Here is a 115,343-nt window from a genome sequence, read left to right on the forward strand (position 1 = left end):
ATAGACCCGAAACCCGGTGATCTAGCCATGGGCAGGTTGAAGGTTGGGTAACACTAACTGGAGGACCGAACCGACTAATGTTGAAAAATTAGCGGATGACTTGTGGCTGGGGGTGAAAGGCCAATCAAACCGGGAGATAGCTGGTTCTCCCCGAAAGCTATTTAGGTAGCGCCTCGTGAACTCATCTTCGGGGGTAGAGCACTGTTTCGGCTAGGGGGTCATCCCGACTTACCAACCCGATGCAAACTACGAATACCGAAGAATGTTATCACGGGAGACACACGGCGGGTGCTAACGTTCGTCGTGAAGAGGGAAACAACCCAGACCGCCAGCTAAGGTCCCAAAGTCATGGTTAAGTGGGAAACGATGTGGGAAGGCACAGACAGCCAGGATGTTGGCTTAGAAGCAGCCATCATTTAAAGAAAGCGTAATAGCTCACTGGTCGAGTCGGCCTGCGCGGAAGATGTAACGGGGCTAAACCATGCACCGAAGCTGCGGCAGCGACACTTAGGTGTTGTTGGGTAGGGGAGCGTTCTGTAAGCCGTCGAAGGTGACCTGTGAGGGTTGCTGGAGGTATCAGAAGTGCGAATGCTGACATAAGTAACGATAATGCGGGTGAAAAACCCGCACGCCGGAAGACCAAGGGTTCCTGTCCAACGTTAATCGGGGCAGGGTGAGTCGACCCCTAAGGCGAGGCTGAAAAGCGTAGTCGATGGGAAACAGGTTAATATTCCTGTACTCGGTGTTACTGCGAAGGGGGGACGGAGAAAGCTAGGTTATCCGGGCGACGGTTGTCCCGGTTTAAGCGTGAAGGTGGATGACTTAGGTAAATCCGGGTCATTATTAACACTGAGGCGTGATGACGAGTCACTACGGTGATGAAGTAACCAATGCTACGCTTCCAGGAAAAGCCTCTAAGCTCCAGGTAACATCAAATCGTACCCCAAACCGACACAGGTGGTCAGGTAGAGAATACTCAGGCGCTTGAGAGAACTCGGGTGAAGGAACTAGGCAAAATGGTGCCGTAACTTCGGGAGAAGGCACGCTCCTGTCGGTGAAGTCCCTTGCGGACGGAGCTGACGGGAGTCGCAGATACCAGCTGGCTGCAACTGTTTAATAAAAACACAGCACTGTGCAAACACGAAAGTGGACGTATACGGTGTGACGCCTGCCCGGTGCCGGAAGGTTAATTGATGGGGTCAGCCGCAAGGCGAAGCTCTTGATCGAAGCCCCGGTAAACGGCGGCCGTAACTATAACGGTCCTAAGGTAGCGAAATTCCTTGTCGGGTAAGTTCCGACCTGCACGAATGGCGTAATGATGGCCAGGCTGTCTCCACCCGAGACTCAGTGAAATTGAACTCGCTGTGAAGATGCAGTGTACCCGCGGCAAGACGGAAAGACCCCGTGAACCTTTACTATAGCTTGACACTGAACCTTGAGCCTTGATGTGTAGGATAGGTGGGAGGCTTTGAAGCGAGGACGCCAGTTCTTGTGGAGCCAACCTTGAAATACCACCCTTTAATGTTTGATGTTCTAACGTAGGCCCGTGATCCGGGTTGCGGACAGTGTCTGGTGGGTAGTTTGACTGGGGCGGTCTCCTCCCAAAGAGTAACGGAGGAGCACGAAGGTTAGCTAATCCTGGTCGGACATCAGGAGGTTAGTGCAAAGGCATAAGCTAGCTTGACTGCGAGAGTGACAGCTCGAGCAGGTGCGAAAGCAGGTCTTAGTGATCCGGTGGTTCTGAATGGAAGGGCCATCGCTCAACGGATAAAAGGTACTCCGGGGATAACAGGCTGATACCGCCCAAGAGTTCATATCGACGGCGGTGTTTGGCACCTCGATGTCGGCTCATCACATCCTGGGGCTGAAGTAGGTCCCAAGGGTATGGCTGTTCGCCATTTAAAGTGGTACGCGAGCTGGGTTTAGAACGTCGTGAGACAGTTCGGTCCCTATCTGCCGTGGGCGTTGGAAGATTGAGAGGGGTTGCTCCTAGTACGAGAGGACCGGAGTGAACGCACCACTGGTGTTCGGGTTGTGATGCCAATTGCATTGCCCGGTAGCTAAGTGCGGAAGAGATAACCGCTGAAAGCATCTAAGCGGGAAACTTGCCTCGAGATGAGTCTTCCCTGGGCACTAGATGCCCCTGAAGGGCCGTTGAAGACTACGACGTAGATAGGCTGGGTGTGTAAGCGTAGCGATACGTTGAGCTAACCAGTACTAATGACCCGAGAGGCTTAACCTTACAACACCGAAGGTGTTTTGTGGGTGACTCATATAAAACGATATTCAGCTTGTTCAAAGATTGGTTCTGATGGTTATACGACACAAGAAAAGTGAAGTGTAACGGTTGGAATGAAACAGAATTTGCCTGGCGGCGATAGCGCGGTGGTCCCACCTGACCCCATGCCGAACTCAGAAGTGAAACGCCGTAGCGCCGATGGTAGTGTGGGGTCTCCCCATGTGAGAGTAGGGAACTGCCAGGCATCAAACATGTGGAAAGCCCCTGTCGAAAGACGGGGGCTTTTTGCTGTGGGGCATTTGGGGAGCTGGAATTTGTTTTCTTCCTTATGTCGTCAGGTATGTGATGAGCAGTGCGAACAGTAAGGACCATCATAATGGCGATGCAGGGGAAAGCCTGCGCAGGTACGCAGGCTTATTGTTCTGAATTAGTGCAGGATTTGTGAAAGAAATGACTGCGTGCGCTCTGAACGAGGACTAGAAAAGAAGATATCTGGTGGCGCTTGTTCTACGATCTCACCTTGATCCATAAAGATCACCCGGTCAGCGACGGTTTTCGCGAACCCCATTTCGTGCGTTACGCACAGCATCGTCATCCCATCTTGTGCCAGCCCCAGCATTGTATCTAGCACTTCTTTCACCATTTCAGGATCCAGTGCGGACGTTGGTTCGTCGAACAACATAATCTTGGGCTTCATGCACAGAGAACGCGCGATAGCTACGCGTTGCTGTTGGCCTCCAGATAGTTGTCCCGGGAATTTATGGGCATGTGCGGCGATGCGCACACGTTCCAGATAGTGCATGGCCAACTCTTCTGCTTCTTTTTTCGGTGTGTGACGTACCCAGGATGGTGCCAGCGTGCAGTTTTGTAATACGGTTAAGTGCGGGAAAAGATTGAAATGCTGAAACACCATGCCAACTTCAGTGCGAACTTTTTCGATGTTGCGCAAATCGTTATTCAACTCAATGCCGTCAACAACAATCCGTCCCTGCTGATGTTCTTCGAGATGATTAATACAGCGTATGGTGGTCGATTTACCCGATCCGGAAGGGCCACACAGCACAATGCGTTCCCCTTGCCTGACCTGCAAATTGATGTCTTTAAGCACATGAAATTGTCCGTACCACTTATTCACATTTTCTAAGGTAATCATGTGATCGGTTGATTGAGTTAATGCAGTCTGATTCATCGATGGCCTCAGTGTGAATTGTGTCCGGTGTTAAAACGATTTTCCAGATGTTGGCTATAGCGCGACATGCTGAAACAGAAAATCCAGTAGACCATTGCGGCAAAAACGTAACCTTCTGTCGACATACCCAGCCAAGTGGGGTCGACGGTTGCCTGCTGGATACTGCTGAAGAGATCGAAAAGGCCGATGATGATGACTAGGCTCGTGTCTTTAAAGAGAGAAATGATGGTGTTCACCAGACCTGGGATAACCATTTTCAGCGCTTGGGGAAGGATGACCAGCCCCTGCATACGCCAATAGCCTAAGCCCAGAGATTCAGCCGCTTCATACTGTCCTTTAGGAAGCGCCTGCAAGCCACCGCGAACCACCTCGGCGACATAAGCGGATTGGAATAAAATCACGCCAACTAATGCCCTTAGCAGTTTGTCGATAGTGGTGCCTTCCGTTAAAAACAGCGGCAGCATCACGGACGACATAAAAAGCACGGTGATTAACGGTACACCACGCCAGAATTCGATGAACACGACGGAAAGCATACGGACAATCGGTAGCGTGGAACGGCGGCCTAATGCGAGCAAGATGCCTAATGGTAGTGCGCCGGCGATACCTACAGCAGCGATAATCAGCGTTAACGTTAACCCGCCCCACTGATACGTTTCCACTCTACTGAGCCCGCCAAACCCACCGTAAAGTAGCCACCAGGCGATGAGTGGGTAAGCCACTGTCCAGACGGCAATGTAACGTCCGCGATAGGGAATGGTTTTCAGAAACATCGGTAGGATACTGAGCAGACCGATAGCGAGTGCAAAGTTGATGCGCCAGACTTCCGTTGCCGGATACAGCCCATACATGAAATGACCAAATCTGGCATGAATGAAGACCCAGCAGGCACCATCACGCGTACAGTCATTACGAGTGGTGCCAATCCAATTAGCCTGAAAGATTGCCCAGTTGAGCAGCGGCGGTATGGCAATCCACAATAGCCAGAGGCAAAACAGTGTTAACAGGCTATTGGCAATACTTGAGAAGAGATTACGTCGTGCCCACTGCATTGCTCTGAGCAGAGGCGGCTGACGGTTTTGCGTATACTGGTTCATCGTCATGGCGTCCTCTTAGCGTTCGACTAACGCAATTCTTCGGTTATACAGGTTCATCAGCAGCGAGATCAGCAGGCTGATAATGAGATAGACCGACATGGTAATGGCGATGGTTTCGATAGCTTGACCGGTCTGATTCAACACGGTTCCCGCGAATAGCGACACCATATCGGGATAGCCAATTGCCGCCGCCAATGATGAATTTTTCACGATGTTGAGATACTGGCTGGTCAGCGGTGGAATGATGACGCGTAATGCCTGTGGGAGGATGACTTTACGCAGCGTAACGGGATTAGGTAAGCCGAGAGAACGCGCTGCCTCATGTTGGCCGTGAGAAACCGATTGGATACCAGAGCGAATAATCTCGGCGATAAACGATGAGGTGTAGACTGAGAGCGCGACAGTCAATGCCGCTAGTTCAGGGATCAACACCATACCGCCACGGAAATTGAACCCTTTTAATTCCGGTACATTCCAGTGAAAAGCAGGGCCGAAAACCAGATGGCTGAGTGCGCACAGGATAAGCAACAAACCCAACGTCAGCGGCCAGGTTCTACGCACCTGACCGGTTAAAGCGTGATAGCGCTGATTACGCCGAAAGACGCTCCATGTCACTACTAGCGTGATCAGTAGAGAAAGAAAAAATGCAGCGGTGCCCGGCCCCATCTCAGGGGATGGCAGATAAAAGCCTCGGTTGCTGAGGAACGCGATATCAAACGCACTGATGGACTGACGCGGGCCCGGCAGATTTCGTAATACGGCAAAATACCAGAAAAAAATCTGCAATAACGGCGGAATATTACGGAATATCTCGATGTAAATGTTGGATATTTTCCGTAATAGCCAGTTGTCGGATAGCCGAGCAAGACCGATGGTAAAGCCGAGAATAGAAGCAAACACGATGCACAATGCTGAAACCAAAAGCGTGTTGAATAGCCCAACAAGAAAAACGCGGGCGTAGGTATCGCCTTGTTGATAGTCAATCAGGTGCTGGACGATGCCAAAGCCGGCGCTTTTATTCAGAAAATCGAAGCCAGAGGTAATGCCTCTTTGCGACAGATTGGTCACAGTGTTGTGCAACAGGTAGGCTGCGACAGACAATACAGCGATAACAACGACAATTTGATACAGCCAGGCGCGCACCGCTGGATTCGTCAGTGATAAATCACCTTTTACGGTTGGGCGTTGTAGCATGCTTGAACCTCGATACGGGGCGCAGCAATACACTGCGCCCAGGTTGTTCTGATAATTAACGTACCGCTGGCGCGTACTGAATCCCGCCTTTGTTCCACAGTTCGTTCAGGCCGCGCTTAATTTTCAGCTCGCTGCCCATACCGACATTACGTTCAAAGATTTCGCCGTAGTTACCGACCTGTTTGATGATTTTGAATGCCCAATCATTCGGTAATTTGAGATCTTTACCGTAGCTGCCTTCATGACCAAGCAGGTGAGACATATCTGGTGTAGTGGGTTTTGCTGCCAGTTGATCGACGTTTTTCGAGGTCACACCCATCTCTTCGGCATTCAGCATGGCGAATAGCGTCCAGCGTACGATAGAGAACCACTCTTCATCACCACGGCGTACAACCGGGCCCAGAGGTTCTTTGGAAATCACTTCTGGCAGAACGATGAATTCAGCAGGTTTGCTCAGCTTGATGCGCAGTGCATACAGCTGTGACTGGTCTGATGCCAGCGTATCGCAACGGCCCGACTCCAGCGCTTTGGCACTTTCATCAGAGCGGTCGAACGTGACAGGGGTGTACTGCATTTTATGGGTTTTGAAGTAGTCAGCGACGTTCAGTTCTGTATCGGTTCCGGCCTGAATACAAACGGTTGCGCCATCCAGCTCTTTTGCACTGGTTAAGCCCGCTTTGTTATGCGTCAGGAAACCAATACCGTCGTAGTAGGTTACGCCAGTAAAGAGCATACCCATTCCGCCGTCACGAGAGGAAGTCCAAGTGGTGTTGCGCGACAGTACGTCAACTTCGCCGGATTGCAGCGCAGTGAAGCGCTCTTTTGCCGTCAGCGGCGTGTATTTGACTTTATTGGCATCCCCGAATACGGCAGCGGCAAGACCGCGGCACACGTCAACGTCAATACCGGAGTATTTGCCACTGGCGTCTGCATAGGAAAAGCCGGGTAAGCCATCACTGATACCACATTGCACAAATCCTTTCTTCTGAATGGCGTCCAGCGTTGCACCAGCATGGGCTTGGTTGATGGCGGCAAAGAGTGACGCGCCAGCAACCAGAGTAGAAATCACTATTCTTTTCATAATCATCCTAGCGTCTAGAGTTATCTGCTGTTGTTGCAGTACACAGTTGTGTTGCGGCGCACAATAAGGTGCACCATACCTGTCTGTCGGTATGCCGACGTAAGCAGAGCAAAGCAAATAAAATGCCAGTTTTCTATTTGCTTGATAATGAAGACGAAATGGAATGGTTATTGATCTAAGTGGGTGCTTCTAATTAGGTATGCGCGCACCGTGACAAATGCAAAGCGGGCAGTGCGCCCTATTTTGGTGCGTAAAAATAGAAAGGGCGGGGCATCTTCAGCCTATTTGCGTATTTTCAGGCGTGGGATTACCTGCTAGGCAGGGGGGGAACGTGGTAACGTCATCAGCCCAGCGGATGGCGTGGGCTGAGGTAGAAACGTTAGTGTGTGATGTGGCGCTGATAATACTTTTCGAGCTTAGCCTGTAATTGGCTTAGCACCGTGCTGAACATCAGATAAATCAGCGCAGCCTCGACATACAGAATCAGAGGTTCATAGGTAACGGAAACGATCCGTTGAGCGGATAAAAACATCTCTGGTACGGTGATGACGGCGGCCAGCGACGTATCCTTGATTAAGGAAATAAACGTATTGGAGAGCGGCGGTAACGAAACGAAAACGGATTGGGGGAAGATGACCCAACGAATCGCCTGCCTGCCATTCATGCCGAGAGAATAGGCGGCACTCCATTGGCCTTTCGGGACAGATAAGATTGCCCCACGGACGATCTCAGAGCTGTAGGCCCCCACACTGACGGTGAAACCAATAAGTGCCGCCGGAAAGGCATCAAGAGTAATACCTGCGCTGGGCAGCCCATAAAAAATCAGGAAAAGCTGCACCAGCAACGGCGTTCCACGAATGACCCAAACGTAGAAATCACCCAGCCATTTCAGCGGCTTTGGGCCATAGAGGCGAACCAGCGCGATGAGAATGCCGAGAGCTAGGCCAAAGATGAAAGACAGGATAGCCAGAGGGACAGTAAATTTCAGTCCCGCAGACAGCAGACTCCAGAAAGAGTCTGCCATGAGTTGTAGCCAAGGCGGCATGAAAACGAGCTCCGATAACGATAGGCGCTAATCACAGCGCGCGCTGATAACAATGACATTGCTAACAACGCGCTCTGGTAACAGTGCGATTATTGAGAAACATCCTCCCCGAAGTATCGCACAGATATCGTTTTATAGGTGCCGTCAGCTTTGATTTCATCCAGAGCTTTATTCAATGCTTCCACCAGTGGAGCCTGATCTTTACGTACCAGAATAGCGGAAGGTTCACCGTCCTTTGAGGTCGCGGCAATCTTCACGTTGGCATCTGGCTTATGCTTTTTGAAATCCAGGAATGACAGATTATCGTTTAACGTAGCGTCGGCACGGCCGCTGAGGACCAGATCCAGCGACTGATTAAAGCCATCCGTTGGTACAATTTCCGCACCGTAGCTGGTGGCTTGCTTCGAATAATTACTGGTCAGGCTTTGGGCCGATTTTTTGCCTTTCAGATCGCTGAAATCCTTGATGGCGGCGTTATCACCACGGACAACCAGCACGGCTTTGGAGTCAATATAAGGCTTGGAGAAATCATACTTGACCTGACGTTCTTTGGTTACGCCAACCTGATTGATGACCGCATCGTAGCGCTTGGCATCAATACCGGCGATTAAACCGTCCCAACGTCCTTCAATGAACTGGGCTTTCACACCGAGTTTTTCTGCTACCGCGCGACCAACGTCCACATCGAAGCCAACCAGTTGCCCTGATTTATCATGATAGGTGTAAGGCGCGTAGGTGCCTTCTGTACCGAACTTGATAACCCCTGCGGACTTGATGGCGCTAAGGTCATCTGCATGAGCGAATACGCTGGTAGCAAGCAGGGCGCTGGTCAGTAAAGCAAAACGTATTTTTTTCATTATGAATTCCTGTGAGTGGTATGCAGCGATGTGCTTATAACTTTTGTTAATAATGAATCTACGCGACAACACATCTGTTTATAAATCACGTTGTGTGATGATTTATATCAGAAGTGAATATAGTGGCTTTGCGTCGTTTTGGCGATGTTGCTCACCTTACTGCGTGAACAGACTATCCGCCTCATTTGAGGTGTTTTGGGCATGTAAAATGGAGGGGAGGTTGTCCTCTATCCATACGGCCAGCCCCTCGACAAGTTTGCTGACTTCTCTGCCCATTGGCGTTAACGAGTAATCGACATGCGGCGGGATAACGGGGTGTGATACGCGCAAAACAAAACCGTCATGCTCCAGCGTTTGCAGTGTTTGCGCCAGCATCTTTTCGCTAACGCCGCCCACTGTTCGCCGTAGTTCACTGAATCGATAGGTGCGCTCACGTAGTGCCAACAGCACTAATACCCCCCAGCGGCTCGTCACATCGCGCAGAATTGTTCGTGATGGGCACGCTTTCGCCATAACGTCAGCGCAGGTAAAACATGGTGAGGATTCTGTCGTCATGCGTCTCTCCTGATTCAGTCATATCACACTAACTTTTTTGTGCGTACTTGTAAAAAAGTTAACTACACCGTAATTATCCCCAATGTTATTTCCTGACACCATCGATTCCCTACCACTAAATAGCAAGGTGATTTTTATGATAAAGACGCTGTTCCTGACGGCAACACTGGGATTAAGCCTAACGATCGGCTCCGTATACGCTCAAATACCGGCGTCCGTTTCCCGTAACCCTGAGGCGTTGTTTACCAGCCCAAATCCAGCACTAAACGCAAACAAGCAGGTGGTTTACCGTATCCTCCGCGAGTTGCTTGACGCAGGTCATTGGGAGAAAGCCGATGAGCTCCTGTCTGCTGAATACTTACAACATAATCCGAATGCACAGAGCGGCCGTGATGCGGTTGTTGATTACTTTACCAAGGTGCTCAAGGTTAAGCCTCAACCGCTCCCTGAACGGCTAAATATGAAAATCATTGCCGTGGTAGCGGAAAGCGATCTGGTTACGGTGCTTTATCCGCGCACCGTTCGTGACCCGAAAGTCGCAGGTGGTTCCTATACCACAACATGGTATGACACGTGGCGTATTAAAGACGGTAAAGCGGTAGAGCATTGGGATCCGGCGTTACTGGGGGAGGTACCCGATTTACGTTGAATGAAAAGGCGGTCTTACGCAGCTTTTCTGTCGTGGGTATCACGCAATCAATAATTAATAGGCATCGACGAAGAGGTATTCAGTATGGAACGTAGAAATTTTCTGAAGCTGGCTGCTGGAAGTGCCGCACTTGTGGCAACAGGGCGCGCGTTTGCTCAAACGGATAATGCGAATGGGGTTATTTCGGCTTTTCAACCTCTGACGGTGCAGGGATCGGTGTTGCCGACTCGTGGCAGGGTTACGGGTACGGCATTACCACTCAATGCCCCTGCAACGAAGGATATCCGTTATCGGACACCTTTCCGCTTCGGTATGGGGGGCACACAGATTGGCAATATTTTTGCCCCTATCAGTGATGAGCTAGCACACTCTACGCTACAAGCTGCGTGGGACGGCGGTGTTCGCTACTATGATACTTCACCTTTCTACGGTCACGGCCTTTCCGAACATCGGCTAGGGAGGTTCCTGCGTGACAAGCCGCGCGATCAATACCTTGTTTCTACAAAAGTGGGGCGTATTTTTCATCCCAGCAGAACGCCGTTGCCTGACTCGCTATGGGCGGACAAACTCAACTTTTCTTATGAGTATGATTATACCGCGGCAGGTGCCCGACGCTCTGTTGAGGACAGTCTGCAGCGGTTAGGATTGTCCAGTATTGATATCGTCTACATCCACGATCTCAGCCCGGATAATACAGAATTGCCTACGCCGTGGACGACATCATTTGAGATTGCGCGTAACGGTGCGATGGCTGAACTGGAACGGATGCGTTCGGAAGGTCTCATCAAAGCTTGGGGGTTCGGTATCAACCGCGCTGACGCTGCCGTGATGGCGACTGCGTTGGACAAGGGGCCAACACCGGATATTGTTTTACTTGCCTGCCAGTACAGTATTATCGACCATCAGGAAACACTGACAAAAACGTTTCCGGCTTTGGCGAAAAAAGGCATTACGGTGACGGTAGGTACGCCGCTTAACGACGGTTTTCTGGGGGGGAGAAATCGTTACCACTTTAGCAATGATCTTCCTCCCGGCGTAGTTGAGAAGCGGGCTCGTTTAGCCACTATCGCGGATCGACACGGTATTGACATTCGTACTGCGGCGCTTCAATTTGCTGCTGCACCGCCAATCGTATCGGCCATTATTCCTGGTGCTCGTGCTCCTGGGCAGGTCGAAGCCAATATCCAGTCGATGAAGGTGAGTATTCCAAAGGGCTTTTGGGACGAGCTTAGGGAGCAAAAACTGATTGCTGCCGATGCGCCGATACCCACCTGATACAGTAGGCATAAAACCTTATCGCTTACTGGCCCGCGTGAGGCGGCAGATGAACCGATTTACATCATGAAAACGGTGATAGTGAAATAAAAGCGTAAAGCGTAAAGCGTTTCCGGCTGGTTTTTTCATGGCGCCTTATACTTTATTCATTATCACGTTATTCCCGTTATTCGTATTGTCATCAAGCCTTTCCGCATTTTTACTTTCTATGCAGCGTGGTTGTCACAATAGAAGCCTACTCTTAAAGAGGACTATTGCTTCTGTCGTTATCCGTCAAGGAGACAACAATGAAGATCCGTATCGCCAGCTATAACGTTGAGAACCTATTTCATCGCACTGCGATTCTTAACCTCCCCGACTCCCAGCAGATCGATGCCTTATTGGAACAGGTCAGGCAACTTCAGCAACTTCTCGAACAGCCCCAATACGATGATGCCCTGAAGGATAAGGTATTCCGCCTTTCTATCGCACTCCGTCCTTATATTGATATCCGTACCGACGCGGGCACGTTGGGGAGATGGAGAAAGGAAGAGGCAGGTACGGGATTCAGGATCAATAAAAGCTGCCGTGGTCGTGGAGATTGGATTGGTGAAATCGTGTTCAAATCGCAGGAATTCAGCAGCCAGCAGCGTAAGAATACCGGCAAGATTATCACCCTGCTTAACGCCGACATCCTGTGCGCCGTTGAAGTCGAAAACATGGATGTATTACGGGATTTCAACAGTCAGGTACTCGGGAAAAAGAAATTTAGTCAGTTCGTTATGATCGACAGCCCGAATGACCCACGCGGCATTGATGTTGCCTGCTTGACGCGTTATCGGATCGTTCAGCTACGCACCCATATTTTTGATGCGGGAAAGCAGTTTGACCCCGTATTTAGCCGTGATTGCCTTGAAGTCACGCTGGATGCTGGCCTCAAACAGCCAATTTATATTCTGTGCAACCATTTCAAAAGCCAAAGCGGTCAAACAGAACAAGAACGACAGCGTGGGGCGCAGAAGCGCCGTGACCAATCCGAACGTGTCGCAGAGATTGTCCAACAGACTTACGATCTCAAGAAGGATTACGTGGTGATTCTCGGCGATTTGAACGAGGATTCGTCAAATCCTTGGCAGAGTTTGGCTCCGCTGTTTTCCCTGTCGGATTTACATCCGGTTATTGACCCAGAGCGCCCGGAAAAAGAGCGTTATACCTATTATTTCTCTGGCGGCAAGAAAGGCGCTCGGTTAAATCAGCTGGACTACATTTTCTTGTCTGCACCGTTGCATCAGGCGGTGGTGGAGTGGGGTGTTGAGCGTCGAGGCATTTATAACATCGACAAGATTGCCGCCAAAGAGGGCGCTGAACCCGTTACGCCGCTACCCGAAGTAACATCATGGGACACGGCTGCGTCCGACCATGCGGCGCTCTGGGTGGAAGTGGATATTACCTGATGGCCTCTTTACGGCTATGATGGCGTGAGAGAAGAAAGCAATCATAGCCGTATAAACAGAGGAAGATGATGAGCCATAAACAAGGATTGGAAAAGTACCCAGACGCGCTGCGCTGGGCGTTTGGCGACAGCTCCGAGCTGGCGGATGAGCTGCTGCAACTGGTGCGGGAAGGGCATAAAACGGCGAGCTGTGGCTCGTATCATGCGTTCAAAAGTGAACCCTCGCCGCAGGTCGGCGATTACAACATCATTCTGGACGGTGCAGGACAACCCTCCTGCGTGATTCGAACTCGCTCGTTAACGCTGGTGCGCTACTGCGACGTGACCGCTGAGATGGCAGCCAAAGAAGGCGAAGGAGACAAAAGCCTGGCTTTCTGGCAGCAAGCACATCAGGAGTTTTTCGAACGAGAAGGCTCGTTCGCCCCAGATATGCTGCTGGTGTTTGAAGAGTTTGAGCTGGTTGAGGTGCTTTGATTCTGGGTTAGCGACTGCTCAATCCGACGGTGTTTTGTAGCTGGAGCGGCTAAATGTGGCTGTTGGGTAGAGGCTGTGATGGCGGATGTCCTGTTTTCGGCTGAAATGGTATAGATGCATCCGGACTACCCGTGGCAAGCGACATATTAGGAGAGGTTCAGGCGTTTAGTGGGCTAGCCAGATAACAAATGAATGCCAACATTGTATCAATCAAACGAAGCGTCTTTATACGCTTCGTTGCAACGCTCAAACAGAGAAGCGCGCCTACTTAATAAACCGCCTAGGGTTATTTGAGTCGGTGTGCTTCCCGAATTACTGCATGACACTATTCTTCAGATAGTGAAGACTGTAAAGGAAGAAGGTAGTCAGAATCATAATCATCCATGAGGTCATTTCTGTAGGACGATAATAATCGTAATGCAAAACTGGTCTGTTCAAGGTTTGCTTCATCCATCGCAGCAAATACCGTGAGTTTTACCAGTTCATAAGACTGGTTCAGATCATACGATCTGGCTTCAGGATCATCAGCAATTTCAGGATCTATGTTCATCAGCAAAAAAATAGCTGCGGCCTGAAATGCGGTCCTTTTATTCGCATCATTAAAAGCATGAGCTTTAGCAATGGCTATTAGGTAAAGAGCCGCAAGTTTAAAAATATCATTGCATGACTCGTAGAAATGTAAATTCTCAACTCTTGAAAGCGCTCCACCCAATCTGTTTCTGTCAGGAGGGCCGCTACTGGCTAATGTATCTTGTTGAATTTCAATTACTTGATCCATATTGAGAAATTCAAACATTATTTATCTCCGAGTATTTTTATGACACCCGCATGCCGTTTTTGTGTTCTCGTTTTTGCTTCGACAAAACTTAATTTTTTGGGCTGCGATACTGTTTGTCTTTTTTCATAATGCTCAGAGCTGCTATCTCGGCGAATACTTCCACTTTTAGATACAAAGACAGTTCCGTGTGCACTGGGAGTTGAGAACACTGACACCTCTTCACCAGTCTTAACCCGGATACCTCCTCTGGGAGTCGAAGAATACACACCTGCGTTTGCCTCTGGGAAGCTGGCGCTCTGGTTCCCCTGCAATTTGAGATCGGGTTTACCTCGCTGAGTAACAATAAAATCTACACCATTACGAAGTTCATCAAGCACTTCGGTCAGATGTTCGCGCATGTAGGTATAGGTTATCGATTTCATAAAAATTCCGACGCTGCAAACTTGTACATGTACAGATTAGCAAAAGGGATGCTCTTGCGTAAGCGCGTGCCACCAAAAATGCAAATTCACTACATTAAAATGAACCTTCTCGGTAGGCAAATCTGCCCTATAGTTTGGAGTCACTCCATTGGGTTATTGCCGCTCTGTTCTATGAACGTCCGATATTGGCATGAGTTGGCTACCAGATTAAGCATTAACCAGTAAAGTTTACGCTACCCGCAAAATTAGTCAGTCTTTGGATTACTTGCGCTGGCGGCGTTTGATCTCGCCTTTCACTGCGGTGATGATGAATTGCGCTTTTATCTCACCAGCTTCAAGGCTACTTTCCATTTCAGCAACAACATCGTGCGGGAACCTCGCATTCAACTGCTGTAACTTTAGCCATTAAAAACGCTCGCAGACGCAATGCTCAAACTGTCCACGCTAAGGCTGTTGCAGCCTAAATAGAAGGCAAAGAAAAAGGCGCTTAACCAAAAGAGGTAAAGCGCCTTTTTTCAAATGCTTAACTGATTAGTATCAGTTCATGCCGTATTTTTTCAATTTCTTACGCAGAGTACCACGGTTGATGCCCATCATCAGGGCTGCGCGGGTTTGGTTACCGCGGGTGTATTGCATCACCATGTCCAACAGTGGCTGTTCAACTTCAGCCAGTACCAGCTCATACAGGTCACTTACATCCTGACCGTTCAATTGAGCAAAATAGTTCTTCAGTGCCTGTTTAACCGAGTCGCGCAGGGGTTTTTGGGTTACCTGAGCCTGAGAGTTTACAGTGGAAACGGTCAGTACGTCAGAATTCACGCGTTGTTCGAACATAGTTCTGTCAGCTCTTTTTCTGTTTACGCAAGATTTTCAAAATATGCCTTCAACGCCTCCAGCTGCTCGCTGGCATCCTCAATGGCGTTGAATGTGCGCCTAAACTGGTCGTTTGGGGCGTGCTCCTGGATATACCAGGATACGTGCTTACGAGCGATACGAAATCCCTTGCCTGGACCATAAAAGTCGTGCAATTCCCGTATGTGCTCGATCAACAAGCGCTTGACCTCTACCAAAGGCAGTGGTGCCAGCAACTCCCCTGTGTCCAGATAATGCTGGATTTCCCGAAAGATCCAGGGTCTTCCCTGAGCGGCTCGTCCTATCATCAGGGCGTCAGCCCCAGTGTAGTCAAGAACCGCTCTGGCTTTATGCGGGTCTGTAATGTCGCCATTCGCAATAATAGGAATGGAAACGGCCTGCTTAACTGCCCGAATGCTGTCGTATTCGGCGAAACCATTGAACAGGCACGCACGAGTGCGTCCGTGAATAGTTAACGCCTGGATGCCACAGTCTTCAGCCAATTTGGCAATTTCTACACAGTTGCGGTGCTCTGGTGCCCAACCGGTACGGATCTTCAGTGTTACCGGTACGTCTACCGCTTTCACTACCGTAGAGAGGATCTGTTTGACCAAATCCGGATACTGCAATAACGCAGATCCTGCCATCTTGCGGTTCACCTTCTTCGCTGGGCAGCCCATATTGATGTCGATGATCTGCGCGCCGGAATCAGCGTTGATTCTCGCTGCCGCCGCCATCTCATCGGGGTCACAACCGGCAATCTGCACGGCCCTGATACCCGGTTCATCACTATGTACCATTCGCAAACGCGACTTGTCTGAACGCCAGACTTCCGGATTGGAAGACAGCATTTCAGACACGGTCATTCCAGCGCCCATCGCATGACAGAGTGCTCTAAATGGGCGATCGCTAATACCAGCCATTGGGGCTGCTATCAAACGATTGGTTAGCTGAAATTGTCCAATGTGCATAGACAAAAATTGACCATACTGTGCCTGCAAGGGCGCGTATATTACGCATTTTTTACGTCAGATGAAAGGCCAAACTTTGACCAATTTACGGCTATCGATCAATGAAAATGCAGTTCGTAGAGGCATATGAAAATATTATTCATATTTAACAGTGTGTTATATTTTTGTGTTGGTTTTTTGCTCTGTAAAATATTCATCTTCTTACAGAATTTTATCTGTAAGCGTGGTCGTTTTTACTGAAGATACAACAGGCTAGCAATGCTTTATCAGTGAAATGCTTTGGTTAATGTGGCAAAAAAGGGCACCAATTTACCTGAGGCTGGTCGGCAAATGCTCTGACCAGCCTCACGGAGTGGCTTAATGTATGATGATTCGGCCATTAAGCGGTTGTATAGGGCGATTATTGGCGTGATGCATGACCGAGCTGAACTGGTTTATTTGTTCAGCAGAGGCGGTGACGGGATGATCCAGCACCAGCCAGCGAATGCCTTCTGAGCAAGGTGGCGTGGTCAGTGACCCACTGAATCGATAGTAGTTTAATGACGTCGGTAACAAGGCCTGAATCGCAATCGGCGTACGCACGTCCTCCGCCTGATCGACATGAGCCGGAATCTGCTGCCATGCAGTGGCTAGTTGTGGATTGGCTGCTCCCTCCTGAAACATCAGCGCAATAACGGTGAGCGCGCCATCCGCGTTTTTATAGACAAAGTGGCCTTCCAACGGAAATTGTTTACCATCAATTTCATTTTCACTCGGTGCGTGAAAGTGGAATTGCTGCAAGGCGAATGTCTCGTTATCCAGCAACAGCGTATTCCCCGAACTGACGTTAACCTGAACAGTATGCCCGTTGTTGATGATTTGCTGTGTTCCAGACTGGAAAGCCAACTGTAAGGGATCGTGCTGGGCGTTTAGTGCCTGCTGGATATTGACTGGAGATTGATTTTTCCCCGTTTCACACAGCGAGAAGTCCGGGGAGAGTTTTCCCCAGTGCGCCGGATCGCCGCTGCCTTCGTAGCCCCAGTGAACCGAGTCTGATGCCGATGCGGAAAAGCAGGCCGACAGCATAAGTGCGATAGAGAATTTACCTTTCATTTTTCATCCCTTAAAAATAATGATACGGCATCGTTGAGCGCCGGGCGCAGGTGATGCGCTCGATCACTTGCCGGCCAGCATAATACGCCAGCTTATCGGGACAAATCATGAGGTATAACAAGAAGGCGCTCGCCCACCGTTGCGTACACGGCGGGCGGAGCAGGAGGGATAACGTGATTAGGACGTGTGGCGTTGGCCGGTAATACGACACCATTCTTCGCGTTCAGCGACGGGATCGAGCGTGAATTTGTCTGCGTAGGCTTCTGCGACGCCATCGGCCTGCGTGGACAGTACGCCGGACAGGCCGAGGTGACCCCCAGCTTTTGGCAGATCGCTAATCAGCGGTGCCAGTTCGCGCAGTGGGCCAGCAAGGATGTTGGCGACGACGACATCGGCAGACAGGTCGGCAGGTTGGTCTTTCGGCAGGTAAAGCTCAAGACGCTCAGAAACGCCGTTGCGCTGCGCGTTGTCGCGGCTGGCCTGAATCGCCTGCGGATCGATATCAATCCCGATAGCGCGTGCTGCACCCAGTTTCAGGGCGGCAATCGCCAGAATGCCGGAGCCGCAGCCGAAATCGATGATGGTTTTCCCTTCGAGATCTAGCCCATCGAGCCATTGCAGGCACAGTGACGTCGTTGGGTGGGTACCGGTGCCGAACGCCAGGCCGGGATCGAGCATCACGTTGACGGCGCTCGGGTCAGGAATTTCACGCCAGCTTGGGCAAATCCACAGACGTTTACCGAACTGCATCGGATGGAAGTTATCCATCCACTCGCGTTCCCAGTCTTTGTCTTCCAACTGTTCGATCTTGTGCTTAAAACCCACGCCCAGCAGCGGCTCTTGTTCCAGCATGGCGATAACCGCGTTCATGTCGGTTTCGGCATCGTACAGCGCAATGGCGTCGGTATCGCCCCACAGACGAGTCTCGCCCGGCAGCGGTTCAAACACTGGAGTATCGTGCGTATCCTGAAACGTAACGGATACCGCACCGCTTTCTATCATGGTGTCACCCAGTTGTTCAGCAACCTTTCCTGAGGTGTTTATTTTCAGTTGAATCCACGGCATAGCAGTCTCTATTACATTTAAAGTGAAGATGAAGCGGCAACCGGCGCTGGTGGATTATGACCAAAACGGTTGCCAATCATAAACGCCATCAGGCTGAGTAACAGCGATGGCACAATAGGGTGGTATCCAGCCAACTGAAGATTGAAGCTAGCCAGTAAGGTATAGCAAATCGCGCCGGTGAACATGGCGCTAAGCGCACCCGCAGCATTCGCGCGTTCCCAATACAGGCCTAGCACTAGCGGCCATAGGAACACTGCTTCCAGCCCGCCAAACGCCAGCAGATTCAGCCAGATGATCATCTCCGGCGGCCGTAAGGAGGCCAGCAGCACCAGCAGCCCCAACAACAGGGTTGTCACGCTGGACAGGATCTTGATACGACGTTCGTTATGGATCTGCTCAGGGCGCACGCTGAGATAGAGATCCTTGATGATCGTGGCAGAGGCCTGAAGCAAATGCGCATTAATGTTGGACATGATAGCGGCCATTGGCGCGGCGAGAAAGATCCCTGCAGCCAGCGGTGGCAGCACGGTGACCATCAGCGCGGGTAAAACCTGATCGGGAATTGTCAGGTTTGGCATAACGGCGCGCCCCAGCGCACCAGCCAGATGCATGCCGAGCATCAGAATGCCGATGACGATTGTGCCGATGATAATTCCACGGTGTAACGCTTTGCTGTCTCGGTAAGAGATACAACGAACGGCGGTGTTCGGCAGGCCAATGACGCCGAAGCAGACCAGCACCCAGAATGAGGCCATAAACGGCATCGACAGAATGCCGCCGCTGCCCTGTGGTGATACCAGCATCGGGTCGATTTGTTGCAGCTTATCCACCGCGCTGTGCAAACCGCCTGCGGCATAAATCACGCCCACCAGCAGGATGACGGTACCGATTAACATCACGATGCCTTGCATCGCATCATTGAGCACGCTGGCACGGAAGCCGCCAAACGTGGTGTATAGCGCGATGGTGACGCCGAAAATCAGCAAACCGATGTCATAAGGAATGTTCGCGGCGGTTTCCAGCAGGCGTGCGCCGCCGATGAACTGCACGGCCATGGCACCGATAAACGCGATCAGCAGGCTGATGCTAGCGAACCACACCAGCAGCGGGCTTTTGTAGCGGGCGTACAGCATGTCATTCAGTGTGATAGCGTTGTAGCGGCGAGCTAAAATAGCGAACTTTTTCCCCAGAATGCCCAGCGACAGCAGCATAGTGGGAAGCTGAATCATCGAAAGCAACACCCAGCCCAGCCCGTATTTGTAAGCGGCACCTGGCCCGCCGATAAAAGAGCTAGCGCTAACGTAGGTGCCGATGAGCGTCATCGCCAGTACAAACCCGCCCATCGAGCGGCCACCGAGGAAATATTCATTAAGAAAGTTACCTGCCTGACGGCGACGGTACGCATAGACCGACAGCCCGAAGACCAGCAGCAGATAGCCAATCAGCGGCAATAAAATTTCAATTTGCATCGTCACTCTCCAATGAGAGATCGCGGAAAATAACGCGCACCATTAGCCAGCACAGCAGCGTAAACACGAGCGGTAGCAGCAGACAGGCCATCTCAAACCAGTGTGGAAGACCCGTTATCCCTTGTGTGTTGTCAGGCAAATAGGCGGCAAGCGCCCAAGCCACTAAATAAACCAGCGTCAGGCCAAAAGCCCAGCGGGCCTCTTTGTGTGCCTGAGGAAAGCGTGTATCCATGTTCTTCTCCACCGTAAATGGGAGCATAGGTATTGTTATGAGCGTCGTGATGACGAAAGCGGGAATTTTACGGCATGTGGGCCAATTGACTAGCCTGAATTCACAGAAAAAGAAAAAGGCCGGTTTTCACCGACCTTTAAGAGAGTCACGACTGAAATCGCGCAGCGTTTACTGCAAGCCGAGTTTCTTCTCCAGATAGTGGATGTTAGTGCCACCTCTCTGGAAGTTTTCGTCGCTCATGATCTTCATCTGAAGTTCGATGTTGGTTTTGATGCCATCGATGATCAGTTCAGCCAGCGCGTTCTTCATACGTGAAATCGCGATTTCGCGGGTTTCGCCGTAGGTGATCAGCTTGCCGATCATGGAATCGTAATACGGCGGTACGGTATAACCGGCGTAAATATGCGATTCCCAACGGACACCAAAGCCGCCCGGCGCGTGGAAACGCGTGATTTTACCCGGGCTTGGCAGGAACGAATTCGGATCTTCCGCGTTGATACGGCATTCCACCGCATGGCCGCGCACCTTGACGTCTTTCTGCTTGATGGACAGCGGCTGACCAGCAGCAATGCGTAACTGCTCTTTAATCAGATCCACGCCGGTAATCATCTCGGTTACCGGATGCTCCACCTGAATACGGGTGTTCATTTCAATGAAGTAGAACTCACCGTTTTCGTACAGGAATTCGAACGTACCCGCACCGCGATAGTTGATATCGATACAGGCTTTGGCGCAGCGCTCACCGATATTGCGACGCAGTTCGTCGGTAATGCCGGGTGCTGGCGCTTCTTCCACCACTTTCTGGTGGCGACGCTGCATAGAGCAGTCGCGCTCGGCCAGATAGACGGCGTTACCCTGACCGTCAGCCATAACCTGAATTTCCACGTGGCGCGGATTTTCCAGGTATTTTTCCATGTAGACCATGTCGTTGTTGAAAGCCGCTTTGGCTTCCGCACGGGTCATGTTGATGGATTGTTCCAGCTCTTTGTCGCTACGTACCACGCGCATACCACGACCACCGCCGCCGCCAGAGGCTTTGATGATGACCGGATAGCCGATACGTTTGCCAAAGGCGCGGTTTTTGTCCATGTCGCCGTCTAATGGGCCATCAGAACCCGGTACGCACGGCACACCCGCTTTTTTCATCGCGCTGATCGCAGAGACTTTATCGCCCATCAGGCGAATGGTATCTGCACGTGGGCCGATGAAGATAAAGCCGGAACGTTCAACTTGTTCGGCAAAATCTGCGTTTTCGGACAGGAAACCGTAGCCAGGGTGAATAGCTACAGCACCCGTGATTTCCGCTGCGGAAATAATCGCTGGGATATTCAGATAGCTTTTTGTTGACGGCGCCGGGCCAATACACACGGTTTCGTCCGCCAGCAATACGTGTTTCAAATCGCGATCCGCACTGGAGTGAACGGCGACGGTTTTGATGCCCAGTTCTTTACAGGCACGCAAAATACGCAGCGCGATTTCTCCGCGGTTAGCGATAACGATTTTATCTAGCATGATAAGCCTCGTTATTCGATGACAACCAGTGGCTCGTCAAATTCGACCGGCTGACCGTTTTCGACCAGGATGGCTTTAACCACGCCCGCTTTGTCGGCTTCGATCTGGTTCATCATTTTCATGGCTTCGACGATGCACAGGGTATCGCCGACGTTGACGCGCTGACCCACTTCCACGAAAGACTTAGCATCCGGGCTTGGGGTGCGATAGAAGGTTCCAACCATTGGAGAACGAACAATGTGTCCACTGATGGCAGCCGGTGCTGCAACTGCTTCCACTGGCGCTGGTGCAACGGCGGCTGCCAGAGCAGGCTGTGGCTGCATCATCGGCGTAGCGTAGGCCTGTTGCATCATCGGGTAGTTAACCGCTGCTGGGGCACGACTGATACGTACTGATTCTTCACCTTCAGAAATTTCCAGTTCGGCGATGCCGGACTCTTCAACCAGTTCGATCAGTTTTTTGATTTTACGAATATCCATGGATGTGGTTCCGTACTCTTTTGTTTAATTGGAAGTTGACAGGCGTTTTACCGCCGTCTGTAAAGCATACTGATAACCATCTGCCCCCAAGCCACATATCACGCCGACCGCAACATCAGAAAGATAAGAGTGGTGACGAAAAGGCTCACGTGCGTGCACGTTGGACAGATGAATTTCGATAAACGGAATTGCGACCGCCAGCAGGGCATCACGCAGCGCAACGCTGGTGTGGGTAAATGCCGCCGGGTTAATCAGAATGAAGTCTGTGTTTCCTCTGGCCTGATGGATGGTATCGATCAGGACATGTTCCGCATTGGATTGCAGATGGGAAAACTTCACGTTCAATGCCTGCGCCTGTGTTTCCAGCTCGCTGACAATGTCTGCTAATGTCGTGTTACCGTATTTGTCGGGCTCTCGGGTACCTAGCAGGTTCAGGTTTGGACCATTCAAGAGCAAAATGTGAAAATTTTCTGCCATTGTGCTGCTATCTCCCGCGATTGACCAAGATTGCAAAAACAGTGTCGCACAAAATAGCGCGAAGCTATTCGTTTGTCACCTTTCGTGACGCAAATTGTCCGGCCCGAGAAATTAAAGTCGTGCATTATAACCATATCGTGGCAATTCGCAGCTAAATACTGGTCTTATCTGCGGAGATATTCTTGCTCCGGGTGATGAGAAAGCGTCAATCTCACTGTGGCTAGGAACCGGTTTTTCCTGTGTTAACGCCGCGTTTAGCGCCACCATTGACGAAATTTCTTATAACGTAGCAACAGCAATATCAGCGCCGCGAGTGCATACAAAATAGGCTGCGGGGACAGCGTTTTAACTGACCAAAGATAGTGGATAGGCGTAAGGATGGCGACTAAATAGACGAAATTATGCAGTTTTTGCCATTGCGATCCCAACTTGCGCATCATTATCTGTGGCGAAGTCACCGCTAGCGCCAGCAAAATCAGCCAGCTTATGATACCCAGCGTTAAATACGGCCGGGATATCAGTTCTTTGCCCAGCAGCGCCAGATGATCCAAACCCAACTCCAGCAGTGCATAGCTCACCAGATGTAACGTCGCCCAGAAAAAGCACCACAGCCCGAGGAGGCGTCGGCATCGTATTAATAGCGGCTGCTTGCCGTAGCGCGCCAGTGGCGTAACCAACAGCGTCGCCAGCAGCAATTTCAGCGCCATTCGGCCGGTAAAATGCTGGATATCTTTGGCTGGGTCAGCGCTAAACCACCCTTGGTCGACTGACAATATCAGCCACAGCAGCGGCAGAAAACCAGCCAGGTGGAGTAGCACTTTTAGCCGATTAATGTGTTGTAACGTCAGTCTCATGCTGATGTGGATTCCTATCCTGACAGGATGCTATTGCTAGAAGTTGTCACGCAGATTCAGACCGCGATACAGCGAGGCGACCTGTTCTGCATAGCCGTTGAACAGCAGCGTAGGTTGACGCTCAACATTAAGCAGGCCCCCTGAGCCGATGACGCGCTCTGTTGCCTGCGACCAGCGGGGGTGATCCACATGCGGGTTAACGTTGGCATAGAAGCCATACTCGTCCGGTGCTGCCAGATTCCACGTGCAGGGCGGCCGCTCACGGGTGAGCCGGATATGTACGATGGATTTGATGTTCTTGAATCCGTATTTCCACGGTGTGACTAACCGGATGGGCGCACCGTTCTGCGGCGGCAGTGTCTTGCCATAAACACCGACAGCCAGCAGCGCCAAGGGGTTCATGGCTTCATCCATCCGTAGGCCTTCTACATAGGGATAGTCCAACCCGCCGCCCATAAAGCGATCTTTTTGTCCTGGCATTTGTTCTGGATCGTGAAGCGTCTGAAACGCCACGTAGCGCGCGTTGCTGGTGGGTTCGGCGAATTTAATCAGCTTGGCCAATTCAAACCCGACCCACGGAATCACCATCGACCATGCCTCGACGCAGCGAAAACGGTAGATTCGTTCTTCCAGCGGAAAGCGTTTTAGCAAATCGTCGATATCCAACGTGAGAGGTTTGGCGACATCACCGTCTATTTTGATAGTCCAGCCGTCGGTTTTTAATCCACCCGCATTGGCCGCCGGATCGGCTTTGTCCAACCCAAATTCATAGAAATTGTTATAGCCCGTGACCTTGTCTTCCGGCGTGAGCGGCAGATCGAGTTTCCAGTCGGTAGGTTGGCTAAACGTGAGCGGTTTACCCGGTGGGGCTTTGGGTTTATCGCTGCCTTTAAACCAGGCAAGCAGATCGGCCTGTGCGGAAAGCGGTAATGAGAGCGCCGCAGCGGAAATGCCCAGCGCTTTTAATACGCGCCGACGCTGATAAAAGAGGGATTCTGGGGTAACGTCGGCTTCAGTGGGCTTACGATGTTTGTGCATGTGAACTCCCGCCAGTCATTATTATTGTTGACGCAAGGTGGCGTTTTTAATGGTTACCGTTCACTTAGTTACATACTCTAAATAATTCGAGTTGCAGGAAGGCGGCAAGCGAGGGAATCCCGATGAGCTTACTTAAGTAAGTGATTCGGGTGAGTGAACGCAGCCAACGCACATGCAGCTTGAAGTATGACGAGTATAGATGAATTGCGGTAGAAACCGCGGTAGGAGAGATGAAATACTTTTTTGCAGGGTGTAACAGCCACCCGCAGGTACCCTATGTTACTGATAGTGCGCCGAGCGATGATAATGGATAGATCGTAAAGACGCTGTGAATACATCCTTGTATGCTCGAGCCGCGCAGATATGAATCTCATCCCTGAGATTCACCCTTTCAGGGCCGTCGCAAGCGACGTTCAAAGGCGTTCCTGACACCTTTGTCCCTGTCGCGGACGCTTTACTCTTCTATTCCATTATCATCGTTTTCGTTCTGTAAATTGGTGCATCAACGAAATACGTTAGCTGATTTTCACCAGCGTGCGGCCTGTGACTTTGTTGTCCAGCAGTGCAGCGGCGACGGCGGGCACGTCTTCCAACCCGATTTCCTGTGTCACCTGCTGGTAGAACGACTCAGGCAAAATGGCGGCCAGACGATCCCACGCTTGCTGACGGCGAGCCAGCGGTGCCATGACGGAATCTACGCCTTGCAGGCGAACATTACGTAAAATAAATGGCATCACGGTTGTTGGCAGCGCGATACCGCCCGCCAGACCGCACGCAGCAACTGTTGCGTTGTAATCCATCTGTGCCAGCAGCGTCGCCAGTACGTTGTCGCCGACGGTATCAACCGCGCCAGCCCAACGTTGTTTTTCCAACGGGCGAGGGCTCTCGGTGAATTCGCTGCGATCCAGCACCTGTTTGGCGCCCAGTTTTTTCAGATACTCGGTGTTGTCAGCACGGCCGCTGACGGCGGTAACCTGATAGCCTAGCTCTGCAAGCAGGGCGACTGCCGTGCTGCCGACTCCACCGCTGGCACCCGTCACAATAATGTCACCGCTTTCCGGAGTGATGCCACCGTCTTCCAGCGCCATCACGCACAGCATCGCAGTAAAGCCTGCCGTGCCAAGAATCATGGCGTTACGTGCGTCCAGCGAAGCGGGGAGCGGCACCAGCCAATCGCTCTTCACGCGCGCCTGTTGTGCCAGGCCGCCCCAATGGTTTTCACCCACGCCCCAACCGGTCAGGATGACGGGCTGACCGACAGTAAACCGATCGCTGTCACTGTGGCGCACGGTCCCGACAAAATCGATCCCTGGAACCATCGGGAAATTACGAATAATTTTGCCTTTGCCTGTAATGGCAAGCGCATCTTTATAATTAATACCAGACCAACTGATATCAACAGTCACATCCCCGGCGGGAAGCTGCTCTGCGTCAATCTCGCGAATCTGAGCGTGGGTCAGTCCGTCTGACTGTTCAAGAACTAAAGCCTGCATGGGCTATCTCCTGTAGCAGGATTAAAATGGGGAAGTCATTAACGACTATATACCCGTCATACTGCAAGTTGCATGTGTGTTGGCTGCGATACTCGGCACACTTGCGTGTGCCTCGCCCCGCTGGGGCCGCTGCAAGCAGCGTTCAAATCTGCCTTTGGCAGATTTGTCACTCACCCGAATCACTTACTTGTGTAAGCTCATCGGGATTCCCTCTCTTGCCGCCTTCCTGCAACTCGAATTATTTAGGGTATAGTTATTACAGATACTATTTGTTAATACAGTTACCTTCGCTAGTGTTGGTACTATGCGTTGTAGCTGACTTATGCGAACTGATAAAAAACAACAAACTCGCAGAAATGACAATTATTTGGAATAGGACGCAGGGATGGGATTTACGACCAGATTCTCGATACTCATAGTATTGCTGACGCTTCTCGCAATTTTTCTTATGTTTTTCAGTAGTATATTTAGCCTCTGTTATTATAGCCAGTTGCGGACCGAGCAACAGTTGCGTGAGGTCACGGCCAGTATCGATCAGGCATTATTAGTGCAATCGCCCGAAAACATCCAATATTGGCTACCGGGAATGATGAAAACGGCAGGCATTGTCGCGCTGGAGATTCAGGATAACGATTCGCCCCTCTACTCAATACAGCTGCCCGAGGCTGGCTGGGAACGCACGCACCTCTACCATGAGGTCGAATTCCCGCTGATGCACCATACGAATATGGAGATTGCCTTAAAATATGTCGATCCGCTGATTGGTTTACCGCGCTTCGTGGTGTCGACGCTGTCGGTGTTGCTGGCTGCTGGTCTGATGCTCCTGATGCTGTATTTCTCCATCCGCTGGTTACGCCATCAGGCAGCCGGACAGGAAGAGTTGGAAAAGCGCGCACAGCGTATTCTCAAAGGCGAGCGTGAATCGGTTATGCAGGGGTCGGTACGTGAATGGCCGGTCAATACCAGCGGGGCGCTCGATCAACTGTTGTCAGATTTAGTGGAAGCGCGGGAGGAGCGTGGGCGGGTTGATACCTTAATCCGTGCTTTCGCCGCGCAGGATGCCGAAACCGGGCTGAGCAATCGTCTGTTTTTTGATAACCAACTGACCACACAGTTGGAAGATGGTGAAGAGGTGGGGACGCACGGCATCGTCATGATGATCCGTGTGCCAGATTTTGAAACGTTGCAGGAAACGCACGGCTATAGCAATGTGCTTCAGGAGTATCGTTTTACGCTGGTAAACCTGCTGTCGACATTTGTCATGCGTTATCCCTCTGCGCTGCTGGCGCGTTATTTCAGCAGCGATTTCACTGTATTACTCCCTCACCGTACGCTAAAAGAAGCCAATGCGATTGCCACGCAACTGGTGAAAGCCATCGATATTCTTCCTGCCTGCCCGTTGATCGACCGGGAGGAGGTTCTTCACATTGGTATCTGTGCCTACCGTGGTGGGCAAAGCGCCGAGCAGGTGATGGAAAGTGTGGAAGATGCAACGCGCAATGCGGTATTGCAGGGCGGTAACAGCTGGTGCGTGTTTGACAGGCAAGTGCCAGACAAGAGTCGCGGCAGCGTAAAATGGCGAACTTTGTTGGAACAGACGTTGGCGCGCGGCGGCCCGCGACTGTATCAAAAGCCTGCGGTCACAAAAGAGGGCGTTGTGCATCATCGTGAAATGATGAGCCGGATTTATGACGGAGAACAGGAACTGCTCGCAGCCGAGTATATGCCTCTGGTGCAACAACTGGGACTAGCGACCAGTTATGATCGGCAGCTAGTTGCACGAATTGTTGATTTGTCAGCGAACTGGCCCGGAGAAACACTGGGTCTACCGGTAAGTGTAGACTCACTTTTGCAAAAACCTTTTTTGCGTTGGCTGAAAGAAATATTGCTGCAATGTCCTAAAACGCAGCGGCAGTGCATTTTATTTGAACTTGCAGAGGCAGATGTTTGTCAATATATCGGCCGTCTGCGTCCGGTTCTCAATTTGATCCTGGGATTAGGCTGTCGTCTGGCAGTTACGCAGGCGGGGTTGACGCTGGTCAGCACGACGTATATCAAGTCACTTCCCGTGGAGATCATCAAGCTTCATCCCGGGTTGGTGCGCAGCCTTGAACGTCGTCCAGAAAATCAGCTTTTTGTACAAAGCCTGACCGAGGCGTGTAAAGGAACGCAAACGCGGGTGTTTGCCGCGGGTGTGCGTACCAAAGAGGAGTGGCGGATGCTGTTGGGCAAGGGAGTTTATGGTGGGCAAGGCGATTTTTTTGCCACATCAGTCCTTGTAACAGATGAGCTGAAAAAATATTCACCGCAGCATCGTGTTTAGTATAAACGTCCTGTTCAAATTGACGTAGAATGAGGCGGTTGTTAAATCGGTTAGTGTGTGCTTACGTTAGCGCCAATCCGATTAAATGTTAGATTTTATGTCCTGTGTTAGCGCAATTCTGTCGGGTGGACAGTGGTAAGATGCCTTGCCGCCTGAGGAGAAGGCATTCTGTGCCTTCTCCCTGACGCCGACGTGCGCAACACAGACTTATTTTTCACCGAAGCAGAGCCTTTTCGTGCCTTGTCGCTGCTTCGTGTGGTTGGTAAAGTAGGCGGATTTATTTTTCGCCCCCAGCTTGCAGGATTATCCTTTAGTTATGTTTAAGAAATTTCGTGGCATGTTTTCCAACGACTTGTCCATCGACCTGGGTACCGCCAATACCCTGATTTATGTTAAAGGGCAGGGCATCATACTGAATGAACCCTCTGTGGTTGCGATCCGTCAGGATCGTGCCGGTTCCCAAAAAAGCGTTGCGGCGGTAGGTCATGACGCTAAGCAAATGCTGGGCAGAACGCCTGGGAATATTGTGGCGATTCGCCCGATGAAAGATGGTGTGATTGCAGATTTCCAGGTGACGGAAAAAATGCTGCAGCACTTCATCAAGCAAGTGCATAGCGACAGCTTTATGCGTCCTAGCCCGCGCGTGCTGGTGTGTGTTCCTGTAGGAGCCACGCAGGTTGAGCGTCGTGCCATTCGCGAATCTGCGCTAGGTGCAGGTGCCCGTGAAGTGTTCCTGATCGAAGAGCCAATGGCGGCAGCGATCGGTGCTGGCATGCCCGTATCCGAAGCAACCGGTTCTATGGTTGTGGATATCGGTGGTGGTACCACGGAAGTTGCGGTGATCTCGCTGAACGGCGTGGTGTACTCCTCTTCTGTACGTATTGGCGGTGACCGCTTCGACGAAGCGATCATTAACTACGTTCGTCGTAACTATGGTTCACTGATCGGTGAAGCGACGGCAGAACGTATCAAGCATGAAATCGGTTCTGCTTATCCGGGCGACGAAGTGCTTGAGATTGAAGTGCGCGGCCGTAACCTTGCTGAAGGTGTACCGCGTGGGTTCACACTGAACTCCAACGAAATTCTGGAAGCGCTGCAAGAGCCGTTGACGGGTATCGTCAGCGCGGTGATGGCAGCGTTGGAACAGTGCCCACCGGAACTGGCCTCCGATATTTCCGAGCGCGGTATGGTGTTAACTGGCGGCGGTGCGCTGCTGCGTAACCTGGATCGTTTGCTGATGGAAGAAACCGGTATTCCGGTTGTGGTAGCTGAAGATCCGCTGACCTGTGTTGCCCGTGGTGGTGGCAAGGCGCTGGAAATGATCGACATGCACGGTGGCGATTTGTTCAGCGAGGAGTAATCCTGTCTGGAAAAGGGGGGACCGGATGGATGAACGCCTGCGTTTTTCATCTCTCGTGGTTACCCCTTTTTTATTTGCCTGCTCAATGAAACTCACCCTACGGGGTGCTGCTTTGTGACGTTAAAAATCGCCAAAGGCGATTTGAGGTTGCTGTCGAGGAATACGCAAATTCTATGAAGCCGCTTTTTAGCAGGGGGCCTTCCCTGCAATTACGACTTTTTCTTGCTGTCGTTACCGCGATTGTCGTGATTGTTGCGGACAGTCGGCTCGGTTCGTTCGTCAAAATCAGAACGTACATGGATACCACTGTCAGCCCATTCTATTTTCTGGCGAATGGGCCCCGTCAGGCTCTGGACAATATGTCTGCATCACTGGCAACCCGTGAGCAATTAGGTCTTGAAAACACCGCACTGCGTCAGGAACTGTTGATGAAAAACAGTGACCTTTTGCTGCTGGGCCAGCTTAAGCAGGAAAATGCGCGGTTACGTGAACTACTGGGCTCGCCGCTGCGTCAGGATGAGCAGAAGATGGTGACACAGGTGATGTCCGCCGGAACTGACCCTTATAGCGATCAGGTTGTGATTGATAAAGGCCAGGCGAACGGCGTGTATGAAGGGCAGCCGGTCATCAGCGATAAAGGCGTGGTCGGTCAGGTTGTGGCGGTTGGCCAGTTTACCAGCCGAGTTTTGTTGATTTGTGATGTTTCCCACGCGTTGCCGATTCAGGTGCTACGCAATGATATCCGCGTGATTGCCGCCGGTAATGGCTGCACCGACGATCTGCAACTAGAGCACCTTCCTAACAATACAGACATCCGAGTGGGTGACGTGCTAGTCACATCGGGTCTCGGTGGACGTTTCCCCGAAGGGTATCCGGTCGGTGTAGTGTCATCGGTCAAAGCAGATACGCAGCGTGCCTATACGATTATTCAGGCACGCCCGACGGCAGGACTACAGCGCCTACGCTATCTATTGTTGCTGTGGGGCGTGGAAAATAACGCCAATACGTCGCTGCCGCCAGCGGAAGTGCATCGGGTTGCCAATGAGCGCCTGATGCAGATGATGCCGCAGGTGTTACCTTCACCTGACGAAATGGGGCCGCCGCTTCCACCTGATGTCGCTACGCCCGCCGTTGAGCCGCAGAGAGGCCGCCAATGAACCGTTATCGCAGGCATGGCAACTGGATTATCTGGCTTTCTTTTCTGATCGCCATGGTCTTACAGATTATGCCGTGGCCGGATGAAATCTACATGTTCCGCCCCTCCTGGCTGACGCTGTTTCTGATTTACTGGGTGATGGCCTTGCCACATCGAGTGAATGTCGGTACCGGATTTGTGTTGGGCCTGATTATGGACCTGATTCTTGGGTCTACACTGGGAGTACGGGCGCTGGCACTTAGCATTGTTGCTTATCTGGTCGCCTTTAAATTCCAGCTGTTCCGGAATATGGCGTTATGGCAGCAGGCATTAATCGTCATGCTCTTGTCGCTGCTGATGGATCTCACGGTGTTCTGGGCAGAATTTTTAGTTATTAATGTCTCTTTCCGGCCGGAAACATTCTGGAATAGCGTCGTTGATGGCGTACTCTGGCCGTGGTTGTTCCTGCTGATGCGTAAAATTCGTCGTCAGTTTACTGTGCAATAAGGTAATTCATGACCCAGCTTTATCTGGCCTCCGCTTCTCCCCGCCGTCGCGAACTGCTCACGCAGCTCGATATTCCTTTTTCTGTGCTGAATGTCGCGGTGGAAGAACAACGTTTACCAGAGGAAGCTGCGGAGGTTTACGTCCGGCGTCTGGCGCATGAAAAAGCGACCGCGGGTGTCGCGGCTGCACCGTCCGATTTACCGGTTCTGGGTGCGGATACCATCGTGGTGCTGAACGGTCAGGTATTGGAAAAACCGCAGGACGAAACTCATGCGGCAGAGATGCTGGGCCAGTTATCAGGAAAACAACATCAGGTGATGACCGCCGTCGCGCTGGCAGATAAAGACGATATATTGAGCTGTCTGGTAATAACCGATGTCGTCTTTCGCCCGCTTTCGCAGCAGGATATCGAACGGTATATCGCCAGCGGTGAACCGATGGATAAAGCGGGCGCTTACGGTATTCAGGGCAAAGGTGGATGCTTTGTCCGGTCACTTAACGGGAGCTATTACGCGGTCGTTGGGCTGCCTCTGGTAGAAACCGATGAGCTATTCAGTAATTTTGCTGCATTGCGGAGTGCAAGAGGAAAACATGACTGCTGAGTTACTGGTAAACGTTACACCGTCAGAAACGCGCGTTGCCTATATCGACGGCGGGATTCTGCAAGAAATTCACATTGAGCGTGATGCGAAACGCGGTATTGTCGGCAACATTTATAAAGGCCGCGTGAGCCGCGTCCTGCCGGGCATGCAGGCGGCGTTTGTGGATATCGGCTTAGATAAAGCCGCGTTCCTGCACGCATCCGATATTATGCCGCACACCGAATGCGTTGCCGGTGACGAACAAAAGAATTTTCACGTCCGTGATATCGCCGAGCTGGTGCGTCAGGGACAGGACCTTATGGTTCAGGTGGTCAAAGATCCGCTGGGAACCAAAGGCGCGCGTCTGACTACCGACATCACACTGCCGTCGCGCTATCTGGTGTTCATGCCTGGAGCATCGCACGTTGGTGTTTCACAGCGCATTGAGAGTGAAGTGGAACGCGATCGCTTAAAGAAAACGGTCGCTGACTATTGCGATGATGACGGTGGTTTTATCATTCGTACCGCAGCGGAAGGGATCGGTGAAGAAGAACTCTCGCAGGATGCGGCCTTCCTGAAGCGCCTGTGGGGCAAGGTGATGGAGCGCAAAAAGCGTAACCAGAGCAAATGTAAGCTCTACGGTGAAGTGGCGCTCGCACAGCGAATCTTACGTGATTTTGCCGGCGCTGCGCTGGATCGTATTCGGATTGACTCCCGCCTGACGTATGAAGCGCTGCTGGAATTTACCTCCGAATATATCCCAGAGATGACGCGCAAACTCGAACACTATGCGGGTAAGCAGCCGATTTTTGACCTGTTTGATGTGGAAAATGAGATCCAGCGTTCACTGGACAGAAAGGTTGAACTGAAGTCCGGTGGCTATTTGATCATCGATCAGACAGAAGCCATGACGACCGTTGACATCAACACGGGAGCATTTGTCGGCCACCGCAATCTGGATGAAACCATTTTCAATACCAATACGGAAGCGACGCAGGCTATTGCGCGACAGCTGCGTCTGCGTAACCTCGGTGGCATCATCATTATCGATTTCATCGATATGAATAACGAAGATCACCGTCGGCGGGTGCTGCATTCACTGGAGCAGGCGCTGAGTAAAGATCGAGTCAAAACCAGTATTAACGGCTTCTCTCAACTAGGATTAGTCGAGATGACGCGCAAACGCACGCGTGAGAGTATCGAACACGTGTTGTGTCATGAATGCCCGACATGTCATGGTCGTGGCACTGTGAAGACGGTAGAAAGCGTCTGCTATGAAATCATGCGTGAAATCGTGCGCGTCCACCACGCTTATGACACCGACCGTTTCCTAGTCTATGCCTCACCGGCTGTCGGGGAAGCGCTGAGAAGTGAAGAGTCGCACGCGTTAGCTGAGGTTGAAATTTTCGTCGGCAAGCAGGTCAAAGTACAAATCGAACCCCTGTATAGCCAGGAGCAGTTTGACGTCGTAATGATGTAAATTCGTGCGCTCGTCGTCGGCGACGAAAGAAGGAGAAATTAGTGAGGCGACTGCCCGGAATATTAGTCATCACGGGTGCCACTCTTGTCGTGATGGTTGCGCTGTTAGTCAGCGGCTTAAGACTGGTGCTGCCACAGCTCGATCATTTCCGGCCACAGTTGGTGGCCTGGGCGCAGTCTGCTGCCGGTGTTCCGTTAGAAATCGGCTCAATGACAGGGCGCTGGGAGTCCTTTGGCCCCACGCTGGAAATTGAAAAATTTCGCACGTCTCTGCCGGAATCTGACTGGCAGGTTGATCGCATTACGCTGGCGCTGGATGTGTGGCAGTCGCTGCTGCACGGGCGCTGGCAGTTTCGCGATCTTACATTTCATCAGTTAAAGCTTGATCTTAATAGCCAATTTACTGGGCAGCAGCAGGATAGCAAACTGATGGAGTCAGGAAAGGTCAGCGATCTTTTCCTGCGCCAGTTTGACCACTTTGATCTGCGTGATAGCCAGATTACCTTTCTTACCCCTTCCGGTTCCCGAGCGGAGCTGAGTATTCCTCAACTGACCTGGCTGAACTCCGACAAACGTCACCGCGCAGAAGGGTTGATCAGCCTGTCGAGTTTTAACGGCCAGCACGGTGTGGTGCAGATGCGCATGGATTTGCGCGATGAGCAGGGGTTGCTTGGCAACGGTACGTTCTACCTGCAAGCTGACAATATTGATATGAAGCCGTGGCTCAGCCGCTGGATGAAAAACAACACTGGGCTGGAAAGCGCAGATTTTAGTCTGGCGGCGTGGCTCAATGTCCGTGATGGTGGCATCCACAGTGGTGATGTACGCCTTAATCAGGGGACGGCAAGCTGGGGTGAGGGAAGTGACGCGCATCGCCTGAACGTGGATGATATGACGTTACATGTCAGCCGTCAGGAAAATGGCTGGCAGGTGGATGTTCCCACGTTGAATCTGGCAACGGATGGCGTCGCTTGGCCGAAAGGTCGGCTTTCCGCCCTGTGGTTGCCGAAAAATGAACACATGCTGGGGCCCGATCGGCAGGAAGAGCTGCGCATTCGAGCTAGTAATCTGGCGCTGGAGCGTGTGAGCACGCTGCTTCCTTTGTTGTCCGGCACAACGCCAGCCTTGAAAGCGCGCTGGGATGAGCTGCAACCGATGGGTACATTGAATTCCGTTGCCGTCGATATCCCTCTGCAACAGCCAGAGAGAAGCCGTTTTCATGCCAATTGGCAGGATGTGAGCTGGAAGCAGTGGAAATTGCTGCCGGGAGTCGATCACTTCTCCGGTTCTGCTCGCGGTAGCGTCGAGCGTGGTCAGGTCAGCGTAGCGTTAAAGCAGAGTACGCTGCCCTATGTGGATATGTTCCGCGCACCGCTGGAAATCAAGCAGGCCAGCGGTACGATAGACTGGCGTAATGATGCGCAAGGCCTGTCGCTCTGGAGCCATGGGCTGGATGTACAGGCGAAATCACTATGGGCTAACGGTGATTTCCGTTACGAACAGCCAGTAAAACAGGAACCGAAACTGGATATTCTGGCGGGGATCCGGCTGACCGATGCGGCGGATGCCTGGCGCTACTATCCTGAACTGTTTATGGGCACTGATTTGGTGGACTATCTGAGCGGTGCGCTGAAAGGTGGCCGCGTCGATAATGCGACGCTGATCTTTGCCGGTAATCCGCAGCATTTCCCGTATACCCACAACGAAGGCCAGTTTGAAGTCTGGGTGCCGGTTAAGGATGCCACCTTTGAGTTCCAGCCGGGCTGGCCTGCGCTAACGCCGCTGGATATCAATCTGGATTTTGCCAATAACGGTCTGTGGATGTTTGCGCCGCAAACCTGGCTGGGTAAGGTGGAAGGCAAAAATATTAGCGCGGTCATTCCTGATTATGAAAAAGAGATGCTGCTTATTGATGGCGAACTGGACGGTCCAGGGCCTGAAGTGGGCAACTATTTTCATCAGACACCGCTGAAATCCTCGCTGGGCACCGCGCTGGATGAGCTGAAAATTGGCGGGCCGGTGAAAGGCACGCTGCATCTGGATATTCCGCTCGTCGGTGACGATGTCCGCGCTAGCGGCGATATCGCGCTGAATAATAACAGCCTGTACATCAAACCGCTGGATACCACGATTAATAATCTCACGGGTAAGTTCCGCTATGAAAACGGTAATTTACGCAGTGAAACGCTACAGGCGAATTGGCTGAATCAGCCGATGGCGGTCAATTTTACGACGGAAGAGCAAGCGAAGGCTTTTCTGGTGAATGTGGGCTTGCAGGGAGACTGGCAGCCAGCGCTATTGCCCGGTTTACCGGCGTCGGCAAGCAAAGCGTTGTCCGGCGCGGCTAACTGGAAAAGTACGGTTGCTGTCAACCTGTCGCACTCGGGTAAAACAACCTACGATGTTGATGTACAAGCTGATTTAAATAAAGTAAGTAGTCACTTACCTAACCCGCTAAATAAGCCTGCTGGCGAGAACCTGCCGCTGGAAGTTAAAGCCAGCGGTGACCTGAATGGTTTTACTATGCAGGGTCGAGTGGGCAAAGATAACCGTTTCAATAGCCAATGGTTGCTGAAAGGCGACACCGTGATGCTGTCGCGAGCAAGCTGGCAGAATGCGGCAGCAACGGCACCGGCATTACCAGAAGATTCCGCTTTGGTGCTCGATCTCCCGCCGCTGGATGCAGAAAGTTGGCTGGGGCTTCTGCCATCGCTGCGAGCCTCGACGTCGTCGGAAGGGAAAAAAGCACATAGTTATCTTCGTTTTCCTGAAGCGATAACGCTGCGAACGCCTGAGCTACAACTGTTAGGACAGCAGTGGCACGATCTGGAAATTACGCGAAAAAATACGCTTGGCGGCAGCGAAGTACAGGCGAAAGGACGTGAAATTGACGGAAAGGTTGAGATACCCAATCGCGGCATGTGGCGCAGCGACATCAATTATCTCTACTACAATCCTCAGTGGAAAGGCAACGAAGCGACCAACCCGGTGGCGCTGGCGGAGAAAAAGTCGCCGCTGAATGACCCGAGTATCAGTTTTGAGGACTGGCCGTCGCTGGCGGTTAACTGTCGCCAGTGCTGGATTATCGGGCAGAATATGGGACGTATTCAGGGAACGATGTTGCCAGAAAAGGAAAAGTTAACGCTGACGGACGGTATCATTGATACAGGCAAGGCTCGTCTGACGGTAAACGGGTCCTGGCAGGAAAACGCAGAAGGCGTGCGGACTGCGCTAAAAGGCCGCCTGACGGGAGATAGTCTGGAACAGAATGCTAACTGGTTTGGTGTAGATTCACCGCTGAAGGCCGGTTCTTTCGATGTAGATTACGATCTGTATTGGCGCGGGACGCCTTGGGCACCGGATATTGCCAGCCTGAGTGGAATATTGCACACGCGCATTGGCAAAGGTGAAATTGCCGAAGTCGGTGCCGGTCAAGCGGGTCAATTACTGCGTTTATTGAGCTTCGATGCGCTGATGCGTAAGCTGCGGTTCGATTTTAGTGATACGTTTGGTCGTGGATTCTATTTCGACTCGATTAGCAGTACCGCATGGATTAAAGATGGCGTGCTGCATACTGATGATATGCTGATCGACGGGTTGGAGGCGGACATCGCGATGAAAGGCGATCTCGACCTCGCTAAGCGACAGGTCAATATGGAAGCGGTTATCGCCCCGGAAATTTCTGCGACAGTGGGCGTGGCGACTGCATTTGCCGTCAATCCGGTTGTGGGTGCCGCGGTGTTTGCTGCCAGTAAAGTACTGGCACCGCTATGGAACAAGATTTCGCTGATTCGCTACCAGATTTCCGGTAGCCTCGATCAGCCAAAGATTCAGGAAGTGCTGCGTGAGCCGAACAAGAAGAAAGGCGAATAATGCCGTTAGGGCAGCGCAGCGTACTCAGCCGATTATTTGATAAAGAGTGAAAAACTATGAGCCTTTCGTTTGTCAGTGAGCAGTTACTCACCGCCAACAAATTGAATCTTGACGATCTCGCCGCTGTGCTGGGGTCGCTTAATGAGCGTCGACTGGATTATGCCGACCTCTATTTCCAATCCAGCTACCATGAATCCTGGGTGCTGGAAGATCGCATCATCAAAGACGGTTCCTATAACATCGATCAAGGTGTTGGTATCCGTGCGATTGACGGTGAAAAAACCGGATTTGCGTATGCCGATCAGATCACGCTGAATGCATTGCACCAGAGTGCGCAGGCAGCACGCAGCATTGTGCGGGAACAGGGCACCGGTACGGTTCGCACGCTGGGTGAAGTATCGCATCGTGCGCTCTATCCAACGTTGAATCCACTCGATAGCCTGACGCGTGAAGATAAGATTGCGCTGTTGCAACGTGCTGATACGGTCGCACGTGCTGCCGATACGCGGGTGCAGGAAGTGTCAGCTAGCTTGACCGGCGTGTATGAGCTGGTGTTGGTGGCTGCGACGGACGGCACGCTAGCGGCAGATGTGCGTCCTCTGGTTCGTCTGTCGATCAGCGTGCTGGTCGAAGAGGAAGGTAAACGTGAGCGCGGCGGTAGCGGCGGCGGCACACGTGGCGGCTATGAGTATTTCTGGGAAGTGACGGACGGCGAACCTCGCGTTGATGCGTGGGCGAAAGAAGCGGTACGTATGGCACTGGTTAACCTGTCTGCTGTGGCTGCTCCCGCAGGGCCGATGCCTGTGGTGCTGGGCGCAGGCTGGCCGGGCGTGCTGCTGCATGAAGCGGTCGGTCACGGTCTGGAAGGTGATTTTAACCGTCGCGGTACGTCAGTGTTCAGCGGACAGATGGGCAAACTTGTCGCGTCAGAACTGTGTACGGTGGTGGATGACGGTACGCTGACCGGACGTCGTGGTTCTCTCTCTATGGATGACGAAGGTGTCCCGGGACAATACAATATCCTGATCGAAAACGGCATTCTGAAAGGGTATATGCAGGACAAGCTGAACGCTCGTCTGATGGGCGTAGCGCCGACCGGCAACGGTCGCCGCGAGTCTTATGCGCATCTGCCGATGCCGCGTATGACAAACACCTACATGTTGGCTGGGAAATCCACGCCGGAAGAGATTATCTCCAGCGTTGAATACGGTCTGTATGCGCCAAACTTTGGTGGCGGTCAGGTTGATATCACCTCTGGCAAGTTCGTCTTCTCGACATCCGAAGCGTACCTGATCGAAAAGGGTCGTATCACCACGCCAGTCAAAGGCGCGACGCTGATTGGTTCCGGCATTGAAGCGATGCAGCAGATCTCTATGGTCGGAAACGATCTGGCGCTGGATAAAGGCGTTGGCGTGTGTGGCAAAGAAGGCCAAAGCCTGCCAGTCGGCGTTGGTCAGCCTACGCTGAAGCTGGAAAGCCTGACCGTCGGCGGCACCGCATAATTCGTTCTGATACCCAGAGTCCCCTTTGAAACCGCGCTTTTATCAGCGCGGTTTTTTCTAGGGAGCTGTTATGTTGTGGATCGCAATGTAGCAGATCACAAAATCAGGACACGGCAGCAATAATCGATTTGAGCTGCTTGATGTGTATCTCATCCCTCTGTACCAAAACATCTTCCTTAATTTTGAGAACAATGCCTTTTAACAGGTCTGTTGTGCTGGAGATGTTTGTCGTGGTTTTTAGTACGTCAATGTCTGTCGCAACATGTCTGCCTTTAAGAGAAAGGCGCTTCTCGGATTTTCCTTTTGCCAAATCACTTTGTAGAAAACGCGGGATATCTTTTGCCGCTGCGTGGTCAGCCGCCAGAGTGTGAAGATAGTATTTCATCAGGGTGGGAATAAAATCGGGTTCCCCACCTAATTCGCAGCTTGCCAGATTTAGGATGTCTATCATGTGCGCGGGGACTCGACTTTCCAGTGCTTTACGCTGCACATCTAGTGCTTTCTTAATCATGGGGGTGGACTGATGAGGGATGATGGCAACATTCCCGCAGCGATCGCAAACGCCCACTAGAACCTGTCTCACCACGCCACTGTTATCACTGAATGGGACGTCTTTAAGTTGAAACGTCGCTGTTTCATATGATTGGCAGGTATTACAGAGCGTTGCCTGTGTATCGCCGACTTTGAAAATTTTCATGTCATCGCCTCAATGGTGGACGCTAATAAAGACACAATCCGGCTCGGTAAAGTACCACTTGATATACCACGGCACTCCTCGATAGCGGCAACGGATGATATGAACATCAACATGTGCTGCAAAATGATGGGGTGAAGAAGAGTAGGATGTCCCCGTTGATTTATAAATAATATCAATGAGTTATGTTATTGATATTTGTCCGATTGCCAGCAAATTCTTCGTGCTGATATTCCCTCTGGCTTCATGCAGCACATTACCTGACTGCAAACAGACGATAAGCTGCTTTTTGGCATTCTTGAACCCCATCCCCTCACCCGTATTGTACGAATTTATTCGTACGTTATCCATGTGATTTTACTCTCCTGAACGAAGAGAGAGGTATAACGCACAGATGCTGGGATGGGGATGCGTTTTATATGAAAGAGGAAAACGCTTCGCATTTTCTCTTTGCAAAACCTACTTTTTGTCCTCGCCATGATCCTGCCGATAGCTTTGATATGTAAGGGCGACGTTCTTGAAGTATTCCGTCATATAGTTAATGCAGACCTGTACTTTTAGCGGCAGGTTGTCTTTGCGGGTGTAAAGCGCGTAGACCGGGCGCGGATCGGAGTGGTAGCGGTTGAATAGAATCTCGATTTCGCCACGATTGATTTCGTCCACAATCCACATGAGCGGAATATACGCGATACCCGCTCCGATCTTGAGCCAGCGTACCAGCGTTTGCGGATCGTTGGTGACAAAGCGCCCCTGTGGTGTGACGCGGGTCGAAATGCCTTCCGGTGCAATCAGTTCGAATTCACTGTCGGGCCGCACGCTGTATTCCAGCCAGGAAAAATTCACCATATCTGCTGGCTTATCCGGCGTGCCGTGCTGCGCCAGATAGCTTTTCGCGGCACAGACCACCATCGGCATCGAGCCTAAACGTTTCGAAAACAGGGTGGAATCCTGTAGTGCACCGACGCGGATAACGATATCCAGTCCGTCGGCGATCAGGTCGGGAGCCGGAATGCCGGTGACCAGATTGACGGACAAACCAGGATATTCCTTCAGCATCGCGGCAGTCATGGTGGATAACACATTCTGCGCCATGGTAGACGAACTACCAATGCGTAGCGTGCCGATCGGCGTGTTGTTGAAGGCATAAAGCTGTTCGTGTACCTCATGAGCTTCATGTAGCATTCTACGGCAGCCGTGATAGTAAATTTTTCCCGCTTCCGTCAGACCAATACTGCGCGTACTGCGGTTCAGCAGCTTAATCTGTAGTTCATCTTCAAGCTTGGAGACGGTCTGGCTGACGGCGGATACGCTCATCTGCAACTGGCGTGCGGCGGCGGTAAAAGAACCACATTCCACCACGCGGGCAAACACCGACATACTCTTTAGTCTTTCCATTATTCACTCTGGCTTAAAAGTGATTTAGATCACACTATGTAGATAAGGTGATAATAAGCATCCATAATATAGCCTATCCGGTGATACCGAGTGGAACATTGTCCGCTCAAGGCTCCCCAATAATTATTTATCCAATATATAGCCTAAATAATTCGAGTTGCAGGACAAAAACGGCAAGGTGTTTTTGAACAGAGCTTGCGCTGACCCCGAAGGGGTGAGGCCATCAGGCCGAATAACGCGGCAAGCGAGGGACAAATTCGTCTGGAACGAATTTGACCAGCCAACGGCTGGCCTTCGGTGAGAGACAGGATGTCTCTCATTTCATCCCGATGAGCTTACACAGGTAAGTGATTCGGGTGAGTGAACGCAGCTAACGCACATGCAGCTTGAAGTATGACGGGTATAGAGTAATACGCTGATTCCCCATCGTTAGTCAGTCCCTGCTGACATCGCTACTCATCAGTTTAACGCTATCCAATCCGTTGGCCGTCAGCCTGCGGGATGAAGCGCTTTTGTCGATGCTGAACGTCAGCACTACGCTGCGTTATTGCACCACATAATTGACCATCCGGTAGCACACTTGCTCGCTACCGCTATCTACTAGAAAAAAGGAAAAGAGGATGAGTTCACTCCCGGTTATGGTGCTGTTCGGGCTGTCATTTCCCCCCGTATTTTTTGTCTTGATGGTGTCGCTGACCCTATTTTTTGTTGTGAACCGTCTGCTGCAACCGACGGGTATCTATGACTTCGTTTGGCATCCTGCGCTGTTTAACAGCGCGCTGTTCTGCTGCTTGTTCTATTTACTGTTCCGTTACGGTCTGTGAGGCGTCTGTGAAAAGTTTCTTTTTAACCTTGTTTAGGCAGCAGGCCGCGCTGACCAAAAAACTGAGTCGTGTGGTCATCACGCTGGTGATTGTGCTGTGTGCGATTGTGGCCATTTTTCGTGTCTGGGCGTTTTATACCGAATCGCCCTGGACGCGAGATGCCAAATTTACGGCGGATGTGGTGGCGATCGCGCCGGACGTCAGCGGGTTGCTGACCGACGTTCGTGTCACGGACAATCAGTTGGTGAACAAAGGCGATGTGCTGTTTGTCATCGACCAGCCGCGTTACCACCAGGCCGTGGCGCAGGCGGAAGCCGATGTTGCTTACTATCAGGCGCTGGTGACGGAAAAACGCCGGGAATCAGGACGTCGTGCGCGGCTGGGCGTCAGTGCGATGTCACAGGAAAATATCGATCAGTCCAACAATGCGCTAGAAACCGCAACGCACCAGCTTGCTAAAGCGCAGGCGGTAATGTCTCTGGCGAAATTGGAGTTGGATCGTACCGTGGTACGCGCGCCTGCTGACGGCTGGGTCACCAACCTGCATGTGCAAAGCGGCGAGTTCATTGAACGCGGTAATACGGCGGTCGCGCTGGTGAAGAAGGATTCGTTTTACCTGCTGGCGTACATGGAAGAGACCAAGCTCGAAGGCGTTCGCCGTGGCTATCGTGCGGAAATCACCCCGCTGGGTAGCGAAAAGATATTTTACGGCACCGTTGATAGCGTGGCGGCTGGGATAAATAACAGCAGCAACAGTGCGAATACTAAAGGCCTGGCTAACGTAGATTCTAATCTGGAGTGGGTGCGTTTAGCGCAGCGCGTGCCGGTAAAAATTCGCCTCGATCGGCAAATGGGCGACCTCTACCCAGCTGGCACGACGGCGACTGTGGTGGTTACTGGCGAGCAGGTCAACAATGACAAAAAGCCTTCGCCACTTATCCGCCTTCTTTATCGCCTGCGTGAGTTTGGCTAAGTGAGGCGATGATGAAAACCTCGTCATTAACAGGATCCTTGTTCTTTACAACACCGAAGTTTGCGCGCCTTCGCTTCGCTTTCAAACTGAGCTTTGCGATTGTGCTGTCCCTGTTTCTGGGTTTCCACCTACAGCTGGAAACCCCGCGCTGGTCGGTTCTCACCGCGGCGATTGTCGCTGCTGGCCCCGCATTTGCTGCAGGTGGCGAGCCGTTTTCCGGTGCAATTCGCCATCGTGGTATGTTACGTATTATTGGGACTTTTATTGGCTGTATTGGTGCACTTGTCATCATTATCGCTACCGTTCGTGCGCCTGTGGTAATGCTGATGCTGTGCTGTATTTGGGCCGGCCTCTGTACCTGGGTTTCCTCGCTGGTTAAAGTCGAAAACGCCTATATATTTGGGCTGGCGGGTTATACCGCGCTGATTATCATTGTCTCTACGCAGGGAACGCCGCTGCTGACGCCGCAGTTCGCTGTGGAGCGCTGTAGCGAGATTGTGCTGGGCATCGTCTGCGCCATTCTGGCGGATTTGCTGTTCTCACCACGATCGATCAAGCAGGATGTTGACCGTAGCATCGGTGAACTGCTGGTGGATCAGTATCGGTTACTGCAACTCAGCATGAGCGGGACGGAGAAAGAAGCGATAGATGCGGCATGGCATGCGTTGGTGCGCAAAACGACCGCGCTCAGCGGTATGCGCAGTAGCCTGATGCTGGAGTCCTCGCGCTGGCAGAACAGCAATCGCCGCTTAACGTCGTTGCATACGCAATCGCTCATGATGATCACTCAGGTGTGTGAAACTTACCTGATTTTGCAGGATGTCCCGACCCCTGTAAAAAGTAGCCTGAAGATGGTGTTGGATCAGCCTGTTGAGTCATTGCGGGATGTGCATTGCCGTGTGAAAGCATTGCGTCACCTGATCGCTGCTGACAGCCGTGACGTGCCGCCTACGTTGATCGATTGGGTTGGCGCGGCGACGCGCTATCTGCTGCTGGCGAAGGGTGTGCAGGCCAACGGACGCCTCAACACGATAGAAGCTGACGTGCTGAACAGTGATGTAGAAATTAAAGCGCCCTCGGCGGAAACTCATCACGCCATGATTAACGGTTTACGCACCGGTGTGGCGACGGCGCTAGGCTGCCTGTTCTGGCTCAGCACTGGCTGGACGTCTGGCAGCGTGTGTATGGTGATGATTGCGGTGGTGACGTCGCTTGCCATGCGTTTGCCAAATCCACAGATGATGGCGAAGGATTTTCTTTTTGGAACGATCTATGCGCTGCCACTGGGTGCGCTGATGTTCATGTTTATCATGCCGTCAACGCAGCAAAGTATGCTGCTGCTGTGTCTGAGTCTGGGGGGGATGGCTTTCTTTCTCGGGCTTGAAGTACAAAAGCGTCGGCTAGGCTCGCTGGGTGCATTGGCCAGTACGATCAATATCCTGGTGCTGGATAACCCGATGACATTCAACGTTAGCCAGTTTTTGGACAGCGCGATCGGCCAGATCATCGGCTGCTTTCTGGCGCTGATGGTGATCATGCTGATCCGGGATAACACCAAGGCGCATACGGGGAGAACGTTGTTGAATCGCTTTGTGTATGGTGCGGTTTCGGCACTGACCACCAACAGAGCGCGGCGCAAGGAAAATCACTTGCCTGCGCTGTATCAACAGCTTTTCCTGCTGCTGAACCGCTTTCCTGACGACATTGCCAAGTATCGCCTTGCCCTGTGGCTGATCATCATGCACCAACGTCTGAGAACGCTGGATATTCCGCAAAACGCTGCGCTGTCTGCTTTTCATCGCCAGATTCGTGCAACGGCGGAGCAGGTGATTTCAGCCCGACGCGATGCTACGCGCAGCCGCTATTTTGCGCAGCTGTTGGATGAACTTGAACGTTATCAGCAGATGCTGACAGAACAGCAGCTTCCCCCGAGCGTGACTGCGCCCGTGGGTCGATTGACTGGGATCCTGCGTGATTATCAGCATGCGCTGAGCAACTAATGTTAATGGACGAGACAGCGCGACCAGTCGAACGATTAATCCGAGAGTGGCGCAGGCCGTGTTCATCACTTCTATACTGAATTATCCATAGCTTCCCTCAGAACGTAAGGGAATATGACCATTTTCAGGAGGTAACACGATGTCAGGAAACCATTTACAGGATCATGAACTGTTTAAAACGGGCTACTTCGTTGCGGGGAAGTGGCAGCAGGGCGCAGCCACTTTCGAGGTGGTGAATCCGGCGACGGGTGAGTCTATTGCCCGTGTAGCGAAAGCGGGAAAGAAAGAGACGCAGGCGGCGATTGACGCTGCCCATGCCGCATTCCCCGCCTGGAAGCGTAAAACCGCGAAGGAACGTTCTGAAATTCTGTATCGCTGGTACGAGCTGATTCTGGAGAATAAACGCTATCTGGCGGAGTTGATGACCGCCGAGCAGGGCAAACCGGTGCAGGAAGCCGAAGGCGAAGTCGTTTATGCGGCGAATTTCATTCAGTGGTTTGCTGAGCAGGGAAAACGCGTCAACGGCGAAATTATTCCCCCCGCCAAGCCCGGTTCGAAGATTTATGCCACGCGTGAACCCGTTGGCGTCGTTGTTGCGATTACGCCGTGGAATTTCCCGCTGGCGATGTTGACGCGTAAGTTAGGACCGGCGCTGGCGGCGGGGTGTACCGGCGTGATAAAACCCGCGAACAACACGCCGCTGTCTGCATTTGCACTGTTGGCGCTGGCACAACAGGCGGGCGTACCGGATGGTGTACTCAACGGTGTCGCGGGCGATACGCAGGCGATTAGCGATACCGTCATGGCGAGCGATAAAGTACGCAAAATCTCCTTTACTGGCTCAACGGCAGTAGGGAAAACGCTGGTGCGCAACGCCGCCGACACCATGAAGAAAGTGTCGATGGAACTGGGTGGTAACGCGCCTTATATCGTGTTTGATGATGCGGATATTCAGGCCGCGGTGAAAGGCGCGATCGCTAACCGCTTTCGTAATGCAGGTCAGGTTTGCGTCAGCGCCAATCGGTTTTATATTCAGGACGGCGTCTATGATGAGTTTGTTTCCCTGCTTGCGGAAGAAGTGAAAAAGCTGAAGGTCGGCAACGGTATGGATGACGGTGTCGTGCTCGGCCCACTGATTGACGAGGCTGCTGTCGAGAAGGTGGAAAAACACGTCAATGATGCGGTGGAGAAAGGCGGCAAGGCGCTTGTTGGCGGTAAACGACACAAGCTGGGCCACAGCTTTTTTGAACCGACAGTGATTGTTGACGCTAACGAAGCGATGCTGCTTGCGCAGGAAGAAACCTTTGGCCCGGTTGCCCCGTGTTTTCGTTTCAAAACGGAAGAAGAGGTGATTCAACGCGCCAACAATACGCCGTTTGGTCTGGCGGCTTATTTCTACAGCCAGAATTTGCAGCGTGTGTTCCGCGTGGCAGAAGCGTTGGAGAGCGGCATGATTGGCATTAACGAATGTGCCGTTTCGACTGAGCTTGCGCCATTTGGCGGCGTGAAAGAATCGGGGCTAGGCCGCGAAGGCTCTGTACTGGGGCTAGACGAGTTTCTGGAAGTGAAAACCTGGCACGTGGGCGGGTTGTGATCTGAATGGATGTCGCGATCTGAATTGATCGTGAACGCAATGAGATACAGGTAATACACGGGATGAGTGAATTATTACTCCTCATCCCGTTATCGCCGTTAGTTTGTGGTTTCAGCCAGCTCACGCAGATATTGGAAGATCTGACGTGCGGCTTTCGGCGGTTTGTTAGCCGCTTTTTCTTTCTGCGCGTTGCGCACCAGAGAACGCAGCTGCTGACGGTCGGCATGTGAATACAGTGCCAGAATCTCTGGAATCACATCGTCTCCCTCGGTAATCAGGCGGTCGCGCAGTTGTTCCAGTTTGTGGAATAATGCCACCTGCTGATTATGACGGTTGTTCAGCTTATCCAGCGCGATTTGGATTGGTTCTGGATCGCGGGCGCGCAACAACTTACCAATCAGCTGTAGCTGACGGCGGCGGCCTTCTCTCGTGATCCGCTGCGCTAGCTCCACTGCCGCACGCAGATCGTCGTCCAGTGGGATCTTTTCCAGGGCATTTTTGCCCAGATCAACCAGTTCCGCACCGAGATCTTTCAGCGCTTCGGCATCGCGCTTTATTTCGCTTTTACTGACCCAGATAATTTCATCATCTTCGTCGTCTTCTTGATTATCCGGGACGTCATTCAGCCAGTCTTCGGGTTTTTGTTTCATGGTTGGCTCCTAAAAAGTGTCCAGGAGCAATTCTTAACGCTACGCGTAGCGGCTCCGGGATGGTGAACAGCGTGCCCACCAGAAAAAAGAGGCTGATACTAACAGGTTTGGGCTTTGTGCGAAATTGTCCGTAGATCCTGTTAGACTAGAAAGCATTATGCTACACCATTTTTATGCTCGTCATACTTCAAGTTGCCTATGCGTTGGCTACGCGAAGTATTTAAAGTATACCTCCCCTTTGTGCTTGTTGCGGGGATGATGATGGTGAGCTTTCTTCCACTCATTATGGCAGAACAATGACGATAACTACTCAGGTTGCAGAGCAGCGTAAAGCGCTGGAACTCGCGGTTGCTCAGGCGCTGGAACTGGCGAGTGCCGGTTCTGATGCGGCAGAAGTCGCGGTGTCAAAAACGACGGGGATTAGCGTCAGTACCCGTTATGGTGACGTTGAAAATGTCGAATTCAACAGCGATGGTGCCTTGGGCATCACGGTTTATCATCAACAGCGTAAAGGCAGTGCATCGTCTACCGATCTCAGCCCAGATGCGATAGCGCGTACCGTTCAGGCCGCGCTGGATATTGCGCGCTATACCTCTGTCGATCCTTTTGCTGGCCCGGCGGATCGCGATCTTCTGGCGTTTGACGCGCCGGATCTGGATCTGTTCCATCCAACCGAACTGGATGCGGATCGTGGCATTGAGTTAGCGGCTCGCGCAGAGCAGGCTGCATTACAGGCTGACAAGCGTATCACCAACACCGAAGGCGGCAGCTTTAACAGTCACTACGGCGTTAAGGTGTTCGGCAATAGCCACGGCCTGCTGAAAAGCTACTGCTCCAGCCGTCATTCCATGTCCAGCTGCGTGATTGCCGAAGTTAATGGCAATATGGAACGGGATTATGCTTACACCATCGGCCGTGCGCTGGAGGATTTGCGTAGCCCTGAATGGGTGGGCGAAGAGTGTGCGCGCCGGACGTTATCCCGGCTGTCACCGCGTAAACTGCCAACCATGCAGGCACCGGTGATGTTTTCTGCGGAAGTGGCAACGGGCCTGTTTGGTCATTTGGTTGGTGCCATCAGCGGCGGCAGCGTTTATCGTAAATCCACTTTCCTGCTGGATAAACTGGGCCAGCAGATTCTGCCAGAGTGGCTGACGATTGAGGAACATCCGCACCTGTTGAAAGGGCTGGCTTCTACGCCGTTCGATAGCGAAGGTGTGCGGACGCAGGCGCGTGACATTGTGAAGGCTGGCGTGTTGCAGACTTGGCTGATGACGAGTTATTCCGCGCGTAAACTGGGGATGCAGAGCACCGGCCACGCTGGTGGTATCCACAACTGGCGGATTGCCGGACAAGGTTTGGATTTCAACGGTATGTTGAAGCAGATGGGCAAAGGCCTGTTGGTGACCGAACTGATGGGACAAGGTGTTAGCGGTGTAACGGGGGATTATTCCCGTGGGGCATCCGGTTTCTGGGTCGAAAACGGCGAAATTCAGTATCCGGTCAGCGAGATTACGATCGCGGGTAACCTGAAAGACATGCTGCGTAATATTGTGACGGTGGGGAACGATATCGAAACCCGAAGCAATATCCAGTGTGGTTCCGTGTTGCTACCAGAGATGAAAATCGCAGGGGAATAAACCTGGCTTGCATGAGTAACCGTCGCCGTCGGCAGTGTCCGACGGCTGTTACTCTATAGCATTTCTCCGGCTTAGCGGTGGTACTCGCCTGCGGCTTCTGGCTGATAGAGTAGTTCTAGCACTTCAATTCGCGTTTCTTCACCGTTTGGCAGTTGCCAGGTGATAGCGCTTCCCACATGCATTCCCAATAGTGCTGCGCCCAGCGGAGCCATCACCGACAGCGGTTCTTTACTGTCCTTCACAGCGGCTGGATAAACCAGCGTGCGAATATGCTCTTCATTGGTATTCAGATCGCGGAAACGCACCCGACTATTCATGGTGACGACATGTGAGGGAATCGATGCTGAAGGCAGAATTTCTGCCCGATCCAGTTCGTCATTCAACGCCTGTGCGATATCGCTGTCCGCAAAGGCGGGCTGCTCCAATAACTTATCCAGACGTTCTGCATCCAATTCACTGATTGTCAGGTTAGGTTTCGTCATACTCCTCTCCAGTTGATGTTTTCAGATGATATAAAAATAACCCCCCGCGCCCAGAGGAGCAGGGGGTATAAGAAAATATGATATTAGGGATAGTAGGAGGTTCGGGGGGGAAAGTGAAGCGATCCTTGTCACGAAGGCCTGTTGATAGCCTGCTAAGGAAATGGCTAGTCTTCGTCGAACCCCGCTTCGAACAGCCCGATGACGGCAGCAAGCGCCTGTTCTTCGTCTTGGCCAGTGGCTTCTACTTCGATGAGTCGGCCTTTGGCCGAGTCCAGCATCAGCATGGCAATCACGCTACTGGCTTCCGCTTCGGTGCCGCTGTCATTGCGCAGTATCACTTCCGCATCAAAGCTCTGCACCAGCTCGAACAGCTTCATCGCTGGGCGAGCATGCATACCCAGCTTGTTTTTAATTTCAACCGTTTGCCGGACTGTCATTGGTTACCTTGTTGTACTGGTTTGCCGACTATCACGAAGGTTTCCGTTTTTCCAGCGTACGGTGGCGTGACTGTACGTTCTTACCGCGTGAGCGGAAGTAGTCTGCCAACTGCTCAGCGACGTACACTGAACGGTGTTTACCGCCAGTACAGCCAATGGCGACGGTCAGATAGCTACGGTTATTGGTTTCCAGCATCGGCAGCCACAGTTCTAGATAGCTGCGAGTCTGGTAGATGAAATTGTGAACTTCGGTATGTCGGTCGAGGAAGGACGCAACGGGCTTATCCAGACCAGTCATCGGGCGCAGTTTCGGATCCCAGTGCGGGTTTGGCAGGAAGCGCACGTCAAAGACGTAATCGGCATCGATAGGAATACCATGCTTGAAGCCGAACGATTCGAACACCATCGTGAGCTCGCGTTCTCGCTTGCCGAGCAGCCGTGTGCGCAGCATCTCGGCCAGTTCGTGCACGGACATCTCTGAGGTGTCAATAATCAGATCGGCGCGTGAACGCAGCGGTTCCAGCAGATCACTTTCTTCATCAATCGCGCTTTCCAGTGACAGGTTCTTACTGGACAGCGGGTGCAGGCGACGGGTATCGCTGTAGCGACGAATCAGCGTATTGCGATCGGCATCCAGAAACAGTAGTTGAGGCGAGAAACTTGGTGGCAGTTGCTCCATGGCATGCTCAAAGATTTCCGGCGATTCCGGCATATTGCGCACGTCAATGCTGACAGCCGCGGAAATGTTACGTGCCGCAAGCGTATTAGCCAGTTCTGGCAATAGCACCACTGGTAGATTATCTACGCAGTAGAACCCCATATCTTCTAATGCGCGCAGGGCGACAGATTTCCCTGAACCTGAGCGACCACTGACAATCATCAGCACCATCTGACGAGTCCCCTCTGGCAATGTGATGGCGAATTTTCATTGCCGCTATTTTATATAAAGTGATGTAGAGCTAAAAAAATGACGGCTTAGCGCAAGGATTGCAAGCATTCTCTGACTCTACAGCGAATTGCCCGTCATCGTGAGTATGGCGATTATCCGGTTTAATCCGCTTCCGTCATAATCTGGTACAGCTCTTCATCGCTTTGCGCCGCACGCAGGCGTCGGCAAACCGTTTTATCCGCCAGTCGCTTGGCAACAAGCGACAGGGTGTGCAAATGGGTTTTACATTGTTCCGCTGGAACCAGCAAGGCAAAAAGCAGATCAACGGCCTGATTATCAATGGCATCGAAAGCGATTGGTTGCTCTAACTGAATGAAAACACCGATGGCGCCCAGCGCATTATCGTCTTCCAGCTTACCGTGAGGAATTGCAATGCCGCCGCCGATTCCCGTACTGCCCATACGTTCCCGCGTGAGAATGGCATCAAAGATAATCTGCGAAGGAATATTAAGCTGCTTAGCGGCCAGCTCACTGATAATTTCCAGTGCCCGTTTCTTACTCTGGCAGTGGACGGTGCTTCTGGTGCACTCAGGACGTAATACAGTGCTGAGTTGCAATACGGAATCGTGGCTCATTTTATTTTCACTTAACGACGCTTTCACTTCTGGTGATCCCGACCCACCTGTTAGATGGGCCGAGTTTGTTCCTTTGCTAAACGGCAAAGGAGAAAATTAGTGCTGCTTGAGTTTATCTTTATGCTTATTGAGCTGTCTCGCCAGCTTATCAATCAATAAATCTATCGCGGCGTACATATCTTCCGCTTCAGAGGTTGCATGCAGCTCTCCACCATTAACATGGAGCGTAGCCTCGGCAATTTGCTGAACTTTTTCCACTCTCAATACCACATTGACCTGATTAATCCGGTCAAAATACTGCTCTAATTTGGCAAATTTGCCATTCACAAAATCACGCAGTGGTTCAGTGATCTCGATGTGGTGTCCGGTAATGTTGAGCTGCATAGTGTCTTCCTTCTCTGTTGAGATCAAATCAGTTGTTTACGCTGATTTGATGGTGGGATAGATAAAGACTCTCGGTATTTTGCAACGGTACGGCGCGCCACGATGATGCCCTGATCGGAGAGCAGTGCCGTAAGCTTGCTATCGCTTAGTGGCTTCACGGGGTTTTCCGCTGCAATAAGCTTCTTCACCAACGCGCGAATTGCCGTTGACGAGGCTTCTCCACCGCTATCGGTATTTACGTGGCTGGAGAAGAAATATTTTAGCTCAAAAATGCCGCGCGGACTGTGCAGGAACTTCTGTGTCGTCACGCGTGAAATAGTGGATTCATGCATATCCACCGCCTGCGCGATGTCTGCCAGTACCATGGGCTTCATGAATTCTTCACCCTGATCGAAGAAATCCTTCTGTTGCTCGACGATACAGCGGGTCACTTTCAGCAACGTGTCATTGCGGCTTTCTAGGCTCTTGATGAGCCAGCGCGCTTCTTGCAGGTTGCTGCGGATAAATTGCCCGTCGCTGTCGTTACGTACGCTGTTGCCCAGAGCAGCATATTGCTGGTTAATCTGCAATCGGGGAACGCTATCGGTATTCAGTTCAACGGCCCAGATTCCCTGAACTTTGCGCACCAGCACGTCAGGAATCACGTATTCGGATTCACCGGTGTTGATCGACTGCCCAGGACGTGGATCGAGCGATTGGATCAGCGCTAGCGCTTCTTTCAGCACCTCTTCTTTCAGACGGGTAACGCGGATCAGGCTGCGGAAATCATGGTTGGCTAATAGATCGAGATGATCGCTGACGATCAGGCGAGCTTCGGCCAGACGCGGTGTGCTGTCGTCAAATTGGGAAAGCTGTACCAGCAGACAATCACGCAGATCGCGGGCGGCGACGCCAACGGGATCGAAGCGTTGCACGCGTTTAAGTACGGCTTCGACTTCTTCCAGCGTCACGTCGTCGTCACCGATGCTGTCGAGGATGTCCCCCAGCGGCACGGTCAGGTAGCCTGTATTGTCTACCGCATCGACGATAGAAGTCGCAATGGCCGCGTCGGTGTCTGAAAATGGCGTCAGCTCAACCTGCCACATCAGGTAATCCTGAAGCGTTTGCGTGGTTTCGCCTTGATAAATAGGGAGTTCTTCATCGCGATAGTCAGAGCCAGTGCCCGACGGCGTGCCTGCGGAGTAGATCTCATCCCAGGTGGCATCGAGCGGCAATTCTTCCGGCATGTCCCTTTGCTCAAGGGCTTCACCGGTATCCAGTGAATCGCTATCTGCCTTTTCAAATGACTCGATTTCGTCGTGCTGATCCGTTTGTTCGAGCAACGGATTGCTTTCTAGCGCCAGTTGAATCTCCTGTTGCAATTCAAGCGTGGACAGTTGCAACAGGCGGATGGCCTGTTGGAGCTGTGGGGTCATGGCCAGTTGCTGGCTAAGCCTGAGTTGCAAACCTTGCTTCATAAATCGCGCTAACGTCCCATAAGTACTGCAAAGAGAAAATATTACCCTATCAGAGTCGGAAGCCTTCGCCCAGATAGACGCGTTTCACCTGTTCATCGGCCAAAATTTCGGTCGGTGAACCGTGGGCGATTAGGTTGCCCTGACTCACGATATAGGCTCGTTCACAGACATCAAGCGTTTCGCGGACGTTATGATCGGTAATCAACACGCCAAGTCCGCTGTCACGCAGATGCTCAATGATTTTTTTAATATCCAGTACGGAGATCGGGTCTACGCCCGCAAACGGTTCATCCAGCAGGATGAATTTGGGATTCGCTGCCAGCGCCCGCGCAATCTCTACGCGGCGTCTTTCCCCACCGGACAGCGATTGTCCCAGACTATCGCGCAAATGAATAATATGGAATTCTTCCATTAGTTCATTAGCACGATCTTCCTGTTGCTCGGTCGTCAAATCTTTACGGATCTGTAACACCGCCATCAGGTTGTCATAGACGCTTAAGCGACGGAAAATAGAGGCTTCCTGCGGCAGATAGCCAATGCCGCGTAGGGCGCGTTCGTGCAGGGGGAGCAGGCTGATGTCATCGTCATCAATGACGATGCGCCCTTCATCACGTGGGACGATGCCGACGACCATGTAGAACGTGGTCGTTTTACCGGCCCCGTTCGGCCCAAGCAGGCCGACGATTTCACCGGAATTGACGGTGAGGCTGACGTTTTCCACGACCTTACGGCCTTTGTACGCCTTGGCCAAATTTTCTGCGGTTAATGTTGCCATAACTTATTCAGTGACCCGTGGTTGCGGTTGTTGAGAACGAGAAGGCTGACTCTTGTTCTCTTTATCCTGAAGCTGAGAAGGGACTAACACCGTCGTCACGCGTTTTCCTTTGTCGCTGGTCGCTTCCATCTGCTGTTGTTTCACCAGATAGGTGATGCGATCGCCTTTTACATTGCTGTCCTGTTGTTCCAGATAGGCATTGCCTGTCAGCACCAGAAAGTCGGTGGCCAGCTCGTAGCGGATTTTCTGTGCGTGACCTTTTACCGGTTTGCCGTTGTCCTGCATCTGATAGAACGTCACAGGGTTACCGTAACCTTCTACCACTTCACTGCCTTGCCCGCCCTGTGGGCGCGTCACGACGACCTTGTCGGCTTTCACTTCAATCGTCCCTTGCTTAACGACAACATTGCCGGTGAACGTCACCGTGTTGCCCTGCATGTCCAGAGATTGCTGTGCTGAATCAATGTGAATAGGTTGGTTGCTATCGCCCGTGACGGCAAAGGTGGAAATGCTGACGGCGAACAGCGAGCTGGCGATCAGGGTGTTACGCATCAGGTTATTGGTTTTGGATTTCATAAGAGGTTTTTACCTTTTCGATCAACTCGGCCGTTTTGTTACGCAGATTTCCGCGCATTTTCATTCCGCTTGAGGTAAAGCTGGTGCCGTACAGGGTGACTTCATCATCGGAAGAGACGTCCTGCGTGACCAGATTCACCTGGGCATTATTCGTTGTGATACGCTGAAGCTGCGCGTCTTTCGTTAGGCTATTCACCTCGACGTGACCGTACAGATAGAGCATCTTGTCTTTTGTCAGCTTGGCGCGATCGGCGCGTACTGACCAGGTTGCCGTGCCCTGTTCGTTGAACAGCGTGGCAACAGGGGTCGTAAACCAACTCAACTGCTCGTCGTTGAAATACTCTGCTTTTTCTGAAATCAGCCTGTAGCTCAGCTTACCCGCAGGGCTATATACCTGTGTGTTAGTCTTTTCACTGGTATAGACCGGCACGGCGGGATCGTTTGCATCTGGAGCCACTACCGTGTCGTCATCAGCAATATTCCAGCCGATGAGGATAAGCACCAATAGTGCCAGAAAAGCGGTCAGCCAACGCTTGGTTTTACTCATATTGACAACCCTTTGGCATGCTCCAGCTTGTCCTGCGAGAACAGAATCAAATCACATAGCTCACGTACTGCGCCACGTCCTCCCGCAATGCGGGTGACATAATCTGCGCGCGGTAACAGCAGCGGGTGTGCATCTGTCACAGCAACGCTCAGTCCGACCTGTGCCATCACAGGCCAGTCGATCATGTCGTCGCCGATATACGCGACCTGATTTGCTGTTACTGACAGTTTATCTAACAGATCGTTGAAGGCCAAAACCTTATCCGATTGCCCCTGATAAAGATGGTTAATGCCCAGCGTTTTACAGCGATCTTCCAGCAATTTCGCGGAACGCCCAGTAATAATGGCAACCTCAATGCCAGATGTCAGCAAGCAGCGAATGCCATAGCCGTCACGGACGTTAAAGGCTTTCAGCTCTTCGCCGTGGTTACCCATGTAAATCAGACCATCGGACATCACGCCGTCAACGTCGCAGATTAACAGGCGAACTTCACGGGCTTTATCCAGTACCTGCTGATCGACAGGTCCATAACAGGTATCGGTTTGCGCCCTGGTTTCACTCATTCACAATTATCCTTTCTTTTTAAACCACGCCAGCCCGCAACATATCGTGCATGTGGACAATACCGACCAGACGATCGTTTTCTGCCACCAGCACCGAGGTGATGTGGCGCGACTGCATTAGGTTGAGTGCATCCACCGCCAGCGTTTGCGGTGCGACCCGGATGCCGCCTGCGGTCATCACATCAGCAATGCGCGCGCTGTTCAAGTCTATATTCATGTCGAAGATGCGGCGCAGGTCACCATCAGTGAAGATGCCCTGAATTTTCATATCCGCCTCGCAGATTACCGTCATACCCAGATTTTTGCGCGTAATTTCCACCAGCGCATCACGCAGCGAGGCATCATGTGGGACATGGGGGATCTCGTCGCCCGAATGCATGATATCGCTGACGCGCAGTAAAAGTTTGCGGCCGAGTGCGCCACCGGGGTGAGAAAGGGCGAAATCTTCGGCGGTAAAGCCGCGTGCCTGTAGCAAGGCTACGGCCAGCGCGTCGCCCATGACCAGCGTCGCAGTGGTGCTGGTGGTGGGGGCCAGACCGAGCGGGCAGGCCTCCTGTGGGACGTGAACGCACAGGTGAATATCCGCCGCTTTACCCATCGTACTTTCTGGTGCGCTAGTCATGCAGATCAGGAACACTTTCTGGCGTTTCAGAACGGGAATTAGCGAGAGGATTTCATGCGATTCGCCAGAATTAGAAATGGCGATCACGATATCGTGCGGGGTTACCATGCCGAGGTCGCCGTGGCTGGCTTCGCCCGGATGAACAAAAAAAGCGGGGGTACCGGTGCTGGCGAAGGTTGCGGCAATCTTGCAACCGATATGGCCAGATTTGCCCATCCCCATCACCACCACTTTGCCCTTGCAGTGAAAGATATTTTTGCAGGCGAGGGTAAAATTGTCGTCAATGTACTGATCTAATTGCGCAAGGCCATCGCGTTCGATACTCAGTACCTGCTTGCCCGCCTGCTGGAAATCGAAGTGTGCTGGTAGTTCATGAGTCTTCTGTCGCGTGTGATCGGCTTGCAGTTCGTGATCGGATAGTGCACGGTCAGACTGCTGTTTTAGATGAGCATCTTGTTCAAACTGTGACATACCAATAGTCCTGATTATGATGAAAAACGGAACAACACCGTAAGGTAGGCGATAAACGCGCAGCATAATAATGCGCCTGCGCCCTGTCCTATACGGCGTTTTTTACTGAGGCAGAGTGCGGTTAACAGCACGCTTGCCGCCAGCATGACCCAATAGTCGCGCTGAAAAATCTGAGGATTTAGTGCGCCCGGCGAGAGCAGCGCGGGTACGCCCAGAACAATCGCGATATTAAAAATGTTTGAGCCAATCAGGTTACCCAGCGCGATATCATCTTCTTTCTTCAACGTTCCTACGATAGCGGTAGCGAGCTCAGGCAGACTGGTGCCAATCGCCAATATCGTCAGCCCGATAGTCAATTCGCTGACATCGAAGTAGCGTGCAATAACGGTGGCGTTATCCACCACCATACGGGCCGCCATGGGTAAAATAATCATGCCGAGAATCAGCCACAGCACGGCAACCATCTGATTGCTGTCGTCCTGCGGGAGTTCCGCCAACTGTTCGCGAGTCAGGCTATCACCACCTTCCCGCTGTGCCTGTTGTGCCATGCGAAGTATCAACACCAGACATAGAATGGCGGCAAAGAGCAGCATCATGCCGTCGGCGCGGCTCAGGTAGCTATCATGCAGTAAAACGCCACACAATAAAGTGACGGACAACATGAGCGGCAATTCCCGGCGCAGTATGGCCGAATGTACCGTGAGTGGGCGAATGAGCGCAGCGCAGCCGATAATGAGCAAAATATTGGTGATATTGGAGCCGAGAACATTACCGACGGCCATATCGTTCTGATCGTTTAAGGCGGCGGTAACAGAAACAATCAGTTCAGGTAGTGAGGTGCCGAAGCCGACAATGGTGATACCGATGACGAAAGGAGGTAAGCCGAGAGAACGCGCAAGTACGGCGGCGCCATAGACAAGACGATCGGCACCGTAGACCAGTAATAGCAAGCCAACGAACAAGAGTAGTGTTGCAAAAAGCATGCAGCGTCCTTTAATAGGATATATACCCGTCATACTTCAAGCTGCATGTATATTGGCGATACTTGCTCACCCTAGCCACTTACTGGGGTAAGTTTCTGGAGACTCACTGCGCCGCCGCCTTCCTGCAACTCGAATTATTTAGTGTATAATCACCAGCTTGGTGTCGAATAAGTCAGTATTTCTGGACGAATTTCGCACAAAAAGCGTTTTTCTGTGATGAGTGCTAATTCTGACGGTGCTGGGCGAAAAAGTAAAACCTGTCGCGATAAGTAAAACCAGATAACGGTTTATGCCGCCATTTTGGACAAGAACTTGCGGTAAGTTTTTGTAAAACTCTTACTCTGATTAAAGCCAGCCGTTAGGCTGGAATGAAAGACCTCTATAAGCGTACTGATTGGTAAGGAATGGAAATAATGAACCATGAGGCAACTAATCTGGTCGAGATCCGTGGTCTTAGCTTTCGGCGCGGAGAGCGAGAGATTTTTACGGACATCACGCTGAATGTTCCTAAAGGCAAGGTCACTGCGATCATGGGGCCTTCCGGTATCGGTAAAACTACGTTGCTGCGTCTGATCGGCGGGCAACTATCGCCGGATAGCGGTGAAATTTGGTTTGATGGCGAGAATATCCCCGCGCTGTCACGCAGCGAACTGTATAACGCGCGCAAGAAAATGAGCATGTTGTTTCAGTCTGGCGCGTTATTCACCGATTTGAACGTGTTTGATAATGTCGCCTGGCCGCTGCGTGAACATACCCAACTGCCGGAATCGCTGCTGCGTAGCATCGTTATGATGAAGTTGGAAGCTGTGGGGTTACGTGGAGCCGCCGAACTGATGCCGGCAGAACTTTCCGGCGGCATGGCGCGGCGTGCGGCGCTGGCGAGAGCCATTGCGCTCGACCCGCAGCTGATTATGTTTGATGAGCCTTTTGTCGGGCAAGATCCGATCACGCTGGGGACTCTGGTCAAGCTCATTGATGAGTTAAACCATGCATTGGGCGTGACCTGCGTTGTCGTTTCTCACGATGTACCGGAGGTGATGAGCATCGCCGATTACGCCTATATTGTGGCCGACAAACGGGTGATAGCGGAAGGAACAGCGGATCAACTGAGGGCGAACGATGACCCGCAGGTTCGTCAGTTTCTTGATGGTATCGCCGACGGGCCAGTGCCTTTCCGTTTTCCTGCAGGTGACTATAAAACGTCGCTGCTAGGCTCAGGGGGTTAACGCAGTCATGTTATTACGGACGTTGGCGTCGCTAGGACGTCAGGGAATCTCCGCCAGTGCCTCGTTTGGGCGCGCTGGGCTGATGCTGTTTAATGCGCTGGTGGGTAAACCCGAATTTAGAAAACAGTGGCCGCTGTTGGTGAAACAACTTTACAGCGTTGGCGTGCAGTCGTTGCTGATCATCATCGTTTCCGGTCTGTTCATCGGCATGGTGCTGGGGTTACAGGGTTATATCATCCTGACGACTTACAGTGCCGAGGCCAGTTTGGGCATGATGGTGGCGCTGTCGCTGCTACGTGAGCTTGGTCCGGTGGTGACGGCACTGCTGTTCGCTGGGCGTGCCGGTTCCGCGTTGACGGCGGAAATCGGTTTGATGAAGGCAACTGAGCAGCTTTCCAGCATGGAGATGATGGCGGTTGACCCGCTGCGCCGCGTTGTCGCGCCGCGCTTCTGGGCGGGGTTAATCAGCATGCCTCTGCTGGCGGTGATTTTTGTCGCTGTGGGGATCTGGGGAGGTGCGCTGGTCGGTGTGGACTGGAAAGGTATCGACAGCGGGTTCTTCTGGTCTGCCATGCAGGGCGCGGTTGACTGGCGTCAGGATGTGTTGAACTGCGTGATTAAAAGTATCGTATTTGCGATTACCGTGACCTGGATTGCACTGTTTAACGGCTATGACGCGATCCCGACGTCTGAGGGGATTAGCCGTGCAACGACCCGAACCGTCGTGCACTCGTCGTTAGCGGTACTGGGATTGGATTTTGTGCTGACAGCACTGATGTTTGGGAACTGAGTCGATGCAAACAAAGAAAACTGAAGTCTGGGTTGGTGTGTTTATGCTGATCGCGCTGGCTGCCATCCTCTTTTTATGTCTGAAAGTGGCCGATCTCAAGTCGATCGGCAATGAGCCAACGTACCGCCTGTACGCGACATTTGACAACATTGGCGGGTTGAAAGCGCGTTCTCCGATTCGAATTGGCGGCGTGGTCATTGGCCGCGTGGCGGATATCTCGCTGGACGAGAAAACCTACTTACCGCGCGTGGCGATGGATATTCAGCAGCGCTATGATCATATTCCCGATACCAGTTCTCTGGCTATTCGAACCTCTGGCTTGCTGGGAGAACAGTATCTGGCACTGAACATGGGGTTTGAAGATGAGGATATGGGCACGACGATTCTGAAAGACAGTGGTGTGATTCAGGACACCAAGTCAGCCATGGTGCTTGAAGACCTCATCGGTCAATTCCTATATAAGAGCGGTGGCAATAGCGAGGATAATGCGGGTCAATCGGGTACGGAACCTGGTGCCGATCCTGCGGCTATGCCTGAGCACAACAACGAATCTGTTCCTTCACATCCATAAGAGGATATCTGCATGTTTAAACGTTTACTGATGGTGGCTTTACTGGTGGTCGCGCCATTAGCCAACGCGGCGGATCAAACGAACCCCTATCGTTTAATGAATGAAGCGGCGGAAAAAACTTTTAACCGTTTGAAGAGCGAGCAGCCAAAAATCAAGCAAAGCCCTGACTATTTGCGTACCGTCGTACGTGAAGAGTTGCTGCCGTATGTTCAGGTGAGATACGCCGGTGCGCTGGTTCTGGGTCGTTACTACAAAGATTCGACGCCAGCCCAGCGTGATGCCTATTTCAAAGCGTTTGAAGCCTATCTGGAGCAGGCTTACGGCCAGGCTCTGGCGATGTATAACGGGCAGAACTATCAAATCGCGCCTGAACAGCCGCTGGGCAATGCCGATATCGTTTCCATTCGCGTCACTATCGTAGATAACGGCGGCCGTCCTCCGGTTCGTCTGGATTTCCAATGGCGTAAGAACAGTAAAACCGGTAACTGGCAGGCGTACGACATGATTGCCGAAGGCGTCAGTATGATCACCACTAAGCAGAACGAGTGGGCGTCAATATTGCGTCAGAAAGGCGTTGATGGTCTGACTCAACAGCTGGAATCCTCGGCGAAACAGACCATCACGTTGGATCAGAAAAAGTAATTTGGGTACGAACATGGCGAACGCATTGAACTGGCAGGTGCAGGAATCAACGCTGGCATTAACGGGCGATCTCGATCGGGAAACGCTGTTACCGTTCTGGCAGCAGCGTGAATCGTTGCTGGCGGGTAAAACCACGCTGGATGTGTCTGGATTAAACCGTGTTGATTCTGCTGGGTTGGCATTGCTGATGCACGTTTATCAGCAACCGTCTTCAGGCGGTGAGATAGCGATTGTCGGTGCCAGCGATCGGCTAAAAACGCTCATTGCGCTCTATAACCTGAATGAAATCATTCCTGTGTCTTAAACGGCAATGCTGGTTGCCGGATTCGCCCCTTTAGGCATCGTCTGAAGGGGCGCATTCTTTGTTTAAGATAGCGCCATATTCATCTAAGATACCTCCCTGTAAATCATCTCCCCCTGACATAGAAATCGAGAGCGATGGAAAATAACGAAATTAAAGATGTGCTGATGAACACATTAGCACTGGAAGAAGCCCATGTTTCTGGTGATGGCAGCCATTTTCAAGTCATCGCGGTGGGCGGACTTTTTGCTGGAATGAGCCGAGTAAAAAAACAGCAGGCTGTTTATGCGCCGCTGATGGAGTACATCGCGGATAACCGTATTCATGCATTGTCGATCAAGGCTTATACGCCGGAAGAGTGGCAACGCGACCGTAAACTGAACGGCTTCTAAGTATTCCCTGTACGAGTGGGGATAAACTGCCAGTATCAGTGTGACGACATATTGAATTAAGACATCGAGATACAAAGACTATGGATAAATTTCGTGTTCAGGGCCCAACCCGCTTGGCGGGGGAAGTGACTATTTCCGGCGCCAAGAATGCTGCGTTGCCAATCCTGTTTGCTGCGTTACTCGCAGAGGAACCGGTAGAGATTCAGAACGTACCGAAACTGCGTGACATTGATACCACCATGAAGCTGCTTGGTCAGTTGGGTGCGCGCGTTGAGCGTAACGGTTCCGTCCACGTGGATGCCAGCGATGTAAACGTGTTTTGCGCGCCGTACGACTTGGTGAAAACCATGCGTGCCTCCATCTGGGCTTTAGGGCCACTGGTGGCACGGTTTGGGCAAGGACAGGTATCGCTGCCCGGCGGCTGTGCGATTGGCGCGCGCCCGGTAGATTTGCATATTTACGGCCTTGAGCAGCTCGGCGCGCAGATCGTACTGGAAGAAGGATATGTAAAAGCAACGGTTGATGGTCGCCTGAAAGGCGCGCATATCGTGATGGATAAGGTGAGTGTGGGTGCCACGGTAACCATCATGAGTGCGGCAACGCTGGCGGAAGGCACCACGATTATTGAGAACGCCGCGCGTGAGCCGGAGATTGTCGATACGGCAAACTTTCTGAATACGCTGGGTGCGAAAATCAGCGGTGCAGGCAGCGATAAAATCACTATTGAAGGCGTCGCGCGTCTGGGCGGCGGCGTGTATCGCGTTGTGCCTGACCGTATTGAAACCGGGACATTCCTGGTTGCGGCTGCGGTATCACGCGGTCAGATTATCTGCCGCAATACCCGTCCTGATACGCTGGATGCGGTATTAGCTAAGCTGCGCGAAGCGGGCGCGGATATCGAAGTCGGCGAAGACTGGATTAGCCTGGATATGCACGGTAAGCGTCCGAAAGCAGTTACCTTTCGCACGTCGCCGCATCCTGGATTCCCGACCGATATGCAGGCGCAGTTCAGCCTGCTGAATCTGGTCGCGGAAGGTACAGGTGTGATTACCGAAACTATTTTTGAAAACCGCTTCATGCATGTGCCTGAGCTTATCCGTATGGGCGCACAGGCGGAGATTGAGAGCAATACGGTGATTTGCCACGGCGTAGATAAGCTGTCGGGTGCGCAGGTGATGGCGACCGACTTACGTGCGTCGGCCAGTCTGGTGTTAGCCGGTTGTATCGCGGAAGGTGTGACGACAGTGGATCGTATTTATCATATCGATCGTGGCTATGACCGTATCGAAGATAAGCTGCGTGCATTAGGTGCGAACATCGAGCGTGTTAAAGAGCACGAGTAAGCGCTTCGCCTGTTTATCTTCATAATCATGTTTGTCAGCCGGGTGGTTTCCCACCCGGTTTCTTGTTTGCCCGCCGATGTGACTTTTATCAACCGACTTTGCATGCCGCTATTGGGTCGGGAATTCCTGAATCGTCATTTGTAGCGTGATTTGCTTATTAGCCCGCTCAATCGTGACAGGAATGACGGTACCGGGGCGTATTTCCGAAACCTGTTCCATGGTCTCGATAATCGAGCGTGCAGGTTTATTGTTCACGCTAACAATGACGTCTTCGATGTGGATACCCGCTTTATCCGCCGGACCGCCTGGATCGATAGTCTGGACGAGAATACCGGTCAATCTACCCTGTGCATCACGATTGTTGGTTAACGTACTGTTCTCAAAATTTTCGAGCTGTACGCCGTTGATGCCAATATAGCCGCGCACCACGCGACCATCGCGAATCAGTTTGCCCATCACCTTGGTAGCCAGCGCCACAGGAATTGCGAAGCTAATACCTTCCGGCGTTTCGCCATTGCTGCTTTTATCAAAAGAGAGGGTATTAATACCGACCAGTTCACCGAGCGTGTTGACCAGCGCACCGCCGGAGTTCCCGTGGTTAATTGACGCATCGGTTTGCAGTAGATTTTGGCGTCCTACCTGGCTTCTTTGCTGGCCGTAAGCGCTGAGGCTGACGCGGCCGGTGGCGCTGATGACGCCCTGTGTGACGGTTTGCCCCAGATTATAAGGGTTGCCGATCGCCATCACGACATCGCCGACGTGCGGGAGACGGTCTGGATTCATGGGAATGACGGGCAGATTAACGCCATCAATTTGCAGCACAGACAGATCGGTTAGGGAATCGGAACCGATTACGCGGGCTTCGTACAACCTACCATCTGATAGCTCTATCTGGATCTGCTGCACGTTATTAATCACATGCTTATTGGTTAAAATATACCCTTTTTCATTCATGATGACGCCAGAACCCAGAGGATGAATAGCGACTTCACTGGGTTTTTCCGTATTGGCAACCCGATTATAAATGTTAACCACAGCAGGAGTCGCACGGTTGACGCCCTGATGGTAGCTTACGGGCGAACCATCAGTATTTCTGTCATTGCTTTTCAGAAACGACGTGCCAGACCCGACAAACGGGAGTACGGCCAGAATAATACCGGCAACGAGGGCACCAAATAGCGCTGAACGTAATAACTTAGCAAGCATGGCCGTGATTTACTGTGGAAAAAGGGAGGTAGGGTGAGGATATCACGAGAAGTTCGGACACCGCATGGCTCGGTGTCCGATTTTTTAACATCAGCGATTTTCTGGCTGGTTAGGCTGTCGTAAAAAACGACAAGCGATTAACGTAGCAGCAGATAGATCGTTTCTTCGCCACGGACGATGTTCAGTGCCAGAACGGAAGGCTTCGCTTCCAGCAGCTTGCGCAGTTGCGTGATGTTTTCAATGCGCTCGCGGTTTACGCCAATGATGATATCGCCTTTTTGCAGACCAACCTGCGCAGCAGGCGTGTCCTTAGCGACGTTATCAATCTGCACGCCTTTGCTGCCATCTTTCAATTGACCATTGATCAGCGATGCACCCTGCAATGACGGTGAAAGCGTTTCGGCGCTGGTCGATGCCGATGTGCTGTTATCCAACACCACCGAAACCTCCTGTGGTTTACCATCACGCAGCAGGCCGATTTTCACGGTCTTGCCCGGCGCGGTGGTGCCGACTTTGGCTCTCAGTTCTGCAAAGCTGCTGATCGGTTTACCATCCAGAGTAGTCAACACGTCGCCAGCCTTGATACCCGCTTTGGACGCGGCAGATTTCGGTAAGACTTCGCTGACGAAAGCGCCGCGCTGTGCATCGACGTTGAAGGCTTTCGCCATCTCAGACGTCATCTCGCTGCCTTTAATACCCAGCAGCCCGCGTTTAACTTCACCAAATTCAACCAACTGCTGCGCCAGATTCTGAGCCATGTTGCTGGGGATGGCGAAACCGATACCGATGTTTCCTCCGCCCGGAGCCAGAATCGCGGTGTTGATACCGATCAGTTCGCCGTTGAGGTTAACCAGCGCACCGCCGGAGTTACCGCGGTTGATAGAAGCATCGGTCTGGATGAAGTTTTCCAGCCCTTCAAGGTTCAGGCCGCTACGTCCCAGTGCAGAGATAATGCCGGATGTCGCGGTCTGGCCGAGGCCGAATGGGTTACCCACGGCAACGGCAAAATCACCGACGCGCAACTGATCGGAATCCGCCATTTTTACGGATACTAGGTTTTTGGCGTCATTCAGCTGTAGCAGGGCAATATCGGTCTGCTCGTCGCGACCAATCAGTTTCGCATCATATTCACGCCCGTCATTAAGCTGGACGCGAATTTTGTCGGCATTATTGATAACGTGATTGTTGGTGAGCACATACCCTTTTGCTGCATCAATAATCACGCCGGAACCCAGCCCTTCAAACGGACGAGAATTTTGTTTGTCCGTCGGGAAATTTGGCCCAAAGAAGAACTTGAACTCTTCCGGTACGCGCTGGCGCTGTACCTGTGTACCTTCAACATGCACGCTGACGACAGCTGGTAAGACTTTTTCCAGCATTGGGGCCAGGCTTGGCGTTTGTTGCCCTTGAACCACGGAAGGTAGCGCAGCATTCGCTGCGGGAAGCGTGGACAGGGTCAAACCTATACTCATTGCCAGTGCACTAAATAATAATGACGTTTTTTTCATTGTTATTAACTCTCTCACGGCCTACGGATGAATAAAACGATGATATATAAACTTAAAGAAACGGTGAAGAGTCAGACTGGCGATCAATGTGTAAAGTTCACTGCTGTTTCGTCAGCAGATTGTAACTATCGCTTTTTATGGTGCGTGATAGGGTAGATGCGCGTCTTAATAAGCGTAGAACAAGGGAAGGAAAGCGTGAGGCCAGAAAGCCTCACGTCTAGGGTATATTAGTTGATATTATTTACGGAGCGGGCGCTCGCCCCGTAGCAAACCTGACGCACCATCGGAATAATCGCGTGGTGGCATGTTCACCGGTGCCTGATCGTTATCCGCTTCTGACTCGGTCAGACGGTATTTAAACGGATTATCCTGGCCGGGAACGTTAGGTAACAGGTTATTGGAGCTTTTCGCCATGTGCTGATAAAGCTGACGATAGTCATCCGCCATGTTATCCAACAACTCCGCACTGCGGGCGAAGTGTCCGACCAATTCCTGACGATAGTCTTCCAATTCGGTTTTGCTTTTCTCCAACTCATTTTGCAATACCTGCTGTTGCCGCAGCTTACGGTTACCAAAGCGCATGGCTACAGCACCAATAATAATACCGACAACTAAACCTATCAGCGCATACTCCCAAGTCATAATAGCTCCTATTTTGACGTCGTTGTCCCGTAGGGGTTTTTCACTTAATAATAGTCACTATAACCGTTAACCTTGTCCGAGTGGAATCCTGATGCTCGATGACTGAGGGGAATGTTGATTCACCGCAGACATCAAGGTTGTTAACTGCGACGATTACGGCTTAAATCGACGGCAACACACAGCAAAACACGACTAACTTTTTTCTCAGGGATTGCGATGGCTACTCCACAGACAACACGGCAGCAAACAACACCCTTGGCGCTTTACCAACAGGCACTTTCCGCCGGTGAATATCAACCGGACGAGGTGCAGCGGCAAACTGTTGTGCGTCTGGAAGCGATACATCAGGCACTATGCGAACGTGCTGCTGATGACGATGTGGAAGCGTCTGGTCGTGTGGGTAAGTGGCGTAGCTGGCTGGGACTGCGTGATAAACGCGAGTCTGAGCCGGTTCAAGGGCTATATATGTGGGGCGGCGTCGGGCGTGGTAAAACTTGGCTGATGGATATGTTTTTCCATAGCCTGCCTGCCGAACGTAAGATGCGTCTCCATTTCCATCGATTTATGCTGCGGGTACATGAAGAGCTGAACCAGTTTCAGGGGCAGGAAAATCCGCTGGAGAAAGTGGCTGACGGCTTCAAAGCCGAAACTGATGTGTTGTGCTTTGATGAGTTTTTCGTCTCTGACATTACCGATGCGATGCTGTTGGCTGAACTGCTGCGTGCGCTGTTTGCCCGTGGTATTACGCTGGTGGCGACATCGAATATTCCGCCGGACGATCTCTATCGCAATGGATTACAACGCGCGCGCTTTATTCCTGCGATTGAGTTGATTAAACAGCACTGTGAAGTACGTAATGTCGATGCGGGTGTCGATTATCGTCTGCGTACGCTGACACAGGCACACCTTTATCTCTCGCCGCTGAATGAAGAGACGAGTGCCGCGATGCAGCAGATGTTTACTCGTCTGACTGGCAAGAAATTGCAGACGCCGGGACCGGTGCTGGAAGTCAATCATCGTCCGCTAGCGACACTCGGCGTGAGTGACGGCGTGCTAGCAGCCGATTTCCACACGCTGTGTACAGAGGCGCGCAGCCAGAATGATTACATCGCGCTTTCGCGCCTCTACCACACGATGCTGTTGCACAATGTGACGGTGATGGAAACGAAAGAAGAGAACACCGCTCGCCGTTTTCTGGCGCTGGTAGATGAGTGCTACGATCGCCGCATCAAACTGATTATCTCTGCACAGGCATCGATGTTTGATATCTATCAGGGAGAGCACTTGAAATTTGAATATCAGCGCTGTTTATCCCGTTTACAGGAAATGCAAAGCGAAGAGTACCTACGGCAGCCACATTTGGCATAACGCAGGCTGTAGTTTTCGTCATTTACGTGTGAAAAAAGGTCGATTTTTGAGAATGACTTCTCTATAATCTTGCGACCCCACGTTACAACAAAGTTTTTTTCCCAAAAACTTTATAGTGCCGGCATTGGCTATTCGAAGGGGTAGGTTTGCTGGACTGATGGTCGTGTGAGCCTCAACTGTTTTCGAGCGTTAGGGTGTTCACCAACGTGTAACTAATTATTGGGTAAGCTTTTAATGAAAACTTTTACAGCTAAACCAGAGACCGTAAAACGTGACTGGTACGTTGTTGATGCGAACGGTAAAACTTTAGGCCGTCTCGCTACTGAACTGGCTCGTCGTCTGCGCGGCAAGCATAAAGCGGAATACACCCCGCACGTTGATACGGGTGATTACATCATCGTTCTGAACGCTGACAAAGTTGCTGTAACTGGCAACAAGCGTACTGACAAGATTTATTATCATCACACCGGTCACATCGGTGGTATTAAACAAGCGACCTTTGAAGAGATGATTGCCCGCCGTCCTGAGCGTGTGATTGAAATCGCGGTTAAAGGCATGCTGCCGAAGGGCCCGTTGGGTCGTGCTATGTTCCGTAAACTGAAAGTTTACGCGGGCACCGAGCACAATCACGCGGCACAGCAACCGCAAGTTCTGGACATTTAATCGGGATTATAGGCAATGGCTGAAAATCAATACTACGGCACTGGTCGCCGCAAAAGCTCCGCCGCTCGCGTGTTCATCAAACCGGGCAGCGGTAACATCGTTATTAACCAGCGTAGTCTGGAACAGTACTTCGGTCGCGAAACTGCCCGCATGGTAGTTCGTCAGCCGCTTGAACTGGTCGACATGGTTGGTAAATTTGATCTGTACATCACCGTTAAAGGTGGTGGTATCTCTGGTCAGGCTGGTGCGATCCGTCATGGTATCACCCGCGCTCTGATGGAGTATGATGAGTCCCTGCGTGGCGAACTGCGTAAAGCTGGTTTCGTTACTCGTGATGCTCGTCAGGTTGAACGTAAGAAAGTCGGTCTGCGTAAAGCACGTCGTCGTCCTCAGTTCTCCAAGCGTTAATTTCTGGCTGCATTGCAGCGAAATCAATGCAAAAAACCCGGTGCTTGCCACCGGGTTTTTTATGTCTAAAAATAATTTCCTCGAAATATACGTTTTACTTTCCGTATGTTAGCGATGAAGTTGCGCTTATGCCCCCACAAAACGAACAAAATCTGATAAGCTATTAGCCGATTTTATGCCTGTGTGCCAGCTATCGCGTAGCTGTTTAAAACGATGGATTTTATCAGGCGATGTTTACACATTGGCGAGCAGAATTTCGAATAGCGGTTTGCAGGTTATTCACTGCGTGGTTATTCGCCATATTATTCTCAATAAACTTGGAGGTTTTCATGGCTGTCGCTGCCAACAAACGTTCGGTAATGACGCTGTTTTCTGGTCAGTCCGACATTTTTAGCCATCAGGTCCGCATTGTATTGGCGGAAAAAGGTGTGAGTGTCGAGATTGAGCTGGTGGACATGGATAATCTGCCTCAGGATCTTATTGACCTCAATCCTTATGGTTCCGTGCCGACGCTGGTCGATCGCGAACTGACGCTCTATGAATCACGTATTATCATGGAGTATCTGGATGAACGTTTCCCTCATCCGCCGTTAATGCCTGTCTATCCTGTTGCGCGCGGTAACAGCCGCCTGATGATGCATCGCATTGAGAGCGACTGGTATTCTTTGCTTAGGAAAATGACGCATGGCAACGCTCAGGAAGCGGATGCAGCGCGTAAGCAACTGCGTGAAGAACTGCTGGCAATTGCCCCAGTGTTCAATGAAACGCCTTATTTCATGAGCGAAGAGTTCAGCCTGGTGGATTGCTATCTGGCTCCGCTGCTGTGGCGTCTGCCGCAGTTAGGTATTGAACTGAGTGGTTCGGGCGCGAAAGAGCTGAAAGGCTACATGACACGCGTCTTTGAGCGTGATGCGTTCTTGGCTTCCCTGACGGAAGTAGAACGTGAAATGCGTTTGCAAACCCGAGGTTAAACTGTATGGCGTTGTCTCAACTGTCTCCGCGTCGTCCGTATTTATTACGGGCTTTTTATGATTGGTTGCTGGATAACCAATTAACGCCTCATCTGGTAGTCGATATCACTCTGCCGGATGTTATGGTACCGATGGAGTTCGCCCGTGATGGCCAGATCGTGCTGAATATTGCACCGCGCGCTGTTGGTGGCCTTGAGTTAGCTGATGACAGCGTTCGTTTCAATGCTCGTTTTGGCGGCGTACCGCGTCAGGTTCATGTGCCGATGGCGGCCGTAATGGCGATCTACGCACGTGAGAACGGAGCTGGAACGATGTTTGAGTCCGAACCTGCTTATGAGTCTGCAGGTGAATATGAAGGCTTTCAAGAAGGGGCGCCCTCTTCAGGGACGGTCATGTCGATTGTCGATAGCTCACCTGATTCTGAAGCACCTGACGATGGTTCCGGTTCTGATGACGAACCACCACCGCCGCCTAAAGGTGGCAGACCATCGCTACGGGTCGTAAAATAATCCGTTCCTAAGGGCACTTTAACAGTGCCCTTTCTTATTTCGTATCGTTAGCAAAATATGCCGTTAATTGAACACCATTCCGCCATCAATGAGTAACGACTGTCCTGTCATATAATCTGAATCGTGGCTGGCCAGATAGGAGACACAAGCGGCAACATCTTCTGGTTCGGATAAACGACCTAGTGTGATGCGTTTGGCGAATTCTTCCGTTGCATAGCCACGCGGTTTTCCTGCGGACTCAGAGATCTTCCGATCGATTTCATCCCACATTGGCGTTTTTACGATACCTGGACAGTAGCCATTGACCGTGATGCCCAGCGGCGCTAAATCGCGAGCAGCAGTTTGCGTCAAGCCGCGAACCGCAAATTTACTCGAGCTGTAGACGGCGAGCTCAGGATTACCGACATGTCCGGCCTGTGAGCAGGCATTGATGATTTTGCCGCCATGACCCAGAGATTTAAAGGCATCAAGAGCCGCCTGAATTCCCCAGATAACGCCTTTGACGTTGATGTTATAAACACGATCAACAACTTCTGGCGTGATATCTTCAATCAGGGTTGAGGGAGCAACACCGGCGTTATTGACGATGACGTTAAAGTCACCAAAGCGCTTTTTGGCTTCTGCAACGGCGGCGAAAACGGCCTCACGATCCGCGACGTCTGCCTGTAGTGCGATGGCTTGCCCGCCGGATTTTTCAATTTCCTGCGCCACGCTACGCGCTGTTTCTTGGTTATAGTCCACGATGGCGACGGCAAAGCCATCTGCCGCCAGTCTGAGAGCAATAGCACGGCCAATACCTTGACCGCCTCCTGTTACAAGAGCCACTTCGACTGTCATATTTCCTCCTTAATGAAATCCAATCTCAATAAAGACAAGTAAATGCCGGAGATAAGTGTAGGCCTTTCACGTGAAATTGCAGGATTTATTACGAAAAGTTCTTTAGAACGGAGTGGAAAGATGAAGGGTTTATTAGCCCGTTTGGTGTGAAACTCTAAAAAAAGAAACAAGGTGGGTTGCCATCAGTTGCTAATGGACGCTTAAGGTAAAGCCGGAAAAAGAAAAGGGCAGCCAGCCTGCCCTCAGGAGACGTCGTGCGTTTCTACACTTCCAGATAGTTCATGATGCCGTCAGCGGCTTTACGACCTTCTGCGATGGCGGTAACCACCAGATCGGAACCGCGTACAGCATCGCCGCCCGCAAAAATTTTCGGGTTGCTGGTCTGGAAGGCGTTATCGCAGCTTTCCGGTGCGACAATACGACCTTGATCGTCCAGCTTGACGTCATGTTCTGCCAGCCACGCCATTTTGTGCGGACGGAAGCCGAACGCCATGATGACCGCATCGGCTTCCAGTACGTGCTCGGAACCCTCTACGATTTCAGGACGACGACGTCCATTGGCATCAGGTACGCCCAGTGCAGTTCGCGCCATTTTCACACCGCACACTTTGCCTGCGCCATTGACCTCGACGCTCAGCGGTTGCAGGTTGAATTTGAACTCGACGCCTTCTTCACGTGCATTTTTCACTTCGCGCTTGGAGCCAGGCATGTTCTCTTCATCACGACGATAGGCACAGGTAACGTGCGTTGCGGCCTGACGAATTGAGGTGCGCACGCAGTCCATCGCGGTATCACCACCGCCTAGCACGACAACGCGTCTCCCCTGCATGCTGATGTAAGGCTCGTCTGCTGCGGCTTCAAAGCCCATCAACTGCTTGGTATTGGCGATCAGGAACGGCAGAGCATCATAAACGCCCTGAGCATCTTCATTGTCCAATCCGCCACGCATAGACTGATAGGTGCCGACACCGAGGAATACGGCATCGTACTCGTCCAGCAGCGCTTTCATCTGTACGTCTTTGCCGACTTCGGTATTCAGACGGAATTCGATCCCCATCTCGGTGAAGATTTCACGGCGTTTCACCATCACCTCTTTTTCCAGCTTGAAAGAGGGGATGCCGAAGGTCAGCAGGCCACCGATCTCAGGGTGACGATCGAAAACGACGGCCTGTACGCCACTTCGTGCCAGCACATCGGCACAGGCCAGCCCTGCTGGGCCAGCGCCGATAATGGCGACGCGTTTGCCTGTCGGTATGACGTTGGCAACGCTCGGCTTCCAGCCCATCTCTATCGCTTTATCATTGATATAGCGCTCGATGTTGCCGATGGTGACCGCGCCGAACTCGTCATTCAGCGTACAAGATCCTTCACACAGACGATCCTGCGGGCATACGCGGCCGCACACTTCCGGCAGGCTGTTAGTCTGGTGCGATAACTCAGCCGCTTCGATAATGCGGCCTTCGTTCGCCAGTTTCAGCCAGTTCGGGATGTAGTTATGTACTGGACATTTCCATTCACAGTAAGGGTTTCCGCATGACAGGCAGCGATCTGCCTGGGCTTTGGACTGGCTTTCTGAGAACGGCTCGTAGATCTCAACAAATTCAATTTTACGAATCTTCAGCGGTTTCTTGGGCGGATCAACGCGCTGTAAGTCGATAAACTGGTAAACATTCTGACTCATGATGACCTCTTACTGCGCCTGAACCCGCAGCTCGGCTGCGGAACGACTACGGTGACCCAACAATGCCTTCACATCACTTGACTTCGGTTTCACCAGAGCAAACTTCGGTGCCCAGATCGGCCAGTTAGCGAGGATCTCTTCTCCGCGGTGTGAACCGGTATTCTGTACATGCTCGGTGATCAGGCCACGTAAATGCTCTTCATGAATAGCTAACTCTTCCACATCCAGTACTTCTACCAGTTCTGGGTTAACGCGTTTGCGGAATTCACCGTCTTCATCCAGCACGTAGGCGAATCCACCGGTCATGCCTGCACCAAAGTTCACGCCGGTACGACCCAGCACGCAGACGATTCCGCCCGTCATGTATTCACAACCGTTATCGCCGATGCCTTCTACCACGGTGATACAGCCCGAGTTACGCACGGCGAAACGCTCACCTGCGCGGCCTGCTGCAAACAGCTTACCGCCGGTGGCACCATAAAGGCAGGTGTTACCGATGATGCTGGCTTCGTGACTGCGGAAGGCTGAACCCACCGGAGGACGTACGGAGATACTGCCGCCCGCCATACCTTTGCCGACGTAGTCGTTGGCATCGCCGATTAATTTCAGTTCCAGTCCGCCTGCGTTCCATACGCCAAAGCTCTGTCCTGCCGTACCGGAGAAGTGAGCTTTAATCGGATCGCCAGCCAGTCCTTGATCGCCATGTTTTTCGGCAATTGCACCAGACAGCGTCGCGCCGACGGAGCGATCGGTGTTGCGGATATCGAAGTAGAGCGCTTTGCCCTGTTTCGCATCGATGTGCGGCTGTGCCTGTGCCAACAGTTCTTTGTTCAACAAGCCTTTATCGAACGACAGGTTGCTTTCAGTGCAGTACAGCGCTTTGCCCGGCTGAGGCTGTGCGGCGTGCAGCAGCGGCGACAGATCCAGCTTGTTCTGTTTAGCACTGAAACCGTCCAGCTCAACCAGCAAGTCAGTACGACCAATCAGGTCCACCAGACGGCTGACGCCCAACTCTGCCATCAGCACGCGAGTTTCATGTGCGATGAAGTGGAAGTAGTTGGTCACACGCTCAGGCAGGCCGTGGTAGTGATCGCGGCGCAGCTTCTCATCCTGCGTTGCAACGCCCGTTGCACAGTTATTCAGGTGGCAGATACGCAGGTATTTACAGCCCAGCGCGACCATTGGTCCGGTGCCGAAGCCGAAGCTTTCCGCACCCAGAATCGCCGCTTTGACGATATCCAGACCGGTTTTCAAGCCACCATCTACCTGAAGGCGGATTTTGTGACGTAGGCCGTTGGATACCAAAGCCTGTTGTGTTTCAACCAGACCCAGCTCCCACGGGCAGCCCGCGTATTTCACTGAGGACAGCGGACTGGCACCTGTACCGCCGTCGTAACCTGCGATGGTGATAAGGTCGGCATAGGCTTTGGCAACGCCGGTAGCGATAGTACCAACGCCTGGTTCAGACACCAGTTTCACCGAAATCATCGCTTTCGGATTGACCTGCTTCAGATCGAAAATCAACTGCGCCAAATCTTCGATAGAGTAAATATCGTGGTGCGGCGGTGGCGAAATCAGCGTCACACCCGGTACGGAATAGCGCAGACGGGCAATGTACGGCGTGACTTTATCACCCGGTAACTGACCCCCTTCGCCCGGCTTCGCGCCCTGTGCCACTTTAATCTGAATCACATCAGCGTTGACCAGATAGGCTGGCGTCACACCAAAACGACCAGAAGCGACCTGCTTGATGCGGGAAACTTTATTGGTGCCGTAACGCGCAGGATCTTCACCACCCTCACCGGAGTTGGAGAAACCACCCAGTCCGTTCATTGCTTCTGCCAGCGATTCATGGGCTTCGGGGCTGAGTGCGCCGATAGACATGGCTGCGGTATCGAAACGTTTGAACATTTCAGTAGCTGGTTCAACGTTGTCGATAGCGATGGCCGCGCCTTCTTGCGGTTTCAGTGCCAGCAGGTCGCGTAACGTCGCCACTGGGCGCTCGTTAACCAGCTTGGCGTATTGCTCGTAATCGCTGTACTCCCCACTTTTTACCGCGGTTTGCAGCGTAGTGACGACATCCGGGTTGTAGGCATGGTATTCGCCGCCGTGTACAAACTTCAGCAGGCCACCCTGTTCCAGCGTTTTGCGCTTCAGCCAGGCACGTTTGGACAGGTTCAGCAGATCCTGTTCGAAGTCGCTGTAGTTTGCTCCACCGATGCGGCTGACTACGCCCAGGAAACATTGCGTCGACACATCTTTATGCAGACCCACAGCTTCAAACAGCTTGGAACAGCGATAAGACGCAATCGTCGAGATGCCCATCTTGGACATAATCTTGTACAGGCCTTTATTGATGCCATTACGGTAGTTCAGCATCACGGCGCGATAAGGTTTGTCGATGGTATGGTTATCTACCATCCGCGCCAGCGTTTCGTAGGCGAGGTAAGGGTAGATAGCTGTCGCACCAAAGCCTAACAGCACGGCAAAGTGGTGCGGGTCGCGTGCACTGGCGGTTTCAACAATGATGTTGGCATCACAGCGCAGGCTCTTTTCTACCAAACGGCGCTGAACGGCACCCACTGCCATCGGCGCAGGGACGGGCAAGCGTGATTCGCTAATGCCACGGTCGGACAGCACCAGCAGAACGGCGCCGTCTCTGACTTTGCTTTCTGCTTCGTCACACAGTTTTTCGATGGTCTGTTGCAGCGTTTGCTGCAACGGATCAAACGTCAGATCCAGCGTGTCGGCGCGATAGTGCAGCTCATCCTGCGACGTCAGCTGTGTGAAGTCGGAGTAAAGCAGGATTGGTGATTTAAAGCTCAGACGGTGAGCCTGACCTTCCGCTTCACAGAAAACGTTCATCTCGCGGCCAATACTGGTCGCCAGTGACATCACATGTGCTTCGCGCAGCGGATCAATCGGTGGGTTGGTGACCTGTGCGAACTGCTGACGGAAGTAGTCATAAATGATGCGTGGACGGCTGGACAGCACGGCGAACGGCGTGTCGTCGCCCATAGAGCCAGTGGCTTCCTGACCGTTTTCGCCCAGTACGCGGATGACCTGATCCAGTTCTTCACTGCTGTAACCGTACTGTTTCTGGTAGGTTTCCAGCAGCTCATCGTTGAATTCACGACTGCCAACCTGCTCATCTGGCAGCTCTTCAAACGGTACCAGACGCTTAACGTTTTTCTCCATCCACTCTTTGTAAGGATGGCGACTTTTCAGATCGTTATCAGTTTCGGCAGAGTGCAGGATGCGGCCGCTGCGGGTGTCGATCACCATCAGCTCGCCAGGGCCAACGCGGCCTTTTTCAACCACCTCATCCGGCTGATAATCCCAGATACCGACTTCAGACGCGCAGGTGATTAGCTTGTCTTTGGTGATGACATAACGCGCGGGGCGCAGGCCATTACGATCCAGGTTACAAGCAGCATAGCGCCCGTCGGACATGACGATACCGGCTGGGCCATCCCACGGCTCCATGTGCATGGAGTTAAAGTCGAAGAAGGAGCGCAGTTCAGGATCCATATCCGGGTTGTTCTGCCAGGCTGGCGGAACCAGCAGGCGCATGGCGCGGATGATATCCATCCCACCGCTCAGGAACAGCTCCAGCATATTGTCCAACGAACTGGAGTCGGAGCCGGTTTCGTTGACGAACGGCGCAGCGTCCTGCAAATCCGGGATTAGCGGAGTTTTGAATTTATAAGCACGCGCGCGTGCCCATTGGCGGTTACCGGCGATGGTGTTGATCTCGCCGTTGTGCGCCAGATAGCGGAACGGCTGTGCCAGTGGCCAGCGGGGTACTGTGTTGGTTGAGAAGCGCTGATGGAACAGGCAAATTGCCGATTCCAGACGCAGATCGGCCAGATCGAGGTAGAAGCGTGGCAGATCCGCAGGCATGCACAGACCTTTATAGATCGTGACCAGATTGGAGAAGCTACAAACGTAGAACTCTTTGTCTTCGATACGTTTTTCGATACGGCGACGCGCCATGAATAGGCGACGTTCCATATCGCGTTGACGCCAGCCTGCCGGGGCGTTAACGAAAATTTGCTCAATACGCGGCATAGATGACAGGGCAATTTCACCCAGCACATCCGGGTTAGTCGGAACTTCACGCCAGCCCAGCACGGACAGCGTTTCATTCTGCAACTCTTCTTCTACAATCCGACGCGTGGCGCGAGCCAGCTCTTCGTCTTGATTGAGAAACATCATGCCAACAGCGTAGTTTTTGGCTAAACGCCAGCCATGTTCTTCCGCTACCAGACGAAAGAAACGATCGGGCTTCTGAAGTAATAAACCGCAGCCGTCGCCAGTCTTGCCGTCAGCAAGGATTGCGCCACGGTGCTGCATGCGTGCGAGTGCGTGAATGGCGGTACGCACTACTTTATGGCTCGGCTCACCTTCTATGTGGGCGATTAATCCGAAACCACAGTTATCTCTCTCTTGGGATGCATCATACAACATATTAGTGAACCTCCCCAGGCTCTGTGTGACTCTCACAACCTACTGCGAGAAAGCACCGTGGCGTCGAGCGGCTAGTATTGCGCTCTCTTCTTCGGCCTCTCGTGACGGTCTCACAAGTGGTAAATGACTTGTTTTTAGAGGGAGTCTTCATTTACTGCATAAATATGACGAGTCGTGAACCCGTCAGGAAAGCTTCCAGCGGATTCCCAAATTAGCGAGAAACCCTGTTCAGGTCAAATACCAGTGCAAAATGTGCTGATAAGCGATAATTTTTAATTATACCTATGAAACGTAATGATTTTTTTAGAAAAACCATCTCGAAAAGCGAATGTGGTATTTAATTAAAATGTGAGCTGTATCACTATGCGAAAGCGTGATAACCCTTCTCCATGCTACGTTCTTTCTACGTTCTAGAATATTCTGCTGTATATGACTACTTTTAGATTTTATGAAACTATTTTTAAGTATTGCTTCATCTTTTCATTAAGCCAGCATACGGGATAAGAAAAATTAATTAGCACGGACGTGAGTTTATTTTCACTAAAAGCGAATAAAAATGCATTTCATTGGGATGTGTGTGATTGATCGCGGTCATCGCGAAGGGGGCAAGAGAAAGGTAGTCTGCTGTTCCTCAAGGGAGCAGGCTAGAATATGCAATTGCAAAAATTAATCAATATGTTTGGCGGAAATCTTCAACGTCGCTATGGCGAGAAGATCCACAAGCTGACGCTGCACGGTGGCTTTAATTGCCCTAACCGTGATGGCACGCTGGGGCGAGGCGGGTGTACGTTCTGTAATGTCGCTTCGTTTGCCGATGAGCAGATGCAGCAACGCAGTATTGCGCAGCAGTTGAAAGCGCAAGCGGGAAAGGTGAATCGGGCCAAGCGTTATCTGGCTTATTTTCAGGCGTATACCAGCACCTATGCCGAGGTTCAGGTTCTGGAAAGCATGTATCAGGAAGCGCTGAAGCAGGCTGAAATGGTAGGACTTTGTGTGGGGACTCGTCCCGACTGCGTGCCAGATGCGGTGCTGGATTTGCTGTCCCGTTATCACGATCGGGGTTATGAGGTTTGGCTGGAACTCGGGCTGCAAAGTGCCTGTGACAAAACGCTGCATCGTATTAATCGTGGACATGACTTCGCCTGCTATCAGGAAACTACCCGCCGCGCGCGCGAACGCGGCTTGAAGGTGTGTAGCCATCTGATTGTGGGGTTACCGGGAGAAGATGCACAGCGCTGTTTAACGACGCTGGAGCAGGTCGTCGAGACTGGGGTAGAAGGCATTAAGCTTCACCCTCTCCATATTGTGGAAGGCAGTACGATGGCGAAAGCCTGGCGAGCCAGAAGGTTGCCCGAATTGGCGCTGGATCGCTATGTGGAGACGGCGGGAGAGATGATTCGCCATACGCCGCCGGATGTCATCTATCATCGCATTTCCGCCAGCGCTCGACGTCCGACTCTGCTAGCACCGCTTTGGTGTGAAAATCGCTGGACGGGCATGGTGGAACTGGACCGCTATCTGCAAACGCATGGTGTACAGGGTTCCGCGCTCGGCATGCCCTACCGCTATGCTGGTGTGTAATACATCATGTGTAATGCGTCAAAAGGCACGAACGGTAGACCCCGATATTTCGTGTTGTGAATCTACGGAGCCGCACCGTATAAGTCGCTATTTTGCGTTATGATGCGCCGGTCGGTGACTAAGGGAAATCGCTATGAAGCAAATTCGTCTGTTGGCTCAGTACTATGTTGATTTGATGGTAAAACTGGGGCTTGTCCGTTTTTCACTGCTGCTAGCCTCGGTATTGGTGCTGCTGGCGATGGTAGTACAAATGGCGGTCACCCTATTGCTCAGCGGGGAAGTCGAAAATATCGACGTCGTCCGCTCCATTTTCTTCGGGCTGCTAATTACGCCCTGGGCCGTTTATTTTCTCTCCGTGGTGGTGGAACAGCTTGAAGAGTCGCGTCAGCGGCTGTCGAAGCTGGTAGCGAAACTGGAAGAGATGCGTCATCGGGATCTGGAGCTGAATGTGCAGCTTCAGGAGAACATCGCGCAGCTCAATCAGGAAATTGCCGACCGTATCAAAGCGGAAGAGGCCCGTGTGCTGGTGATGAGCCGGCTCAAAGAAGAGATGTCCCGTCGCGAACAGGCGCAGATTGAGCTGGAGCAGCAATCTGCGTTGCTGCGCTCGTTCCTCGATGCCTCGCCGGATCTGGTTTATTACCGTAACGAAGAAAAAGAATTCTCCGGCTGCAACCGCGCGATGGAACTGCTGGTAGGTAAAAGCCAGAAGCAGCTCATCGGCTTGACGCCGCAGGATGTTTACGCCCCCGATATTGCTGAGAAAGTGATGGAGACGGACGAAAAAGTGTTCCGCCACAACGTTTCTCTGACCTATGAGCAGTGGCTGGTTTATCCCGATGGGCGTAAAGCCTGTTTTGAGCTGCGCAAAGTGCCGTTTTATGACCGGATGGGCAAACGTCACGGGCTGATGGGGTTTGGACGCGATATAACGGAGCGTAAGCGTTACCAGGACGCGTTAGAGAACGCCAGTAGGGATAAGACCACTTTTATCTCAACAATCAGCCACGAGCTTCGTACGCCGCTTAATGGCATTGTCGGGTTAAGTCGAATCCTGCTGGATACGCAACTTGACCCTGAACAGCAAAAATACCTGAAAACTATCCACGTCAGCGCGATTACGCTGGGCAATATTTTTAACGACGTGATTGAGATGGATAAACAGGAGCGCCGCAAGGTGCAACTGGATAACCAGCCGATCGATTTCACCGGTTTTCTGGTGGATTTGGAGAACCTCGGTGGCCTGCTGGCGGAACAGAAAGGCCTGAAGCTGATTATGGATCAGCACCAGCCTCTGCCGCAGAAAGTGATTACTGACGGAACACGCCTGCGGCAGATTCTGTGGAACCTGCTCAGTAACGCGGTGAAATTTACGCCGAAGGGTGAGAAAGGCGAAAAGGGCGAAATTGTGGTGCGCGTCTGGCATGAAAAGGGCGATCGCTTGCGCTTCGAGGTTGAAGATTCTGGGATGGGTATCCCGGCGGATGAATTGGAAAAAATCTTCGCCATGTATTATCAGGTCAAAGACCAGCACGGTGGAAAGCCAGCAACGGGTTCGGGAATCGGTCTGGCGGTGTCGAAGCGTCTGGCACAGAACATGGGCGGCGATATCCATGTTTCCAGTTCGCAAGGTAAGGGCTCCTGCTTCACCCTGACGGTGATTGCGCCGAGCGCCGATGAAGCGGGAAGCGGCCTGGAAGACGACGATGATTTGCCGCTACCTGCGTTGCACGTTCTGCTGGTTGAGGACATCGAACTCAACGTGGTGGTTGCGCGCTCGGTGCTTGAAAAGCTGGGTAATAGCGTGGATGTCGCGATGACTGGGCAGGAAGCGCTGGATATGTTCGATCCCGATGAATTCGATCTGGTGTTACTCGATATCCAACTGCCGGATATGACTGGGCTGGACGTGGCGCGTCAGCTACGTTCGCGCTATGGCAAGCGCAGCCTGCCGCCGCTGGTGGCGCTGACGGCGAACGTGCTGAAGGATAAACGCGAATATCTGGATGCGGGTATGGATGACGTGCTTAGTAAACCGCTGTCGGTGCCAGCGTTGACGGCTGTTATCAAACAACACTGGGATACTCACACGGTGTGGACGGAAGAGTCAGTGGTTGAAGAAGGTGATGAAATGGCAAAGGCAAAAGAAGATCTGCTGGATATCCCGATGCTGGAACAGTACCTGGATTTGGTGGGGCCGAAATTGATTCACCAAAGTCTGGAAATGTTTGAACAGATGATGCCGGGTTATCTGGCGATTCTGGATTCCAACATGACGGCGCGTGACCAGAAAGGCATTACGGAAGAAGGGCACAAAATTAAAGGGGCTGCGGGCTCCGTCGGGTTACGGCATCTGCAACAAATCGCCCAGCAGATTCAGACCTCATCGCTACCAGCATGGTGGGATAACGTGCAGGAGTGGATCGATGAGCTTAAGCACGACTGGCGTCATGACGTTCAGGTACTGCGTGATTGGGTAGCAAAAGCAGAGAAAGAGTCCTGATACGGTCTTTGTGCTGATTCTGTCTGCTGTGGCCACAAGGATGTGGTGAGTAAAATGGTTAGAAAAATTTTTTCGTATCACGCGATATCATGCAAAAAATGCAGAACGACGTCAGATTGAGCGGTGTTTACGATTGAAGGAGGATAGGGAATGCGGGGCTTTGCACGTTTTCATACGGTAGAAAAAAATGACCCCGGCCGAAGCCGGGGTGCGCGAATTATGCGCCAACACCAGGGAAAACATGCACCTGCATTTAGATCTCAGGGTTTGTAAACTCGCAAGTGCGGATATTCGTGTCTTAACACTACAACTTACAACAGCAACTAAAACCCAGCTACTGTACATCTTCATCAAGCAACAAAATAGCAAATGTAGAAATCTTTGTTACAAGAATCATTAAAATGTGTGATGTAGATTAGTGTTTGTCAATTAAAAAATCAATTAGTTGATGTAATGAAATGAGGGAAAAGATGATGAAACGAGTCGGCATTGTCCTTAGTGGCTGTGGTGTTTATGACGGTTCCGAGATTCATGAAGCCGTATTGACGTTACTTGCGCTAGATCGCGCAGGTGCGCAAGCAGTTTGCTTTGCGCCAGATAAACCGCAATTACAGGTGGTTAATCACCTGACAGGTGACGTAACTGGTGAGAATCGCAACGTTTTAGCAGAATCAGCACGGATCGTCAGAGGAAAAATCCAGCCGCTTTCTACAGCAAATGCACAAGATTTAGATGCGCTGATTGTGCCTGGTGGTTTTGGCGCTGCGAAGAACTTAAGCGACTTTTCCACGCAGGGATCGGCCTGTCAGATTGATGAAACGCTGCAATTGCTCACACAGGAAATTTATAAGCAAAATAAACCAATTGGTTTTATTTGCATCTCGCCCGCGTTGCTGCCGACGATCTTGGGGATACCCGTTCGCGTAACCATTGGTAACGATATTGATACTGCTGAAGCTGTCGAAGAGATGGGCGGTATCCACGTCGTTTGTCCGGTCGATGATATCGTGGTGGATGAGGAACATAAAATCGTGACGACACCAGCCTATATGCTGGCTAGCTCTATCAGCGAAGCGGCACAAGGCATTGATAAGCTCGTTGCTCGCGTATTGGCTCTCACCGAATGAGGTGGAGCCGAGGGCGTGTTGGAGGCTTACTCACGTGGCTTAAGCGTCTGATTGTTCGGAGTGTGTTGGTTGTCATCGGTGCGTGGCTGGCTGGTATCCTGCTGTTTTCCTTTCTGCCCGTACCGTTCTCAGCGGTAATGGTCGACAGGCAGGTCAGCGCATGGCTGAAAGGCGAATTCTCCTATGTTGCCCATTCAGACTGGGTGGCAATGGACGATATCGCACCAGCAATGGCGCTGGCAGTGATGGCGGCGGAAGACCAAAAATTTCCTCAGCATTGGGGTTTCGATGTTGATGCGATTGGTCAGGCATTGAAACACAACGAACGTAATACACAGCGGGTTCGCGGTGCGTCTACGCTGTCGCAACAGATGGTGAAGAACCTGTTTCTGTGGGATGGGCGTAGCTGGGTGCGTAAGGGGCTTGAGGCGGGCATTACCACCGGGGTTGAGCTGGTCTGGACAAAACGGCGAATTCTTACCGTGTATCTCAACATCGCCGAATTTGGCCCTGGGGTTTTTGGTGTGGAAGCGGCTGCCAGACGTTATTTCAATAAATCTGCCAGCAAGTTGACGGCAAGCGAATCCGCGTTGCTGGCGGCGGTGCTGCCAAACCCTATTCGCTTTCGTGCGAATGCGCCTTCCGGCTACGTTATTCAACGTCAGCAGTGGATTTTACGCCAGATGCGACAGATGGGCGGCGACGCGTTTTTGCGAGATAACAATCTGAATTAAGACGTCTTGTTCGTTTAGTATACCGAGAAGTTTTCGCGTTAACGGTCGTGTTTTCGACATCAGGAGAAAGTATGCGGTTACGTCATTGGTCAGGTTTACTGGTTGTACTGTGTTGTATGGCCTCTGTTGCCCGAGCGGGCACAGAGCTTAAAACGTCATCCTCCGATAATCCCTACGCCTTCTTGCAACAGCCCCAGCTATCCGCAGTAAAGCAGCAGCTACAGCAGAAAACGGAAAAGCCGCAGACGCGAATGGCGTATGAGCAGCTTATTTCGGAAGCCGATCGTGCGTTGAAAATTGATAACCCTAGTGTGACGGAAAAGAAATCCACGCCACCCAGTGGTTCAAAGCATGATTATTTGAGCCTCAGCGCCTACTGGTGGCCCGATCCCGACAAAGCTGATGGTTTGCCTTGGATTCGTCGTGATGGGCAGGTAAACCCTGCCAGCAAGGATGAAGAGACCGATGGTGTCCGTCTGGCGAAATTCACCGCCCAAACGCAGGCGTTGACGCTGGCATGGTATTTCTCTGGCAAACAGGTTTATGCCGATAAGGCAATGTCGATGATCCGTACCTGGTTTATTGACCCCGCTACGCGCATGAACCCTAATCTCGATTTTGCGCAGGGCGTGCCGGGCATTGCGCCGGGCAGGGGATCGGGTGTATTGGACGGACGTTATTTTTCCACCCGTATCGTCGATTCTCTGATTATGTTGCGCCATGCTCCGGGCTGGACAGCGCAGGATGAGCAGCAAATGCAGAAATGGATGAGCGATTATCTGCACTGGCTACAGACTAGCAAGCTGGGGAAAAAAGAGGCGACTGCCAAGAACAATCACGGTAGCTGGTATACCGTACAGGTCGCGGGTATCGCCTGGTATCTGGGGAAAATCGACGTGGTGAAATCCATGGCGCAGTTGCAACGGGAAAAATTGGATCACCAGTTTCAACCAGACGGCGCTCAGCCGGAAGAGCTAGCGCGTACCCGCTCTTTTCATTACAGCTATTTTAACCTTCAGGCGATAACGGATATGGCTATCCTGGCTTCCCGTGTCGGGGAAAATATCTGGCAGTACCAAACGCCGAAAGGAAGCAGTGTGATAAAGGCGCTGGATTTTATGGCACCGTATCTGGATGAAAATAAAGCGTGGCCGCGTAAGACGATGGACAGACAAAGCAACCGTCTTATCCCTTTGTTATTGCAGGCAGATCGGGGTTTGAAAACGCTGCGTTACCAGACGCAAATCAAGCAGGCTGGCTTTGCTGAATTGCTTACTGGCGAGGCGAGTGCGCGGGATAAAGAACCGAGTCATATCAGCGTTGAAACTCGCCGCTCACTCTGGCTGCTTAATCCAGCTAAGTAGTAATTCCGTGGCACGCTGATTCCATCGGGTAAGGATACGCCTCCTCGATCCGGGATAAAAAGAGCAGAAAACAAAAAACCGCTGATTAAGATATCAGCGGTTTTTTGTTTTTAAAGCATCAACAACGTAAAGAGATAACAACGTTACTGCAGGTAGGTAAAGGCCGTTGTCACGTGCTTCACACCGCCGACCTTACTGGCGATTTCTGCGGCGGAGGTGCCTTCACGCTGTGTCACCAAACCTAACAGGAAGACTTCGCCATTTTCCGTGGTGACTTTTACGTTAGAGGATTTAACCGTGTCGCTTGCCAAGATTTGTGAGCGAACTTTGGTGGTGATCCAGGTATCCATGGAGGCGGTTCCCATTGAAACCGGAGTACCCTGACGTATTTCGTTGTAGACTTCGACCGCACCTTCCACGCCGAGGGCAATTTGCTTAGCCCGGCTTGCCATTTCGGTGCTTGGTGTCTGTCCGGTTAACAATACTTTCCCCTGATAAGCCGTCGCAATGATACGGGCATCTTTTTTCAACTGCTCGTCTTTGCTGATTGCATTCGTCACGCGGACTTCCAGTGTGCCATCGTCAACCTGCGTGCCTACCGTACGCGGATCAGTGGCTGTTTTGGTTGCCACAGCACTGCCAACAGCAACAACCCCGACACAGCCTTGTAGCAGCAGGGCGATAGACAGCACGGCAAATGCAGAACTTATCCTCATGTAGTGCTCCTTCAATCGTTCTGGTGTGGAAAAAGTGTGTTATCAATCAAATCGCACAGGCAATTTACTGTCAACATGTGCATTTCCTGAATACGGGCGCTACGGTGTGACGGGATGCGAATTTCCACATCCTGCGGCCCGAGCAACCCGGCCAGTTCTCCGCCATCGTAGCCGGTCAGCGCGACAATCGTCATGTCGCGGGTAACAGCTGACTCTACGGCCTTAACAATATCGCGGCTGTTGCCACGGGTTGAAATTGCCAGTAAGACGTCGCCTGCCTGACCTAACGCTCTGACTTGTTTGGCATAGATCTCTTCATGCAGGCGGTCATTGGCTATCGCAGTTAAGACCACATTATCTGCATTAAGTGCGATTGCCGGTAAGCTGGGGCGCTCGGCTTCAAAGCGATTAATCATGCTAGCGGCAAAATGCTGCGAATTCGCTGCCGATGTTCCGTTACCGCAGCATAGAATCTTGTTGCCGTTCAGCAGAGATTGCACCATCGCAATGGCGCCACGGGAAATGGCGTCAGGCAAGGCTTCTGCCGCTGCAATCTGCGTTTGAATACTCTCGGTAAAACAAACTTTTATTCTATCCAGCACGTTGAGTTAACCTACGTAAATTGAAATTCATCAAGGATGTATTATCCCTGTGCAGCAAAGGCATTGGGGATCCAGTTCAACTGCTCGCCCGTAATGGCCAGCACGTCAAAACGACAATCCACCGTGTCAAAGCTGGCACCTCGTTGTGCCAACCACACGGCCGCTGCATGCAGTAGCCGCTGCTGTTTGCGTCGGGTGATGCTGGCTGCCGCATCACCAAAATGTGCGTTGCGCCGATAGCGAACTTCGACAAACACCCAGATATGGCGATCGCGCATGATCAAATCCAGTTCGCCGCCGCGTAGCGTAACATTCGCGGCGGTGAAGGTCAGGCCCGCGCGTTCAAGATAGCGCCGAGCCTGTTGTTCGTAAACTGCGCCAGCCGCTCGCTGATTCAGAGAACAGGTACCAACTGACCCTGACGGTATTGCTGCCAGGTTAACTGCCGGTTGATGGTGCAATCCGGTCCGGCGCTTAACATTCCTGTTGCGCCAGAAATCTGGTGGCCCGGAATTTGGCGCATTTCACCAAAGTGGCTGGCGAGTGTCCAGGCATCCATCCCCATGGCATACAGGCGGACTAACGAGTAATCGTTTTTAAACTGGCTGCTGACCTGCTGCATCAGTGCCGGGTTCGCGCCTGCGAGCAGCGGGATATCGCTGAACTGTAAACCTTCCATTTCGAGGCGGAAGTCCGGCCCTAATCCAGCTTGGAAGCTACGTGAGCTGGCGTAGAGCGCCGGACGTGCGCGTGAGGTGGTGCGCATGTCGATCATTGGCTTAATCAGCGCGAGCTCGTCTGGTGTTGCGATGATATAGACCGCATCGATATTGCCACTGACGGACGAACTGGACGTCGGTTGAACCTGAGATGGAATGGTCAGGCCGCCGATGGTGGTGCCCGTCTGTGCCTGCTGTTGCGATACGTTAACAGGTTGACCGCTCAGGCTTAGACCCGCGCCGCTATTGATGGCCTGTTTTAACTCTGCCGTATTGCCAAAGCGCTGTTGCAGAGAGCTGGTACCGCTTTGCTGGTTCCATGCCTGAGCGAATGCGTTGACGATACGGTCGCCCAGCGCACCGCGAGGGGCTAAGACCAACGGCTGCTGTTTACCCTGCTGGTGGATAAATTTTGCCGCGTCTCTGGCTTCATCTTCCGGAGAGAGGGCGAAATAGCAGATGTTAGGACTGTTTTCGACGTGTTCCGGCTGATTCAGTGCCAAGATATTCAGCGGCGACTGGCTGTTCGCCAACTGATCCACTTCATTTTTCAGCAGCGGACCGATCACTAGCGATGCGCCATCCTGCTGTGCCTGTGTGAGAATATTGGCCAGCGGTTGTGAAGATGTGTCATACACTTTTACCGGAAGCGAACTGGACAGTCCCGCGCCTGCTGTCTGTGCTTCAGGTGCTGGTGTTGTTGATGCCACCGCCTGATCGCTGTACGGCGCAGGCGATTGAACGCTTTGTCCATCCGGTGATGTCGTTACTTGCCCGTTTTGTGTCGTGTCCGTTGCCGATGCGGCAGGGGCAGATACGGGCGCGGTGGCTATCTGACCATTCTTTGCCGCGTTAAAACCTTGCTGGATAGCATTGGCGAAAACCTGCGCCTGACCGTTAAGTGGCAACAGCAGCGCAATGCTATTTACAGATGACGGCTGATAATTGATGACCTGATTTAGCTGTGTAGGCAGTGTTTTCGCAGCAGGATGATGCGGATAACGGGTTTGCCAGTCTTGAATCGCGCTCTGTAACTGATCGGGAGATTCGCGGTTGTTCTGGTAGTTATTCAGCAAATCTACCCAGCCCTGGAGAACGTTTTCATTCGCGTTAATCAGCAGCGACCCAGACTCTTGCGGTGACATTTGCGTCAATGCCAGCCAGGTCTGATCAAGGTTTATCTGATGTTCGTCGCCTTTCAGCAGCGGCTCCTGAGAGATGTAGGCCCGCAGCAGCTCAATGGAGGGACGCCCTTGTGCCGTTTTGATCTGCGTCTGGTAGTAACGCTGTTTTTGCGGATCGGAAAGCGCGCCGACATCAAGCTGGCTCAGCGCTGCTTTGGCCGCATCCATATTGTTTTGGGTGACGGACAGTTCCGCACTGAGTAACTGCTGCTCTTGCTTCTGCGCCGCGCTCAGTTTTTCTGGCAGGGTGCTGAACTGCTGACTTGCCTGAGGGACTTTCCCTTCCTGTAGCAGGGAACGAATAGCAAGTAATTGCCAGTCAGCCTTGTTATTATCGCTACTTTGCTGCATCTGTTGCAGATAATAATCGGATGATGCGTCGGCTTTTCCCTGAACCTCGGGTGGCGGGCTCTGCGGTGCCTGACTTGGACAGCCTGCGAGAAACAGTGCCGCTAACAAAACAGGGATAGCACGCCCTGCCTGGGTACGGACGAAATGAAAGGGAAGCATACTGTATCCAGTGATTTTTTTTAAAGATGCTCAATATTAAATCGGCAACCCGGATGAAACAATGAATCAAGACCAACAAGCAGATATTTCTGCATCTACCCTCTACATTGTCCCCACGCCAATCGGCAATCTGGGCGACATCACGCAGCGTGCGCTGGCGGTATTGGCGAGCGTTGATCTGATCGCCGCAGAGGATACCCGCCATACCGGTCTGCTGTTACAACATTTTGCGATTAATGCGCGACTGTTCGCATTACATGACCACAACGAACAACAAAAAGCGGATGTGTTACTGGCTAAATTGCAGTCAGGGCAAAGTATCGCGCTGGTTTCAGATGCAGGCACGCCGCTGATTAACGACCCCGGTTACCACTTGGTTCGGCGCTGCCGAGAAGCGGGTATTCGCGTGGTACCGCTGCCTGGCGCTTGCGCGGCGATAACGGCGCTCTCCGCGTCCGGTCTGGCATCTGACCGTTTTTGCTATGAAGGTTTTCTCCCAGCCAAAACCAAAGGTCGTAAAGATAAGTTGCGTGAGCTAGGGGAAGAACCCCGTACGCTGATTTTCTACGAATCGACACATCGTCTTTTGGACAGCTTGCAGGATATCAGTGAGGTGCTGGGGGCTGAACGCTATGTGGTGTTAGCGCGCGAAATTACCAAAACCTGGGAGTCGATTCACGGCGCACCTGTGGGCGAATTGCTTGCCTGGGTGAAAGAAGATCAGAATCGGCGCAAAGGGGAAATGGTGCTGATTGTGGAAGGGCATAAAATTGATGAGAGTGTCTTGTCTTCCGAAGCTCTGCGCACGTTGGCGCTATTGCGCGTCGAGCTGCCGCTGAAGAAAGCAGCGGCGCTGGCGGCTGAAATTCACGGCGTGAAGAAAAACGCACTTTATCGCTATGGGCTGGAGCAAGAAGGTGATAGTGGTGAATCGGGGGATGACAAGTAGGGCAATTTACCCTATTATCCGCGCCGGAGTTGACCAGACAGTCGCCGCTTCACTGCCGTCCCTTTCGGGGGAGACAGGTGGAGGGGAGGAAAGTCCGGGCTCCATAGGGCAGGGTGCCAGGTAACGCCTGGGAGGCGCAAGCCTACGACTAGTGCAACAGAGAGCAAACCGCCGATGGCCCACGCAAGTGGGATCAGGTAAGGGTGAAAGGGTGCGGTAAGAGCGCACCGCGCGACTGGCAACAGTTCGTGGCACGGTAAACTCCACCCGGAGCAAGGCCAAATAGGGGTTCACATGGTACGGCCCGTACTGAACCCGGGTAGGCTGCTTGAGCCAGTGAGTGATTGCTGGCCTAGATGAATGACTGTCCACGACAGAACCCGGCTTAACGGTCAACTCCCTTCATCATAAAACCCCGCTTCGGCGGGGTTTTGCTTTATGGGGACAGGTAGGATGAATGACTGTCCACGACGTTTTTTATGAAAGAGCTGGCATGTAATATTCCTTTCAAATTAATTGATGTTCTCCATCACATAACTCTGACTTTTTCTATGCCATAAAGCGCGTAGAGTAAGGCCATCACGTGCTGTGGCACGTTCGCTAACATCTTTCAGAGGATATGACTATGAACAACACTTCCCGGATGCCTGCACTGTTCCTCGGCCACGGTAGCCCGATGAACGTGTTGGAAAGCAATGCTTATACTCAGGCATGGCAAACGCTAGGCGAGACGCTGCCGCGTCCGAAGGCAATTATTGCTGTTTCCGCCCACTGGTATACCCGTGGTACGGCTGTGACGGCGATGGAGAAACCACGCACAATCCACGATTTTGGCGGTTTCCCACAGGCGCTGTTTGATACTCAATATCCGGCACCCGGTTCGCCTGAGTTAGCGGCGAGAATCCAGCAGGTGCTGGCTCCGTATCCCGTTACTGCCGATCAAAGCCAATGGGGCTTGGATCATGGTTCCTGGGGCGTGCTGATAAAGATGTACCCGAATGCGGATATTCCCGTTGTGCAATTGAGCGTGGACGGCACGCAGCCTGCCGAGTATCACTACGAATTAGGGCGCAAGCTGGCTGCACTGCGTGATGAAGGCTTCATGATAGTGGCCAGTGGTAACGTCGTGCATAACCTGCGGATGGTGAAATGGGACGGTGACGCAGAGCCGTATCCGTGGGCCGTCTCGTTCAATCAATTTGTGCGTGATAACCTGACTTATCAGGGGGACGATCATCCGCTGGTTAATTTTATGCAGCATGATGGTGCCGCGCTATCCAACCCGACGCCCGATCACTATTTCCCGCTGCTTTATGTGCTGGGAAGTTGGGACGGCAAAGAAGCGATCAGTATTCCCGTTGATGGGCTTGAGATGGGATCGCTGAGTATGCTGTCGGTACAGGTAGGATAATCTGCTTTTTGCTTCAGAAATGAGGAGGCACGGTGAAAACCGTGCCTTGTTACTTTCAATTTTGTGACTTAATCCAGAATGGTGTGCGGATAGAAGCGCGAGAGATCCTGAGTGATCAGGGCGCGATCTTCACGTACGCCGATACCGCAAGGCTGATCGTTCACCAGCCAGCTACCAATCAGCGTGTAGCTGTCGCCGAATTTCGGCAATTGATGGTATTGCTGGACGATCATGCCTTCTTCGCCGTAAGGGCCATCGGCTGACGCAATCTCTTTTCCGTTTTCCACGATCTGAATGTTCGCCCCTTCACGTGAAAACAGCGGCTTGATGACGTAGCTGTCCAGTTTGGGGTGTTCATCTTCCGCAAAGTAAGCAGGAAGCAGATTGGGGTGATTCGGGAACATTTCCCACAGCATCGGCAGCAGCGCTTTATTGGAAATGATACTTTTCCAGGCTGGCTCCAGCCAACGCACGCCTGCATCTTCCAGCTTGGTGGAAAACACCTCACGCAGCATGAATTCCCACGGATACAGCTTGAACAGGTTACTAATTACCTGATTTTCAGGATCGGTAAACTGGCCTTTCTCTCCGAGGCCGATTTCCTCGATGTAGAGAAATTCGCTCGGCAGACCCGCTTCCAGCGCGCAATCCTGAAGATATTGCACCGTACCGCGATCTTCTTCCGTATCCTGACAGCAGGCGAAGTGCAGCAAGCCAAAGCCATGATTTAGCTTCAGCTCTTCAAAGCGTTCGATCAGCTTTTCCTGAATACTGTTGTACTGGTCAGCATTCTGCGGCAGATTTCCGGCGTTGGTTTGATCTTCCAGCCACAGCCATTGGAAAAAGGCGGCTTCATACAGCGATGTCGGCGTATCCGCATTGTTTTCTAGCAATTTGGCTGGGGATTTGCCGTCATACGCCAAGTCGAGGCGCGAATACAGCGAAGGCTGATTGGTGCGCCATGAATGTCTGACGAATTCCCAAGTGTGTTTGGGAATACGGAATTTGGTGAGCAGCGCGTCGCTACTGATGACTTTTTCCACCACTTGCAGACACATCTGGTGTAGTTCTGCCGTGGTTTCTTCCAGTTCTTCGATCTGAGCAAGCGTGAACTGGTAGTAAGCCTCTTCGCTCCAGTAGGGCTCGCCGTACATGGTGTGGAAACGAAAACCAAATTCGGTGGCTTTTTCCTGCCAGTCAGGACGCGCTGTAATATCTATCCGCTTCATTCGATACGTCCTCAGCCGCCCATGCTACGGGAAGAGCTGGAATTTGAGCTGGCGCTGCTACGTTGCATGCTGTTTTGCTTCGCTACGGTTTCACCAAAGCCACCACGCGTGATGGTGGATGTGGTTGCAGGCTTCGGTGCCAGTGCGGTTTTAGGCACGGTCACCGTGCGGCCCGTCGCCGCGTTGCCGTAGTTTTTACCGGCTGCATCAACGAATTGGCCATTGGCCGGGCTGGCTGGCGTTTTTGGACTGAATAGTGGCTGCTGTGCGAAACCGGCACCGCCACCCATCATTCGACCCATCATGTAACCGGCCATCAATGGCATCCAGGACATACCACCACTTTGTTGTGGTTCTGCTGCCATACCGGCCTGTGCAGGTGCGGGAGTTTGGGTACATTGCGCTTCGCCAAATTCTGCTACGCAGTCTTCTTTCGTTGCGTATTTTGGTGCCGTTTTTTCCGCTTCTTTTAACGCATTATTGTACGCGGTGGTGCATTGGGCAGACATTGACGGGTTGGCTGATGAACAGTCATCCGCATTCTGGTAGAGGGAGACGGTTTCATCTGTTTGTTCGCAGCCCGCGAGGAAGAATACGGCACTGACGGCCAAAGCAACAGGTGCCAGACGGTGCGTTCGCCATTCCTTGCGGAACGTTTCCTGATTAATATTTTTTGTGCGTTTCATCGTGTTTATCCCAGAGCAAAGCATCACGGCCAATAACAAATAAGTGTGCCTAAGAATAGGGGAACGTTGCTTGAATTTAAAGCGGCAATAGGTGTAACGGCAGGGGTCTTTACGTTGCTATACATTAAGTCGTGCAGCGTTTCTCCTTATGAAGAAGGAAGACGGCTCCAGCGTTCTGATGCCGTTGCGTTATTTTGTGGAAAAGAGACAGGTATAAAAAAGGGGAACCGTGGTTCCCCTGTATCGGATACTTGTCAACGCGTCTACAGATTAACGCTGCGCCGAGGCGGCCGTTGCCTGCGGGGCGGTATTGTCCGTTACGGTCGGCGTAGTGGAAACCGGCTGACCCAATGACGCATTCAGCGCTTGCAGATCGGTTTCGCTCAGCGTGCCCTGTGCGGACTTGATGTTTAACTGATTGATCAGGTAATCATAACGTGCGCTGGAGAGCTGCTGTTTGGCGTTATACAGCGTGGTGGTGGCATCCAGTACGTCAACGATGGTGCGCGTTCCTACCTGATAGCCCGCTTCCATTGCATCCAGAGAGCTTTGTGCAGACACTTCAGCCTGTTTGTAAGCGTTGATGCTGCTGATGGAGGCAGAAATATTGTTAAACGATGAACGTACCGTCTGGATAACAGAACGGTGTGCGCTTTCCAGCAGTTCACTAGAGCTAACATAGCTGTGCTGCGCCTGCTTCACCTGAGAATTGGTCGCGCCACCGCTGTAAAGCGGCAAAGTGAAGTTGATGCCTACTCTGTGTTGCCCTGCGTCGGTGTCGTTAAACGAGTTACTGTTCTGTGTTCTTGAACCCGAGTAGCGTGTATCGCTGACGCCCGTCGATGCGGTGAGATCCAGCGTCGGCATATAGCCTGTTTCGGCGGAGCGAATCTGCTCACGTGCCAAATCCTGGCTCAAACGTGCGGACAACAGGTTCAAGTTGCGGTTTTCGGCTTCTTTCAGCAGGTTGTTAACGGCTTCAGGTTTCTGGGTAGAGAAACGCTCGATGTTCAGACCAGCCAATTGCGGGTAGAAATTGCCCGTAATCTGGCGCAGTGATTCCAGCGCATTATCCAGCGTATTACGCGTCAACACTTCATTGGCTAGCACGCTGTCATATTGTGCGCGAGCATTCTGAACGTCGGTAATGGCAACCAGACCTACGTTGAAACGCTGTGTCGTTTGATCCAACTGGCGATAAATCGCCTGTTTCTGCGCATTGATGTAGGACAGTGAGTCAATAGCACGCAGCACGTTGAAATAAGCGGTCGCCGTGTTCAGCATCAGGTTCTGTTGAGCGGTCTGATAGGTTACGTCTTCAATACCGGCTTGTTTTTCCTGCAATGTCAGCGCACGCCATTTGGACATGTCGAACAGCGTCTGGGTCAATTGCAGTGAAGCACCCTTGACGTCGCTGTTGACGCCTTTGCTGTCACGGTAGCCTCTGTTGTAGGTATAGTCAGCGCCTAAACCCAACTGTGGCAACAGCGGGCTGCGTGATTCATTGATTTTTTCAAACGCGGCGTCGCGGGTTGCCGCAGAGCTGCGTAAATCAGGGTTGGTGCTTTTTGCCTGCTGGTAAACCTGTAATAGGTTTTCCGCCTGACTCATGGCGCTAAAGCCACCCAGGCTCAGACCAATAAGAAGAGGGAGCAATTTCTTCATTTGCATTCCTTGTTGTGCAGCAATCTCGCTATGGTAGCGCTGTCTATAGACGAATAATTGTCGATTCTATCAGAATCTGCCAATAGGATAAGGTAGCTGAACGTGCCATCTTTCAGCGGAATATGTCCAAATGGTCAGGTAAATTGACCTGTTGGATGATTCAGGGCGACGTTTTGCGGTTCAGTAAGGCACCGAAAAGTGATGCGATGGGCGGATATAGCCCCACGTCGCTGACGTCATGCCGAATAAACGTTCAAAAACAATGATGAGTATAATGACAGCGAATTCCGCCATACAATACCGAATTCCATTAATACTTGTTACAGGAGTATAGCCATGGCGTCTTCCGTATCCGGCCCCGTTACTTTCACCAAAGATGATGTAGAAATTATTGCACGCGAAACGCTGTACGACGGTTTTTTTTCGTTGGAGCGTTACCGCTTCCGTCATCGTCTGTTTAATGGCGGCATGAGTGGTGAAGTTAGCCGTGAAATTTTAGAGCGCGGTCACGCTGTGGTGCTTCTGCCTTACGATCCGGTACGTGATGAAGTGGTATTAATAGAACAGATTCGTATCGCCGCCTATGACACCAGCGCGTCTCCCTGGCTGTTTGAGCTGGTGGCTGGCATGATTGAGCCAGGAGAAAGCCACGAAGGCGTGGCGCGGCGTGAAGCAGAGGAAGAAGCTGGGTTAAGGGTTGGCCGCTGTAGACCGATAATCAACTATCTTGCCAGCCCCGGTGGCACTAGCGAACGTTTGGCGGTGATGGTGGGTGAAGTGGATACCCGCATGGCGAAAGGGATTCACGGTTTGGCGGAAGAAAATGAAGATATCCGCGTACATGTGGTGAGCCGTGAACAGAGCTATCAATGGGTTGAGGCGGGGATTGTTGATAACGCGGCGTCTGTCATTGCCTTGCAATGGTTGGCGTTGCACCATGAAGAACTGAAGCGCGAGTGGGTGGGTTGAATTGATGAAACGTTATACACCGGATTTCCCTGCCATGATGAGGCTATGTGAAACCAATTTCATGCAATTACGGCGTTTGCTGCCAAAAGTTGATGAAGTCGGTGAAATCGCGGTTTATCACGTCGATAATGCGGTCTACCAACTGACGATTCTTGAATCTACTCGCTATACCTCATTGGTCGAGATTAAGCAGACGGCACCCGCTGTCAGCTATTGGAGCCTGCCAATGATGAGCGTTAGGTTGTATCATGATGCGTTGGTTGCGGAAGTGTGTGCCAGCCAGCAGATCTTTCGTTTCAAAGCACGTTATGATTATCCTAATAAGAAGTTACACCAACGTGACGAAAAGCATCAAATTAATCAGTTTCTTGCTGATTGGCTAAAATATTGTTTGGCGTATGGTTCGATGTCGATACCGGTTTTTGATACCCAATAGATTTCAACGTGCAGGAAAGTGGCCGTTGAGCCATAAGGGAAACCAACGTATACCCTAAATAATTCGAGTTGCAGGAAGGCGGCGACACAGTGAATCCCCGGGAGCTTACATCAGTAAGTGACTGGGGTGAGCGAGGAAAGCCAACGCACATGCAGCTTGAAGTATGATGGGTATATTCTGCAATTTGAAAGATGACGGGTAGAGACAGATTTACGTAACCAAGGACACCATTTGGAAAGCCTGTTGACACTGCCTGTGGCGAGTGGCGCCAGAGTCAGGATTTTACAAATAACAGATACCCATCTTTTTGCGGGCGAGCATGAAACCTTGCTGGGTATCAACACCTATCGTAGCTATCACGCTGTGCTGGATGCCATCAAGGCTCGGCAGGATGCGTTTGATTTGATCGTAGCGACGGGCGATTTGGCGCAGGATCATACGCTGCAAGCCTATCATCATTTCTCGCGTGCGATTGCGCAGATTCCTGCACCTTGCGTATGGCTTCCAGGTAACCACGATTTCCAACCGGCGATGGTAGACGCGCTGGCTGACGCCGGTATTGCGCCGTCCAAACATGTGCTGCTGGGCGACAAATGGCAGATTATTCTATTGGACAGCCAAGTGTTCGGCGTCCCGCATGGTGAACTGAGTGAATACCAGCTTGAATGGTTAGAGCGTAGCCTGAAAAGCCAGCCTGAGCGCTTTACGCTGCTGCTGCTGCATCATCATCCACACCCTTCTGGCTGTACCTGGCTCGATCAACACAGCTTGCGTAACGCGCATAATTTGTCTGCGGTACTGGATCGCTATCCACAGGTGAACACCGTGCTATGTGGGCATATTCATCAAGAGATGGATTTTGACTGGCATGGCCGCCGGCTGCTGGCAACGCCATCGACCTGCGTGCAGTTCAAACCGCACTGTACCAATTTCACGATTGATAACATGGCACCGGGATGGCGCTATTTGGACCTGCTGCCAGATGGCCGTCTGGAAACTGAGGTCTACCGCCTGTCGGGCAGCGAATTCCTGCCTGACATGGATTCGGACGGTTACTAATGCCAACACTTCTTTATCTGCACGGTTTTAACAGTACCCCCCAGTCATCGAAAGCGACGGCGCTGAAAACGTGGCTGGCAGAACAGCATCCTGAAATTGACATGGTGATTCCACAGCTTCCGCCTTATCCGACGGAGGCCGCCGAGATGATGGAGTCGTTGATTATGGAACGAGCGGGTCGTCCGGTCGGTATTGTTGGCTCTTCCCTCGGTGGTTATTATGCCACCTGGCTATCCCAGTGTTTTATGCTGCCTGCCGTGGTTGTGAATCCCGCAGTGAAGCCGTTTGAACTGTTGCTGGACCATCTGGGCGAATATCAGAACCCCTACACCGGCGAACAATATGTGCTAGAGTCTCGGCACGTGTACGATCTGAAGGTCATGCAGGTTGACCGACTGGAATCGCCGGATTTGCTCTGGCTGCTATTGCAGACTGGGGATGAGGTTCTGGACTATCGTCAGGCAGTCGCGTATTACACGGCCTGCCGTCAAACTGTGGAATCAGGGGGCAATCATGCCTTTGTTGGATTTGAGCACTTTTTCACACCCATTGTGAATTTTTTAGGGCTCACGACAGACTGAACGCCGCACATGCATTGAAAAACGAATCGCCGAAAGCGGTTCGTTAAACACCATTCACTGAACTCAAAGAATTAACGCAAACTATGGCTCAATCAAGTTATAACGCTGATGCGATTGAAGTACTCAGCGGACTGGAACCGGTGCGCCGTCGTCCGGGAATGTACACCGATACCACGCGTCCTAACCATCTGGGACAAGAGGTCATAGATAACAGCGTTGATGAAGCGCTGGCGGGTCATGCACGCCGTATTGATGTGATTTTGCACGCCGATCAGTCACTCGAAGTGATTGATGATGGCCGTGGGATGCCGGTTGATATTCACCCTGAAGAGGGTGTACCCGCCGTTGAACTGATCCTGTGTCGTCTGCACGCGGGCGGCAAATTTTCCGGTAAGAACTACCAGTTTTCGGGCGGTTTGCACGGCGTAGGGATTTCCGTGGTAAACGCCCTGTCTACCCGTGTTGAAGTCACCGTCAAGCGCGATGGTCAGGTCTATGACATCGCCTTTGAAAACGGTGATAAGGTGCAGGAACTTACGGTAACAGGCACCTGCGGGCGTCGTAACACCGGTACGCGCGTGCACTTCTGGCCGGATGAGAAATTCTTCGACAGCGCACGCTTTTCGGTATCTCGTTTGACGCACTTGCTGAAGGCCAAAGCGGTCTTGTGCCCCGGTGTGGAAATCATCTTCAAAGATAAAGTGAATAACACCGAGCAGCGCTGGTGCTATTTGGATGGTCTGAACGACTACCTGTGTGAAGCGATAAATGGCCTGATCACGCTGCCGGAAAAACCGTTTCTGGGCTCGATTAGCGGTGATACGGAAGCCGTAGACTGGGCGCTGCTCTGGCTGCCAGAAGGCGGTGAACTGCTGACGGAAAGTTACGTTAACCTTATTCCTACGCCAATGGGCGGGACGCATGTTAACGGCCTGCGTCAAGGCCTGCTGGATGCGATGCGTGAATTCTGCGAATTCCGTAATATTCTGCCACGTGGCGTGAAGCTGAGCGCAGATGATATCTGGGAACGCTGCGCTTATGTGCTGTCGGTAAAAATGCAGGAACCGCAGTTTGCCGGGCAGACCAAAGAACGTCTCTCTTCCCGCCAGTGTGCTGCGTTTGTGTCCGGCGTCGTGAAAGATGCTTTCAGCCTGTGGTTGAACCAGAACGTACAGGCCGCGGAGCAACTGGCTGAGCTGGCTATTTCTAGCGCTCAACGCCGCATGCGTGCTGCCAAAAAAGTGGTGCGAAAGAAGCTGACCAGCGGACCAGCGTTACCTGGCAAGCTGGCGGATTGCACCTCGCAGGATCTCAACCGGACGGAACTGTTTCTGGTAGAAGGGGATTCGGCGGGTGGATCGGCGAAACAGGCGCGTGAACGTGAATTTCAGGCGATCATGCCGTTGAAAGGTAAGATCCTGAATACCTGGGAAGTCTCCTCCGATGAAGTGCTGGCTTCGCAGGAAGTACACGATATTTCAGTCGCTATCGGTATCGATCCCGATAGCACCGATCTCAGCCAACTGCGTTACGGCAAGATCTGTATTCTGGCGGATGCGGACTCCGATGGCTTGCACATCGCAACGCTGCTGTGTGCGCTGTTTGTCCGCCATTTCCGAGCGCTGGTTCTAGGCGGGCACGTTTATGTTGCGATGCCGCCATTGTACCGTATCGATCTGGGCAAAGAGGTTTACTACGCGCTGGATGAAGAGGAAAAAGCGGGCGTGTTGGAACAGCTTAAGCGCAAAAGAGGCAAACCTAACGTACAGCGCTTTAAAGGTCTGGGTGAAATGAACCCACCGCAGCTGCGTGAAACCACGCTGGATCCGAATACTCGCCGTCTGGTGCAGTTGACCATCAACGACGAGGAGATGGATCAAACGATGGCGATGATGGATATGCTGTTGGCGAAGAAACGCTCGGAAGATCGTCGCAACTGGCTGCAAGAGAAAGGCGATAGGGCGGAGATCGAAGTATAACGCTTTGATCAGATACCTCATCGACGGCAGGTATATTCGCTTATGAAAGTCACGCTTGAGGAACTTCAGGCTTTTGTGGTGGTGATCGACACCGGTTCGATCACGGCGGCAGCGGAACAGCTTGGGCAAACTACGTCCGGCATCAGCCGGGCGCTGCGGCGTCTGGAGGACAAGCTGGGTACGACCTTGCTGCATCGTACTACCCGGCGCCTCTCGCTTTCCGAAGAGGGCACGATGTTCCTTGAGCACGCCCGTGGTGTGATTCACGCCGTGGAGCATGCAGAAGAGCAAGTGTTGCTGCGTCACGAGCAACCGAGCGGACGGCTGCGGATCAATTCGGCTTCAGCGTTTATACAGCATGTGATTGTGCCTCTGGTGCCGGAGTTTCGTCGCCGCTATCCAAAAATCATTCTTGAACTCAACACGGATGATTTCATTATCGACTTACTGGAACAGCATATCGATATTGCCATTCGTATTGGCACACTCAAAGACTCCACCATTCATGCTCGACCGCTCGGTGCAAGCAAGCTGCGTATTGTCGCCAGCCCTGATTATCTACAACAGCATGGTACACCAGAGACGGTTGAGTCATTGGCCGATCATATTTGTCTGGGGTTTACTCAGGTGGAGTCGCTGAATCATTGGCCGCTGCGGCACGGGCTTCAGGATTTTTACCCCATCACGCCAGCGCTGTTGGCATCAAACGGTGAAATATTGCGTCAGCTTGCGTTACGAGGCGAAGGGATTGTGCGTATGTCTACCTTCCTGATTCGTGACGATTTAGCGGCGGGGCGACTGGTGCCGATCCTGACCGAGGAGACGGTAGAAGCCAGCCTGCCGGTTTACGCGGTGTATTATCGCAATAGCCAACTGGCGGCGCGTATTACCTGCTTTCTGGATTTTATGAGCGAGAAGCTAACGGAAAATCCGCTGTGAGGCGTGACTCACAGCGCTGGAGAGGTGTGTAAACTGCCGATCAGGCAAAGAGTTGATCCAGATGCTGGCGGTAGTTTGCAAGATAAGCGGGGACGTCCGGTGCCTTGATCACATCGTTGCAGATGAAGGTCGGCAGTGGAGATAACCCGATAAACTGGTTTGCTTTGTGGAATGGCAGATAAACCCCGTCGACCCCTACACCGTGGAAGAACTGATCAGGATCGTCGAAAGCTTCCAGCGGCGCATTCCACGTCAGAGACAGCATGTATTTCCGGCCTTGCAACAACCCACCAGAACCGTATTTCTTGCTGGCATCTGAACGGCTGCGGCCATCGCTGGCGTAAAGCGAACCGTGGCCGGCGGTAAACACGTCATCGATGTATTTCTTCAGTATCCACGGTGTATCCATCCACCAACCCGGCATCTGGTAAATGATGGTATCCGCCCACAGGTAGTTCTGAATTTCCTTTTCAATATCATAGCCGTTGTCCACGACAGTCACGCGAATGTCGTGACCTTTATCGCGTAGAAAACTGGCGGCGACGTCGGTAAGGGTGTCGTTCAACTCACCTTTGGAGTGGGCGAATGATTTGCCCGCGTTAATCAGCAAAATCTTCTGCATAGGTCTGTTCTCGAATCGGTTATCACGAAGAGGTTGGGCGTAGTCTAGGGGAGCGAGCGATGAAGAAAAATGGGCGGTAGCGCATAACACTGTTGACTGAATATCAACAATAAGAGGCGGAATGCCGCTATGTTGAAATAATGCGTAGAGGGCAAAAGGCAAGAGAATCCTTCCCTTGCCCTGTTCAGATCGTGTGGCGTATCTATCGATATAAAGCGGCTTTTCCTATTGAGCCGAAGAGCGCCATTTTATAGCGAATCACCTCTTTTGCCGCGTTGATCGGTTCCGGGTAGATGGCATTAGGGTCCCACCAGGTTTCACGGCTGAGGATTTCCCGCGCTTTTTGGAAATAGGCGAATTTCATATCGCTGGAAATATTGATTTTGCCTACGCCCAGCGTCACCGCTTCGGCAATTTCGGCGTCTGGGTTTGCTGAGCCGCCGTGCAGGACGAGTGGGATCGATACCCGCTGCGAGATATCTCGCAGGATATGCATTTGTAGCTCTGGCTTCAGGTCTTTGGGGTAGATACCGTGCGCCGTGCCAATGGCAACGGCTAACGTATCAACGCCCGTCCGGTTAACGAAATCTTCCGCCTGCTCGGGGTCGGTATAGATCACTTTGCTGACGCCGCCTTCTATCGTGGTGCCAGTATCACCAATCGTGCCTAATTCCCCCTCGACGGAAACGCCAACGGCATGCGCCAGTTTTACCACCTCGGTGGTGAGTGCGACGTTCTCCTCATAAGGCAGGAGCGAGCCGTCGATCATCACGGAGGTAAACCCGCATTGGATGGCGCGCAGAACGTGCGCGATCGAGGCGCCGTGATCGAGGTGGATGACAAACGGAACCGGGCTGCGCAGCGTTCTTTCTCGCACATAAGCGAAGAACTCATCGGTAACGAAAGCCAATTCGCTCGGGTGGATAGAGATGATGGCGGGGGTATTCGTTGCTTCGGCTTCTTCCACCACGGCGCGGATAAAGCAGCTATCGGCCACGTTAAACGCTCCGATAGCGAAGCGATGCTCACGTGTGGGCTTAAGCATATCGGTCATAGAAATCAACATGATGTGTCTCTCCTGTGTCGGATAAAGGGCAAAGCGTTCCTGTATCAGTGGATAACCACTGATGGCGAAGGTCGGTAAAGCGCGAACGGTCAGGCTTTGTTGGTTGAACCGGACCAACTGAGATAATCGGCGACCACGTCGCGGCACGCGGATTCCATCGTCGCTAGCAGGTCGGATAGCTCCATCGTTGGGTACTGATGTAGCGCCTGCTGCAACGCCGTTTTCCCTGCCTCAAAAACAGCTGCGCCGACGTTGATTTTGGCGACACCGTGACGGCTGACGCGGCGAATGTCGTCGGCCTTGGTGCCGCTGCCGCCGTGGAGTGCCAGCGGCACCGTTGATGCCTGATGCAACGCTTCCAGTCGCTCAAAATCAATCCGTGGCGTCACTCCGGCAGGGTAAATACCGTGGGCGGTGCCGACCGACACAGCAAGCAGGTCGATACCGGTTTGGCGGATAAAGGGAATGACATCCTCTACTTGCGTCATTTTCACCGTGGCATCCTCAAGGTCGTAGACGGGGGCATCGGCGATATGCCCAAGCTCACCTTCCACACAGACGCCAGCGGTCGCAGCGATGGTCACTACCTGCTGTGTGCGCTGGATGTTTTCCGCCAGCGGATAGCTGGAAGCATCGATCATCAGTCCGGTAAACCCCGCACGGAACGCCTGCCCGATCAGGTTGAATGCCGTGCCGTGATCCAGGCTAAGCGCAACAGGGACGGTTGCCCGTTCGGCCAGCGCCTTGACCAGTGGCACCGCGAGATGCGGCGGAAAGTGTGCACTGTGTCCTTGGTAAACGTTAAGGATCAGTGGCGCACGCTGTTGCTCGGCGGCAGCAATGGCCGCACGAGCAGTCTCCAGATTGAAACAGTTGATGGCGAGCACGGCATACTGCTGTTGATACGCGTCATCAATGAGGGCTTTCATTGCGGCATACATGGCGGCTCCTGTTATTCGAGAGTGAACTTAATGTCTTCGTCACGAACGCGGCTGTCATCAACGTCGTCGAACTCTTCATCAGCCTGTGTGACGCGTTTCTTAATCAGCGACAGCATCACGCCGCAGATTACTGTGCCGATACCGAGCGCCAGACAGAACATCAGCGGCTTGGTAAACAGCGGGACCACAAACATGCCGCCGTGCGGCACGGGTGCCTCCACACCCCAGACCATGATCAGTCCGCCCGCAATGGCGGAGGCGACAACGCAACTGGCAACGACCCTAAATAAATCGCGTGCGGCAATCGGGATGACCCCCTCAGTAATCATGCAGATCCCCATCGGGAAGGCCGCTTTCAGCGCCTCTTTTTCTGCGCGGGTGTACTTGTAGCGAGTCAAAAAGAAAGAAAGCGTGATGCCGAAAGGCGGAATCATTGAACCGACAAACTTGACGGCTTCCGGCCCGTAAATGCCATCGACCAACATGCCGTCTGCGAAGAGCGACATCGTTTTGTTTACCGGTCCGCCGAAGTCGAAGGTTGCCATTGCCCCCAAAATTGCGCCCATCAGGAATTTTGAACCGCCTTGCATGGATTCCAGCAGATGAATCAGCGATTTTTGCAGCCAGATGATGGGTTGACCGATAAACGTCATCATCAGCAGTCCCGCGATAATGGTACTAAGCAGCGGCAGGATCATGACGGGCATCAGCCCCTGCATCGACGTGGGTAGCTTGATGTAGCGGCGCAGCAGCAACACCGTGTAGCCGACTAAAAATCCGCCGAGAATACCGCCGATAAACCCAGTTTGAATCTGCCCGCAGATAAAGCCCACAATCAGGCCGGGTGCAAAGCCGGGGCGGTCGGCAATCGAGTAAGCGATCGCGGCGCTGATTAGCGGCACAATCAGCCCCATTCCCCAGCCGCCGATCTGATTGAGCATCCATGCGATGCTGCCGGTTTGCTTGCCGACATCCGGACCACCGATGACCTGACCGAGAGCAATGCAGATCCCGGCGGCGACAATCAGCGGGATCATCCAAGAAATACCGGTAAGAAGATGCTGTTTTATTTCCTGTCCAACGGTTATTTTTCTGGTGTTCATAATGATTACCCCGAAATGGATATATTCAGGCACCCGCTAAAGAGCTAGCGACTTTTTCCAGAAACTTGATTGGAGATTTAATAACGACCTCCGTTTTTACCCGAACGATAGGTTTACCTTTAAATCGTTCCTCTCCTGTTATTTTGATATCGATAGCCAGAATAACGACGTCGGCGGCGGCTATCTCATCGTGTGTTAATTCATTCTCGGTGCCAATCGTGCCTTGGGTTTCCACTTTGATCGCATAATTTAACGCGTTGGCACCTTTAATAAGTTTCTCGCGTGCGATATAGGTATGCGCGATACCTGCCGTGCAGGCGGCAACACAAACAATATTCATTTTGAGCCTCGTCTTATATCGGAGTGACAGGCGCTGTTTCTGCATACTGACTAAACAGCCGAATAATTTTATGGGGATCGGATTCGTCCAACAGTTGAGCAATCACCTCATCATCGGCCAGTGCACTGGCAACCTGAGACAGCAGGCGAATGTGTGTCGTGTTCTGATCTTCCAGACGCACGGCAAAGAGAATAATGCAGCGAACCTGGCTGCCGTCGAGCGTTTCCCAGGGGATATCCTGACGGGTTCGGCCAATCGCGAGCGTGGTTTGTTTTACGGCAGATGATTTCCCATGAGGGATCGCAATATGGTTTTCAAAGCCGGTTGAACCTTCGGCTTCACGTAACCAGACATCATGAATAAAATCCTGTTTATTGGTAATAGCGCCATCGGCATACAACAGGTCGGTTAATTCATTAATGACTTCATCTTTATTCGTCGCGAACATGTCTAACTTTACGCGGTTGGCATTCAGTATTTTATTGATATCCATTTATCACACCTCATCTATAAATTTAAAAAATTAACGTTCGGCCAATAATCAGTGAGGAACGGCCTGATGCAGTTGATTCGCGATAACTTTCTCGGTCACGCGTTTAATGTCATCGTCATTAAAAAAGGCGGATACATAAACCACCGGAATCAGTTGCTCTTCCAGATGAATCGTAGAAATAATTAGCTCAATATCTTCCTGCTGACAGAATATCTGCATATTACTGGCCGAAATAACGCCAACAATAATCCAGTCAGGAAACGCGCGCAGAATACGGTTTTTTAGCAGGTGCGATGTTCCCACACCGCTGGAGCACACCACCAAAATTCGTTTGTGAGCAATTTGGCGTTCCAGCGCGGCTTGAAAATGAATGGTCAGATAGCCGACTTCATCTTCAGCGACCGGTTTTAATTGAAATCGCAGACAGACTTCATTCATGGCTTGCTGAGTCATTTCATAAATATCGATAAATTCGCTTTTGATATCGTCTAATAATGGATTGCGAATGTGTATTTGATACTTTAATCGGTTAAGCAACGGCTTGATATGAATAAGCAATCCTTCATGTAATAACTTATCCGTACGCAAGTCGATATTGATTAAATCAGAAAATACCTGCGTTAATGCACGCGTAATTCTACGCGATTCACCGTTAGAAAATTGGTAGCGAAGCAGTTGGTTATCTGCACGCTCTTCCATCACAATGCCTGAAGAGATAATATATTGGTAAATAAACCAGACTTCATCAGAAGGTAGCGTACTCTCGACGCGTTGCTCTATTTGGGTCACCATATTTTTAGCGATGGAGAATATGCGATTATCAACCTGCTGATGAATAGAGTCTTCCGCCATGATGAGCGCTTTTCCCTGCGCAATGCGGTGCATCATAATTAAGGTATGGGTGAAAATATTGATGTAATAAGGCTCGCCGAGCGGATAAGAAAGCGCTTTCTCCATGTCTTGTAACAGCGCTTCGACGAAGGAAACGTCTTTTTCACCGAAATAGTTAATCAGCGCCCTATAGCTGCCGGGGTCGAGACGAGAGTGGCTAAGCGGGCCGGGCTCTTTATGGTGCATAACGTCATTAATCAGCGAGGCCATCGCCTGACGCACCTGATTTTCACTGCCCTCAATGTGCGTGCCGCTCTGGCTGCGAACCAACGATAATCCCAGTGGATGTAGCCAGCTTTCGATAATTTTCAGATCGTTAACGATAGAGGCACTGCTGATAAAGTAGCGTTCTGACAGTTTACTTATGGAAGTTTCGTGAGGTGTGTCGCTTAATAACTGTGAGGCGATTTTGACGCGGCGAGCATTATTGATCAGGGCATCGGTATCGCCATCATCCACGACAAGCTGCTGTTCCAGCAACGTGAGGTGTCGATCGTCATCCGTTGTTAACATGATGCCCGCACCGACCTTTTTGTCTGGATAAATATTCCAGACAAAAAGGAAGGCTTCAACAAATTGCATATCGCGATAGACGGTTTTTTCCGACACATCCAGGTAATGTGCAATATCTTTAACCGTTACATATCCCTGGTGTTGTAACAGATATTTCAATAAACGGTTCTGGCGGGAGGTGAGTGGCTGCATCATATTACCCTCTGTGATTCGTTAGATTTTCTGATGCTTATCGGATTGATGATTTTTTCTAAATAGTTTCCTGTTTTATTTTCTCTTTCGATTTATTTAAATAGGGTGCTGTAGTGATTAATTTAGTCGTGATAGTCGATAGGGACAATACTAAATACTGTCCGCTGAGTAGGACAAAATTAAAACATGATGCTGAGTGAATATTAATTGGGATCGCGATCACGTTATCATGGGTAATAATTGTGATCTCATCTGCATATTAATTATTTCGCATAAATAATGCAGTGAAAATAAGAATAGGAGCAAGCCAGGACAGGGGTGAAATAAAAAGGTAAGAACGCCGTGCTGTGCGTTCTTACCCTATTGTGGTGGCGATGTCTGAACTGAACATCGCCTTATGTTAATCATTATCGTTTGCGCCGACAATGATGATGAATAATTCTTAATGAAACGGTATGTTTGCTATCAAACTGCTAAAGCAGACTGCGTCTGTGCGATGTATCAATGAGGTGTAATGAAATTACCGACTTACGAAATCGATCACTACGAGCTGGACGATGGCGAAGCGATTAACCGCGAGTACCCAGATTCATTCTGGATTCCGGCCAAAGCGGTACGTGAATCACTTGCGTCTGGCGATTTTGTTAAGTTGATCTTCCGTATGGAGGAAACGGCGGGCTCTGATGACCTTTCGGTAGAAAGAATGTGGGTCAACGTGACAAAAAAGCACGATGCGTTTTACGAAGGGGTTTTAGATAATGAGCCTACGGGAAGCGACTGTGTGCAATGCGGCCAGGTTGTTACGTTTCATTCTTGCCACGTGATTGGTATCTATGGAAAGAATGAATAGCCGCATTGCTAATCTGGCTGTGCTGTATAAACGATAAGATCGTCGGTTTCCGTGTGGGGTGAAACGATTACCGTCTATCACCCGAGCGTCAACTTCTACCGCTAGCCACCTTCTCTGGGAACCGTCGGATTCACACCAGCAATCACCTGTGGGGCCGCGACGTTGTTCCCTGTGACATCGCCTCATCAGATAAGGTACTATTCCCGCCAAACATACCGCCGCTATGGCGTGTCGGAAAGCGTAACAATCGCGCCGCGATGTGAGGAAAGTGAGATAAATGAGTGAGATGACTCATGACGGCGCAGAAAGCCTTGCGCTGCGCACGTTTACCGAAAATGCATACCTGAATTATTCCATGTACGTCATCATGGACAGGGCATTGCCGTTCATTGGCGATGGTCTGAAACCTGTGCAGCGTCGCATTGTGTATGCGATGTCCGAGCTGGGACTGAATTCCAGCGCCAAATTTAAAAAATCCGCCCGCACCGTGGGTGACGTGCTGGGTAAATACCATCCACACGGTGACAGCGCCTGCTATGAAGCGATGGTGCTGATGGCGCAGCCGTTCTCTTACCGCTACCCGCTGGTGGATGGTCAGGGGAACTGGGGGGCGCCGGACGATCCGAAATCGTTCGCTGCCATGCGTTATACCGAATCGCGGTTGTCCAAATACGCGGAAGTGCTGCTGTCAGAATTAGGGCAGGGCACGGTCGATTACACCCCGAATTTTGATGGCACGATGCAAGAGCCGAAGATGCTGCCTGCGCGTCTGCCTAATATTCTGATGAACGGTACCACTGGGATCGCCGTCGGCATGGCAACGGATATTCCGCCACACAATGTGCGTGAAGTCGCTGCGGCAACAGTCATGCTGCTGGAAAATCCAAATGCCTCGTTGGACGATTTGTTACAGCATGTGCAGGGGCCGGATTTCCCGACGGAAGCTGAAATCATCACGCCGCGCGATGAAGTGCGCAAACTTTACCAGAACGGCCGTGGCTCGGTACGCATGCGCGCGGTTTGGAAGAAAGAAGACGGTGATGTGGTGATTACCGCGCTGCCACATCAGGTTTCTGGTGCCAAAGTGCTGGAGCAAATTGCCAGCCAGATGCGTGCGAAGAAGCTGCCGATGGTGGAAGATCTGCGTGATGAATCCGATCACGAAAATCCAACCCGTCTGGTGCTGGTGCCGCGCACGAACCGTATCGATATGGATCAGGTGATGAATCATCTGTTCGCCACTACCGATCTGGAAAAGAGCTACCGCGTTAACATGAACATGATCGGTCTGGATGGTCGCCCAAGCGTGAAAGGGCTGGTCGAGATCCTGAGCGAGTGGCTGGTATTCCGTCGCGACACCGTGTGCCGCCGACTGAACTACCGTCTGGAAAAAGTGCTCAAACGCCTGCATATCCTCGAAGGTTTGCTGATTGCGTTCCTGAACATTGATGAAGTGATTCATATCATCCGCACGGAAGATGAGCCGAAGCCCGTTCTGATGCGCCAGTTCAGCCTGAGTGAAACACAGGCTGAAGCGATCCTGGAGCTGAAATTACGCCACTTGGCCAAGCTGGAAGAAGTGAAAATCCGCGGTGAGCAGGGCGATCTGGCAAAAGAGCGCGATCAGCTTCAAGCGCTACTGGCGTCGGATCGTAAGCTAAGCAATCTGATTAAGAAAGAGATTCAGTCGGATGCGCAGACCTATGGTGACGATCGTCGTTCGCCGCTGCATGAGCGCAGTGAATCAAAAGCGATGAGCGAGCATGACTTTGTGCCGTCTGAACCCGTTACCATTGTGTTGTCGGAAATGGGCTGGGTACGCAGCGCCAAAGGGCATGACATCGATCCTACCGGGCTGAGCTATAAAGCGGGCGATAGCTTCCGCGCCGCGGCTAAAGGCAAGAGCAATCAGCCCGTGGTGTTTATTGACTCCACCGGCCGCAGTTATGCGCTGGATCCGATCACCATGCCTTCTGCGCGCGGTCAGGGCGAGCCACTGACAGGCAAACTCACGCCGCCTCCGGGTGCGACGATTGAACAGGTGCTGATGGCCGCAGACGATCAGCCATTGCTGATGGCATCGGATGCGGGCTATGGATTTGTTTGTACCTTCAACGATCTGGTGGCGCGTAACCGCGCAGGTAAAGCGATTATTACGCTACCGGATAACGCGAAGGCGCTGACTCCTATCGAGATTAAAGGCCAAGATAACCTGCTGATGGCGATCACCGCCGCAGGCAGAATGCTGCTGTTCCCTGTCTCCGATCTGCCACAGCTGTCGAAAGGCAAGGGCAATAAGATTGTGTCCATCTCTTCGGCCGATTTTGCGGAAGGCAAAGATCGTCTGACCTGGCTGTATCTGCTGCCACCACAGGCTTCCGTCACGCTGTATTTCGGTAAGCGTAAGCTGGTGCTGCGTCCGAACGAGCTTCAGAAGTATCAGGGCGAGCGCGGACGGAAAGGTACGTTACTGCGTGGGCTGCAACGCATCGATCGGATTGAGGTGGATGCGCCGCAGCAGATTGATACTGGCAGCAGCGAAGAATAACTCCTCCATATTGTCATTGTGCATGTTGAGAAAGGCGGTGTTTACCGCCTTTCTTTGGTTTCCGGTTGCCATCCGCAGCAAATTGAATCACCGTGTGTTTTAGCGCGAAATCGCTATACTAGCGGCGGCTGTCGGCTAATGAGGTTGCTATGTTATCCATTTTGCGTTTTTTTGTTGTTGTTATATTTTCGATTTTGATCTGTATTTTTGGCTTATTTTACTGCCTGTTTAGCCCTCGAAATCCCCGTCATGTAGCGACCTTCGGCCGTCTTTTTGGTCGCTTGTCCGTGGTGTTTGGCCTGAAAGTAGAAATGCGGATACCGGAAGAAGCGGCGCATTATGGCAACTGCATCTATATCGCGAATCATCAGAATAATTACGATATGGTCACGGTATCCAGCGCGGTTCAGCCACGTACCGTTACCGTGGGTAAAAAAAGCCTGCTGTGGATCCCGTTCTTTGGGCCACTCTACTGGTTGACGGGTAACTTGCTGATTGACCGTGAAAATCGTGCCAAAGCGCATGGCACCATCGCTCAGGTAGTGAAGCATATTAAAGAGCGTAATACGTCTATCTGGATGTTCCCTGAAGGCACTCGCAGCCGTGGGCGCGGCCTGATGCCATTCAAAACCGGCGCTTTCCATGCTGCGATTAGCGCAGACGTGCCGATTGTGCCGATTTGTGTTTCTACCACCAGCAATAAGGTGAAATTAAACCGCTGGAATAACGGCCTCGTTATCGTAGAAATGCTGCCACCGATTGATACCCGAGCATATACCAAAGATCAGGTCCGAGAACTGGCTACACATTGCCATGATGTGATGGCGGCCAAGATTGCGGAGTTGGATGCGGAAGTTGCGGCGCGCGAAGCGGCAGGCAAAAAATAAACTTACCCCATCGATTCTTGGATTATTTCTTAGTTAAACTTTGCTTACGGTTAACAGATTTACGGAGTCATTATGTCACTCAGCCGACGTCAGTTTATTCAGGCATCGGGCCTTGCGTTATGTGCGGGTATGACGCCACTGGCGGTGAAAGCCAGTGGGAATCCCATCGCATTGCCGATACCGCCATTACTGGAGTCGCGCCGAGGCCAGCCTCTTTTTCTGACGATGCAGCGTACCCATTGGGCATTCTCCGGTGATCGTAAGACATCCATTTGGGGAATCAACGGCCGTTATTTAGGGCCGACGGTGCGGGTATATGACGGCGATGACGTTAAGCTGATTTACAGCAACCGCCTGAACGAGCCTATTGCGATGACGATTGGTGGGTTGCAGGTACCTGGGCCGCTGATGGGGGGGGCCGCCCGCATTATTTCTCCAGGCGGTGATTGGTCACCGGTGTTGCCTATTCGTCAGCCGTCGGCGACCTGCTGGTATCATGCGAATACGCCGAACCGCATGGCTCCCCATATCTATAACGGGTTGGCTGGGCTATGGCTGGTGGAAGACCGCGTTAGTAAATCCCTTCCGCTTCCCAATCACTACGGTGTTGATGATTTCCCATTGATTATTCAGGATAAACGACTGGATAACTTTGGTGTCCCTCTCTATAACCCGTCTTCTAGCGGTGGATTCGTGGGGGACTCGTTGTTAGTTAACGGTGTCCAAAGCCCCTTTGTTGAGGTTTCTCGTGGTTGGGTTCGACTGAGATTGCTGAATGCATCTAACTCTCGTCGTTACCTCATGCGATTAAGCGATGGTCGAGCGATGCATGTGATCGCCAGCGATCAAGGGTTGCTACCTGCACCGATGGCAGTGAGCCAGCTTTCTCTCGCGCCCGGCGAACGACGTGAAATTCTGATCGACATGTCGCAAGGCGAGGAAGTCACGCTGACGGCAGGTGAGTCCGCTGGGATTATGGATCGCCTGCGCGGGCTGTTTGAGCCTTCCAGCATCCTGATTTCCACCCAGATACTGACGCTTAAACCGACGGGGCTGTTGCCATTGGTAACGGACAACCTGCCGATGCGTTTGCTAGCCGATAACATCATTGAAGGTAGCATCAGCCGCACGCGAGAATTCCGTCTGGGTGATAGTTTGCCCGGCATCAACGGCGCGATGTGGGACATGACGCGTGCTGATGTACAAACCCAGCTTGGCCGCTGTGAACGCTGGATTATCCACGCCGATACGCCGCAGGCTTTCCACATTCAAGGCGTCAAATTCTTGGTGCGCAGCGCGAATGGTCGCCCACCGGCGGTGGAAGACAGCGGTTGGAAAGATACGGTATGGGTGGATAACGATGTCGAACTGCTGGTTTATTTCATGCAGCCTTCCTCAATGGCGTTTCCCTTCCTGTATTACAGCCAGACGCTAGAACTGGCCGATCGCGGCTCGACAGGGCAGCTAATCGTACAGTCTGCGATGTAAACCTATAGCCCGCCAGTCTCCTTCCACCGTATCCCTCTGCCGTGACCCATGTTACGGCAACCTCGTCTGACAGCGATGTTTCCGATGCCCACTTGCTTCTTAATGTGATCTACCTCTATTCAGACAAACCAAAATTAAAGATACGGGGCCGTGCGGACGATACCTTATATATTGATGTTACTATGAATTATGGGTGAAGTATCGTTTGGCGTACGTGCTGTTCTGTGGCTGATGAGTGCTAAAAATCATTTTTTATTACAACAATTTCGGAGTCAGAACGTTTCGTTTCGCCATGAAATCAGGTTCACTTCTGTTTTAACCTGTACGCAGCGACTGGCTGCGTCACTAAAAAAGGCTGCACTATGCGGGAATTACTGCTTTGGGTCAGGGATCAGCTGGCTGGGGCGTCGTCGGCGCCTCGCTATATGCAGCTCGCGTCGTTGCTTGAATCAGAAATCGGCCGCCGTAAGACGCTATCAGGGCAGTTCTTACCTGCTGAAAGATTGATTGCGCAACAGTTGGGATTGTCGCGCGTGACGGTTTCCCGCTCCCTGTCGCTGCTGGAAGAAAAAGGACTGGTTGTTCGCCAGCAAGGTGTGGGAACCCGCGTTACCCAGCGACTTAATTATGCCTTGAGTGCTGAGGATGAAGGGTTCACCGCGCTCGTGCTGAAACAAGGCGGCATCGCTGGCAGCCTCTGGTTAGAGAGATCAATACAGGTTCCGCCTGCTAGCATCGCGGAAAAAATGTCTTTGCCAGAAGGCGAAGCTGTCACCTATCTGCGGCGTGTTCGGCTAAGCAATGGCGAACCTGTCTCACTGGAAACGACTTGGATTCCGCAAAAATTCTTACCCGACCCAGAAACACTCGAACAGTCGCTCTATCAATATTGGATAACGGGTGGGGTCATACCGGACAAAAAACGCTATCGTTTCAAAGCGATTGCCTGTGCGGCAGAAATCGCTACGCTTCTTGGTATTGCGGCGGAAGCCCCTGCGCTGTATTGCCAACTGCATGTTTATAACGAACAGGGTGAACTGCTGGAATACAGCGAAGCGCACTGCCGTAGCGATGTGTATGAGATTCAGTTTGCCGATTAGAGGAAAAATGCCAGCATGGGGAATGCTGGCATCGATGGTGGATTAGTCGTTTCTCGGTTCGTCAGGGTCCGATCCCAGGCGTTTCCCGCAATCCAGCTTGGCAATGTCACCCAGCTCGTCTTTATCAAGACGGAAATCAAACACCTCGAAGTTTTCCTTGATACGCGCAGGCGTCACCGATTTAGGAATCACCACCAGCCCACAGTCCAGATGCCAGCGGATGACAATCTGTGCCGGTGTTTTCCCGTATTTCATCGCCAGTTTACGGATAATAGGGTGATCAAAGACTCCTTCGCCACCCTGCGCCAGCGGGCTCCAGGATTCAGTCTGGATATGGTGTGTGGCATTCCAGGCATGGAGCTGCTTTTGCTGGAGAAGCGGGTGCAGTTCGACCTGATCGATGACTGGCAATACGCCCGTTTCTTCTTTTAACTGCTGTAAATGGTGAATATGGAAATTACTGACGCCGATGCTTTTCGCCAGACCTTGTTCCTGAAGTTTGATGAGCCCGCGCCAGGCATCGACGAAGGTATTCTGTTGCGGCAATGGCCAGTGAATCAAGTAGAGATCGACGTGATCTAACTGAAGTTTTCGCAGGCTCTCTTCCAGTGCTTTCTGGGGATCGGTGTGATCGCCATTCCAGAGCTTGGTGGTGATGAACACTTCTTCACGCGGCAGGTTCGCGGAACTCAGCGCCTGACCGACCGCTTCCTCGTTCTTATAAATCGCGGCGGTATCGATCGCCCGATAACCAATGGACAATGCTTCAGTCACGGCGATCACCGTATCCTCACTGCTTGCTCGCCAGACCCCAAGGCCCAACTGGGGCATGATATTACCGTCCGCCAGCTTAACTTTCGGTTGCGTCATCTCATTCTCCTTTTTATATCCGTTAATCCATAAACGTATCATAGGCTTAACTGGATGGGCGACCTGTTCATATCACGGACATAGAGGAACGTGATCCCTCGCAGGAACAGGCATATGATTTCAGTTTAGTAGAAAAATTCGTCTGCTATACGTTACCTGATGATAAAGGGAGCCGATCGGCTCCCCTTAACAGACACAGCATTGAGGGTATAGGTGTGGTTTAAACGATAGTGTTTTCTCCTGTAACTCGAATGATTAAGGGTAAAGCGATTTAACGCGCTGCTTCATAAATCTTCTGGCTTTCTTCCAACGTAATGTCGCGGTGCTCGCCTAATGCGGTCAGGCCGTGCTCGCTGAGTTTGGCGACCAGTGTCGGAATGGAACTGCCATCCAACTGATAGTCAGACAGGCGGGTCGGCACGCCCATTTTTTCGAAGAAGTCACGCGTGGCGGCAATCGCGCCGTCGATACGTTGGTCTTCGCTACCGTCGCGCAGGTTCCAGACGCGCTCGGCGTATTGCAGCAGCTTGTCACGTTTCTGGCTTTTTCTTGCCGCCAGCATGGCCGGCAGAACGATAGCCAGCGTTTGGGCATGGTCGAGGCCGTGCAGCGCCGTTAATTCGTGCCCCAGCATGTGGGTTGACCAATCCTGCGGCACACCTGCACCAATCAGGCCGTTCAACGCCATGGTGGCGCTCCACATTACATTGGCTCTGACCTTGTAGTTTTCCGGTTCAGCCAGTGCACGCGGGCCTTCTTCAACCAGCGTCAGCAGCAAACCTTCCGCAAAACGATCCTGTACTTTGGCATCGACGGAATACGTTAGGTACTGCTCAACCGTGTGAACGAAGGCATCGACCACGCCGTTCGCGATCTGGCGAGCGGGCAGAGTGTAAGTCACGACTGGATCGAGCACGGCGAAAAGCGGCTGTGTGTGTGGTGAACGGAAGGCGAGCTTATCGTTGGTTGATTTACGGGTGATGACCGCGCCATTGTTGGATTCTGAACCGGTTGCTGGCAGGGTGAGTACCGCTGCCAGTGCGACGCCGCGATCGATTTCCGCTCCGCCGGTTTGCAGAATGTGCCACGGGTCCTGTGCGGCCTGATAATCCGCCGCAGCGGCGATAAATTTCGTGCCGTCGACGACAGAGCCCCCGCCAACCGCCAGCAGGAAGTCAATCTTCTCTGCACGGACGACCTCAACGGCTTTCATCAGCGTTTCATACGTCGGGTTCGGTTCAATGCCGGAAAATTCGCGTACGTTGCGGCCTTCCAGCGCGCGATAGACCTGATCCAGCACGCCATTGTGCTTCACGCTGCCGCCGCCGTAAGTGATGAGGATACGGGCATCGGCAGGAATTTCTTTGCCTAATTCAGCAATCTGGCCTTCGCCAAACAGGATCTTGGTCGGGGTATGGAGTGTAAAATTTAGCATAGGTTATTTGTCCAGTTTAAAGCCCTGTTGAAGGATCGCGGGCAAGACTTTCGGGAAGTAGATGTGTTGGTAATAGCTGGCGGTGTTATCACCCCAGTTGTCGCCGTCTGCGCGGCCGGTTTGCTGCCAGTGTGTCACCAGCGTGTGGTTATATTGCTCAATCGCTGCAGGCAGAACGTCCTGATGATAGGTTTCATCATGGCGGAATGAATTCAGCGGCAGGCGCGGTTTCTGATGCGCTGGGGTATCGACGTAGCCGATAGCGACGCCCGCGACGGGGAACGTCAGTTCAGGGAGTTGCAGAAAGTCGATCAGCGCCTGCGGTTCGCGACGGATGCCGCCGATAGGGACGATACCCAGCCCA

108 protein-coding genes, 2 rRNA genes and 1 other RNA gene (2 of these 111 only partly in view) are annotated in these 115,343 nt (G+C 52.0%); 50 read left to right on the forward strand and 61 right to left on the reverse strand.

Going from position 1 to position 115,343, the window contains the following annotated elements:
- Positions 1 to 2,242 (forward strand): 23S ribosomal RNA (locus GZ59_RS01300); it begins 667 nt to the left of the window's first position.
- Between the two features lie 125 nt (positions 2,243 to 2,367).
- Positions 2,368 to 2,483 (forward strand): 5S ribosomal RNA (gene rrf / locus GZ59_RS01305).
- 183 nt (positions 2,484 to 2,666) lie between these two features.
- Here rrf and GZ59_RS01310 read toward each other — a convergent pair.
- From GZ59_RS01310 to GZ59_RS01340, 7 genes are all read right to left on the reverse strand, one after another.
- Complete coding sequence (locus GZ59_RS01310; protein WP_011091879.1) at positions 2,667 to 3,428, reverse strand: amino acid ABC transporter ATP-binding protein; 762 nt, start codon at positions 3,426 to 3,428, stop codon at positions 2,667 to 2,669.
- Positions 3,429 to 3,436: 8 nt separating this feature from the next.
- Complete coding sequence (locus tag GZ59_RS01315) at positions 3,437 to 4,531, reverse strand: amino acid ABC transporter permease (protein ID WP_011091880.1); 1,095 nt, start codon at positions 4,529 to 4,531, stop codon at positions 3,437 to 3,439.
- A gap of 9 nt (positions 4,532 to 4,540) precedes the next feature.
- A complete protein-coding gene (locus GZ59_RS01320; RefSeq protein ID WP_011091881.1) occupies positions 4,541 to 5,719 on the reverse strand; it encodes an amino acid ABC transporter permease in 1,179 nt (392 codons plus the stop codon).
- 55 nt (positions 5,720 to 5,774) lie between these two features.
- A complete protein-coding gene (locus GZ59_RS01325; RefSeq protein WP_005975324.1) occupies positions 5,775 to 6,800 on the reverse strand; it encodes an amino acid ABC transporter substrate-binding protein in 1,026 nt (341 codons plus the stop codon).
- A 379-nt stretch (positions 6,801 to 7,179) separates the two neighbouring features.
- Complete coding sequence (locus GZ59_RS01330; protein WP_011091882.1) at positions 7,180 to 7,845, reverse strand: amino acid ABC transporter permease; 666 nt, start codon at positions 7,843 to 7,845, stop codon at positions 7,180 to 7,182.
- A gap of 89 nt (positions 7,846 to 7,934) precedes the next feature.
- On the reverse strand, positions 7,935 to 8,702 hold the full coding sequence (locus GZ59_RS01335; protein WP_011091883.1) for an amino acid ABC transporter substrate-binding protein: 768 nt from the start codon (positions 8,700 to 8,702) through the stop codon (positions 7,935 to 7,937).
- 156 nt (positions 8,703 to 8,858) lie between these two features.
- Complete coding sequence (locus GZ59_RS01340; RefSeq protein WP_011091884.1) at positions 8,859 to 9,257, reverse strand: winged helix-turn-helix transcriptional regulator; 399 nt, start codon at positions 9,255 to 9,257, stop codon at positions 8,859 to 8,861.
- 136 nt (positions 9,258 to 9,393) lie between these two features.
- On the opposite strand from GZ59_RS01340, the gene GZ59_RS01345 reads away from it, so the two are divergent.
- From GZ59_RS01345 to GZ59_RS01360, 4 genes are all read left to right on the forward strand, one after another.
- Positions 9,394 to 9,906: a nuclear transport factor 2 family protein gene (locus GZ59_RS01345; protein WP_080641325.1), complete on the forward strand. Its 513-nt coding sequence runs from the start codon at positions 9,394 to 9,396 to the stop codon at positions 9,904 to 9,906.
- 84 nt (positions 9,907 to 9,990) lie between these two features.
- Positions 9,991 to 11,181 (forward strand): aldo/keto reductase, encoded by a 1,191-nt coding sequence (locus GZ59_RS01350; RefSeq protein ID WP_039289558.1) that lies wholly within the window; start codon positions 9,991 to 9,993, stop codon positions 11,179 to 11,181.
- Between the two features lie 287 nt (positions 11,182 to 11,468).
- Positions 11,469 to 12,614, forward strand: coding sequence for an endonuclease/exonuclease/phosphatase family protein (locus tag GZ59_RS01355; RefSeq protein ID WP_039289562.1), 1,146 nt, complete (start codon positions 11,469 to 11,471; stop codon positions 12,612 to 12,614).
- A gap of 68 nt (positions 12,615 to 12,682) precedes the next feature.
- Positions 12,683 to 13,087, forward strand: a complete 405-nt coding sequence (locus GZ59_RS01360; RefSeq protein WP_011091888.1) for an ASCH domain-containing protein — start codon at positions 12,683 to 12,685, stop codon at positions 13,085 to 13,087.
- A gap of 325 nt (positions 13,088 to 13,412) precedes the next feature.
- On the opposite strand, the gene GZ59_RS01365 is transcribed toward GZ59_RS01360, so the two are convergent.
- From GZ59_RS01365 to acuI, 15 genes are all read right to left on the reverse strand, one after another.
- Entirely contained in the window at positions 13,413 to 13,883 is a 471-nt protein-coding gene (locus GZ59_RS01365; RefSeq protein WP_011091889.1) for a type II toxin-antitoxin system death-on-curing family toxin, read from the reverse strand.
- Positions 13,883 to 14,287 carry a type II toxin-antitoxin system Phd/YefM family antitoxin gene (locus tag GZ59_RS01370; RefSeq protein WP_011091890.1) on the reverse strand — a complete coding sequence of 135 codons (405 nt, stop codon included), beginning with the start codon at positions 14,285 to 14,287 and terminating at the stop codon, positions 13,883 to 13,885. Before GZ59_RS01370 ends, GZ59_RS01365 begins: the two co-directional genes overlap by 1 nt.
- 261 nt (positions 14,288 to 14,548) lie before the next feature.
- On the reverse strand, positions 14,549 to 14,674 hold the full coding sequence (locus GZ59_RS23975) for a YlcI/YnfO family protein (protein WP_086935204.1): 126 nt from the start codon (positions 14,672 to 14,674) through the stop codon (positions 14,549 to 14,551).
- A 150-nt stretch (positions 14,675 to 14,824) separates the two neighbouring features.
- Positions 14,825 to 15,121 (reverse strand): DNA-binding transcriptional regulator Fis, encoded by a 297-nt coding sequence (gene fis, locus GZ59_RS01375; protein WP_005975342.1) that lies wholly within the window; start codon positions 15,119 to 15,121, stop codon positions 14,825 to 14,827.
- Positions 15,122 to 15,144: 23 nt separating this feature from the next.
- On the reverse strand, positions 15,145 to 16,110 hold the full coding sequence (dusB, locus tag GZ59_RS01380) for a tRNA dihydrouridine synthase DusB (protein WP_011091891.1): 966 nt from the start codon (positions 16,108 to 16,110) through the stop codon (positions 15,145 to 15,147).
- A 357-nt stretch (positions 16,111 to 16,467) separates the two neighbouring features.
- The gene (locus GZ59_RS01385; protein ID WP_011091892.1) at positions 16,468 to 17,202 is read right to left on the reverse strand and encodes a carbonic anhydrase; all 735 of its coding nucleotides are present in this window, start codon (positions 17,200 to 17,202) and stop codon (positions 16,468 to 16,470) included.
- A gap of 177 nt (positions 17,203 to 17,379) precedes the next feature.
- On the reverse strand, positions 17,380 to 18,267 hold the full coding sequence (prmA, locus tag GZ59_RS01390) for a 50S ribosomal protein L11 methyltransferase (protein ID WP_011091893.1): 888 nt from the start codon (positions 18,265 to 18,267) through the stop codon (positions 17,380 to 17,382).
- Between the two features lie 17 nt (positions 18,268 to 18,284).
- Positions 18,285 to 19,736, reverse strand: coding sequence for a sodium/pantothenate symporter (panF, locus tag GZ59_RS01395; RefSeq protein ID WP_011091894.1), 1,452 nt, complete (start codon positions 19,734 to 19,736; stop codon positions 18,285 to 18,287).
- The gene (locus GZ59_RS01400; protein WP_039289568.1) at positions 19,726 to 19,968 is read right to left on the reverse strand and encodes a YhdT family protein; all 243 of its coding nucleotides are present in this window, start codon (positions 19,966 to 19,968) and stop codon (positions 19,726 to 19,728) included. Before GZ59_RS01400 ends, panF begins: the two co-directional genes overlap by 11 nt.
- 168 nt (positions 19,969 to 20,136) lie before the next feature.
- A complete protein-coding gene (accC, locus tag GZ59_RS01405; protein WP_011091895.1) occupies positions 20,137 to 21,480 on the reverse strand; it encodes an acetyl-CoA carboxylase biotin carboxylase subunit in 1,344 nt (447 codons plus the stop codon).
- Positions 21,481 to 21,491: 11 nt separating this feature from the next.
- Positions 21,492 to 21,959: an acetyl-CoA carboxylase biotin carboxyl carrier protein gene (gene accB / locus GZ59_RS01410; RefSeq protein WP_011091896.1), complete on the reverse strand. Its 468-nt coding sequence runs from the start codon at positions 21,957 to 21,959 to the stop codon at positions 21,492 to 21,494.
- A 24-nt stretch (positions 21,960 to 21,983) separates the two neighbouring features.
- Positions 21,984 to 22,436 carry a type II 3-dehydroquinate dehydratase gene (gene aroQ / locus GZ59_RS01415; protein WP_011091897.1) on the reverse strand — a complete coding sequence of 151 codons (453 nt, stop codon included), beginning with the start codon at positions 22,434 to 22,436 and terminating at the stop codon, positions 21,984 to 21,986.
- 254 nt (positions 22,437 to 22,690) lie between these two features.
- Positions 22,691 to 23,290 carry a protein-methionine-sulfoxide reductase heme-binding subunit MsrQ gene (gene msrQ, locus GZ59_RS01420; RefSeq protein ID WP_011091898.1) on the reverse strand — a complete coding sequence of 200 codons (600 nt, stop codon included), beginning with the start codon at positions 23,288 to 23,290 and terminating at the stop codon, positions 22,691 to 22,693.
- Positions 23,291 to 23,326: 36 nt separating this feature from the next.
- Complete coding sequence (msrP, locus tag GZ59_RS01425) at positions 23,327 to 24,328, reverse strand: protein-methionine-sulfoxide reductase catalytic subunit MsrP (RefSeq protein WP_011091899.1); 1,002 nt, start codon at positions 24,326 to 24,328, stop codon at positions 23,327 to 23,329.
- Between the two features lie 515 nt (positions 24,329 to 24,843).
- Entirely contained in the window at positions 24,844 to 25,821 is a 978-nt protein-coding gene (gene acuI / locus GZ59_RS01430) for an acrylyl-CoA reductase (NADPH) (protein WP_039289572.1), read from the reverse strand.
- A 385-nt stretch (positions 25,822 to 26,206) separates the two neighbouring features.
- Between acuI and csrD the strand changes: the two genes are divergently transcribed.
- From csrD to tldD, 8 genes are all read left to right on the forward strand, one after another.
- Positions 26,207 to 28,144, forward strand: a complete 1,938-nt coding sequence (csrD, locus tag GZ59_RS01435) for an RNase E specificity factor CsrD (RefSeq protein WP_011091901.1) — start codon at positions 26,207 to 26,209, stop codon at positions 28,142 to 28,144.
- A gap of 316 nt (positions 28,145 to 28,460) precedes the next feature.
- On the forward strand, positions 28,461 to 29,504 hold the full coding sequence (mreB, locus tag GZ59_RS01440) for a rod shape-determining protein MreB (protein WP_010300322.1): 1,044 nt from the start codon (positions 28,461 to 28,463) through the stop codon (positions 29,502 to 29,504).
- Between the two features lie 173 nt (positions 29,505 to 29,677).
- Complete coding sequence (mreC, locus tag GZ59_RS01445) at positions 29,678 to 30,661, forward strand: rod shape-determining protein MreC (protein ID WP_011091902.1); 984 nt, start codon at positions 29,678 to 29,680, stop codon at positions 30,659 to 30,661.
- Positions 30,658 to 31,146: a rod shape-determining protein MreD gene (gene mreD / locus GZ59_RS01450; RefSeq protein ID WP_011091903.1), complete on the forward strand. Its 489-nt coding sequence runs from the start codon at positions 30,658 to 30,660 to the stop codon at positions 31,144 to 31,146. Before mreC ends, mreD begins: the two co-directional genes overlap by 4 nt.
- A gap of 8 nt (positions 31,147 to 31,154) precedes the next feature.
- A complete protein-coding gene (locus tag GZ59_RS01455; protein WP_039289576.1) occupies positions 31,155 to 31,748 on the forward strand; it encodes a Maf family protein in 594 nt (197 codons plus the stop codon).
- A complete protein-coding gene (rng, locus tag GZ59_RS01460; RefSeq protein WP_039289579.1) occupies positions 31,738 to 33,207 on the forward strand; it encodes a ribonuclease G in 1,470 nt (489 codons plus the stop codon). Before GZ59_RS01455 ends, rng begins: the two co-directional genes overlap by 11 nt.
- Before the next feature lie 41 nt (positions 33,208 to 33,248).
- Positions 33,249 to 37,079, forward strand: coding sequence for an AsmA2 domain-containing protein YhdP (yhdP, locus tag GZ59_RS01465; RefSeq protein WP_039289582.1), 3,831 nt, complete (start codon positions 33,249 to 33,251; stop codon positions 37,077 to 37,079).
- 56 nt (positions 37,080 to 37,135) lie between these two features.
- A complete protein-coding gene (gene tldD, locus GZ59_RS01470) occupies positions 37,136 to 38,581 on the forward strand; it encodes a metalloprotease TldD (protein WP_039289584.1) in 1,446 nt (481 codons plus the stop codon).
- Positions 38,582 to 38,684: 103 nt separating this feature from the next.
- Here tldD and GZ59_RS01475 read toward each other — a convergent pair whose 3' ends face one another.
- The 3 genes from GZ59_RS01475 to aaeR form a co-directional block, all read right to left on the reverse strand.
- The gene (locus tag GZ59_RS01475; protein WP_039289587.1) at positions 38,685 to 39,278 is read right to left on the reverse strand and encodes a hypothetical protein; all 594 of its coding nucleotides are present in this window, start codon (positions 39,276 to 39,278) and stop codon (positions 38,685 to 38,687) included.
- A 180-nt stretch (positions 39,279 to 39,458) separates the two neighbouring features.
- On the reverse strand, positions 39,459 to 39,626 hold the full coding sequence (locus tag GZ59_RS23775; RefSeq protein WP_226302334.1) for a hypothetical protein: 168 nt from the start codon (positions 39,624 to 39,626) through the stop codon (positions 39,459 to 39,461).
- A 108-nt stretch (positions 39,627 to 39,734) separates the two neighbouring features.
- Positions 39,735 to 40,670, reverse strand: a complete 936-nt coding sequence (gene aaeR / locus GZ59_RS01485; RefSeq protein ID WP_039289590.1) for an HTH-type transcriptional activator AaeR — start codon at positions 40,668 to 40,670, stop codon at positions 39,735 to 39,737.
- Positions 40,671 to 41,290: 620 nt separating this feature from the next.
- Between aaeR and aaeX the strand changes: the two genes are divergently transcribed.
- From aaeX to GZ59_RS01505, 4 genes are all read left to right on the forward strand, one after another.
- The gene (gene aaeX / locus GZ59_RS01490; protein ID WP_011091911.1) at positions 41,291 to 41,494 is read left to right on the forward strand and encodes a p-hydroxybenzoic acid efflux pump operon protein AaeX; all 204 of its coding nucleotides are present in this window, start codon (positions 41,291 to 41,293) and stop codon (positions 41,492 to 41,494) included.
- Between the two features lie 7 nt (positions 41,495 to 41,501).
- On the forward strand, positions 41,502 to 42,467 hold the full coding sequence (aaeA, locus tag GZ59_RS01495; RefSeq protein ID WP_011091912.1) for a p-hydroxybenzoic acid efflux pump subunit AaeA: 966 nt from the start codon (positions 41,502 to 41,504) through the stop codon (positions 42,465 to 42,467).
- 11 nt (positions 42,468 to 42,478) lie between these two features.
- Positions 42,479 to 44,467, forward strand: coding sequence for a p-hydroxybenzoic acid efflux pump subunit AaeB (aaeB, locus tag GZ59_RS01500; RefSeq protein WP_039289593.1), 1,989 nt, complete (start codon positions 42,479 to 42,481; stop codon positions 44,465 to 44,467).
- Positions 44,468 to 44,606: 139 nt separating this feature from the next.
- Positions 44,607 to 46,061, forward strand: a complete 1,455-nt coding sequence (locus GZ59_RS01505; protein WP_011091914.1) for an NAD-dependent succinate-semialdehyde dehydrogenase — start codon at positions 44,607 to 44,609, stop codon at positions 46,059 to 46,061.
- A 98-nt stretch (positions 46,062 to 46,159) separates the two neighbouring features.
- On the opposite strand, the gene yjgA is transcribed toward GZ59_RS01505, so the two are convergent.
- Positions 46,160 to 46,711 carry a ribosome biogenesis factor YjgA gene (gene yjgA / locus GZ59_RS01510; protein ID WP_011091915.1) on the reverse strand — a complete coding sequence of 184 codons (552 nt, stop codon included), beginning with the start codon at positions 46,709 to 46,711 and terminating at the stop codon, positions 46,160 to 46,162.
- A gap of 296 nt (positions 46,712 to 47,007) precedes the next feature.
- Here yjgA and pmbA point away from each other — a divergent pair, with 296 nt between their 5' ends.
- Entirely contained in the window at positions 47,008 to 48,348 is a 1,341-nt protein-coding gene (gene pmbA, locus GZ59_RS01515; RefSeq protein WP_011091916.1) for a metalloprotease PmbA, read from the forward strand.
- Between the two features lie 71 nt (positions 48,349 to 48,419).
- On the opposite strand, the gene rnk is transcribed toward pmbA, so the two are convergent.
- From rnk to GZ59_RS01575, 12 genes are all read right to left on the reverse strand, one after another.
- Complete coding sequence (rnk, locus tag GZ59_RS01520) at positions 48,420 to 48,830, reverse strand: nucleoside diphosphate kinase regulator (protein WP_011091917.1); 411 nt, start codon at positions 48,828 to 48,830, stop codon at positions 48,420 to 48,422.
- A gap of 164 nt (positions 48,831 to 48,994) precedes the next feature.
- Complete coding sequence (gene npr / locus GZ59_RS01525) at positions 48,995 to 49,267, reverse strand: PTS phosphocarrier protein NPr (RefSeq protein ID WP_011091918.1); 273 nt, start codon at positions 49,265 to 49,267, stop codon at positions 48,995 to 48,997.
- Between the two features lie 31 nt (positions 49,268 to 49,298).
- Positions 49,299 to 50,156, reverse strand: a complete 858-nt coding sequence (gene rapZ / locus GZ59_RS01530) for an RNase adapter RapZ (protein WP_010296630.1) — start codon at positions 50,154 to 50,156, stop codon at positions 49,299 to 49,301.
- 161 nt (positions 50,157 to 50,317) lie between these two features.
- Positions 50,318 to 50,791 carry a PTS IIA-like nitrogen regulatory protein PtsN gene (gene ptsN, locus GZ59_RS01535; RefSeq protein WP_011091919.1) on the reverse strand — a complete coding sequence of 158 codons (474 nt, stop codon included), beginning with the start codon at positions 50,789 to 50,791 and terminating at the stop codon, positions 50,318 to 50,320.
- A 96-nt stretch (positions 50,792 to 50,887) separates the two neighbouring features.
- Positions 50,888 to 51,175, reverse strand: coding sequence for a ribosome hibernation promoting factor (gene hpf / locus GZ59_RS01540; RefSeq protein ID WP_011091920.1), 288 nt, complete (start codon positions 51,173 to 51,175; stop codon positions 50,888 to 50,890).
- A gap of 23 nt (positions 51,176 to 51,198) precedes the next feature.
- The gene (rpoN, locus tag GZ59_RS01545; RefSeq protein ID WP_011091921.1) at positions 51,199 to 52,632 is read right to left on the reverse strand and encodes an RNA polymerase factor sigma-54; all 1,434 of its coding nucleotides are present in this window, start codon (positions 52,630 to 52,632) and stop codon (positions 51,199 to 51,201) included.
- A 49-nt stretch (positions 52,633 to 52,681) separates the two neighbouring features.
- Positions 52,682 to 53,407, reverse strand: coding sequence for an LPS export ABC transporter ATP-binding protein (gene lptB / locus GZ59_RS01550; RefSeq protein WP_011091922.1), 726 nt, complete (start codon positions 53,405 to 53,407; stop codon positions 52,682 to 52,684).
- Positions 53,408 to 53,410: 3 nt separating this feature from the next.
- Positions 53,411 to 53,983 (reverse strand): lipopolysaccharide ABC transporter substrate-binding protein LptA, encoded by a 573-nt coding sequence (lptA, locus tag GZ59_RS01555; RefSeq protein ID WP_011091923.1) that lies wholly within the window; start codon positions 53,981 to 53,983, stop codon positions 53,411 to 53,413.
- A complete protein-coding gene (lptC, locus tag GZ59_RS01560; protein WP_011091924.1) occupies positions 53,964 to 54,530 on the reverse strand; it encodes an LPS export ABC transporter periplasmic protein LptC in 567 nt (188 codons plus the stop codon). The genes lptA and lptC overlap by 20 nt, the downstream gene beginning before the upstream one ends.
- Positions 54,527 to 55,093 (reverse strand): 3-deoxy-manno-octulosonate-8-phosphatase KdsC, encoded by a 567-nt coding sequence (gene kdsC, locus GZ59_RS01565; protein WP_011091925.1) that lies wholly within the window; start codon positions 55,091 to 55,093, stop codon positions 54,527 to 54,529. Before kdsC ends, lptC begins: the two co-directional genes overlap by 4 nt.
- A 19-nt stretch (positions 55,094 to 55,112) precedes the next feature.
- Positions 55,113 to 56,186: an arabinose-5-phosphate isomerase KdsD gene (kdsD, locus tag GZ59_RS01570; RefSeq protein ID WP_011091926.1), complete on the reverse strand. Its 1,074-nt coding sequence runs from the start codon at positions 56,184 to 56,186 to the stop codon at positions 55,113 to 55,115.
- A 14-nt stretch (positions 56,187 to 56,200) separates the two neighbouring features.
- A complete protein-coding gene (locus GZ59_RS01575) occupies positions 56,201 to 57,169 on the reverse strand; it encodes a calcium/sodium antiporter (protein ID WP_011091927.1) in 969 nt (322 codons plus the stop codon).
- Between the two features lie 413 nt (positions 57,170 to 57,582).
- Here GZ59_RS01575 and mlaF point away from each other — a divergent pair, with 413 nt between their 5' ends.
- The 7 genes from mlaF to murA all read left to right on the forward strand — a co-directional run bounded on the left by mlaF (position 57,583) and on the right by murA (position 62,434).
- Complete coding sequence (gene mlaF / locus GZ59_RS01580) at positions 57,583 to 58,395, forward strand: phospholipid ABC transporter ATP-binding protein MlaF (RefSeq protein WP_011091928.1); 813 nt, start codon at positions 57,583 to 57,585, stop codon at positions 58,393 to 58,395.
- A gap of 7 nt (positions 58,396 to 58,402) precedes the next feature.
- The gene (gene mlaE, locus GZ59_RS01585) at positions 58,403 to 59,185 is read left to right on the forward strand and encodes a lipid asymmetry maintenance ABC transporter permease subunit MlaE (protein WP_011091929.1); all 783 of its coding nucleotides are present in this window, start codon (positions 58,403 to 58,405) and stop codon (positions 59,183 to 59,185) included.
- Positions 59,186 to 59,189: 4 nt separating this feature from the next.
- Positions 59,190 to 59,756 carry an outer membrane lipid asymmetry maintenance protein MlaD gene (gene mlaD / locus GZ59_RS01590; protein WP_011091930.1) on the forward strand — a complete coding sequence of 189 codons (567 nt, stop codon included), beginning with the start codon at positions 59,190 to 59,192 and terminating at the stop codon, positions 59,754 to 59,756.
- 12 nt (positions 59,757 to 59,768) lie between these two features.
- A complete protein-coding gene (mlaC, locus tag GZ59_RS01595) occupies positions 59,769 to 60,398 on the forward strand; it encodes a phospholipid-binding protein MlaC (RefSeq protein ID WP_011091931.1) in 630 nt (209 codons plus the stop codon).
- A gap of 13 nt (positions 60,399 to 60,411) precedes the next feature.
- On the forward strand, positions 60,412 to 60,702 hold the full coding sequence (gene mlaB / locus GZ59_RS01600; protein WP_011091932.1) for a lipid asymmetry maintenance protein MlaB: 291 nt from the start codon (positions 60,412 to 60,414) through the stop codon (positions 60,700 to 60,702).
- A gap of 134 nt (positions 60,703 to 60,836) precedes the next feature.
- The gene (gene ibaG, locus GZ59_RS01605; RefSeq protein ID WP_011091933.1) at positions 60,837 to 61,091 is read left to right on the forward strand and encodes a BolA family iron metabolism protein IbaG; all 255 of its coding nucleotides are present in this window, start codon (positions 60,837 to 60,839) and stop codon (positions 61,089 to 61,091) included.
- An 80-nt stretch (positions 61,092 to 61,171) separates the two neighbouring features.
- Complete coding sequence (murA, locus tag GZ59_RS01610) at positions 61,172 to 62,434, forward strand: UDP-N-acetylglucosamine 1-carboxyvinyltransferase (protein WP_011091934.1); 1,263 nt, start codon at positions 61,172 to 61,174, stop codon at positions 62,432 to 62,434.
- A gap of 108 nt (positions 62,435 to 62,542) precedes the next feature.
- Here the strand turns inward: murA and degS are convergent, their stop codons facing one another.
- The 3 genes from degS to zapG all read right to left on the reverse strand — a co-directional run bounded on the left by degS (position 62,543) and on the right by zapG (position 65,790).
- Entirely contained in the window at positions 62,543 to 63,640 is a 1,098-nt protein-coding gene (degS, locus tag GZ59_RS01615) for an outer membrane-stress sensor serine endopeptidase DegS (protein WP_011091935.1), read from the reverse strand.
- Positions 63,641 to 63,777: 137 nt separating this feature from the next.
- Positions 63,778 to 65,148, reverse strand: a complete 1,371-nt coding sequence (degQ, locus tag GZ59_RS01620; protein ID WP_011091936.1) for a serine endoprotease DegQ — start codon at positions 65,146 to 65,148, stop codon at positions 63,778 to 63,780.
- Positions 65,149 to 65,385: 237 nt separating this feature from the next.
- Complete coding sequence (gene zapG, locus GZ59_RS01625) at positions 65,386 to 65,790, reverse strand: Z-ring associated protein ZapG (RefSeq protein WP_011091937.1); 405 nt, start codon at positions 65,788 to 65,790, stop codon at positions 65,386 to 65,388.
- A 216-nt stretch (positions 65,791 to 66,006) separates the two neighbouring features.
- On the opposite strand from zapG, the gene zapE reads away from it, so the two are divergent.
- From zapE to sspB, 5 genes are all read left to right on the forward strand, one after another.
- Positions 66,007 to 67,158, forward strand: a complete 1,152-nt coding sequence (gene zapE / locus GZ59_RS01630) for a cell division protein ZapE (protein WP_011091938.1) — start codon at positions 66,007 to 66,009, stop codon at positions 67,156 to 67,158.
- A gap of 234 nt (positions 67,159 to 67,392) precedes the next feature.
- A complete protein-coding gene (rplM, locus tag GZ59_RS01635) occupies positions 67,393 to 67,821 on the forward strand; it encodes a 50S ribosomal protein L13 (protein ID WP_005975488.1) in 429 nt (142 codons plus the stop codon).
- Positions 67,822 to 67,836: 15 nt separating this feature from the next.
- Complete coding sequence (gene rpsI, locus GZ59_RS01640; RefSeq protein WP_011091939.1) at positions 67,837 to 68,229, forward strand: 30S ribosomal protein S9; 393 nt, start codon at positions 67,837 to 67,839, stop codon at positions 68,227 to 68,229.
- Positions 68,230 to 68,558: 329 nt separating this feature from the next.
- On the forward strand, positions 68,559 to 69,200 hold the full coding sequence (gene sspA / locus GZ59_RS01645; RefSeq protein WP_011091940.1) for a stringent starvation protein SspA: 642 nt from the start codon (positions 68,559 to 68,561) through the stop codon (positions 69,198 to 69,200).
- A 5-nt stretch (positions 69,201 to 69,205) separates the two neighbouring features.
- Positions 69,206 to 69,709 (forward strand): ClpXP protease specificity-enhancing factor, encoded by a 504-nt coding sequence (gene sspB, locus GZ59_RS01650; RefSeq protein ID WP_011091941.1) that lies wholly within the window; start codon positions 69,206 to 69,208, stop codon positions 69,707 to 69,709.
- Between the two features lie 63 nt (positions 69,710 to 69,772).
- Here the strand turns inward: sspB and GZ59_RS01655 are convergent, their stop codons facing one another.
- From GZ59_RS01655 to gltB, 3 genes are all read right to left on the reverse strand, one after another.
- A complete protein-coding gene (locus tag GZ59_RS01655; protein WP_039289605.1) occupies positions 69,773 to 70,546 on the reverse strand; it encodes a (S)-acetoin forming diacetyl reductase in 774 nt (257 codons plus the stop codon).
- 262 nt (positions 70,547 to 70,808) lie between these two features.
- Positions 70,809 to 72,227 carry a glutamate synthase small subunit gene (locus GZ59_RS01660; protein ID WP_039289608.1) on the reverse strand — a complete coding sequence of 473 codons (1,419 nt, stop codon included), beginning with the start codon at positions 72,225 to 72,227 and terminating at the stop codon, positions 70,809 to 70,811.
- Positions 72,228 to 72,236: 9 nt separating this feature from the next.
- Positions 72,237 to 76,697 (reverse strand): glutamate synthase large subunit, encoded by a 4,461-nt coding sequence (gene gltB, locus GZ59_RS01665; RefSeq protein WP_039289610.1) that lies wholly within the window; start codon positions 76,695 to 76,697, stop codon positions 72,237 to 72,239.
- A gap of 651 nt (positions 76,698 to 77,348) precedes the next feature.
- On the opposite strand from gltB, the gene mnmL reads away from it, so the two are divergent.
- The 5 genes from mnmL (at position 77,349) to GZ59_RS01690 (ending at position 84,006) form a co-directional block, all read left to right on the forward strand.
- Positions 77,349 to 78,278 carry a tRNA modification radical SAM protein MnmL/YtqA gene (mnmL, locus tag GZ59_RS01670; RefSeq protein WP_039289613.1) on the forward strand — a complete coding sequence of 310 codons (930 nt, stop codon included), beginning with the start codon at positions 77,349 to 77,351 and terminating at the stop codon, positions 78,276 to 78,278.
- A gap of 133 nt (positions 78,279 to 78,411) precedes the next feature.
- Positions 78,412 to 80,781 (forward strand): aerobic respiration two-component sensor histidine kinase ArcB, encoded by a 2,370-nt coding sequence (gene arcB, locus GZ59_RS01675; RefSeq protein WP_039289616.1) that lies wholly within the window; start codon positions 78,412 to 78,414, stop codon positions 80,779 to 80,781.
- 473 nt (positions 80,782 to 81,254) lie between these two features.
- On the forward strand, positions 81,255 to 81,908 hold the full coding sequence (gene elbB, locus GZ59_RS01680; protein WP_011091948.1) for an isoprenoid biosynthesis glyoxalase ElbB: 654 nt from the start codon (positions 81,255 to 81,257) through the stop codon (positions 81,906 to 81,908).
- Positions 81,905 to 82,642, forward strand: coding sequence for a monofunctional biosynthetic peptidoglycan transglycosylase (gene mtgA / locus GZ59_RS01685; RefSeq protein ID WP_039289621.1), 738 nt, complete (start codon positions 81,905 to 81,907; stop codon positions 82,640 to 82,642). Before elbB ends, mtgA begins: the two co-directional genes overlap by 4 nt.
- Positions 82,643 to 82,713: 71 nt before the next feature.
- The gene (locus tag GZ59_RS01690) at positions 82,714 to 84,006 is read left to right on the forward strand and encodes an alginate lyase family protein (protein ID WP_039289624.1); all 1,293 of its coding nucleotides are present in this window, start codon (positions 82,714 to 82,716) and stop codon (positions 84,004 to 84,006) included.
- A 143-nt stretch (positions 84,007 to 84,149) separates the two neighbouring features.
- On the opposite strand, the gene dolP is transcribed toward GZ59_RS01690, so the two are convergent.
- Genes dolP through GZ59_RS01710 form a run of 4 tightly spaced genes read right to left on the reverse strand, consistent with a single transcriptional unit; the run spans position 84,150 to position 87,737 of the window.
- On the reverse strand, positions 84,150 to 84,722 hold the full coding sequence (gene dolP, locus GZ59_RS01695) for a division/outer membrane stress-associated lipid-binding lipoprotein (RefSeq protein ID WP_011091951.1): 573 nt from the start codon (positions 84,720 to 84,722) through the stop codon (positions 84,150 to 84,152).
- An 11-nt stretch (positions 84,723 to 84,733) separates the two neighbouring features.
- The gene (diaA, locus tag GZ59_RS01700; protein ID WP_011091952.1) at positions 84,734 to 85,324 is read right to left on the reverse strand and encodes a DnaA initiator-associating protein DiaA; all 591 of its coding nucleotides are present in this window, start codon (positions 85,322 to 85,324) and stop codon (positions 84,734 to 84,736) included.
- Between the two features lie 41 nt (positions 85,325 to 85,365).
- The gene (locus tag GZ59_RS01705; protein ID WP_173361618.1) at positions 85,366 to 85,722 is read right to left on the reverse strand and encodes a YraN family protein; all 357 of its coding nucleotides are present in this window, start codon (positions 85,720 to 85,722) and stop codon (positions 85,366 to 85,368) included.
- The gene (locus GZ59_RS01710; protein WP_039289628.1) at positions 85,719 to 87,737 is read right to left on the reverse strand and encodes a penicillin-binding protein activator; all 2,019 of its coding nucleotides are present in this window, start codon (positions 87,735 to 87,737) and stop codon (positions 85,719 to 85,721) included. The genes GZ59_RS01705 and GZ59_RS01710 overlap by 4 nt, the downstream gene beginning before the upstream one ends.
- A gap of 61 nt (positions 87,738 to 87,798) precedes the next feature.
- On the opposite strand from GZ59_RS01710, the gene rsmI reads away from it, so the two are divergent.
- The 3 genes from rsmI to ygiD all read left to right on the forward strand — a co-directional run bounded on the left by rsmI (position 87,799) and on the right by ygiD (position 90,097).
- Positions 87,799 to 88,686, forward strand: a complete 888-nt coding sequence (gene rsmI / locus GZ59_RS01715; RefSeq protein ID WP_039289631.1) for a 16S rRNA (cytidine(1402)-2'-O)-methyltransferase — start codon at positions 87,799 to 87,801, stop codon at positions 88,684 to 88,686.
- Positions 88,687 to 88,711: 25 nt separating this feature from the next.
- Positions 88,712 to 89,090: RNase P RNA component class A (rnpB, locus tag GZ59_RS22470), an RNA gene on the forward strand.
- A gap of 221 nt (positions 89,091 to 89,311) precedes the next feature.
- Positions 89,312 to 90,097 carry a 4,5-DOPA-extradiol-dioxygenase gene (ygiD, locus tag GZ59_RS01720; protein WP_039289636.1) on the forward strand — a complete coding sequence of 262 codons (786 nt, stop codon included), beginning with the start codon at positions 89,312 to 89,314 and terminating at the stop codon, positions 90,095 to 90,097.
- 68 nt (positions 90,098 to 90,165) lie between these two features.
- On the opposite strand, the gene GZ59_RS01725 is transcribed toward ygiD, so the two are convergent.
- From GZ59_RS01725 to tolC, 3 genes are all read right to left on the reverse strand, one after another.
- A complete protein-coding gene (locus GZ59_RS01725; RefSeq protein WP_011091958.1) occupies positions 90,166 to 91,326 on the reverse strand; it encodes a glutathionylspermidine synthase family protein in 1,161 nt (386 codons plus the stop codon).
- 11 nt (positions 91,327 to 91,337) lie between these two features.
- Positions 91,338 to 92,012, reverse strand: a complete 675-nt coding sequence (locus tag GZ59_RS01730) for a DUF1190 family protein (protein ID WP_039289639.1) — start codon at positions 92,010 to 92,012, stop codon at positions 91,338 to 91,340.
- Between the two features lie 270 nt (positions 92,013 to 92,282).
- Entirely contained in the window at positions 92,283 to 93,677 is a 1,395-nt protein-coding gene (gene tolC, locus GZ59_RS01735; protein ID WP_039289643.1) for an outer membrane channel protein TolC, read from the reverse strand.
- Positions 93,678 to 94,013: 336 nt separating this feature from the next.
- Here tolC and nudF point away from each other — a divergent pair, with 336 nt between their 5' ends.
- From nudF to GZ59_RS01765, 6 genes are all read left to right on the forward strand, one after another.
- Positions 94,014 to 94,646 (forward strand): ADP-ribose diphosphatase, encoded by a 633-nt coding sequence (gene nudF, locus GZ59_RS01740; RefSeq protein WP_039289646.1) that lies wholly within the window; start codon positions 94,014 to 94,016, stop codon positions 94,644 to 94,646.
- Between the two features lie 4 nt (positions 94,647 to 94,650).
- A complete protein-coding gene (locus GZ59_RS01745; protein ID WP_039289649.1) occupies positions 94,651 to 95,082 on the forward strand; it encodes a DUF1249 family protein in 432 nt (143 codons plus the stop codon).
- A gap of 231 nt (positions 95,083 to 95,313) precedes the next feature.
- On the forward strand, positions 95,314 to 96,141 hold the full coding sequence (cpdA, locus tag GZ59_RS01750; protein ID WP_039289652.1) for a 3',5'-cyclic-AMP phosphodiesterase: 828 nt from the start codon (positions 95,314 to 95,316) through the stop codon (positions 96,139 to 96,141).
- Positions 96,141 to 96,722 (forward strand): esterase YqiA, encoded by a 582-nt coding sequence (gene yqiA / locus GZ59_RS01755; RefSeq protein ID WP_011091964.1) that lies wholly within the window; start codon positions 96,141 to 96,143, stop codon positions 96,720 to 96,722. The genes cpdA and yqiA overlap by 1 nt, the downstream gene beginning before the upstream one ends.
- Before the next feature lie 83 nt (positions 96,723 to 96,805).
- The gene (gene parE, locus GZ59_RS01760; protein WP_011091965.1) at positions 96,806 to 98,701 is read left to right on the forward strand and encodes a DNA topoisomerase IV subunit B; all 1,896 of its coding nucleotides are present in this window, start codon (positions 96,806 to 96,808) and stop codon (positions 98,699 to 98,701) included.
- A gap of 42 nt (positions 98,702 to 98,743) precedes the next feature.
- A complete protein-coding gene (locus GZ59_RS01765; RefSeq protein WP_039289657.1) occupies positions 98,744 to 99,640 on the forward strand; it encodes a LysR family transcriptional regulator in 897 nt (298 codons plus the stop codon).
- Between the two features lie 40 nt (positions 99,641 to 99,680).
- Here the strand turns inward: GZ59_RS01765 and GZ59_RS01770 are convergent, their stop codons facing one another.
- The 7 genes from GZ59_RS01770 to GZ59_RS01800 all read right to left on the reverse strand — a co-directional run bounded on the left by GZ59_RS01770 (position 99,681) and on the right by GZ59_RS01800 (position 105,804).
- The gene (locus GZ59_RS01770; RefSeq protein WP_011091967.1) at positions 99,681 to 100,262 is read right to left on the reverse strand and encodes an NAD(P)H-dependent oxidoreductase; all 582 of its coding nucleotides are present in this window, start codon (positions 100,260 to 100,262) and stop codon (positions 99,681 to 99,683) included.
- A 202-nt stretch (positions 100,263 to 100,464) separates the two neighbouring features.
- Positions 100,465 to 101,328, reverse strand: coding sequence for a ketose-bisphosphate aldolase (locus GZ59_RS01775; RefSeq protein ID WP_011091968.1), 864 nt, complete (start codon positions 101,326 to 101,328; stop codon positions 100,465 to 100,467).
- Between the two features lie 89 nt (positions 101,329 to 101,417).
- Positions 101,418 to 102,269 (reverse strand): class II fructose-bisphosphate aldolase, encoded by an 852-nt coding sequence (locus GZ59_RS01780; protein WP_011091969.1) that lies wholly within the window; start codon positions 102,267 to 102,269, stop codon positions 101,418 to 101,420.
- Positions 102,270 to 102,280: 11 nt separating this feature from the next.
- Positions 102,281 to 103,372: a PTS fructose transporter subunit IIC gene (locus GZ59_RS01785; RefSeq protein WP_011091970.1), complete on the reverse strand. Its 1,092-nt coding sequence runs from the start codon at positions 103,370 to 103,372 to the stop codon at positions 102,281 to 102,283.
- A 25-nt stretch (positions 103,373 to 103,397) separates the two neighbouring features.
- Complete coding sequence (locus tag GZ59_RS01790; protein WP_005975566.1) at positions 103,398 to 103,712, reverse strand: PTS fructose transporter subunit IIB; 315 nt, start codon at positions 103,710 to 103,712, stop codon at positions 103,398 to 103,400.
- 13 nt (positions 103,713 to 103,725) lie between these two features.
- On the reverse strand, positions 103,726 to 104,205 hold the full coding sequence (locus GZ59_RS01795; RefSeq protein ID WP_039289661.1) for a PTS sugar transporter subunit IIA: 480 nt from the start codon (positions 104,203 to 104,205) through the stop codon (positions 103,726 to 103,728).
- A gap of 48 nt (positions 104,206 to 104,253) precedes the next feature.
- On the reverse strand, positions 104,254 to 105,804 hold the full coding sequence (locus GZ59_RS01800) for a BglG family transcription antiterminator (RefSeq protein WP_080641324.1): 1,551 nt from the start codon (positions 105,802 to 105,804) through the stop codon (positions 104,254 to 104,256).
- A gap of 511 nt (positions 105,805 to 106,315) precedes the next feature.
- On the opposite strand from GZ59_RS01800, the gene GZ59_RS01805 reads away from it, so the two are divergent.
- From GZ59_RS01805 to GZ59_RS01825, 5 genes are all read left to right on the forward strand, one after another.
- On the forward strand, positions 106,316 to 106,651 hold the full coding sequence (locus GZ59_RS01805; protein WP_011091974.1) for a DUF2314 domain-containing protein: 336 nt from the start codon (positions 106,316 to 106,318) through the stop codon (positions 106,649 to 106,651).
- 277 nt (positions 106,652 to 106,928) lie between these two features.
- Complete coding sequence (parC, locus tag GZ59_RS01810; RefSeq protein WP_039289667.1) at positions 106,929 to 109,199, forward strand: DNA topoisomerase IV subunit A; 2,271 nt, start codon at positions 106,929 to 106,931, stop codon at positions 109,197 to 109,199.
- 149 nt (positions 109,200 to 109,348) lie between these two features.
- A complete protein-coding gene (locus GZ59_RS01815; protein WP_039289670.1) occupies positions 109,349 to 110,086 on the forward strand; it encodes a 1-acylglycerol-3-phosphate O-acyltransferase in 738 nt (245 codons plus the stop codon).
- A 72-nt stretch (positions 110,087 to 110,158) separates the two neighbouring features.
- Positions 110,159 to 111,574, forward strand: coding sequence for a cell division protein FtsP (ftsP, locus tag GZ59_RS01820; protein ID WP_039289673.1), 1,416 nt, complete (start codon positions 110,159 to 110,161; stop codon positions 111,572 to 111,574).
- A 362-nt stretch (positions 111,575 to 111,936) separates the two neighbouring features.
- Positions 111,937 to 112,674 (forward strand): GntR family transcriptional regulator, encoded by a 738-nt coding sequence (locus tag GZ59_RS01825; RefSeq protein ID WP_039289676.1) that lies wholly within the window; start codon positions 111,937 to 111,939, stop codon positions 112,672 to 112,674.
- A 42-nt stretch (positions 112,675 to 112,716) separates the two neighbouring features.
- Here GZ59_RS01825 and dkgA read toward each other — a convergent pair whose 3' ends face one another.
- From dkgA to GZ59_RS01840, 3 genes are all read right to left on the reverse strand, one after another.
- Complete coding sequence (gene dkgA / locus GZ59_RS01830; RefSeq protein ID WP_039289678.1) at positions 112,717 to 113,544, reverse strand: 2,5-didehydrogluconate reductase DkgA; 828 nt, start codon at positions 113,542 to 113,544, stop codon at positions 112,717 to 112,719.
- A 271-nt stretch (positions 113,545 to 113,815) separates the two neighbouring features.
- Complete coding sequence (gene yqhD / locus GZ59_RS01835; RefSeq protein ID WP_039289683.1) at positions 113,816 to 114,979, reverse strand: alcohol dehydrogenase; 1,164 nt, start codon at positions 114,977 to 114,979, stop codon at positions 113,816 to 113,818.
- Between the two features lie 3 nt (positions 114,980 to 114,982).
- Positions 114,983 to 115,343, reverse strand: the end of a protein-coding gene (locus GZ59_RS01840; RefSeq protein WP_039289686.1) for an NADPH-dependent oxidoreductase. It continues 380 nt past the right edge of the window; only the last 361 of its 741 coding nucleotides appear in the window; its start codon lies off the right edge, out of view; the stop codon is at positions 114,983 to 114,985.

The sequence above is a fragment of the Pectobacterium atrosepticum genome (assembly GCF_000740965.1).
Classification (GTDB): Bacteria; Pseudomonadota; Gammaproteobacteria; order Enterobacterales; family Enterobacteriaceae; genus Pectobacterium; species Pectobacterium atrosepticum.

Coding starts and splice junctions, on each gene's coding strand:
- GZ59_RS01310 (WP_011091879.1), bottom strand. CDS start 3,428: ATGAATCAGACTGCATTAACTCAATCAACCGATCACATGATTACCTTA.
- GZ59_RS01315 (WP_011091880.1), bottom strand. CDS start 4,531: ATGACGATGAACCAGTATACGCAAAACCGTCAGCCGCCTCTGCTCAGA.
- GZ59_RS01320 (WP_011091881.1), bottom strand. CDS start 5,719: ATGCTACAACGCCCAACCGTAAAAGGTGATTTATCACTGACGAATCCA.
- GZ59_RS01325 (WP_005975324.1), bottom strand. CDS start 6,800: ATGAAAAGAATAGTGATTTCTACTCTGGTTGCTGGCGCGTCACTCTTT.
- GZ59_RS01330 (WP_011091882.1), bottom strand. CDS start 7,845: ATGCCGCCTTGGCTACAACTCATGGCAGACTCTTTCTGGAGTCTGCTG.
- GZ59_RS01335 (WP_011091883.1), bottom strand. CDS start 8,702: ATGAAAAAAATACGTTTTGCTTTACTGACCAGCGCCCTGCTTGCTACC.
- GZ59_RS01340 (WP_011091884.1), bottom strand. CDS start 9,257: ATGACGACAGAATCCTCACCATGTTTTACCTGCGCTGACGTTATGGCG.
- GZ59_RS01345 (WP_080641325.1), top strand. CDS start 9,394: ATGATAAAGACGCTGTTCCTGACGGCAACACTGGGATTAAGCCTAACG.
- GZ59_RS01350 (WP_039289558.1), top strand. CDS start 9,991: ATGGAACGTAGAAATTTTCTGAAGCTGGCTGCTGGAAGTGCCGCACTT.
- GZ59_RS01355 (WP_039289562.1), top strand. CDS start 11,469: ATGAAGATCCGTATCGCCAGCTATAACGTTGAGAACCTATTTCATCGC.
- GZ59_RS01360 (WP_011091888.1), top strand. CDS start 12,683: ATGAGCCATAAACAAGGATTGGAAAAGTACCCAGACGCGCTGCGCTGG.
- GZ59_RS01365 (WP_011091889.1), bottom strand. CDS start 13,883: ATGTTTGAATTTCTCAATATGGATCAAGTAATTGAAATTCAACAAGAT.
- GZ59_RS01370 (WP_011091890.1), bottom strand. CDS start 14,287: ATGAAATCGATAACCTATACCTACATGCGCGAACATCTGACCGAAGTG.
- fis (WP_005975342.1), bottom strand. CDS start 15,121: ATGTTCGAACAACGCGTGAATTCTGACGTACTGACCGTTTCCACTGTA.
- dusB (WP_011091891.1), bottom strand. CDS start 16,110: ATGCACATTGGACAATTTCAGCTAACCAATCGTTTGATAGCAGCCCCA.
- GZ59_RS01385 (WP_011091892.1), bottom strand. CDS start 17,202: ATGAAAGGTAAATTCTCTATCGCACTTATGCTGTCGGCCTGCTTTTCC.
- prmA (WP_011091893.1), bottom strand. CDS start 18,267: ATGCCGTGGATTCAACTGAAAATAAACACCTCAGGAAAGGTTGCTGAA.
- panF (WP_011091894.1), bottom strand. CDS start 19,736: ATGCAAATTGAAATTTTATTGCCGCTGATTGGCTATCTGCTGCTGGTC.
- GZ59_RS01400 (WP_039289568.1), bottom strand. CDS start 19,968: ATGGATACACGCTTTCCTCAGGCACACAAAGAGGCCCGCTGGGCTTTT.
- accC (WP_011091895.1), bottom strand. CDS start 21,480: ATGCTAGATAAAATCGTTATCGCTAACCGCGGAGAAATCGCGCTGCGT.
- accB (WP_011091896.1), bottom strand. CDS start 21,959: ATGGATATTCGTAAAATCAAAAAACTGATCGAACTGGTTGAAGAGTCC.
- aroQ (WP_011091897.1), bottom strand. CDS start 22,436: ATGGCAGAAAATTTTCACATTTTGCTCTTGAATGGTCCAAACCTGAAC.
- msrQ (WP_011091898.1), bottom strand. CDS start 23,290: ATGAGACTGACGTTACAACACATTAATCGGCTAAAAGTGCTACTCCAC.
- msrP (WP_011091899.1), bottom strand. CDS start 24,328: ATGCACAAACATCGTAAGCCCACTGAAGCCGACGTTACCCCAGAATCC.
- acuI (WP_039289572.1), bottom strand. CDS start 25,821: ATGCAGGCTTTAGTTCTTGAACAGTCAGACGGACTGACCCACGCTCAG.
- csrD (WP_011091901.1), top strand. CDS start 26,207: ATGGGATTTACGACCAGATTCTCGATACTCATAGTATTGCTGACGCTT.
- mreB (WP_010300322.1), top strand. CDS start 28,461: ATGTTTAAGAAATTTCGTGGCATGTTTTCCAACGACTTGTCCATCGAC.
- mreC (WP_011091902.1), top strand. CDS start 29,678: ATGAAGCCGCTTTTTAGCAGGGGGCCTTCCCTGCAATTACGACTTTTT.
- mreD (WP_011091903.1), top strand. CDS start 30,658: ATGAACCGTTATCGCAGGCATGGCAACTGGATTATCTGGCTTTCTTTT.
- GZ59_RS01455 (WP_039289576.1), top strand. CDS start 31,155: ATGACCCAGCTTTATCTGGCCTCCGCTTCTCCCCGCCGTCGCGAACTG.
- rng (WP_039289579.1), top strand. CDS start 31,738: ATGACTGCTGAGTTACTGGTAAACGTTACACCGTCAGAAACGCGCGTT.
- tldD (WP_039289584.1), top strand. CDS start 37,136: ATGAGCCTTTCGTTTGTCAGTGAGCAGTTACTCACCGCCAACAAATTG.
- GZ59_RS01475 (WP_039289587.1), bottom strand. CDS start 39,278: ATGAAAATTTTCAAAGTCGGCGATACACAGGCAACGCTCTGTAATACC.
- GZ59_RS23775 (WP_226302334.1), bottom strand. CDS start 39,626: ATGGATAACGTACGAATAAATTCGTACAATACGGGTGAGGGGATGGGG.
- aaeR (WP_039289590.1), bottom strand. CDS start 40,670: ATGGAAAGACTAAAGAGTATGTCGGTGTTTGCCCGCGTGGTGGAATGT.
- aaeX (WP_011091911.1), top strand. CDS start 41,291: ATGAGTTCACTCCCGGTTATGGTGCTGTTCGGGCTGTCATTTCCCCCC.
- aaeB (WP_039289593.1), top strand. CDS start 42,479: ATGAAAACCTCGTCATTAACAGGATCCTTGTTCTTTACAACACCGAAG.
- GZ59_RS01505 (WP_011091914.1), top strand. CDS start 44,607: ATGTCAGGAAACCATTTACAGGATCATGAACTGTTTAAAACGGGCTAC.
- yjgA (WP_011091915.1), bottom strand. CDS start 46,711: ATGAAACAAAAACCCGAAGACTGGCTGAATGACGTCCCGGATAATCAA.
- pmbA (WP_011091916.1), top strand. CDS start 47,008: ATGACGATAACTACTCAGGTTGCAGAGCAGCGTAAAGCGCTGGAACTC.
- rnk (WP_011091917.1), bottom strand. CDS start 48,830: ATGACGAAACCTAACCTGACAATCAGTGAATTGGATGCAGAACGTCTG.
- npr (WP_011091918.1), bottom strand. CDS start 49,267: ATGACAGTCCGGCAAACGGTTGAAATTAAAAACAAGCTGGGTATGCAT.
- rapZ (WP_010296630.1), bottom strand. CDS start 50,156: ATGGTGCTGATGATTGTCAGTGGTCGCTCAGGTTCAGGGAAATCTGTC.
- ptsN (WP_011091919.1), bottom strand. CDS start 50,791: ATGAGCCACGATTCCGTATTGCAACTCAGCACTGTATTACGTCCTGAG.
- hpf (WP_011091920.1), bottom strand. CDS start 51,175: ATGCAGCTCAACATTACCGGACACCACATCGAGATCACTGAACCACTG.
- rpoN (WP_011091921.1), bottom strand. CDS start 52,632: ATGAAGCAAGGTTTGCAACTCAGGCTTAGCCAGCAACTGGCCATGACC.
- lptB (WP_011091922.1), bottom strand. CDS start 53,407: ATGGCAACATTAACCGCAGAAAATTTGGCCAAGGCGTACAAAGGCCGT.
- lptA (WP_011091923.1), bottom strand. CDS start 53,983: ATGAAATCCAAAACCAATAACCTGATGCGTAACACCCTGATCGCCAGC.
- lptC (WP_011091924.1), bottom strand. CDS start 54,530: ATGAGTAAAACCAAGCGTTGGCTGACCGCTTTTCTGGCACTATTGGTG.
- kdsC (WP_011091925.1), bottom strand. CDS start 55,093: ATGAGTGAAACCAGGGCGCAAACCGATACCTGTTATGGACCTGTCGAT.
- kdsD (WP_011091926.1), bottom strand. CDS start 56,186: ATGTCACAGTTTGAACAAGATGCTCATCTAAAACAGCAGTCTGACCGT.
- GZ59_RS01575 (WP_011091927.1), bottom strand. CDS start 57,169: ATGCTTTTTGCAACACTACTCTTGTTCGTTGGCTTGCTATTACTGGTC.
- mlaF (WP_011091928.1), top strand. CDS start 57,583: ATGAACCATGAGGCAACTAATCTGGTCGAGATCCGTGGTCTTAGCTTT.
- mlaE (WP_011091929.1), top strand. CDS start 58,403: ATGTTATTACGGACGTTGGCGTCGCTAGGACGTCAGGGAATCTCCGCC.
- mlaD (WP_011091930.1), top strand. CDS start 59,190: ATGCAAACAAAGAAAACTGAAGTCTGGGTTGGTGTGTTTATGCTGATC.
- mlaC (WP_011091931.1), top strand. CDS start 59,769: ATGTTTAAACGTTTACTGATGGTGGCTTTACTGGTGGTCGCGCCATTA.
- mlaB (WP_011091932.1), top strand. CDS start 60,412: ATGGCGAACGCATTGAACTGGCAGGTGCAGGAATCAACGCTGGCATTA.
- ibaG (WP_011091933.1), top strand. CDS start 60,837: ATGGAAAATAACGAAATTAAAGATGTGCTGATGAACACATTAGCACTG.
- murA (WP_011091934.1), top strand. CDS start 61,172: ATGGATAAATTTCGTGTTCAGGGCCCAACCCGCTTGGCGGGGGAAGTG.
- degS (WP_011091935.1), bottom strand. CDS start 63,640: ATGCTTGCTAAGTTATTACGTTCAGCGCTATTTGGTGCCCTCGTTGCC.
- degQ (WP_011091936.1), bottom strand. CDS start 65,148: ATGAAAAAAACGTCATTATTATTTAGTGCACTGGCAATGAGTATAGGT.
- zapG (WP_011091937.1), bottom strand. CDS start 65,790: ATGACTTGGGAGTATGCGCTGATAGGTTTAGTTGTCGGTATTATTATT.
- zapE (WP_011091938.1), top strand. CDS start 66,007: ATGGCTACTCCACAGACAACACGGCAGCAAACAACACCCTTGGCGCTT.
- rplM (WP_005975488.1), top strand. CDS start 67,393: ATGAAAACTTTTACAGCTAAACCAGAGACCGTAAAACGTGACTGGTAC.
- rpsI (WP_011091939.1), top strand. CDS start 67,837: ATGGCTGAAAATCAATACTACGGCACTGGTCGCCGCAAAAGCTCCGCC.
- sspA (WP_011091940.1), top strand. CDS start 68,559: ATGGCTGTCGCTGCCAACAAACGTTCGGTAATGACGCTGTTTTCTGGT.
- sspB (WP_011091941.1), top strand. CDS start 69,206: ATGGCGTTGTCTCAACTGTCTCCGCGTCGTCCGTATTTATTACGGGCT.
- GZ59_RS01655 (WP_039289605.1), bottom strand. CDS start 70,546: ATGACAGTCGAAGTGGCTCTTGTAACAGGAGGCGGTCAAGGTATTGGC.
- GZ59_RS01660 (WP_039289608.1), bottom strand. CDS start 72,227: ATGAGTCAGAATGTTTACCAGTTTATCGACTTACAGCGCGTTGATCCG.
- gltB (WP_039289610.1), bottom strand. CDS start 76,697: ATGTTGTATGATGCATCCCAAGAGAGAGATAACTGTGGTTTCGGATTA.
- mnmL (WP_039289613.1), top strand. CDS start 77,349: ATGCAATTGCAAAAATTAATCAATATGTTTGGCGGAAATCTTCAACGT.
- arcB (WP_039289616.1), top strand. CDS start 78,412: ATGAAGCAAATTCGTCTGTTGGCTCAGTACTATGTTGATTTGATGGTA.
- elbB (WP_011091948.1), top strand. CDS start 81,255: ATGAAACGAGTCGGCATTGTCCTTAGTGGCTGTGGTGTTTATGACGGT.
- mtgA (WP_039289621.1), top strand. CDS start 81,905: ATGAGGTGGAGCCGAGGGCGTGTTGGAGGCTTACTCACGTGGCTTAAG.
- GZ59_RS01690 (WP_039289624.1), top strand. CDS start 82,714: ATGCGGTTACGTCATTGGTCAGGTTTACTGGTTGTACTGTGTTGTATG.
- dolP (WP_011091951.1), bottom strand. CDS start 84,722: ATGAGGATAAGTTCTGCATTTGCCGTGCTGTCTATCGCCCTGCTGCTA.
- GZ59_RS01710 (WP_039289628.1), bottom strand. CDS start 87,737: ATGCTTCCCTTTCATTTCGTCCGTACCCAGGCAGGGCGTGCTATCCCT.
- rsmI (WP_039289631.1), top strand. CDS start 87,799: ATGAATCAAGACCAACAAGCAGATATTTCTGCATCTACCCTCTACATT.
- ygiD (WP_039289636.1), top strand. CDS start 89,312: ATGAACAACACTTCCCGGATGCCTGCACTGTTCCTCGGCCACGGTAGC.
- GZ59_RS01725 (WP_011091958.1), bottom strand. CDS start 91,326: ATGAAGCGGATAGATATTACAGCGCGTCCTGACTGGCAGGAAAAAGCC.
- GZ59_RS01730 (WP_039289639.1), bottom strand. CDS start 92,012: ATGAAACGCACAAAAAATATTAATCAGGAAACGTTCCGCAAGGAATGG.
- tolC (WP_039289643.1), bottom strand. CDS start 93,677: ATGAAGAAATTGCTCCCTCTTCTTATTGGTCTGAGCCTGGGTGGCTTT.
- nudF (WP_039289646.1), top strand. CDS start 94,014: ATGGCGTCTTCCGTATCCGGCCCCGTTACTTTCACCAAAGATGATGTA.
- GZ59_RS01745 (WP_039289649.1), top strand. CDS start 94,651: ATGAAACGTTATACACCGGATTTCCCTGCCATGATGAGGCTATGTGAA.
- yqiA (WP_011091964.1), top strand. CDS start 96,141: ATGCCAACACTTCTTTATCTGCACGGTTTTAACAGTACCCCCCAGTCA.
- parE (WP_011091965.1), top strand. CDS start 96,806: ATGGCTCAATCAAGTTATAACGCTGATGCGATTGAAGTACTCAGCGGA.
- GZ59_RS01765 (WP_039289657.1), top strand. CDS start 98,744: ATGAAAGTCACGCTTGAGGAACTTCAGGCTTTTGTGGTGGTGATCGAC.
- GZ59_RS01770 (WP_011091967.1), bottom strand. CDS start 100,262: ATGCAGAAGATTTTGCTGATTAACGCGGGCAAATCATTCGCCCACTCC.
- GZ59_RS01775 (WP_011091968.1), bottom strand. CDS start 101,328: ATGTTGATTTCTATGACCGATATGCTTAAGCCCACACGTGAGCATCGC.
- GZ59_RS01780 (WP_011091969.1), bottom strand. CDS start 102,269: ATGTATGCCGCAATGAAAGCCCTCATTGATGACGCGTATCAACAGCAG.
- GZ59_RS01785 (WP_011091970.1), bottom strand. CDS start 103,372: ATGAACACCAGAAAAATAACCGTTGGACAGGAAATAAAACAGCATCTT.
- GZ59_RS01790 (WP_005975566.1), bottom strand. CDS start 103,712: ATGAATATTGTTTGTGTTGCCGCCTGCACGGCAGGTATCGCGCATACC.
- GZ59_RS01795 (WP_039289661.1), bottom strand. CDS start 104,205: ATGGATATCAATAAAATACTGAATGCCAACCGCGTAAAGTTAGACATG.
- GZ59_RS01800 (WP_080641324.1), bottom strand. CDS start 105,804: ATGATGCAGCCACTCACCTCCCGCCAGAACCGTTTATTGAAATATCTG.
- GZ59_RS01805 (WP_011091974.1), top strand. CDS start 106,316: ATGAAATTACCGACTTACGAAATCGATCACTACGAGCTGGACGATGGC.
- parC (WP_039289667.1), top strand. CDS start 106,929: ATGAGTGAGATGACTCATGACGGCGCAGAAAGCCTTGCGCTGCGCACG.
- GZ59_RS01815 (WP_039289670.1), top strand. CDS start 109,349: ATGTTATCCATTTTGCGTTTTTTTGTTGTTGTTATATTTTCGATTTTG.
- ftsP (WP_039289673.1), top strand. CDS start 110,159: ATGTCACTCAGCCGACGTCAGTTTATTCAGGCATCGGGCCTTGCGTTA.
- GZ59_RS01825 (WP_039289676.1), top strand. CDS start 111,937: ATGCGGGAATTACTGCTTTGGGTCAGGGATCAGCTGGCTGGGGCGTCG.
- dkgA (WP_039289678.1), bottom strand. CDS start 113,544: ATGACGCAACCGAAAGTTAAGCTGGCGGACGGTAATATCATGCCCCAG.
- yqhD (WP_039289683.1), bottom strand. CDS start 114,979: ATGCTAAATTTTACACTCCATACCCCGACCAAGATCCTGTTTGGCGAA.